Raw genomic sequence first — 83,809 nt, 5'->3', positions numbered from 1 at the left:
TAAAACTCCGTTCTACCATTTTTGTGACACCTAGTTAATATTTCGGACAGGTCTAATATTTACAACCGAGGAGAAATTCAAAAAATTAGTAAGGAACTACTTATATTACTTGTGGTGCAGGAGCAAAACTTCGTCCGGTAGAACATTTTTCTCAAACAGCCTTTTCTGCTTCAAAATTGAGCTTTGTAAGTTTTGAAGTTTATTCAGACAAAATCGAAGGTAGTGATAGAAATGTTTTCGATCGCGTGACAATTTACAATAGCTAATACCAATTTTCAGGTTTTCGCGATCGACATTCTTCACTCCTCTCCTAAATAGGGAGAGGGGTTGGGGGTGAGGGCAATCGACAATTTTATTTTCTGAATCGTATATTTTGGAAGGAAAATTACAGATTATTGAGTGGTTTCTCGAAAAAATTATAAATATAAAACCACAAACTTTAAAGTTTAGTGGAATAGTTACTGGGATTTACTCATGTGCGATCGTCCATCACATACATCACATATGGCTTGGTGACTTTTTGTTGTGATGGTGCTTTCAAGTATGGTAACAAAAAAATCTAAGTAGCTTGTGGACTCAATGCTTTCCAGTTGGAAAAAGTTTTTCTTTCACTGTAATAAGTAATAGATAAGCGATCGCGTTGATTGACTAGAGATTTTTTTCACTCTGGCAATAAATCTTGCAAAGTTCTTGACATTTGGGGCATAGGGTAAAGCAATCGATCGAGCCTCTCAGGAGTTTAACTCATGAACACTTCAACTAAAACTCTAATGTACGGGCGATCGCTCTTTTATCAAACGTAACTGGTAGCCATGCAATATTTTACGGAAAAATACCATGAAGAAGCTATTAAACAGAGTTCCAGAAGTCACGATTTACTTCTGGATGATTAAGATTCTGGCAACTACAGTAGGTGAAACTGCGGCTGATTTTTTGGCGTTTACGATGAACCTGGGTTTAGGCGGAACGTCTTACATCATGGGTAGTTTGCTAGCGATCGTGCTTTTCAATCAGTTTAGACTTAAACGGTATGTCCCAGTGAGTTACTGGCTTGTGGTCGTTTTGGTAAGTATCGTTGGCACGCTAATTACCGATCGCTTGGTAGACGAGTTGGGAGTGACTTTGATGACAACTAACATAGTTTTTAGCGTCGCCTTATTGGTTGTTTTTGCGCTTTGGTATAAGAGCGAAAAAACATTAGCCATGCACTCCATCAATACAACCAAAAGAGAACTGTACTATTGGGCGGCTATTTTATTGACGTTTGCCTTGGGGACTTCAACAGGAGACTACTTAGCGGAGGCTTCGGGGTTGGGTTATGCACAATCGGCATTAATATTTGGTGCTGCAATTGCCGCAATAACGATCGCCTATTATTACTTCCGGATCGATGCAGTGTTGGCATTTTGGCTAGCCTACATATTAACTCGTCCGTTTGGAGCATCCATAGGCGATCTACTTTCACAGCCTGCAAAAGTAGGTGGTCTTGGTTGGGGTACGACTGGAACGAGTATGGTTTTTCTTTCTATCATCGCAAGCCTGGTTATTTATTTAAGCCTTAAGCGCAAGAAACCTGCCTTAACGTCGCTCGATCGACAAGAGTGAAGGCGCGATCGCCACTACAATTTGTATTTTCGTGCTGAGTGTGTTTTCAATTTTCATGTATGCGATCGACGTGACTTTTATCGCCCAGCCAAATCTTTTCAAGTTCTGGATTTTTTCTCTTTACGATAAAGCCGCAAATTCAAATTAAGTAAGATTTTTTGACAATAAATAGGAGTAAAAATGAGCAAATTGCCAGCAATTACTGCTTTTTTCTGGATTATGAAAATATGCGCTACCACTTTGGGAGAAACAGCAGGAGATCTTTTATCGATGACCCTAAATGTGGGCTATGCGATTAGTTCTACGATCTTAATTGGAGTGTTCTTAGCGACGCTTGTGACTCAATTGGTGTCGAAAAGCTATAACCCATTACTTTATTGGACTGTCATCCTTTCAACCAGTACGGCTGGTACAACTATGTCAGATTTCATGGATCGCACTTTAAAGCTGGGCTACGCTACGGGGTCTATGATTTTAGTCACTCTTCTTTTAATTATGTTGGCATTTTGGAAATTTAGTGTAGGGTCTCTATCTGTTACTAACATTAAAACGCCTAAAGTTGAAATCCTCTATTGGACAACAATTCTATTTTCCAATACTTTGGGAACTGCCTTGGGCGATTTCCTCGCCGATACTTCTGGACTTGGATTTGTCGGAGGAGCAATGCTAATTTCTGGTTTGCTTGCCCTAGTATTGGCAGCGCACTATTTTACCCAATTTTCTCCAGTCATTTTGTTTTGGATTGCATTTGTCCTCACCCGACCCTTTGGTGCAACATTCGGAGATGTTCTGACAAAATCACATCAAAAAGGTGGACTCGGTTATGGTACGATCGGCTCATCGCTAGTCCTTGCATCGATACTTGGAGTCTGTATCCTGTTCACAACTTTAAAGCAGAGAAGACTACTCGCGGCTAGGATTTCTAACGACGAACGATATTAGAGCGACTATGATTCGTTTTCTTTTAGCTTTTTGGCTGCGTCAAATACATCCTCGTTTAACATCTTTGATAGCCACAATTGGGATTTTTGGACTAGCTATCTGTTTACTAATTTGATTTAACCAACTGCTCGAAGGCGTACCTCAAAACAGCTACCAATCCCAACTTGGCTAGTGACAACAATTTCTCCTTGATGTTGTAAACAAATTGCTTGCGCGATCGCCAGTCCCAATCCCGATCCTCCATTCGCGTAGGAACGTGCTTTATCTGCCCGCCAAAACCTTTCAAAAATTAGTTGAAGATGCTCTGGTGCGATCCCAATTCCTGTATCTTTTACCTTAATAATTAACTGAGAACCAAACCGATTGGCTATAATTTCAATCGTGCCTTTTTCTGGCGTATAGGAAATAGCATTTTGAATTAAGTTAGTAAATAAGCGCATTAATTGAACTGCATCACCCATTAAGTATAAATCTTTAGTTAGTTGCGTTTTAAATTGAATTGTTTTTGCCTCCGTCTGAGTTCTATAGAGTTGGAATAAATCCTCTAGAATTGATGTTAAATTAACAAGCTGCCAATCTTGACGCTGGATTTTATCAGTACGCGCTAACAAGAGCAAATCTTCGGTCAGGCGAGTCATTTGCTTAGTAGCACTGGCGATCGCTTCAAATTTTTCTTTATCTGTTTCTCTAATTCCTTCTGAATATTTTAGAGCAACTGCTGCATTACTTTTAACTGCCATTAAAGGACTGCGGAGTTCGTGAGAGGCATCGGCAGTAAACTGTTTTAAACGTTGAAAACTTTCCTCAATTGGCTGCATTGCTTGACGAGTTAAAATTACCCCTCCAATACTGCTAAAAATCAAAGCAATAATAACTCCACTACCTAAACCTAAATCTAATTTTCGCAAAGTTTCATCAAATTCTTCTAGAGACTGGCTTACTCTTATATAGCCAACTAATTTACCATTTTCGCTTTCAATAATAGGTAATGTGACTGCTCTGATTCGAACTTTTCCTGACTGAGTTTGTACCGATTGGTTAGCAGAAAAAGGTAAATCTATAAAATATTTTCCTTGTTGTGATATTAACTTACCCTGCGTATCGAACCATTGCAAGGAGCGATCGTTATTTATTAATTCTTTGACAGAAAGTTCACTTTCAATTTTTAGCTGCTCGTCTTCTACCTCGCTACTAGCAGCTACTCCTTGTCCTAAAGCTATCAATTTATCTGTTGTTTGTTGTGCCAAACTGCGACTGAAGACAACGCGCACGCCAATAACAAAAATACTTAGAATTGATGCCAATACCAGCAGATAAGATCTTAGTAATCGATGCTGGATTTTCTTAAACATAATTAAATTAATTATTCACTATTAAACTTAAGATTCTTTTTTCAAGCGATAACCTATTCCATAAACAGTTTCGATAGTATTTTCTGGACTTCCGGCTGCTTTTAATTTATTTCGCAAATTAGTAATGTGTGTTCTTATCGTTCCTTCTCCAGAAGATTTATCGAAATCCCAAAATTTATCTAAAATTGCCGAGCGCGTTAAAACTTGAGTAGGATTTCGCATAAAATATTCTAAAATAATATATTCTTTTGGCGTTAAAGATATAACATTTCCTGCATAAGTAACGCTACAAGAAATTGGGTCGAGTTGTAAATCGCCGTGTTTTAATAATGATGGTTTTGTTTCTGAACTTCGACGCGACAAGGCTCTCATTCTAGCCGCTAATTCATCTAAGTCAAATGGTTTTACTAAGTAATCATCAGCCCCAGCATCGAGTCCGATAACTTTATCTGAGGTAGTATCTTTGGCAGTTAGCATCAAAATAAGAGCATGAAATTTAGCAGAACGTAAACGCTTACATAAAGTAATTCCATCTAATTTAGGTAGCATTAAATCCAATAAAATTAGATCGTAATCTGCCGATTGAGCGTATTCCCATCCTTCGATTCCATCCCTAGCAATATCAACAACATGATTTTGATGTCTTAAATCTTCTGCTAAAGGTTTGGCAATGCGATCGTCGTCTTCAACTATTAAAATTCTCATCTTAGCGGTTTAGAGATAATCGTGATAACTCTTTAATTTATTCTAGCGATGGTGTGGAGTTAGGCGTTGATGACGATGGCTGTGAGATTCGCTAACAGCTACTCCGTCCCCGCGTTCATGCTGATGGTATTTATCATTACTAAAACTGGATTGGGGAAAATTGACTGAATTTACCAATGAAATTTTGAAAAATACCCAGTTTAGCTATTGCGAAGGCGATCGCACTCTAGTAGAAACAAAAAGAAATAGATAGGAAGTATCGAAAGGCATTCAGGAATTCACGCTTGGGGAGGTGCGGATGCGGCGATGCTCCGCGCGACGCAGATCCGCGTCGAACCTATGTTCGCACATTGAGCGCCGTGACAGAACAACCTCTGCCTAGTAAGGATAAGTTAGCTGGTTGAGCCAAGAATGCCACGGCTAGAACCCGTGAGGATTGACAAAATAGCCAACTTCGCGGCATCGTTGCGGCATCGTTAGAGTATATTCAGCAAAAAGGACTCTCACGAAGTTTGAAACCTGAGAATCTTTTTGTACGTCCTTCTGACTTAATGTATTTGAGATTGGGAACTAATCTTTTAATCTAGAGTTGCAGCCGTTTCAACAGGAACAACAACCGTGAAAGTTTACTGGCTACTACTGAGTTTTTTAAGCCTCTTTCTCTTTGCTTCTCCCGCTGAGGCGGGAAGGCTTTTATTCTGGCGCTTCGAGTCCAAGCAAAGCCGACTGATTTTTAGCACGGACGAAAGAGTCCAACCGAGGGCGCAACTTGTTGCCAATCCGACTCGCGTGGTAATCGACTTGCCGGGGATTACGCTAGGTCGTCCCAGCATCAAGCAGGCATTCGGCGGGTACGTCAGCAGCGTGCGAGTCGGTCAGTTTGACGCTCAGACAACTCGCTTGGTCATTGAATTAGCCGCAGGGTACACTGTCGATCCCCAACAAGTCAGAATTCGAGGCTTATCGCCAACTCAGTGGACGGTAGACTTACCGACTCCTCAACGAGTGAGCTATAATACTGCGCCGAACCCGCCAGCTTCCCAAGTTCCTAGCACTTCATCTCAGCCTGCGGCGAGATATGTCTCCCTCCCCGTAGCTGCTCCGAAACAGGTCGATTCTACGGATTTTCAGGTTACGCGCAACGGCTTATTCGTTCGTCTCGATAGCGACGGCGACAACAGCAAGATTAAAATTAAACGCAGCCGCGATCGCTCCTCGATCGAAGTTGTCCTTGCCGATGCAACGCTTCCGCCCAGCTTGGCTTCGCAAACCTTACCCGTCAACAGTTATGGAGTCAGGGACATTCAATTTGCCCAGGCATCTACCTCCCCTCCCTCCGCCCGCATCACGCTCAATGTAGACAAAGAGAGCCAGGATTGGCAAGCCATCTACAGTCGGTTTGGAGGCTTGGTACTGATGCCGAGAGGTGGAGCGAGCTCGTTCTCTAACAGCAGAGTCTCGCCAATTTCGAGCAAAGAGAAAAACGACGATTCTAACTCCGACTCCGAAGTCGCGATCGTTGAGTCGTTGGAAGTGGAAGACGACGATGAGTTAAGGATTCGAGCCGATCGCGAAGTCAACGGCACTGGAAGCTGGAATCGTCAAGAGCTGGCTTACGAAATTAGGATTCCCAATGCCAAACTCCCCGAACAATTTCCAGAGCCTCGGTTGGATAGAAATGGTCCGATTTACGAGATTAAGCTTCGCGAGGAAAGCACTGGCGAAGTCGTCATCCTTGTTAAGCCAGCTCTCGGCGTTCGATTCGAGCAACTCGATCGCGCCGACAATCGTACCCTGACGCTACAAATGACTCAGCGGCAGAGCGCCTATAGCCCTCGGACATCTAACTCTAGAGCGCCTAATGATTCTAACTATAACGACTCTGCGCCCATCAATATTCCCGTTCCCCCACCCCAAAACTCGCTGCCATCTACCGACAATTCCCGCTCCGCAGCCATACCCGTCGCTCCGCGAACGGGAACGCTAGTCGTCATCGATCCAGGACACGGCGGCAAAGATCCGGGCGCGATCGGCATCGGCGGTTTGCGCGAGAAAGATGTCGTTCTCTCTATTTCTAAGGATGTCGCTCAATTTCTAGAGCAACAGGGGGTGCGAGTCTTAATGACCCGCAATAGCGATTATTTCGTCAGCCTTCAAGGACGTGCCGAGATGGCGAATCGAGCGCGAGGGACGATTTTTGTCAGCATTCATGCCAATGCCGTCGGCGGGAATCGCTCCGATGTCAACGGACTGGAAGTTTACTACTTCGGCGATCGCACTCTAGCACAAGCGATTCACAGCAGCATCCTGCGAACGGTTAACGTCGGCGATCGCGGGGTTAGACGGGCAAGATTTTACGTCCTCAGAAAAACGAGCATGCCGGCTGCTTTGGTAGAAACCGGTTACGTTACTGGGGTTCAAGATGCAGCTAATCTGAGAAATTCAGCTTACCAGCGTCAAATGGCAGAAGCGATCGCGCGAGGAATTATCAACTATCTTCAAAATAAATACTAATGCCATTTAACTGAATTTTTGCTAAAAATGAAGAAGTTACAAACAATTAACCAGAGTTTGTTGAAAAGTTTGTTGCTTTTTTACAATTAAATGAGATAACTGTATTTAATTGACCAATTGTTCGCTATTGAACGGTAACAATTATCCTTTACTCGATTTACAAATATCTTCTCAATCCATGAGAGAATCTCAATATAGCCAAATTGGCATTTTTGATAGTGGTGTGGGTGGGTTAACGGTTTTAAAGGAGCTTTACCAGCAGCTTCCCAATGAGTCGATTCTCTATTTTGCAGATACCGCTCGACTGCCTTACGGCAATCGTTCCCCAGAAGAAATAACACAGTTTGTCCGAGAAATTCTAACCTGGATGGCCGACAGAGGGGTCAAAATGGTCATCATGGCATGTAACACTAGCTCGGCTTTGGCATTAGAAACAGTTCAATCGGAGTTTCACTTGCCAATTTTGGGTTTGATTTTGCCCGGTGCTCGCGCTGCTGTTCAAAAAGGTCGGCGCATTGGCGTCATTTCTACTCCAGCAACAGCAGCGAGCAATGCTTATCTCAATGCCGTTAAGGAAATCGATCCGACCGCAGAAGTCTGGCAAGTCGGCTGTCCGGAATTTGTTCCCCTGATCGAGCAAAACCGCATTCGCGATCCTCATACCAAAAAAGTCGCCACGAAGTATTTAGAACCTTTACTGGCACGACAAATCGATACGCTGATTTACGGATGTACTCATTATCCGCACCTAGAACCCCTACTTCAAGAAATCTTACCTAGTAGGGTAAGGCTCATCGATCCGGCTAAATACGTCGTTACAGCCGCCGAGCAAGAATTAGAAATTTTGGGTCTCAAAAGCTCTCGTCTGCCGCTACCAACTCGTTTCTGCGTCAGCGGCTCCCCAGAAAAGTTCGCGCAAGCTTCGCGGCCCTGGCTTGGTTACGTGCCTGTAGTCGAGCAAGTTAGCCTGCCAGCGATCGCAGCGCCAACCATTTCTCTAGAAACTCTCGAATAAAAATAGTCGGTAGTTAGTGGAGACAGCAGCACTTTGGCTTGCACTTCCCACTAACTCTAACTAATCACTGGTCACGACTATCCGATAATGCTAAATTGAGTAGAACTGGCAATTAGAAAGTTTACGAGGAAAAAATATTCATGGTTGCAACTCCAGTCGAGAAAAAGTACGAAATTAAAGATATTTCCCTTGCCCCAAAAGGCAAACAACGGATCGAATGGGCTGGGCGCGAAATGCCCGTCCTAAAGCAAATTCGGGAGCGTTTTGCTAAAGAGAAGCCTTTTGCTGGTATTCGCCTGGTTGCCTGCTGTCACGTTACCACGGAAACTGCTCATTTGGCGATCGCGCTCAAAGCTGGAGGCGCAGATGCTCTGCTGATTGCCAGTAATCCTCTTTCCACTCAAGACGACGTAGCCGCCTGTTTGGTAGCCGATTACGACATTCCTGTCTTTGCCATCAAAGGCGAGGACAACGAAACCTATCACCGCCACGTACAAATCGCCCTCGACCACAAACCCAACATTATCATCGACGACGGTAGCGATGTGGTTGCGACCTTAGTTAAGGAACGCAAGCAGCAAATTGCCGATATCATCGGTACTACCGAAGAAACCACCACCGGAATCGTTCGCTTGCAGGCGATGTTCAAAGATGGCGTTCTCAGCTTCCCCGCCATGAACGTCAACGATGCAGAAACCAAGCATTTCTTTGACAACCGCTACGGTACGGGTCAATCTACCCTCGATGGGATCATCCGGGCAACCAACGTCTTGCTGGCTGGGAAAACGATTGTCGTTGCCGGTTACGGCTGGTGCGGTAAAGGCGTGGCAATGCGAGCAAAAGGACTCGGCGCTGATGTGATCGTCACTGAAATTAACCCAGTCCGAGCGATTGAAGCGGCAATGGATGGCTTCCGCGTTATGCCGATGGCAGAAGCTGCTCCCCAAGGCGATCTATTCGTCACGGTTACGGGCAACAAACACGTCATTCGCGCCGAACATTTCGAGGCGATGAAGGATGGAGCAATGGTTTGCAACTCCGGTCACTTCGATATCGAAATCGACCTCAAATCCTTGGGCGCTAAAGCAACAGAAGTCAAAGAGGTTCGCAACTTTACCCAAGAATATAAACTCGCTAATGGAAAATCCATCGTCGTCATCGGTGAAGGACGCTTAGTCAACCTCGCTGCCGCAGAAGGACATCCCAGCGCGGTAATGGATATGAGTTTTGCTAACCAAGCTATGGCTTGCGAATATTTAGTGAAGAATAAAGGCAAGTTAGAGCCTCGGATCTACAACATTCCAGAAGAAATCGATCGCGAAATTGCACGACTCAAGTTGCAAGCAATGGGGATTGAAATTGATGCCCTTACGCCAGAGCAAATCGAATATATTAACTCCTGGACTGCTGGTACTTAATTATTCGAGTCAAGTCCGATAAAAATAATCTAATCTCCAACTAAGCTTAGTTGGAGATTTTTTTAACTTTTATACGAACGTCGTCAAGCTAGGCGGCTGGTTGAGTGACATAACTCAAATCGCCCTCACCCCCAACCCCTCTCCCAGAGCGGGAGAGGAGAGAAGAATATCGATCGCGAAAACCTGAAAATTGGTATAATACTTTGGACTGAAGTCCCTTCGCCTCTTGTGGGAGAAAGGATTTAGGGATGAGGAGACAAAAATTTGTCACTCAACCAGGCTAGGCGGGGTCGGTAATTTTCAACCCACGATCGCTAGTTGTTGCTAGTTGAGATAGTAATACGCACCGCGCATAGCCATTAATTCATTAATTCATTGTGGGTGCCGCTTTCGACGAGTACGCCGCGATCGAGTACGAGAATGAGGTCGGCATTGCGGACTGTCGGGAGGCGATGGGCAATTACCAAAGTTGTCTGGTTTCTGAGAATGGTATTCAGATTGGTTTGAATGATTCGCTCCGATTCGGCATCGAGATTGCTAGTTGCTTCGTCTAAAATCAGCAGGCGAGGATTGCCTAAAAGAGCGCGAGCGATCGCGAGTCGCTGTCTCTGTCCGCCGGAGAGATTTCCGCCTCCCTCGCCGATATGAGTTTCGTATTTGAGCGGGAGATCGTCAATAAAGCGATCGGCTCCTGCTAGTTTAGCAGCCTGTTGAATCTCTGCCATCGTTGCGCCCCGATGAGCGACGCTGATATTTTCTCGAAAGCATCGCAATGAAATATTGGTGACATCGTAACCATCGATTAAATTCTATTAGATGACATCCCCATTTTTAAATGGTATCAGTTTTGAAGGGAGAGCTAAATTTCCCAGGTTTAAGTCACGCTCCCACAAACAAACTATCGCTTATCCTCAGCGAGTTTTTGTAACTAAGAACGGTGATGTTAAGAGCCAAAATACATTTTTTGTTTTTTGGGCAAAAATGAGAATTAATCAGATTTTTGTTTTTTTCTCCTTCAATTGCTGCTGATATCAAACCTGTTTAATCAGTCATAATATGTAGTACGACATATGTAGTACGAACATCTCGATGGCGACCAAGATGGTCGCACTACTGGTTATTTTTCGCCCTTACAAATCAATTTCGGCTTTAACCCAATCGAGAGTGCGGTGAAGGCGAAAACCGACCTTTTCACAGACTCGCTGCATGCCACGATTCTCAGGCAGAATCTCCGCCTTAATTTTCTCGAGTTTCTCATCCCGACCGACTTGCACCAAGCGCCGCAGCAACTCGGTTCCCAACCCATGCCGCTGGAAAGGATCGCTGACCAACATGGCAAATTCCCCTTCATTGACTCCGTGCTGTTTGCTCAAGCGAGCTACGGCTAGCATTTCCTGGGTTTCTTTATGGATCGCGATCAGGGCCATCTCGCGATCGTAGTCGATAAAACACAGGCGCGTTAGCCGCTCGTGGGCAGTCAACCGACTCAAACTCATCAAATGAAAATAACGCAAATAGATGCTGTGTTCGGAGAGAGTTTTATAAAACCGCACCATAAGGGGTTCATCTTCGGGACGAATCGGACGGATGATGACGGGGGTACCGTCCGTCATTGTCCAAGATCCAACGTATTGTAGGGGATAGGGACGAATGGCTGGCTTGGGAAGTTCGTTGGCCGGCGTATCTTTGGGATGGAGAATAATGCGAGCATCCAGCGCTGTTAGGCGTTCGGCAGAGACAAGCAGGGGATTGATGTCAATTTCCTTAATCCAAGGCTGCTCGACCACAAGCTGGCCGAACTTCACCATCAGTTGCTCTAGGGCTGCCAGATCGACAGGTCTGCGCCCGCGAACGCCTTTGAGGGCGCGATAAATTTTCGTCTGCTCCATCATTCGACGGGCAAGGGTCGTGTTGAGAGGAGGAAGAGCGATCGCGCGATCTTTAAACACTTCTACCAGTCGCCCGCCCGTGCCAAATAGCAGCACGGGTCCAAATTGAGGGTCGATACTGCTGCCGATAATTAATTCGTAACTCCCATCGGGGCTAAGCATCGGTTGAACGGTTACGCCCAAGAAATGTTCTGCCCCGACTTTCTCGGTTACTGAAGTTTGAATGGCTCGATAGGCATCCCGTACCTCTTCCGCATTGGCGAGATTTAACTGCACTCCCCCTACATCCGTCTTGTGGGTCACAGTTTCCGATAACAGTTTGACGACGACGGGATAGCCAATCGATTCTGCCAGTTCCAAAGCTTCGGCTTCTGTTTTCGCAATCCCGGTTCTTACGACCGGAATGCCATAGGCAGCCAAAATTTCCTTCGATTCCAATTCGGTAAGAATTACGCGTTCGCTCTCTCGGACTGCTCCTATAATCTGCGCCACTTGGGAACGATTTGGACCTCCATCCTCATCGGGCGGCATGACGGGAGTTTCGTAGATGCCTTGCAGGTTGTAACTGTAGCGCCATATTAAATTAAACAGGCGAGCTGCCGAATCCGGATAGCGATAAGTAGGGATTTGGTGTTTGTTGAGAATGGTTTCTCCTACAGAAATTTCTGCGCCTCCCATCCAACTTGCCAAGATGGGTTTGCCCGCCATCTGAGCGCAGCTTATCAATTGTTCTGCCGTCTTATTCGGATCGGTCATGGCTTGCGGTGTCAAAATGACCAGCAGCCCGTCACTACCAGAATCTTCAACTGCAATTTCTAAAGCTTTTGTGTAACGATCTGGGTCTGCATCTCCGAGAATATCGATGGGATTGGCATGACTCCACTGAGGCGGCAGAACTTCGTTGAGCTTGGCAATCGTATCGTCCGAAAGTTCTGCCAGTTCTCCTCCAGTAGCAACTAGCGCATCAGTCGCTAGCACTCCCGGTCCTCCTGCATTGGTGATAATCGCCAGTCGGGGACCTTCGGGAAGGCGAGGCTGTTTGGCGAGGATTTCTGCCATATCGAACAGCTCGGACATCCGCGTCACCTTCAGCACCCCACAACGGCGAAAGGCGGCATCAAACACGTCCTTGCTCCCCGTCATCGCACCCGTATGGGAAGTAACTGCTTTGGCGGCAGCTTCTGTCTCGCCCGCTTTGATGACGATGATGGGTTTAGTAAAGGCAACTTCCCGCGCGGCGGAGAGAAACGATCGCGCATCGCCAACAGATTCCATATAGATGACAATGCTTTTGGTGTAGGGATCGTCGCCGAGATAGTAAATCAAATCGCCCCAATCCACGTCCAGCATGGAGCCGATGGAAATAAACGCACTAAAGCCTACATTTTCAGGAACGCTCCAGTCTAAGACAGCCGTGCAGATAGCGCCGCTCTGACTGATAAAGCCCACATTTCCCGGACGCGCGATCGCTCCGGCAAAGGTAGCATTGAGTCCGGAGCGCGGATTCATCACCCCCAGGCAATTGGGTCCGATAATCCGCATTTTTCCTAGCGCTTTTTCTCGGATTTGCTGCTCTAATTCCCGTCCGGCTTTGCCAATTTCCCGGAACCCCGCCGAGATGATAATGGCACCCTTTACGCCTGCTTCAAGGCATTCGTCGATAATTCCAGGTACGGTTGCGGCTGGGGTCGCGATAACGGCTAGATCGACGGGTTGGGGAATCGATTTAACGTTGGGATATGCCTGAATGCCTAAAACGCTATTTCGCTTGGGATTGACTGGAAAAACTGTCCCCCCAAAAGGGTTGCTGATGAGATTCCAAAGGAGGGTTCGCCCCACGCTACCCGGTCTGTCAGTAGCACCGATTACGGCAACTGTCTGTGGTGCAAAGATCGGGCTGAGCGGCTGACGCTCGGAGCGTAGAATGTCGTAAGCTCGATCGGTAGTGGGTTTGAGTGGTTGAAGCACGATCTAATCCTCGCGAGCATAGCAGATACGCATGGGAGACAAAGTTTATATCTCCCTATCCAGCAGCCTAAATGCTTCTTCAACTTGCGCGCCCCATTTTTAAGTTTTCCTTAAGCGATCGCGTTGGCGTTTTTGTCCTCTTAAAAAATGACTTACATTGACTTACTCTGAAAGGCTATAAGAGAGATAAGGCGATCGCATCATCGGTTAACTTGTCGGCTCGAATGACTATCTCTCGTTTGTTTCTTTTTTTCATCGTTTAATACTGCAACGTTTTTATAAATACTTAGACTTAATATCCATAATTTTTGTAGATAACCATTGGAGTCTTTCCACACCCTCGTCCAAAAAGTCGTCTCCTTTGCTTTGATTATTTTTGATTGGCATCGGTTTCCAATTGGTGCAATCAAATGTTAAACGGGGAAACCAATATCTAGGTAAGCTATGATCTATGCTTAAGCCATGCTTGTTTTTCCAGTCTTGATAGGTAGGATACTCAAGATCGACTACGGTAAGGTAATGGCAAGCATATAAGGAGTAAAGTACAGAGGCTCTAGCATATTCTGACGCACCTACAGTACTATTTTTTATATAGTCGTCTAGATCGGCTTTGCGAACATAAGACATATTGGAGATGGTATAGCTATTTTGAAGCTTGCCTTGGTTATTTAAAGTTGTATCGACTTTGACCCATTGAAAGCCCAACAAATCGGCTAGATTCGCTAAAATTTCCTCCCAACTAGGATATAAATTGACTAGCATCTGTCTTACCTTCCTGTACTACTGATATTTCAGTTGTAGAGATTTAATAACAGACTTGCCAGCTTTAAGCACTTCTAGCAAGTTCCCTTCTTGTTTCGCTTGCTCGTATCGATCTTCTGCTTTTTGAATAACAAACCCAACAAAATCTACTGGCGAGGAAGGAATAAGCTTTTGCAAAATAGTCCAAGACTTACGAACATTGTCCCAGCCTAAGTTTTTGTAGCCTTGTTGGCGAACTTGCTTCTGTTCGGTTTTACTGAGCAAGTTAAACTTCTCCGAGTTACGTTTTTGAGCTTGCTTATAGTTCAGTCCGTCTAGTTGTTTTTGAGTAACCATTTGTATTAATTGTTGTTTGTCTTTTTGTTGTGCAGTTATGTATTGCAAATAGAATTAGGAGACATTTTTATAAAAATTCGCTAGGGTTGACCATATTTTTGCTTGTATTTCTCGGCTATCTCTATAGCTTGTTCAACTATTTGTTCGGATTTCTTTAAATCTTCTAGAGCAGTTTCTTTTGAGACTGCACCAATCTCGCTAAGAAGCGCATCATCAGCTTTGGTGACTTTATCTTTGCCAAACAATTTTTTCAAGCTTTGGACAATTTCGCTTTTGGAAGGGTTAACAAAGTCTTGACCGACTCGGACTAGCTGGCGTTTGAGTCTTTCTACTTGATTTTCAGCCGCAAGACGACGACCGTTGGCATTTTTAATGGTATCGTTTTGGTCGATAATAACTCGGATAGCTGAGTCTAGCTCTGGATTGTCTGCAAAGATAGCGATCGCATTTTCGGAGAGAGCCTTAAATTTGCTAGGTAGATTGTGAACTTGAAGTCTAGTTTTGATTATCTCTAAGTTTTGTTTTTTAGTACGCTGGGCAGGCATTTTTTTGTCTATATTTTGGTGACTTTTACCATTATGGTTGGCGCTATTGCAGGCAGACATCAGTATTAGCACCGAACTTTTACAGCACAACCCTGACAGATACTCTGGTTATGCATTCAACTGCATGGGTTGCGTTCCTCACACTCTTGGCAAATTTGGAAGTATTGACTCAAACAGTCGATACCTGATGTTCCTCAACCGTCCGTCGTCTGGGAACTTCATAGGTCAAGAAATCGTAGGCGAGCATCGTATTGGGAAAAATCGCTTTAGCTTCTGCGAGTAAGTCTTTTACATCCATTGCATTGGTAGAAGTATAACGAGGACTGAAGTGGGTCATGATTAACTGCTTGACTTTAGCTGCCAGTGCCACTTGTGCTGCCATCGTCGAGGTAGAATGGAGGCTCTCAAACGCCATCTGAGCGTCTTCATGAGCAAAGGTGGCTTCGTGAATGAGAACGTCTGCATCTTCAGCCAGTTCGACTGCCGAGTCGCAATAAATCGTATCGGTGCAATAGGCAATTTTGCGACCGGGTTCGGTTTCGCCACACAAGTCAGAGCCTCGAATGCGCCGACCGTCGGGCAGGGTAACAGTCTCGCCGCGTTTGAGCTGACCGTAAATTGGACCGGCAGGAATGCCGAGAGCAGTAGCTTTTTCGACGTTGAAGCGTCCGGGACGGTCTTTTTCGCAAATGCGGTAGCCATAGGCAGGAACCCGATGCTTCAAAAGGCGGCAACTGATGATAAATTCTTCATCTTCATAAACACGTCCGGGACTAATGGGATGAACTTTAACTCGGTTAGAAAAATAAGTGTAGGAATACTTGGAGCAAGCACGTATATAATCGTCTAGACCTGTTGGTCCGTAGATATCGATCGCCTGGGCGCTGCCTGCCAATCCGCAGCTAGCTAGCAATCCCATCAAACCAAAGATGTGATCGCCGTGCATGTGGGTAATAAAAATCCGCCGGATTTGAGAACTTCTAATGTCGCTGCGCAGTAGTTGGTGCTGAGTTCCTTCGCCGCAGTCGAATAGCCATACTTCCGCCCGTTGGGGCAGGCGCAGGGCAACGCTAGAAACATTGCGCGATCGCGTCGGGACTCCAGAACTCGTGCCTAAAAACGTAATCTCCACGGTGCTATCTCTTCTTGTCTTTGAATGCCTTCTTTACCTATCGTGACTAAAATAGCTCAAAATTTAAAGTTCAAAATTCAAAATGAGCAAGCCAAATGTTTTGAACTTTGAACCGCCGACCCTGCCTGAAGAAGTTCAGATCCGAAAGCAGCGGTGCTTTGCGCACTCTCAACTTTGAACTATCATGACACAGCCACATACATATCTAAAGAGATCTAAGTGAGGGCGCGATAAATCCGATAGTTAGCCCCCGTCTCAAAAATTTCTCTGGCACGTTCGGTTAATTTTACCTTCGCTGCGTGGGCAAATGCCCGCGTCGCAACCGATAAGCCAGCCAAAATAGCAGCGGAAGTTGGTCGTCAGCAGCATTGTAGTTCCACTTGCTGAAATTGTAAGGACTGTTGGAATTGTTGTAGTAATCACTCATACTGTCAGGAGGTAAAAGTTCAACAGTCCAACCTGACGGACTGGCGATGCTTGCTAGATCTAAATCACCAATATCGAAGAGTGGTAGTTCCCAGTTGACAATCTCATCGCATTCTCTGCCGTAACCACCGCCTGTCAGAACAGGTGAAGTGTTGAATACTTCAAACTCATACAAATACTTGTCCCCAACAGGTATTACCGTTGCATCTACTCTAGAGGATGGACAAACTGGCTCTCTTTGTCGCCTGCGACGCTCTACTCGATTCTGCCAACCCCAGCGAACTCCACCAAAGATTAAAATTTTGCGCGGATTTTCTTCTTTTTGATATGCCAGGTAGAGATTGGCAATCCAGTTGTGATCCTCCCAAAAGTCTGTTCTCCCAGAAGTGTCAAAGAAAAAATAGGGACTTCTTTATTTCTTAAAAAGTAATTAGGGTCGTTCATATTTTTTAGTAAACGTTCACCATAGTAGAAAGGGGTATTTGATTTGGTATCGAGAACCCTTTCTTCTACACCATGTCCGCCTTGCAAACTATGGTTATTTTCCACCCACTGAATCCATTGCACTCTACCAGTAGTGGGATCGGGAAAGTCATTATATTCTTTGCCAAGTTCTGGATCGAAAAACTTTCTTGGTAAATAATCGAGGTCAAGAAGCCCTCCAACTAATAGACCTATTCCACAAGCACCAGGAGGACAAGCCCTATAATCATTTACTACAAAATCACCGTATACTGGTCTAAAGAATGCTTCAAATTCCCAGTCAGAAAATTGTTGTCTAAAAAGCTCCAATAATTCTCCACTCGGCGGACGTAATTTTTCAAGAGGGGAATCTACCCAAACTTTTCCTTTATCTCCGCTTGGAGTTGCGTATTCTAAAGGCTCTAAATTCCTGAGAGAAATTAGTGGATCTTTATAAACTATATTAAAACCTTGGGCTGGAACTGTTCCTAGAATGACAGTAGATATTCCTACTAAAACAGTTGTTATAGATAAATTGGCTTTACGCATATTTTTTCCTTTAAGAAAATAAAAGTAATAAAGATCGGACAAAACTGTTCTTGAGTTTTAGAGATATCTTGAACTCACAATTAGCGGAGATTTTATCAATTTATTGAAAATTTAACTGTACAAAAGGGGTCTTAACTCTTCCAATCCAAAACTGATTAACTTGTGTTCTTCCTGTAGAAAGCAAAAACATTTTTTTATTCAATAATTGATTTTCATAGTTAAATCTGATTTGATATTTACCTGGATGTAAATTGTATAAATTGCCACGTTCATAAATCTCATAGAAATCTAAAATTCCTCCGTACATTTCCCCTCGAAGTCTGAGAAATTTTTGATGCAACCAAATTAATTTAACGGCTATCAAAAACTTCACACTTTTCCTGGGTATAATTAGTGGAATATCGGAGTCTTGAATTAAAGTACTTGTATTTCTATTTATTCCGCTTAAAATTAGTCTTTGATGTGAATTTAGTAATTCAGGAAAAAATAGTTGTAAATCAAAACGATAGGGAGTGTTGGTTAAATTAGTTATCCTTACTCCAAATTGCACTGAAGTTTCTTCTCCGTATGGAGGAATAGTTACTATTGGCTGTGGGACAAGCGTTTCAAATAAAACTCCATTCACTTCAATGCTATTTTGGTTACTTGATTCAGAAGAGGTCATTGGTTTTACCTATTTAGGATACTTAATTATTGAATTTCAAAATCCATAAAAGGAGTCTCGATTATTCCCGTCCAAAACTGCGTTACTCTTGTTGTTCTCAACGTTGAATTGAACTTCCAACTCTCTAAAAGGAGTCTCGATTATTCGCATTGCTATTATTAGATTCAGAAGATGTCATTTGAGATACCTTTTTAATCAATATATTTTTGCATCCTGTCAATTTTCTGTAAAAATAAGCAAGATATATTGTGCCGTCAAAAACAAGATTAAATCTTTACGGCTAATAGTTATTAAAAAATTTTAAAAAGCTTTGTTTGCTTGGTTAGCTATGTTTATATCTTCAAATTTAAGATTTTTTAACCCGACTACTACTTTGATAACATTGCACTGTAGAGCTGTCTACATCTTTCTACTTAATTTCTACTTGGTTTATTAAAATTTTAAAATTCATCGGTCAATTTTAAAGAGAATATGAAGACATGGCTAAATTACCTGGCTCCAGTAGAGCAAAATATTTAAAGTTATGCTAAATAAGAATGCAGATAAACTGCAAAGAAGAAGTAGCCCAAAACAATTACTTTTTTCCCGAAGCCAATTTATCAGCCAATCGCGTTGTTTCTGGCAAACGATATTTGGTCGTACAGCGCAAAACATAATCGATCGCCGTAATCAGACTGATACGATGTCCAACAGAAACATAGACCGGGTTGACATTGGTACGGGTACGCAAGACTGCCCCGACGACTTCGCCGCGATCGCGCAACGGTTGCCAACTGCCTTTTTCTGGAGACAATTCTTCATGTTTGCCCACCAATAAAGATTTTGCCACGCCAATCGTCGGAACATCTATTAAAACTCCCAGATGGCATGCAATCCCAAAGCGGCGAGGATGGGCGATGCCCTGACCGTCGCAGAGAATTAAATCGGGAGCGAGATTGAGTTTTTCGAGGGCTTTTAGAATCGCGGGAATTTCCCGGAAAGAGAGGAATCCGGGAATATAAGGAAAAGTCGTGGGAATCTGAGCGATCGCGCTTTCGAGTAACTGCAATTGGGGAAAACTCAACACGGCTACGGCAGCTTGCGTCATCGTGTAATTGTCCTCAAATCCCACGTCTACTCCAGCGACATAACGAACCTCTCCCAAGTCATTTTCTACAATAACTAAATGTCGGAGTTGCTTTTGGATCTCGATCGCTTCCTCAACGGTTTGCGCCCAAGCAGAATTGCAGTTAATTTTCATTGCGCCATTGCGTAGTGAACCAACTGACCCAATTTCTCTGTGAGGGTTTCTAATCCGAAACGCTCAGTTGCAGAAATAAAGACAGCCAGTGGAAATTCTTCCTTGGCTCGTTCTAGCGTCTCGCTATCGACGCGATCGATTTTGTTAAAAGCAATCAGCATCGGTCCCGGTGTCAGGGGCATCTCCGCAAGAATCGCCATGACCGATCGCAACTGGGCGTGCCAAGCCCGATGGGACAAATCGACGACGTGAAGCAAGGCATCGGCTTCGGTCACTTCTTCGAGGGTGGCACGGAAAGCATCCACCAGAGAAGGAGGAAGTTCGTGAATAAATCCTACCGTGTCGGTTAGCAGGATCGTTCGAGATTCCCCCGTTTCGGGATCGGGCACTGGCAGCCGCCGAGTCGTCGGATCGAGGGTCGCAAACAGTCGATCGGCTACATAGACCTCAGCATTGGTCAGGGCGTTAATTAGGGTAGACTTACCCGCATTGGTATAGCCGACAATAGCCACGCTGGGCACTTCTTTCTTTTGGCGTTGTTTGCGCAAGCGGGAACGGTGCGCCTGGAGTTCGTTGACTTCTTGTTGCAGGCGGGCAATGCGACGCTGAATGGTACGGCGTTCGGTTTCTAATTTGGTTTCTCCAGGACCTCTAGTGCCGATTCCGCCGCCTAGACGAGACATTGCCCGTCCTCGACCTGTCAGGCGAGGCAGCATGTATTCTAACTGTGCCAGTTCGACCTGTAATTTTCCCGCGCGGGATTGGGCGCGTTGAGCAAAGATATCTAAAATTACTTCGGTGCGATCGACTACGCGAATCCCGAATTGAGTTTCTAGGTTGCGAACTTGGGCGGGAGACAAATCGCGATCGAAAACGACTAAATTTGCGCCCAGAGTCTGAACTTTGAGAGCAATTTCTTCTACCTTGCCCGCGCCGACGACCGTTTGCGAATCGGGACGAGGGCGCTTTTGTCGAATGATATCCAAAACTTCTCCGCCAGCCGTATCTACCAGCCGTTCTAGTTCTGCCAAACCCGTTTCAAATTCGTTGTTACTCATGTCCTCTGTCTTTAAGCCAACAACGATCGCGCGATCGCGATCGGCATCGACTTGTTGCGCGACGTATTCCCGTTGAAATTCTGCTTCTAAGCTTTCGACTAAATCCAGAAAATCCTGTCTGGCAAGAACGTCTAGACTCATAGGCGGCGAAACCGTCCAATAGTAGCGGTTATCTGGATTGAGTTCTGACGGAGGCAGAAGATGAGCTATATAGGCTTCCTTGACATAGCCCGTCGCGCCGCCACCGCGTCGTTCAAACCCCGTTCCTGTCAGGGTTAACACGACCAACGCATCCAATCGCTGCAACACCATCGCCGTGAGACTAGCTTCTTTGGGCGGTTCGGTTTTGAGTTTGGTGGCGATACAACGAATGCCGCAAAGTCGTTCTGCACCGTAACGAGGTAGTTCGAGAGCGGGGATTTGGGTTTGGCGAGGGGTTCCTATGCCTACGCGAACGATCTGTCCCCGACGATTGACATAGGCACAGACGGGGCGATCGATTTCCGTGCTAATCGCTGCCAGTCGTTGGGCAAATTCTGGCGTAGTAAAGCGATCGCCAGGTAAGCGCTGATGGTACAGTCGTTGTAGTTGTTTGATTTGGCTGGGCTTCAGACCCTGTAGGTTTCCGTAGATGGTATCGATAGGCATTCTCCTTTGCTGGGCTTGTAATTCTTATTCTAGATCTTGTAATACGTATAGTACAGATTCCTTTACTTGACTTAAACAACTCTAGGTTTAGAGAATTTTCTATATTTTGCGATCGCCGCTCGAAAAATAGTTAGTCGTTAGTAATTATTAATTAGTGGAAATAAACTAATAACGACTAACAACTAACTACCGATTACTAATTACTGAATTTAGCCCGCTTTGGGAATGAGATCCAAAAAGGCATCGAAGTCTCTCAATGCCTCGCGATATTGAGTCTCGGCAATTTCAGAATTGCGAGCTTTAGCAGCTGCATCAATGCGTTCAAAGTGAACGAATAACTCCTTAGCCAGCTTAGTCGCTTGTTCTCGATCTTTGGGTAACAGGCTGCGGGATAAATTTAGCATGTCTTGACGCAGGTGTCCGAAAGGACCGTGGATGAGACTACCTGCATCAACCCACTTTCTATTAGCAATGAGATCTCGGAGTTCCGACATCCGTTCTCGTACTTCTTCTACAGGTTCTACCAACACTTGAAGTTGGGCGATTTTCTCTGGCGTGTAGGTAGTTGGGATAGTTGCTTGGGGACTAGAACAACTGACCAACAAGGTTGCGACCAGTATCAAAATCAAAGACAGAATAGACCGAAGACGTGGCATTTCTCTATTATTACTATTCAACGATTTACTAATTTACTACTGATTGTCTCAGGAATCCGTCTCTTTAGAACGCCTGGTAAGATACAAAAATTAACAATCGCCGTTTTTTGAAATGGGAGTGTGAGGAGTATGGGAGGTGTGGAGAGTGTGGGAGACAAGACAGACAAGGGAGCAAGGGGAGATGGAGAGACAATTAACTACTAACCCCTATACAGCGGGTTTATCTAAAAACACGAGAGATTTACCTACACTTAATACAAAAAACGCTCCTACGACTACTCCCCAATGACAAATGATAAAAGACGTATGACGAATTAAAAAGTTTTATTTTTAGAGCTTTAATATTTGCGATCGCGCTCGAATTACCTGATAAAAAACAAGGGAAATAACAAAGTCATTTTCCTGGCTCTTGTTGACTTATTTATCTCATTAGATTCTGACTGTTGCAAGAAGTCTAATTTGAAAAGATTATTTTATAGATAAAAACTCATATTATTTCTTTATTTTATTTGGATGAATCCTAGCTAACATGTTTGACTATTTCATCACTATTTAGAGAAATGCAATACTAATTTGCACAAAGAACGGATTTTTTTGCGATCGAAAATAAAGAGACGCAACCCATTATACTTGGCAGAGGAAGAAATCGTTCGAGATAACCAAATAGCTTTGACGATAATTATGAGTGAAACGCAACCCCAATCCCTGCTTGACATCAATGGACTAGATTTAGGAATTCAGAGTAACTGGGAACTAGAGAGTGGTGACAAAACAATTACCACTGATGGGCTACCAGTAATCAGTGAAAAACAACGATCGAGCGCAGATAACTGGTCGCTAGTCGCCGAAAAAGGGATTTCTTCGCCACAACCCGATAGAAAATCCGATCCCTCATCAGTTACCCGGAACAAACCGAATCTAGAGCCAAAGAATCTAGTAGAAGAAGATTTTTTTGCCGATTCAGTTAAACCAATTTACGCACAGGGGAAAAACGTCTCTAGCTCGGAGATTGTACCCCCAAGCAACGGTGCCAGTCCGCTAATGAACCTCAGCGAGTTCCGCGCCGATAGTCGCTTTGCCGGAATTAACGGACAGGGATTCACAGTAGTAGTTCTCGATACCGGAATCGACCGAGATCATCCTTTTTTCGGACCAGACAGCGACAAAAATGGCGTTGCCGATCGCATTGTGGCTCAATACGATTTTGCTTCTAAAGATGCAGACGCGAGCGATCGCAGCGGACACGGGAGCCACATGTCGAGTATTATTGCCTCCTCGGATAGCCAATATCCCGGCGTGGCGCCAGGTGCAAACATCATTCACCTCAAGGTCTTTGAAGATGATGGGGGTGGCAGCTTCCAGTATGTCGAAGAAGCCTTGCAATGGGTAGTCGCCAATCTCGATAATTACAATATTGCCAGCGTCAATCTCTCTTTTGGAGATAACGGCAATTATAACGAGCCAATTCGCAGTTATGGGATTGACGATGAAATAGAAACATTGGCAGGTAACGATGTTGCCGTCGTAACGGCGGCGGGGAATAATTTTTACGCTTCCCAAAGCGATCGCGGCGTGATGTATCCTGCTGCCGATCCTAACGTCATCTCGGTTGGTGCGGTCTATAGCTCAGATGTCGGCAGCGTATCCTACAGCAACGGTGCCAATGCGAATTCTACCGGAGCGGATCGCATTATGCCCATTTCCCAGCGCCATGAAACCCTTACTTCCATCTTTGCCCCAGGCGGGCCGATTGCAGCGGCTAACGCCGATGGCGGTACGATGACGCTACAAGGCACCAGTCAAGCGGCTGCTCACGTAACAGGCGCGATCGCGCTCGCCCAACAGCTAGCCGTGCGGGAACTGGGACGGCGATTGAGCGTCGGCGAACTAGAGAATCTCTTAGCTTCTACAGGTAAAAGCATTATCGACGGCGACGACGAGCAAGATAACGTCGAAAATACGGGTCTCGTCTTCAAGCGCATCGATATGAATGCCCTTGGCAAGGCAATTGCGAGCATGGACAATAATAACAGTCCAGCCTCAGCTAAGAGACAATTTGGCAGAGCTACCAGTTACGATCCCCTTACAGGTACTAACACGGCTGGAGCAAGGCTCTCAGAAGAGGATTCCTTTCTTCTGGGAACGGATACCGAGTCGTTTGAGGAGGTTTTAATTGATGGCTATAGCAGCTATGGCGGGATTGTTCGACCTAACAGTTTGCCTGTAACTACAATAGATGGATTGAACGAATCATTGAAGATAGTTGTTGGAAGTCTCGATAGTTCTGCTGTTCTGTAGTAGCGATCGCTTATTTATGCAGTTTCTTTTTGCGTTCCCAGTTAGTGGATTTTCGTCCCACTTCCGACCAACGGACAGACATAGGTAAAGCTGACTTGAGCGGTGCAGACTTAAACTATGCCAACCTCAGTGCGGCACTTTTATATCGAGTTAATAAAGAAACAGCACTCTAGAAAGAGTGCTGATAAGATATGGATAGCAAGACAAAAATTAACCCTTAACCCTTAACAACGGGAGCAACTAAAGCTACTGGTTGCGCTGGAGCCGAAGCTAAATCGAGGGGGAAGTTGTGAGCATTGCGTTCGTGCATCACCTCGATGCCCAGATTGGCTCGGTTAAGGATATCTGCCCAAGTGGGAATCGGTCGTCCTTGACTGTCAAGAATAGAATCGTTGAAATTAAACCCATTGAGGTTAAATGCCATCGTACTAATTCCCATCGCGGCAAACCAAATTCCCACCACGGGCCAAGCGGCTAGGAAAAAGTGCAGCGATCGCGAGTTATTAAAGCTAGCATACTGAAAGATCAGCCGTCCAAAATAACCGTGCGCTGCGACAATGTTATAGGTTTCTGCTTCCTGACCGAACTTGTAGCCAGCATTAGCCGATTCGGTTTCCGTCGTCTCTCGGATCAAGCTAGAAGTCACCAAAGAGCCATGCATGGCTGCAAATAATGCTCCTCCAAATACTCCAGCCACGCCGAGCATGTGAAAGGGGTGCATGAGAACATTATGTTCTGCCGTGAAGACAATCATAAAGTTGAAAGTCCCGGAGACACCGAGCATCAGTCCATCAGAAAAGCTTCCTTGTCCGATGGGATAGATCAACAGCACGGAAGTGGCAGCCGCAACCGGAGCCGAAAAGGCAACCGAAATCCAAGGACGCATACCCAGACGATAGCTCAGTTCCCACTGACGACCCATATAAGCATAGATGGCAATCAGAAAATGGAGCACGATTAGCTCATAGGGACCACCATTGTAGAGCCATTCGTCGAGAGTGGAAGCATCCCAAATCGGGTAAAAATGCAAGCCAATCGCAGCCGAAGTGGGAACGACAGTTGCCGTCATCAGATTATTGCCGCCAAGCAGCGAACCCGTTACAGGCTCGCGGATTCCATCAATATCCACTGGAGGTGCGGCAATAATGGCAAGGATAAAAACAATCGCAGAAACTAAGGCGGTGGGGATTAAGAGAACCCCAAACCAGCCAACATACAGTCGATTTTCTGTGCTGGTTATCCAGTCACACAACCGAGTCCATAAATTGGCACTACTTTGCCGGTGCAAGAGAGTGTTCATAAGTCTGAATTAGTGCTTGCGTACTAGGTAAAAAGAGAAGAACTAAATGTTCTTTCTTTATATAACTAAAAAGTTATTTAGTTGTCAAGTTAAATAATACCTTCTTCAAAAATGCCTGCTACAAATCCCTTAGAGCGGGAGAAATGGGAGTGTGGGGAATTAGTTCTCCCATACTCACTCCCCCTCTTCCCATACTCTCCACGCTTCCCTCTTTCTTTATCTGTAGTCAAAAAAGAGGAAGGAAATTGATATTAGGAGTTTTCGAGTTAGGGAAGCACAAGAGAAGGAGATTGTCTCCCTGGTTCGCGGACAAAGATTAAGGGCAAGAGCGCTACTAGGCGCAGTACGGCAGAAAGAATAAATAGTCCGCCAATGCCGCCGAAAGAAGCGTACTGACTCAAGAAGCCTCCAGTAGTCGTTCCCAATGCACCTCCCAAGCCGCTGATAGCAGCCGCAGTTGCAAAATAACTCGACGATGACTTCCCGATAGGCGCGATCGCCATTTGTAAATTATTAGAGCAAAGATCGATTGCCGACCAAGCGCTGCCCCAAAGCACGTATAATAGGGGCAACCATAGCCAAACAGAAAGCCTATCAGTATTAACCCCCAGCCACAGTAAAGGGATTGCGGCAACTAAAATTCCTACCGACAGCAACACCCGACGATTGCCGACGTGGTCTGCCAATTTTCCCCATATCAGCAGCATCAAGACATTAGCCCCTGCGTTGAGACTACTATAGATGGTCACGCAACTGATATCCAGTCCCAAGTCTTTGAGTAGATAAACATTGAAAAAAGGGAGGCTGAGGTTAACGGCAAACATCCACACGCCGTAATAGAATAGATATTTAAGGAAGTTAGTATCTCTCAGGAAATTGACAAATGTAGGCGGTTGGGGAACTGAACCTGACTCAGGCGCGATCGCTTCGCTTGCTGCCTGTGGATTGACATCTGCCATCAACAACTGAAAGCTCAAACTAACAATCCCTGCCAAGACTGCCAGAGTTAAGACCAGACTGTAGGCTTGAATTGTTCCGCCTCCCCAATAAGACACGAACGTTCCCAGTAAAGGCACGCAAAACAAGTTAGTTAGATTTGCCATACTATTGCGCAGTCCAAAATATCGCCCCCGCAAGCGCCGGGGAACTAAGACTGCCATCCAGCTAACCCAGGAAGCGCTGCCCATAGCGCCGCAGGTATGGGTAAATAGGGAAATTAATAGCGTCCATTGAATCAGTTGGTGCGCTTCAAATAGATGTGCCCCAAAACCAATAATTCCTAAGACTAAAATCATCCATAACATTCGCGCTGGACTGAAAACTCGAAAGTTATACCAACGACGGCTAATCGTTCGATCTGCCAAGTATGCGCCTACGGGTTGGAGAAAGTTGGCTAGCATGGGGATCGCTGCTAGATAACCAATTTCTACGCTCGTAGCTCCCAACTTTAGCAAGAAATTGCTCAGTAAAACATCGCCTGTCGCGCAGGAGAAAATTGTCGAGAAAATGCTATCGTAGGTTGAAGCTTTGAGGCTGCTGCGGATCTGTTGTTTGGCAGGTTTGGCGGATGGAGCGATAAAAGCGCTCTCTGCAATAGCGATCGCATCGCCTAACCTATCGGTACTGTTTGGTGGGGTTAGCGTCTCTGAAACCGATAGCTTTCGGGTTTTTACGAAGGCAATATCTCCGGGTAATTTGAGCATAAAGACGAACGGATTTCAAATTGGCTTAGGAAGTCAAAAGACAGACTAATCATAAAGAAATCTTTAATATTTTGCGATCGATCTGCAAAAATTGAAAACCAAATAAACTGGGATTTATAAAAAATCGAAAATCTAGAGAGGTCTTGTCGAAAGAGTCAGACTTTAGCGACAATAGAAATTAGCGATCCCTGTTGGGTTTCCCTCAAAAAGCTCCAGTGTAGCGATCGAGCTGCAAAAATTAATCTTTGCCGCTACATTTTATTAAGAATTATGTAGTCGATGACCACTCCTGCTATTGACAATAAAATTCCCTACTTATCTTCATTTTTTTTTAAAATTAAGCAATTTTTTCTAAAATGGGGAAGTTTATTGTTAATTGTTTTTTCTCTGACAGCCTGTAGCCAAAATACGAATGGAATAACCACCGTAACGCTAAGTGGCTGGCAAAGCAATCCTACTGAAAGACATTTGATAGAACAAGTTTTAAAAGATTTTGAAGCGAAACATCCCCATATAAAGATCGACTTTGAAATCATAACCGACCAGTATATGGATGTTATCAAAACGCGATTAATTGGCGATGCTGCGCCGGATGTTTTTTATTTAGAGGCTTTTGAAGCCCCTTTACTGATGAGTTATGGGGTTTTAGAACCTTTAGATAGCTACATTACTGCTGAGTTCGATCTAGCTGATTTTGAACCTTCTTTGCTCGAAGCATTCAGATACAAAGGTCAACTCTACGGCTTGCCAAAAGATTTTTCTACACTAGCTTTATTTTATAACAAACAATTCTTCAGTCAAGCTAACTTAAAGACTCCTCCAAAAACTTGGCAACAGTTGCGGAAATATTCTAAAAAACTTACTGTCGATCTTAATGGCGATCGCAGAAAAGATCGCTATGGTTTGGGAATTACGCCAGAACTCGCGCGTCAATACTTTTTAATGAAAGCGTTTGGAGGAGAATTAATCAACCGAAAAGATTACGCTAGTTTTGCGACAAAAAAGAGTGTAAAAGGGTTAAAGAAAATTGTCGAACAATATCAAAAAGATCGAACGGCTGCTCAACCTTCAGATGTGGGCGCAAGTTCTGATAGTGAAATGTTTGGTCAGGGAAAAGCCGCAATGGTAGTTGACGGAAATTGGGCAATTCCTTATTTAAAAGAAACCTTTCCCAATCTTGAATTTGCTACAGCTGAGGTGCCATCAATAAACGGAAAAAAAAGCACGATGGCTTATACAGTTGCTTATGTAATGAACAAAAAAGCCAAACATAAAGATGCAGCCTGGAAACTCATCTCTTATCTGACTGGAAAAGAGGGCATGCAAGCTTGGGCAAAAGGTGGAGTTGTCTTGCCAAGCCGAAGATCGATCCTATCAGAACTAGGATATATAGAAAATCCTCTTTACGCTCCTTTTATCAGAGGAATAAATTATGCAACGATATGGCAAGCTGGAATAAATTTACCGACTATTAGAACTCATTTTAATAATCAATTTTTAAGTGCTTTATTGGGTCAGCAATCTTTAATAAAAGCCTTGCAAAAAGCTCAAAAAGATGCCAATAAAGAAATTCAAGCAGCTGATTACTAAATCCAATAAGTCCCGAATAATTTCATGAAAAAAAAGAGTCAAAAAAAGGTTTTGCAACAGGAAGCATCTTCTGGATATTTATTTATGGCTCCTAGTCTAATTATTTTAGGTGTATTTTTATTTTTACCAATTCTCTATGCCATATTTTTATCTTTTCATAAGGTTCAAGTTTTAGGAGAGCTAAGTTATCGATTGGTTGGCAGTCGAAACTTCAGCAGAATCTTAGATGATGAAAGAGTTTTGATGGCTTTTAAAAATACTTTTGATTATGTGATCGTCGTTGTTCCTAGCCAAACTATTTTGGCACTGATTCTAGCTACGATCTTGAATGCTAGTATCAAAGGCAGACAGTTATTTCGAGTTATCTTTTTTCTGCCAACTGTAACTTCTTCTGCTGTTTTAACTTTAATTTTTATTTGGATTTATAACTCTAATGGTTTGTTGAATAATTTGCTTTCTCATGTTGGGTTGCCAACCTATAACTGGTTGGGCGATCCCCAGGTAGCTCTTAAAGCTATCATGATTATGAATGTTTGGTCTACTGTTCCGTTTTTTATGGTCATCTATTTAGCCGCACTCCAAGACATTCCTTCCGAATTATATGAGGCAGCAAAAATTGATGGAGCCAATGAGTGCGATCGCTTTTTTAATATTACATTACCCTTGCTTAAACCCGTTACTTTTTTTGTCATCGTGATGGGAATTATTGGTACGTTTCAGTTATTCGATCAATCTTATATCTTTTCAAATGGTTCCGGTGGTCCTAATAATTCAACACTGACAGTTGTCCTTTTAATTTATCAATACGCTTTCAAAAGTTTAGATATGGGCTACGCTGCCGCACTTGCCTTGATGCTAGCAGGTGTAATTTTGATAGTAACACTAATTCAGCGTCGTTTCTTTCAAAATGAAAAAATATCCTAAATAAGGAAAGAAGAGTGAAAGTTTTTCTCGGACTAAAACCTATTCTTTATATCTTCTTAATTCTATATTCAATTATTACTTGTGTCCCCTTTGCTTGGGCACTTTCAGCCTCTTTTAAACCTCTTAATGAAATTGTAGCTGGTGGCTTAAATTTTATTCCTCAAAATTTTACTCTCGATAACTACCGACAAATTTTTTTTGAATCGCCTTTATTCGGACGCTGGTTTTTAAATAGCGTATTTGTAGCTGTCTGCGTTACTGGATTAAACCTTTTATTCAATTCTATGGCTGGCTATGCTTTAGCAAGAATTTCCTTTCCAGGACAGCCATTATTATTTGGATTAATCGTGGCAGTTTTACTAATTCCTATCCAAGTTACATTAATTCCTACTTACTTGATTTTAAAGTATTTGGGATGGCTGAATAGTTATCAAGGACTGATCGTACCGAATGCGGCCAATGCTACATTTATTTTTATGATGCGACAATTTTTTGTCAATTTTCCCAAGGAACTAGAAGAAGCTGCGGCATTAGATGGATTAAATCGCTGGGAAACTTTTTTCTATATTGTTTTGCCTCTAGCTAAACCAGCTTTAGCAGCACAAACTATTTTTATTTTTATGAGTTCTTGGAACAACTTTTTAATGCCATTAATGATTTTATCCTCTCCAGAAATGTTTACGCTTCCGTTAGGATTAAATACCTTTAAAGGACTTTATATCAGTTATTGGAACTATATTATGGCAGCATCGATTGTTTTTACACTGCCAGCGATCGCAATTTATTTATTCTTCAATCGTTATTTCGTTGCTGGAATGCTTTTTACAGGCACTAAGGGATGATCGATCGCATTAATATTGATAGTGAAATCGTTACTAACTTTTTTCCAACTACTTCCATTGTCTTTTGATTGAAATATTCCTTCATCCCAGTCAAAATTACCCCCCACCTAGCAATACCCAGATCCAGGCAGGGGCTAACACAATGAACTCAACTTACTTATATGAATTCTCTAAAATCTTGCTACAAATCCTTGGAGAGGGAAAAGGAAAACGGGGAAAGGAAAAAGAAGTATACTCCTTTCCCCTTTGCCCATTCAACTATCTGTAGCAGGTATGAATGGAAATTGGCATTAATCTCTTTTAACCAAGCAACTCAACGGCACGCTTGGCTAAATTTTCAGCCGTCAAGCCATTATATGCCATCACTTGACCCGCACTGGCAGCCGTTTCGCCGCGCTTCCAAGAGAAGACATCGCGCTTGGCACCACTGCGTAACATAAGCGGTTCTAACATTCCACTCGCGCCGCCAGTAACGCCAATTAACGCATCGCCGCCAAACAATCGTTCAAATCCTTCATCATCCAAAAAATGACTGTCGGGTTGCGCGCTACCTTGCCATGCAACATCGTCGGGACGATACAAGCGACGAGGACTGATGACAGAAACAATCCGTACTCCTATGCCTTCGTTTTCTAGATGCAAGGCGGCATCAAAAACCGGAATTAACGTCATATCGCCAACAACGGCAAAGACGACTTTCTTTTTCCCTTCGGTTTCGTGCAATACCACGCCACCATCTCGTAAAGCTTGACGGGTTTGTTCGAGGGTTGTGAGGACGGGTAAGGCTGACTTACTCGCCGTGATGACGATTCCCTTATTCTTGGTTCCCAGCGCCCATTCATAACATGCCTGGATGCTGTTGGCATCGCAGGGGAATAAGGGAAAGACATTGCCATTGCGCATCATGGCGGCAAAGTAATTTTCCACCTCTGGACGTTGGTGCGTCCAACCGTTGCGACCTTGCTCTAAGGCTCCCGCAGTGAATAGAGTAATGGTAGAAGGGGTGGGACGGCGCAATTCTGCCATTGCCTGAGTCACGGTTTGCCAAACTGGTAAACCATTGATGACAAAAGATTCGTAGGAACACCACAACGTCCGCGCGCCAAATAAGGCTAAACTAGCAGCCAACCCCGCGCAAGCATCTTCGCTTAAGGGTTCATAGACTTGTCCCTTGGGCGCTTGGAAATAAGTATCGTCGAGGGTGGGATGAATGATTTTAAGTCCCACGTTGACGTTGTTAATTCCAGAAGCAGCATTTCCATCTGCATTGGTAATCACAAAGTTGGGGTCTTTTTTCCCGACGTAAACGATTAATTCTCCCATTGCAGTCGTCGCGACTTTTTTCTCGCTTCTAAGGGGGAATTCTTGGAGAGGTAATTCGCCTAGGTCGGGTAAGGGAAATTCTTTTTCCGTGACGACATGATGGGAGGCCGGACCACCAGCCGAACGTTCAAAGTTGGTGCGGACTAATTCCCAAGCTTCGGGGGGTAAGGCACGTTCTTTGAGGGCGCTGACAATGTAACCGTTTTCTAGAGAATCTCCAGGATAGAGGTTGTGAGATTGTGCGCCCCGTTTGTGAACGCCTGCGCCTTTGAGTTGTTTGACGATGAGGACGGTTAGCTTGCCACTCATTGCCGATTTAGCGGCTTTATCGGTGGCTTCTAGAACGGATTGAACGAATTCTAAACGTTTTTGAAAGGAAAATCTAGTGCTATCGACGTAATCCCCAGGTTGGTTGGCATCGTCGAAGTCTTTGGCGTTGACGAGAATGACTTCTTGGAAACCATTGCCTTTCCAGTATTCGATCATTTCTGCGTTGGGTTTGGTGGAAACCATGCTGTGGTGTTCTTGGGAATAGCCGTTCCACACGAGAATGGGTAGGAAGTTGGTGACGTCGGGATAGGCAGTATGGAAGTGAGCAAAGCTACTCATGACATAGGGTTCGCCCAAACCGCCATCGCCGATGGTGACGGGGAAGAGTACGTCGGGATGCAATTTTGCACCAGCCATAGCAAAATGTTGTCCTTGTCCGAGGGGGCCGGCAGGATTGAGGAGTCCGGGAATTTGCCCCGATAAATGTCCCAAGAGTCCGTGCATTTCTCGGAATCGCTCCCCCAGTTGCTGTACGGTTTTGATGCCCATGTCTTCTAGGGAGCGATCGAGAAACATGGTGCTGTAAAATCCTGGAGCGTGGTGTCCGACTTCAGTGATAATGTTTTTGTAACCTAACATGACAAGGGCGGCAATTCCCTCAGCAATGCTGGCAAATCCGCCGGGGTGTCCTGATTCTTTGGTGGCAGTGGTTTGTAGGGTCAGGTATCGCAATGCATCGGCGGCGAGGAGGGTTTGATAGACGGCAATCGGATCGCTGGGCGAACTAATAGCAGTCTGTCCGGGCGCGATCGCCGCTTCTTTTCCATACTTTTCAAGGTCAGGCAAACTATCGGCAAAATGCTGAATGCCTTGACAAAAAGTAGGGATTCTGCTAGCAACTGTCATTTTATTAAATACCCCTTCTCATTACTCCAATTATTAAATAAATCTTACAGTTTAGTTAGGGCAGATAGCAGTGTATCGCCACAATCGTCGCTCGAAAGAGTGCAGGATATGATACTTGCAGACAGGGACTTTTGCCACTAAAAAATCTTTCTATCAGAAAAAATTATGACAGTTACAAGAAATTTCAAGGAGTCAATCGGTCTTAGATTAAAGGTTCGAGCGCATAATTAGAGATGCAGAATTTTAAAACCACTGCAATCGAAACTCAAGAGGAAAGCAGTATGGAAATAAGTTGGGTTGATTTCGCGCTCATAACTCTGTTTAATGCTACTTTATGTATTCTTCTGCCGAGACTGGTAACGCTAAACTGGTCGTTTGGTCAGCAAGAAAATAAGCAATTAAATATAAAGCGATCGCAGATCGTTCATTAGGCAGATTTGACATCTGCGATCGCAACCGAGTATATAAACCCAGAGTTAAGTAATAATTAGCGATAACGGAAACGCCGCTTGCGCTGTTTATGTTTAGCAAGGGCTTTTCGCTTTTCCTTTTCTATTGGCGTTTCAAAATGCCGTTTCTTCCTCATGTCCTGGAAGATCCCCGCTTTAGAAACCTGACGTTTAAATCGTCGTAGGGCAGATTCAATTCCTTCATTTTCACCCAAAACTACTTGAGTCATGCCTGTTACTCCTCCTATGAATGGTGAAACGCTGAAAAATAAAAAAAGCCTCTAGCAGAGTAGCGCAGTTACCTTGATCTGCTAGAGACCCTGAAATTTAAGCTTTAAGTAAAAACTTAATAACGACGATTGCTGCGGCGATTGTTACCCCAGCTACCAGAAGAACCCCTTTCTTCGCGGGGTTTTGCCTTGTTAACTTTCAAGTCGCGCCCCATCCATTGGGCCCCATCAAGTGCTTCAATGGCAGTCTTTTCTTCTGCCTCTGTTCCCATTTCTACAAAAGCAAATCCTCGCGGGCGACCTGTTTCTCGGTCGGTAGGCATCTGAACGCGATTGACAGTTCCATATTCTTTAAAAACTCCTTCGAGGTCTTCTTGGGTAACCTCGTAGGATAAATTTCCAACGTAGATCGACATAAGCTGTCTCCAAAATCAAGAGGTGTAGAGAGGTTAGATCCGGAGAAACACTTGTCGCTAGAGCAAATCGGGGTTTCAAAACCGAAAATAATCCTTACTCTATGACTATAACACAGCAACCTAGCGGGGGTTATTATAAATCTGTTGTTGAATATATTAGGCAGGCTTGGTAATAAAGTCTAGAATTTGATATGCCGTCCAAAAGCTAGGAAATTACCGTACCATTCCTAAGAGTCTTGGCGCTTTTACACCAATTGGTAGGCGGGTAATAAATTATCTAAATTTAAAACTAACAGTTTTGGTGGGCAATGCTCGAAACCTAGTGTCTCTTATAATTCATTGCCCACCTTCAAACCGTGCTTTAGTTTGCCTCAAGAAGGGAAAGTGCTATGATTCTTCTACATCAATCCAAATACTTCCCTCTTCCACGCGAACGGGAAAAACTGGCAGTGCGCTTTGGCGCGAAATCATCCCCAGTGCTTTCCCAACGCCGGGGGGCCAAGGACTCCACTCTTTAACATCGCCAGTACTTAAGTCAAAAGCGCTGCGATGCCAAGGGCAAACGATCGCTCCATCTTCAGTTATTTTGCCATTCTTCAAAGGCAGTTTCAGGTGAGGGCAGGTATTATCTACCGCGTAAAGCTGTCCTTCAAGGTTGAGCAGCAGAACGTTACGCTTGCCAACTTTCACAACTTGCCGTTCGCCTGTAGGGAGGGATTCAACGGAAAGAACTTTAGTCCAACTCATAAGACCTCCTTTCCTAGTCTTCTGCTTTAAGTTTAGTCGCGATCGCTTCCTTTATCCCGCACCGCTGCCTAAAACGAACAGACTTAACAAGGTTCCGCCATTCCAAAGACTGTGGAGTAAGATGGATGAAAGGAGATTGCGCGATCGCGTATAAACTACCCCTAAGACAATACCTAGAGTTGCCAGGGGTAAGACCTCCGATAGATTCAAATGAGCAATTGCAAATACTATACTGCTAGTCGCGATCGCGCCCCAAACTGGCAGATAGCGAGTCAGAGAAGGCAGTAAAAAACCTCGAAAGATAATTTCTTCAAAGACTGGTGCTGCCACTGAAGCAGTGAAGAAAAATATCGCTAAAACCCATTTATCTTGTGCCTGTAGGGCAAGGGAAAGGAGTGGATTGCTTCCACCTTTTCCTTGCCAAAAAAGTTGATTGGCGAGGGAAACGACAAACACTAACGGTAAAGCAACTAAATAGCCGCCTATGCCCCACAAAATCCAATTGCTCAGCCATTGAAATCGAAACCAATCTTTTGCTAGCGGGAAAAAAGATTTGACTGAAAAATATAACACTAATAACTCGCTAGCTGCTATTAAAATATAGTCAACTAGAACATAAATTGCCTTTTTGAGCAAGCTCATATTGCTCATTGCGATCGGAGATAATCCTATCCCTAAAAATATTAAAGGAAAAGCAATTTGACTGATAAAGAAAAACCCAACTAGAACTTGCCAAATAGTTTCTCCATCCCACGGTGTTGGCCAAGGATTATTATTTACAGAACCCAAAAGAGAGTCCTTTTTTTTAGTCAACCATTGAACGAAAAGAAATATTAGAATTCCAAGACCAATAATTCCTCCTAATAGTGGGAGAACATTAATCAGTGCTAATCTTAGCAAAACTTGTCGGGCAATTTCTTGTTCGTTTTGCCGAAGATTAGAGAGAGCGTCTTGGCGATTTTGGACTTGATAAAGCTTTTCTAAAGCTTGATAGCGGAACCAGCCTTTGAGTTGACTTTTAATGATAAGTTCCGAACTTGGCAAGACTTGTGGTGGTTCGCCCCACAAACTTTGTAGAACTTTTGCTGTTTGTATAATATCTTCTGGAGCATCTTTAGTTTGCGACTTTTCAATTACGTCATTCCAGATTTTTAAGGCACTCTTAATTTCTCCCAGTTGAGTTTCTATAATTCCTAAATTAATATCAATTTGGTTAATTGACTGTTTTTCTCGCTCTACCGCTCGCTTCAATAGTTCTAACTCTCCTGCGGTTTCCGATCCTGGAGGGAGAACTTGAACTTGATAACTAGCCAGTTGGTTTTTGAGTTTTTCGAGATTTTTTTTAGCTATTTTTTTAGCTTCTTGATACTGTTTTTTAGCATTTATATAAGGCTCATCTCCAAGAATATATTTAAGAGAATCATCTTTTTTTTGAACGATCGTATCTAGCTTGGCTTCTGAGGCATGAAGCGTTAAATTTGCCAAATAAAGCTCTAAATTTGCTTGTACTTGAGGTTCAGTAATACTTGTCACTAATGACAAGAAAACAGGCAAGAGTGATACAACAGTTAGTATGGATAAAATAATTCGTTTGATATTCATCTATTTCCCTTAGAATTTAATTTTAGAATTGAATTGAAATTATAGTCCAGAAATAATCAAAGTAAATCCTTCCACAGTCCCAAAAGAGTGGCTATTATTAGGTAATTGTAATATTTCTAGAGTTGTTCGATCTAAAAGCATATAAGCTGTTCTCGATTTTAACTGCTGTAATGTAGCTACATCTTTAGCAATAACTTGGCGATCGCTATAAAAATCTAAACTTGGGCGATCGTAGGCAAAAGAAGTATAAACTTCTGTATTAGGAGGAGTATGCATTTGAATCAAAGCAGCGACAGGTTTTACCGGGAAAGCTTCATTTAACTCCCAAACCCAAGATTTAGAAGTTACAAACAATAACAAAGTTGTATAAATTCCGACGAACAAAATTGGGATAAAAATACGATTATTCTGTTGAATTCTCAAAGCAGTATAAACCATCGTTAGCATTAAAAATACAGCCATTACGATTAAAATCGGTTGCGGATCGGTTAGGAGTAAGTAAATGCCACCTCCTAAAGCAGCAAAGGCTAAAAAGATAAAAATACCGACAAAAAATTTTGAGTACTTTTTGTTATTTTGCCAAAGTTTTTCTAAGTAAGCACCAACCGCAAGCGCTACAAAAGGATAAACGGGCATGATATACCAAGGAAGTTTAGTGCCCATCAAAGAAATCGTTCCCATGTATATAATTGAACCAATAAGAACTAAACTTCCCCAACTCTGGTTGCGTTGTTGCCAAGCAAGTAGAAATCCTCCCGGCAAAAATAATAACCAGGGAACCGTATATTTGATTAATTCAATAAAGTAATACCAAAATTCTCCCTGATGCCCATCTAGTGAAGTCGATAAGCGCTCGAAACTTTGCGAATGAAAATGAACTTGAATAAATAAATCTCCATAATGCTGTATTTGTAGCAAGTACCAAACAATAACGGGAAGAAAACCGAGAAAAATTCCCAACCACAAATAAGGACTTATTAATAACCTTATTTGCTTATTAACCAAGAGAAAAATCCCTGCGATCGCGCCCAATGCAAGTACTAAAATCCCCTTAGTCAAAGCAATTGCTCCCAATCCAATTCCAACGCCAATGCAAGCGCGATCGTTGTGACGTGCTTTTAATAAAAACCAGAGAGAGAAGATAAAAAAAGTATTGATTACCCCATCCAACATTGCCAGTCGTCCGTGACGCACGACGGGTAAAAGCGTCAAATAAACCAAAGCACTAAAAACGGCTGGAAGGCGATAAGAAAAAACTTCTTTACCTAATAAATAAAGCAAAGGAACGCCGCAAGCAGTTAACAAAGCACCAGGCAGGCGTGTAGTAAACTCATTAATTCCTCCCCAATGATAGCTAATAGTAATTAACCACATCATTAAAGGAGGTTTGAGTAGAAAAGGCTCTCCTAAATACGTCGGATAAAGCCAATTTCCAGACCGCAACATATCCCTAGCAACGATACCATAATATCCCTCATCCCAATCTCGCAGAGGCAAATTTCCCAAAGCAACTAACCAGAGAAAGATAGCAGCAATAGATAATCCCAAAAGCAATTTGAATTCTGATTTTAGTGGTTGGTCATTGGTCATTCGATGCAAGGATTTTAGATTTTAGATTTTGGATTGAGGATTGTTAGTAGTTAATTCTTTCCCAGTCCCCCAACTCCCCCCACACTCCCCTCTCCCTCTGCGCCCGAAGCGCCTCTGCGTGAAATAAAAAAATCAGGACTGTTTTAAAATCGGTTCTACTTCCTGACGAAAACCTTCCCAAGCAAGCAAAGCAGACGTATCGGAAGCAACTCCCCGTTGCATGAAAATAACCCCATCTTGACAGCCTACCATTCCATAACTACCCTGCTCTAATAACCGTGCGATCGCGCCAACCAGATCTCGCAGTCGATCTCGATCATCTTCAAAAGCAACTTGGTACTGCTGAAGTTGTCGTAAATCGGCAATAACATAATCGATACTAACCTTCTCTCCCGCATCATTAATCAACTCTAACGACGGAAATCCTAATATTTCCCGACGACCAGAAATATGGGGAACGATATGACGAGTTGCCGATACGCTAGCATTGGAGGGAATTTTTGCCAAAAATGAGTTAATAATGCTTGCACGTTGCCACTGTTGCCATGGCGAGGCATAAACCCAGGGATCGAATGAATCGGGAATGAGAAAAGACAGCGCGCGATGGGGATTAGAGGTTAATGCAAAAAAGATCGATACACCGATGCAAAACGCCCAAAAACGTCGCAATTTAGGTTTAAAAGCACCAGGATGGTGCGACCACCAAATAATTGCGCCATAAAATAGCCCCGGTACAACAGTTAAGGCAAAGCGCATATTCATCGACAATGCCCAATAGTCGTCTCGCAGCAACAATACCAGTAGCGGCGCAGCAATTAGCATCCATGTCGATGGCGAAATAACAGGGACAAGCGCAAGGGGAAGAGAATGATTGAAAATGTATTGAATCGTCCTGCCCAAGGGAGTAACGATTTCCAGCAAAAGTTGCCAGGGCTTGCTTATAATTGCCCAGAGTACCTCTAGACTGGAAGTTTTGTCGCCCTCGACGAAGTTACCGAACTGTTTGACTAGAAATCTTCCAGAGACATCATGGGAAAACAGAGGCATCACCTTGCTAGTAATGACGATGGCATAGCTAAAACTGAGGATGCAGACAGCTAGACCAATCCAAGGATAGCGCTTGCTGGCGATGAGATAAAATCCGATGCCGAACAGAAGAATGCCCGCATCCTCTCGCACTGCCAAAATTAATGCAGCTAGTCCCCAAAACCACCCCCAGGAACGCTTTTCTAAAGCTAGCAGCAACCCAAATGTAAACAAAGGTAACTGACAGAGGTCTTGAAAATTTCCCAATGTCGGACCGATGACTGCCTTGGTGCCATAAAAACCTGCCATAATCATGACTGACAGTTTGGGGTCGAGGCGCTGACGAGCTAATATATACAAAACGACTCCCGCAACCGTTATCAGGGTCACATTCAAAGCTAGCAAAGTGCCTGCTGACGGGAGAATCGCATAGATAGGTAACCACAGCAATAGGGCAGGCGTAAAATGTTGCCCCAAGCGATGGTAGGAAACCTCTGGGATGGGAACAGAAATAGACTCGCTAGATGAAAGAGAACTTTGAAAGAATCTACCGTGAATTCCGTTCCAAAAAACTTGATTGAAAATACCTTGGTCGAAAGAACTATAGGAAGGGTAGTAACTGTAGTGACGATGGAGTACGAGGATTAACTCGACAGTAAAGAATATAATAGCAGCCGCGATCGCGCTGCGATCGCGATCGATGCTTAGTTTCTTAAGCTTTGCAATCATTTAGGTTTTTTAGAGTTAGCTTTTACGTTATATAAATAATACTTTTCACCAGAAACTAGACTCTCAGTAAAAGAGGCAATTGGAGACACGATAATATCATCTCTCGATTGCTCCAGATTGTAGTTTAGGATTAAAAGAATCTCCGGATTATTTTCTCTCACAAGTTGGCTAACTTGCTCTAATACTATACTCGGTTCTACATCTTTTCTTTGACTATTAAAAAGAGTGAAGCTACCTAACCTCTGTCTTTCGGGATAATAAATCTTGCGATTGAGATAACCGCTAATTGGTGCCATATTAACATCTCGACTCCCTACTATAAACATTCGATCTAGGTTATGGCTTTTAATATAATTTGCCGTTTCGCGACCAGCAGAATAGGGGACTTGTAAATCTCGACTAAAAGCTACCAATCCTCCAGCTAACTGAGCATACAATACGATCGCGATAAAAATCTTTTTTCGTTTGCGAACAAACTGCATCCAATTAATTATTTTTTTCTGGAGCGCAAGCGAGAATTTTTTGATATTTTTAGTCAATAAATTTGACGGAGGATAATAACTGGCTAGCCAAAGCGATGCAAGCAAGATAATATAATGATGCCCATAATGTCTAGGAACGCCTAAGAATTTTATGTAGTTGAAAAATAAAATTATCAAGGTACTGGTAATATAAAAGAATAAAATTAAAGGTTTTCTAATCAGGAGCGTAGACACAAACACTACTATAAATAAAGTAACGAGAGAAAAACAAAATAATGATAAATGCTGAGAATCTCCAGGAATTAAAACAACGATATAACCATTCCAAATACGCGCGATCGCTTGGGTTAATCGATGCAAATCAAATTGGAACATCCAGCGATTTAATCCCCCCTGCAAATTACTATCTGACGGAGGAATAATGGTTAAAACTGAAACAATTATTCCCCAAAAAAATATTAAAATGCTGGCAATGATATTCGATGCTTGAATAGTAAAATTGCGATCGCTTTTTCTAATTGTAATACGATCGAATATCAAAGTTAATCCTAAAGCAACTGAAATCAATAAACAGTAAGCATTAGTATTTGCCATTAAAGCTAAAATAGCAGAAAGAAAGATGTAACCTCTGTCTCTAGAAGGAAATAAAGCACAAAATAAAAATATATACAATACTCCAATTGCATAATTTCTACTAATTAATAAGTATTCATAAAAAGGAAAATATCCAAAAGAAAATAAAATTTTTTGAAATTGTGTAAAAGGTGAGTACTTGGCAAAAATATAGATAGTTGTCGTAGCTATAAGCAAATGGAAAATCTGCATTGCTACAGGATTATCGGTAAACTGATTAATAATATATAGACATATATACCAAAGACTGGGATGACCTTCATATTTTATATTCTGGAAAAGTTCGATAAGAGAAATACTATCTCTAGTAATCAACCAGACATTTAACTCATCTCGCCACATGGCATGATTGAGAATGCCAACTAAACCAAAGCAAAAGAATAATGAAGTTAACCATAAAACAAAAAGACAATCGTCTTTCTTTCCAGCTATATCCTGGGAGATCTTATCGATTAATTGCATCTTAAAAAAATCCTTCAATCAGTTTTATTTTAAATGTGCTTTTTTGCTAGATTCTGTTGCCAGCAATATATATATAATATTTTTCGTTATGAATAAAAGCATTAGTAAATTTCTTTAAAAAAGATAACTTTAAATCGTCTCTTGAAGTCTTGAGTTCATAATTTAAAATCAATAAAATATTTTGATTTTTTTCATGAGAAATTGTACTTACCTGTTCTAAAATTTCATCGACATTTGTTAGTTGGCGTTGACTATTAAACAAAACAAAGCTACCAAATTTTTGACTCTCTGGATAGTAAATTTTTCGATTGAGATAAGCACAAATAGGCGAAATGGCAAAATCTTCGCTTCCTACAATAAACATTTTCTCTAAATGATGACTTTGAATATAGTTTGCTGTTTCTCGACTGGCAGAATAGGGGATGAATAAATCTCGACTAAAAGCAATTATTCCTGCTGTAAGCTGGGCATATAAAATTATCATTATAAAAGTCGTTTTATATCGACTGACAAAATTGCTCCAGTTAGCTATTGCGCTATTAATTTGACTAGGTAATTTGGTTAATGTATGAATTAATAGCTTCGATGGAGAATAATAACTAGCTAACCATAACGAGACAATCAAAATAATGTACAAATGTCCATAGTGTCTTGCAGATCCTAGAAATTTAACATAGGTAAAAGTTAGAATTTCTAGATTAGCAATAAGATAGAAAAGTAGCGCAATAGGTTTTCTAATAAAAATAGTTACTGCAAAAGCCAATATACTTAAAGAAAAGAGGGTAAATATAAAAAGATCTAAAGGCTTGGAATCAGTTGGAACTAAAATTAAAATATAACTATTCCAAATCCTTGTTATTGTCCTAGCCAATTGAACGAGATCGAATTGCAGCATCCATTCAGTTGCGCCTCCTTGTAAATTACTATCTATCGGAGGGATAAGAGTGGCTACTGAGGTACTTACACCAATAAAAAATATGACTAAACTAATAATAATATTTAACTGGCTCGCTGTCGATTTATAGTTCAGCTTCTCCTTCCAGAAATACTCTAAGAGCAAGATAATTGTAAACGCGATCGCAATTAACAAGCAATAAGCATTTGTATTTGCCATTAAAGCTAGAATGAATGATAATTTTAGATAACTTTTTTGTCTAGATTCAAAGCAAAAACAAAAAAGAAAAATAGTCAATAAACCTATCGCATAATTTCGACTAATTAATAAATATTCATAAAATGGTAAATATCCAAACAGAAATAGTATTTTTTGCAGTTTAGTAAACGGAGAAAATTTAAGAAAAAAGTAAGCCGATCCAGTAGCGATAAACAAATGCAAAACTTGCATTGCTATGGGATTATGAGTCAATTGATTGAGTAAATCCAAACAGAGATACCAAAGCAGGGGATGACCTTCATATTTAACATTAGAAAATAGCTCATAAATCGTATGACTATCTCTAGCAATCAGCCAGCCATTTAATTCATCTCGCCACATAGCATGATTGAGAATACCAATCAAGCCAAACACGAAAAATATAGAGAGTGAAGAAAGCTCTAAACCCCGATCTTTCTTTTGAAATAAATTAAACAATTCTCGCGTTTTCTGTTGGATTAATATCATTACTAATTTTTGCGATCGCTTTTGCTAGTATTTCGAGCGCTGGCAGGTATTAACTCATTGTAGACTGCCTGAATGCTCATGGTTGTTCCTTAATGACAAGTGCGTTCGATTAACAGACTGTTGCCTCCTGCGACTAGAAAAAGATTTTCGAGAATGTCAAATAACCATTAACAAATGACATAATTGATAACGAAAGTTTACAGGGAGGACAAGACGATTGACTACTCGCGTTATTATCGTGCGTCACGGACAAAGTAGCTACAACGCCCAGAAAAAAATTCAAGGTCGCTGCGACGAGTCAGTCTTGACGGAAAAAGGGCGCGTCGATGCCGAGACAGTTGGTACTGCCCTTAGTAAACTAAACATTGATGCCTTTTACTCTAGTCCTTTGCAACGGGCAAAATCAACAGCCCAAATCATTCAAAGCTGTATAGAGAATCCTCCCACCCTACAAGCGACGGATAAGTTAATGGAAATCGATTTGCCGCTTTGGGAAAACTTGCCCAAATCCGAAGTAGAAAAAAGATTTCCAGAAGACTATCGTTGCTGGAAAGAACGCCCTCACGAATTCAAAATGCTGTTGTCTAGTCCCGAAGGACAGCGGGAACACTTTCCCGTTCTCTCTCTCTACGAACAGGCGCAGCAATTTTGGCAAGAAATCCTTCCCCAACATCAAGGAAAAACGATTGTAATCGTGGCGCACAATGGCATCAATCGCTGCTTAATTATGAGTGCCCTTGGCATTCCCCCCTCTCGCTACCATTCCATTCAGCAGTCCAACTGCTGTATCAACGTATTGAACTTTAGCGGGAATTGGGGCGAACCCGTCCAGTTAGAATCGTTGAATCAAATTTCTCACTTAGGCAACCCCCTTCCTTCACCCCGCAATCCCCATAAAGGACCTCGTTTCTTATTGATTCGTCACGGGGAAACTCAGTGGAATCGCGAGTCGCGCTTTCAGGGAATTCGCGATATTCCCCTCAACGACAGAGGAAGGGAACAAGCCCAGAGGACGGCAGAGTTTCTTAAGGATGTGGCAATTGACTTCGCACTCAGCAGTCCGATGTTGCGTCCCAAAGAAACCGCAGAAATCATACTTCAGAATCATCCCAACGTCAGTTTAGACCTTCAGGAACAATTGACGGAAATTTGTCACGGACTTTGGGAAGGGAAACTAGAAACAGAGATCGAAAGCGAATTTCCTGGGTTGCTGCGCCAGTGGAAAGAAGCCCCAGAAACCGTACAAATGCCAGAAGGAGAAAATTTGCAACAGGTTTGGGATCGCGCGATCGCCAACTGGAACGATCTGGTAAAATACTATGCCAATTCGCCAGAACCAAGAACGGGTATTGTAGTCGCCCACGATGCCATTAACAAAGTCATCCTCTGCTATCTCCTCGGGTTGCAACCTGCTAATTTCTGGAACATCAAACAGGGCAATGGTGGCGTTAGCGTCATTGACTATCCCGACGGGGCAGAGGGAATGCCAGTCTTACAGGCGATTAATATTACCACTCATTTAGGTTCTGGAATTTTAGATAAGACGGCAGCAGGGGCATTGTAATCAGTTGTCAGCAATCGGTCATTTTCGGTAAACTTCAGGATTGACGCAATGGGGTAAACGCTCCCCCATTAATCCAGCCACTAAATTTTGCGCTGCCATCAATGCCATTTGCGATCGCGTCTTGTAGGAAGCACTGCCGATGTGAGGTACGATGATGAGATTGGGCAAAGTCAATAAAGGACTGTCAAGGGGGATGGGTTCGGGTTCGGTAACATCTAAAGCAGCCCCAGCGATTTGACCCGTCTTAAGAGCATCATACAGCGCTTCTGGATTGACGATCGCGCCCCGCGCCGTATTGATGAGAATGGCTGACGGTTTCATCTGCTCGAACTGCGGGCGATCGAACAAGTGAAAGGTATCATCAGATAAAATCGTATGAATAGTCACAAAATCCGACTCTTGTAGCAATTGCTCAAAAGAAGCATATTCAACGCCTAGCGATCGCTCTAATTCTGCCTCACGCCGATGCCGACTGTAGTAGAGAATCCGCATCTCAAATCCCTTGGCACGGCGGGCAACCGCTTGTCCGATGCGTCCAAAACCGACAATCCCTAAAGTCGATCCCGTTACATCCGCTCCCAACAATACCATTGGTTCCCAAGTCTGCCAATGTCCCTCGCGCAGAAATTTTTCGGCTTCAACAATTCTTCGCGCTGCTGCCATGAGTAATGCCCAAGTTAAGTCAGCCGTTGCATCCGTCAGAACTCCGGGCGTATTGCCGACAGGAATACCTCTCGCTGTCGCCGCAGCTACATCGATATTGTCGTAACCGACTGCCATCTGGCTAATGACTTTTAGGGATCTGCCTGCTTCTATTAAATCTTTATCAATGCGATCGCTCAGCAGACAGAGTAACCCATCGATATCCCGAATTTTTTCCCGGATTATCTCATAAGGAGGCGGTTGGCATTCCGTCCAGATCTCCATTGAGGCGCGATCGCGCAAATATTCTAATCCAGCATCGGGAATACGGCGCGTGACGAAGATTTTGGGCAAAGACATCGATCAAATCAGAAGTTGTAGATATTTTGATGGAGTAACTCTTTAAAATAGATTCGGTCGATCGCGTATTTAATGGCCTGAAACATTTGTCAAGTCGTCTTTAGATGACTTGAAATATGAGGCAGCGATTTCAATCGCTGGCGTATTATTGACCTTAGCATCTTATACCAATTTNCAGGTTTTCGCGATCGACATTCTTCTCCCCTCTCCCAAATAGGGAGAGGGGTTAGGGGTGAGGGCAATCGACTATCTGTGTCATTAATGAATGAAAAATGGTATTAGACAAAAAAATATTGAGAGCGATCGCTCCCATCCCAACCTTGCTTGAAGTTTACCCTACTATTAACACTAATCCCTTGAGATACAATCCTTCTGGATGATAAATACTGACTGGATGGTCGGGGGGTTGGGTGAGGTGGTGCAGAACGCGAATTGGCTTGCCAGACTCGATCGCGGCAGCAGTGACGGCACCTTGAAAATGGTCTAGTCCGACGACTTGCGAACAAGAAAATGTCAATAAAATTCCGGGCGATCGCAATTTGTCTAAAGCTAATTTGTTCAACCGTTTATATGCCATAACCGCTTGATGGCGTGCCGAGAGATTTTTGGCAAAAGCCGGCGGATCGAGTACGATAACATCATATTCCCCGTCGTACTTTTTGAGAAAATCAAAGACATCTACAGCCGAGGTTTCGTGAGGAATTTGACCTGGATTGTTTAACGATACGTTACGATCTGCCCATTCGATCGCTTTTGCCGAACTATCGACTGAATGAACGAAACTCGCGCCTGCTTTCACTGCATAGGCAGAAAATCCGCCAGAATAGCAAAATGTATTCAAAACTCGCTTGCCTGCGACGTATTTAGCTAGCAGCAATCGATTTTCTCGCTGATCGATGAAAAAGCCCGTTTTTTGTCCTTCCTCCCAATCTACATAGAAGCGATGGCCGTACTCTAGCACTTCGCCATCTTCTCTCGATCCCAGTAAATATTGGTTTTCTACCTGTATTTGGGTTTTGGAGAGAACGGAAGCACTTTTATCGTAGACTGCTCTTAAGTCTTGACCGTAAACTTTCTGCAAGCATTCGACAATGAGCGATCGCTGCTCGTACATGCCAATAGAATAAGCTTGTAGCACAGCAGTTCCATTATACCAGTCAACAATTAATCCCGGCAATCCATCTCCTTCTGCGTTAATTAACCGATAGCAAGTTGTTTGTTTGCTAGCAGCTAAGCCGATTTCTTTTCTCATCCAATAAGCATTCTGAAATTTTTCGAGAAACAATCGATCGATGTCCGATACTTTCTCGAAAGAGAAAATTTTTACGGCAATATTTCCGGGACTGTAGTGTCCGGTTGCTAGATACTCGCCACTGTTGCTGTATACGTCTACAATTTCACCCTCTCTCAACCCAGTATCTTTCTTTTTAATGGCACCGGAAAAAATCCAAGGATGGAACCGTTTAACGGCATCTGCTTTGCTATCGTGCAGAAAGATTCGTGAAAAGTTTGGCATCGGTCAGTAAAATTTTCAGCCATTTCTCAATATAGTCTTTTAATCGCTCAAAGCTCAGCACCTGCGCTTCAAGCGATAAGAGAATGAATTCCCCCTCGCCTATAGGAATCAATGATTACTAGATAAGGCTTTCAGTCTATTTTAATGGACTGATGCTTTTAGCCAAGAAATTGATTTCTTGGCTTTGCGTACAATAAACTGATTTAGACAAAACTAAGCGGAAAACAATGGCAATAAATTTCGTCCTTCTTCTAGCAATGCCTAATTCAAAATTATTATGCAACGTCGCACTTTTCTTAAATACTCTAGTCTAGGAGTCGCTAGTGCAATCGTTACTGCTTGTAGCGATCGCGGTTCTAATAATGAACCAATCCAGATCGAACAACCGCGCCCCAGCAACTTTGACAAACTAGAGAAAACCTCTCTCACCCTTGGCTACGTTCCAATGACTGATGCTGCCCCTCTCATTGTTGCCCAGGAGAAGGGCTTTTTTTCGCGCTATGGGCTGACAGTTACCTTAAGCAAGCAAGCGAGTTGGGAAGAGATCGAAAAGGGATTGCTCGAATGGCGCTTTGATGCGGCACAAGCGTTATACGGGATGCCGATGCTGGCTCAACTGGGGGCAAAAGCCGCCTCAATGGTAGCTCTAATGACGCTCAACCTCAATGGAAGCGCGATCGCTCTTTCGCAGAAAGCTTGGAAAGCTGACATTCGTCCTTCGATCGATTACGTCAACTTTCAGGAATTTTCCGACAGCTTTATCAAATATATTCGAGGCTTTCAGAAATCTCCTAACTTCGCCATAGAATCGGCTGCTTCGATCGAAAACTATCTCTACCGCTACTGGCTAGCTGCAATGGGGATCGCTCCCGAAAAAGAAGTAAAATTTACTGAAATTTCTCCCTCGCAAGCGATCTTTAAGCTACAGGCAGGCAGTATTGATGGTTCTTGCATTGGCGAACCTTGGAATCAGGATGCAGTTTTGAAAAAGGCGGCATTCGTGACTTATGCGAGTCGAGATATCTGGAAGGGACATCCAAACAAAGTTTTAGCTGCTATGCAAGGCTGGGTAGATAAGAATCCGACCACGGCAAAAGCTTTAGTTGCCGCACTTATAGAGGCTTGTCAGTTTTGCGATCGCCCGGAAAATCATGCAGATGTCGCCCTACTCCTAGCACAGAGTCAATATCTCAACGCCGAAATCAAAGCGATCGAGCCATCTTTAGGAGGCAAATATAACTACTCTCAATTAGCAGACCAAGAAGGCGTTGCCTCGATTCCCGATTTTAATATCTTTCACTACCGGCCAACGGATTATCTCAAACAATCCGATTGTGCTAACTATCCCTGGCGTTCTCATGCAGTTTGGTTGCTCACTCAAATGATTCGCTGGAATCAGATCGATCGCCGAGAATATCCTCAAAATGCCGATGAAATCCTCAACAAAATCTACCCCACAGAAATTTATGAAGAGGTTGCCAAGGCACTCAACATCCTACTTCCGACTGACAAAATGAAAAAAGAACCCGCTACAGCATTTATCGACGGACGAGAGTTCGATCCGAGTCAACCCGTAGCTTATCTCAATCAATTCGTGCTGCGGGCAGGGCGATCTAAAATCTTTGCACTCAGAACCGAAAGGGATTAAAATCGCTGCCTCAGATGTAAAGTCTCTTTAGACGACTGGATAAGTGTCCGAGTCCATTTGATGTGATACAGACGCTAATTATTTAATTTTTTTGGTTGTGCTTGGGCATACCCTTCGCGGGGCATTGATAAATCAGGGTATGATTGTCCGATTGTTTATAGTTTTTGCAACGAAACCCAAAAAGGTGCCGTTTGAAACTAAAATAGTAAATAGTTATAAAGTTTTTAATTGCTGTCAATCTCCACTATGCTCAAGACTTTTTCCTCAAAGACTTCTCCCATCGTCCTGGCTTCGGTAGCTGACTATTTCAAAGTCCTTTCCGAAGTCAGTCGGCTTCAGATTTTAAGTTGTTTGAGGTCGGGGGCGATGAATGGAAAGGAAATTACGGAAGCGACCGGTTTAGGGCAGGCTAATCTGTCAAAACATTTGAAGGCGCTGACTCAAGCTGGGATCATATCTCGCCAACCACAAGGCGTTAGCGTCTACTATGAGATTGCTGACCCAATGATTTTTGACTTGTGCGAATTGGTGTGCGATCGCATTAGTAACCAAATGCAACAACGGGCTAAAGAATTTGAACAGCTTACAGCATTTACTACCCCCTCAACAGAACTATTCAATATTTCCCTAAAAAAATCCTAAACCGAGACTTTGAGATTTTCTTCCCACCGACGTGGTCCTTTCTCGCGGCGAATGTCTCGCCAAATCTGAGTGGCGGCTAAAGCGCCGTCGCCAGCCGCTACCACCACCTGATTCAGCCCCACCTTTAAATCGCCAATCGCAAAAATCCGAGGGTGGGAAGTTCGACCCATCTTATCGGTGACGAGATTGCCACCCTTTAACTCCAAATCTATTCTTTGGAGATAAGTATTGTGATAGCGAGAACCCATCGAAATCAAACCCGTTTCCAACTCGACGACCGACCCATCCGTCAACTCTACGCCCGTCATTTGATGTTTTTGACCCAAAAATTTCTTGATGGGTGTCTCTATCAGGCGATAGCCATGTTCCTGTAGCTGGGAGCGAAGTCCGGCACTAACCTCAAACAGTCCGTGAGTAAAGACAGTAATATAGGGCGTAAACCAACTCAAGTTGAAAACCATCTCTTCAATACTGGCTTCGCTACCAGCAAAGAAACCACATTGCTTGTCAGTCATTTCATAGCCATCGCAGACCATGCAGACGTGTAAGTTATAACCCGCATACTGGTAGACATTCTGCATATCTTCTAAAGGCGGTAGATAGTCGATGATGCCGCTGGCAGCAATCAGGTACTTAGAACGAAAAACTGGATAAATACTATTATTGCGACCGACTTTAACTCGCACGGCAAAAGTGTCTCCTTCATCGACAACTTCTTCTACGTAAGCGTTGAGAAAATCTCCATTGAGAGAGAGATAATGTTCTTTACCCCGCTTAAGTAGCACGCGACCGGGGGTATCTGGCGGCAACCCTAGATAATTGTGTAATTCTTGCATCCAAAAGGAACGAGCTTTGCCTTTATCGAGAATGAGACTGGAGAGGCGGAATCGCTGTAGATAAATGCCAGCAGAAAGTCCGCCCGCACCGCCACCGACAATAATGACATCGTAAACGCGATCGAGGTTTCGAGCGAGATTTTTCTTCGAGAGTTCCATCGTTTTTTTGTCTATTTTGAGCGAGAACAACCAGGCAATTGAATTCAATAATCCAAAGACAAAATGCGTCCCTGAGTGAAATTAAAAAAAGCTTCTTTCTGAGCTAGTTGTACGCCCTCCATTAAATCCGAGGGTTGGCGATCGGCAGCTTAATTAGCTTGGGTAAGAGGGTTTGTGCTGATTCAAACTCTCTAAATTCAATCGTTTTCCCATTCTTGAGAGGAACTTCTACGCCTTTGATGTCAAAGAACACTAACGGGGATAGATGAGTAGTGCGCGATCGCGCAGAAGTTGAAGTAGATATCATAGTACTACTCTCCCTTCAGAGTTATATTAATTTTATAACTAAATAGTAATTTGTTCAACCTATAATAGGAGGCTCAAAACTCCTTTGAGGTTTGGCTTCGGGTTTCCGATCGGTGTATCCTGGAGTTTGCTGTTAATATCGGTTATCTATCAGCACAAAAACTGTTGTGAGCAGAATCGGCAAGTTTGTGCTATTCATAGGAGAAGTGGGAATTTAAAAGCCAGTAACTTTTATCTTTTTACTTCTCCTGCCTTTTTTCTAATTTACATTAGACGTATTAAAACTTTTCTAATAACAATGGCTAAACTTTCTGTAGAACTACAGCGCTATTTTTTTGAAGAAGAAAGACAAGGTGAAATTAAACTGGTAGAAGTCCTTACCTTGGCAGGAGAACGCATATTTGGCTTTTTATTTGTTATTCTTTCTCTTCCTTCTGCCTTGCCGATTCCCGCACCTGGTTACTCAATTCCTTTTGGGATTCTGATGTTTCTTTTAGCCATTCAATTAATCGCAGGTGCTAAAGTGCCTTGGCTGCCTGAAAAGATGATGCACGGCTCGATGAAGTTGGAAAGCGCTCAGAAAATTGTCAAAGCAGGGATTCCTTGGCTCAAAAGAATTGAAGCCATTACTCGTCCTCGCATGACTTATGTTTGTACTACATTAACTGGTAGAGTCCTAATAGGAATCGCGATCGCGCTGATGTCCATTTCTATGATGATTCCCATTCCTGGAACCAATACCTTACCGGCAATGGGAATTTTTGTCACAGCCTTTGGTTTACAGGAAGATGATGGCTTTATCAGTCTCGGCGGTTTAGCGATCTGCTTAATGGCAGGCGTTCTTTCCACGTCAATTATCATTGCCGTCATTTGGGGGGGGAGCAGTTTATTAGACGTAATCAAAACTTGGCTGAAATCAGTCATGAGTTATTGACACTCTCTCAATTATCAAGTTGTCTTGAATCGAAATAGTAAAGCAGTCAGCAGATCCCCTTGAAAGATTGAGTGATTTATTTTACTATTATTTTATAACTAATTAGTTATTTAAGATTAAAAGAAAATAATTTCCCTAACAGCGTGGGAATAGACGGCGATCGCATGGCAGAACCTCGCTCCTTATCCTGCGCTAGATTTAACAAATCGGAGAAAGACCAATGGCTCACATTATCGTAATCGGTGCGGGACTAGGAGGATTGCCAACAGCTTACGAACTGCGACATCTCTTACCGAAGCAGCATCGCATCACCCTGATTTCCGACAAGCCAGAATTTACCTTTATTCCCTCGCTGCCTCACGTCGCTTTTGGCTTAACATCCCTCGAAAAAATCCAACTCAATGTCGAAAAGCTGGTTAAAAATCGGTCGATCGATTGGGTATTGGGACAGGTAGCAGCCCTCAACCCTCACGCCAAACAGATAACCGTAGGAGATAAAACAATTGATTACGATTATGCCGTTATTGCTACGGGAGCCTCCCTCAAACTCGATGCCATACCTGGTTTAGGATCCGAAGGCGGTTATACCCACTCAGTCTGCAATCCTCATCATGCCCTATTAGCGCGAGAAGCCTGGAAAAAATTCGAGCAAAATCCAGGGGCTTTAGTCGTGGGAGCCGTGCCTGGGGCTAGCTGTATGGGACCCGCCTACGAGTTTGCTCTCCTAGCAGATTACGTACTGCGTCAAAAAAGATTGCGCGATCGCGTTTCCATTACCTTTGTTACCCCAGAACCCTATGCGGGTCACTTAGGCATTGGAGGGATGGCAAACTCAGGGAAACTGGTGACAGAATTAATGCAAGAACGGAACGTAGAATTGATTGAAAATGCTGCCATTACTCAGATTGATGCGGAAAGAATCTGCCTAGCAGACGGTCGCCAGTTACCGTTCAAATACGCCATGCTACTGCCACCTTTCTGCGGAGCCAAGTTCTTGCGGGACGTACCGGGATTGACTGATGCTAAAGGCTTTTTACCAGTCCTACCGACCTATCAACATCCCGCTTTCCCTTCTATTTATAGTTTGGGGGTGACTGTGCAACTTGCCCCTCCCGAATCGACTCCAATTCCGATTGGCGTTCCGAAAACGGGTCAGATGACCGAATCGATGGGCATGGCAGTTGCCTACAATCTTGCCAGAGAGTTAGGGGAAATTGAAGCAGCGCCGGTAACTCCTACCCTAGAAGCCATTTGCATGGCGGACTTTGGCGATACTGGGATTCTCTTTGTTGCCAATCCCGTTTTGCCCGATCCGGTGACGGGAAAGCGGCGCAGAGCTTTTGCGGCGCGGGGCTGGTGGGTGAGTTGGATTAAGACGGCTTTTGAGAAATTTTTCTTAGCCAAGATGCGTTTAGGAATGTCTATCCCCTGGTTCGAGCGCTTGGGATTGTGGCTTTTAGGATTATCTCTCACCAAGCCGATGTCAGCCTCAAGGGAACAAAACTTAGAAATGAAAAAGACGGGCGGGCGGGTGTAAGGGACTTTGCCGTGAGATGGCAAAGCCAGAAAAGCACTTTGTCAGAGATACCAATATTGTCTAATAGCGATCGACACAAAAACGAGATGGAAATGACGCTTAATCCCCAAGAATTTGAAAGTCTAGCAGAGCGATTTAAAATTCTCAGCGAACCGACAAGATTGCAAATCCTATCGGCAATTTGCCAGGGAGAATATAACGTTAATGATATTTGCCGACGGACTGGTCTGCGCCAAGCTAATGTTTCCAAGCACTTACACCTACTCAAAAGAGCGGGGGTCGTGGCTTGTCGTCGAGTAGGCGTATGCCGCTATTATCGCGTCATCGATCGAGACTTGATGAACTTGTGTGCTAAAGCTCGTAGAGAAAAATTTTAAGATGAATTCCCTAAAATCTGGCTACAAATTGTCATGGTTCTCCTCCCACACTTCTCACTTTCCTCTCTCTGACTATCTGTAGCAAGGATTTAGGAAATTGGTATAAGCTTCTGAATTCCCAACTAGGAGGAAAATAATGGAAAGTTCTACAATCGAGAAACCTCAGTTACCTGAGAGCTGGCTTAATATAAAAGTTATCGGTTTATTGACATCTCTCATTGTCTTATCGGGAGGGGTAGGATGGTGGTTATTCTCAAACTCCACCAGTCGTCAGCCAATCCCGAAAGCGAGCGCAACTTCTCCGACAATCAAGGTGCAAACAGTCGTTATTAAGCCAATGCCCGTTCGGGGCGATCGTACTCTGACGGGAACTGTCGAGGCAATAGAATCGGTCACTTTGACTAGCCGCGTCATGGGACAGATCGAGCGACTTCCGGTACAGGAAGGAGATTTAGTCAAAGCCGGTCAACCGATTGCTCGCATAGATGTACGAGATATCCAAGCCCAGCGCAATCAAGGCAATGCTGCTATTTCTCAAGCGCGATCGGCTGTCAGCGCGGCGCAGTCGGCTTACCTAACTGCCCAAGCGCAAAAAAATCAAGCAGAAGCTCGCGTTCGAGAAGCTCAAGCTACCCTGACAGAAGCTCAAGCAGAATTAGCCGATGCCAAACTGCACCAAAAGCGGATGGCGATGCTGCGAACTGAAGGAGTAGTCAGTCAATCCCAGCTAGATGAAGCTAATACCCGCGTAGCGACGATTGAAGCCAGAATTGGTCAAATTCAAGCGGCAATCAAGCAAGCGATCGCAAGCGTTGACCAAGCCCAGTCCCAAGTCCGACAGGCACAAGCACAGATCGAACAATCCCAAGCAGGAGTCGCACAAGCCCAGGCGACTGTAGAACAAACCTTAGCAAACCTCGATTATGGGACTGTGACAGCTCCTTTTACTGGGGTAGTGACGCGCAAACATGCCGAAGTTGGCGCAATGGCGGGTACGGGACAAGCTTTAGTCACCTTAGAGAATATCGATCGACTCCGCTTTAGCGTTGCCGTCCCCGAATCTCTCATCGGTCGGCTCGAACGCGGTCAACAAGTGCAGATCGAGTTAGATGCCCTCAATCGTTCGGTGAACGGTCGCGTCAGTCAAATTATCCCAGCAGCCGATCCTGCTTCGCGCAACTTTACCGTTAAGATTGCTTTAGCATCGGATGCCGATATCATTCCGGGGATGTTTGGTCGCTTGCAATTGACGACCAGCGCTCGCCAAGCCTTGATGATTCCCAATAATGCGATCGTCAAGCGCATGGGAATTACTGGCGCATACAAAGTGGTAGACGGCAAAGCTCAGTTTCAAACCCTAACCGCAGGGACAACTTATGGAGAACAGGTGGAAGTCTATTGGGGATTAGAAGCAGGCGATCGCGTCATTCTCAATCCTAGCCCCGCTCTCACAGATGGAACATTGGTTAGTCTTCAGTAACCTTCACTTCTATTCACTGTATTTAGGATAGATTATGTGGAAATCTTTGTATCGACTCCTAACAGCAATTACCATAACTTTGCTGCTATTTAGCTGGCATCCTACCATTGCCAATGCCCAAACCGATCCGACAGAACTAGCTAAAGCAGTTCGGGAAATTGAAGCCCTCGATGCGATGCGTTCTGGTTTAGCTTCAACCTTGGAAGGAAAACCGGAAGCACCAACCTTGCAGACATTTAAAGAAGTTTGTCAACCCGTCGGCATGAGAGCAAAACAGCTAAGTCAAGAAAATGGCTGGCAAGTCAAGCAAATTGCTAAAAAGTATCGCAATAGCGCCCATGCCCCCGATAACTTACATTCGGTAATGGCACTAGCTAAGTTTGAACAAAACCCAGAATTAATGGGCTTTTGGGAGCGAGAAACTATTAACGGACAACAAGGAACTCGCTACTATCGTCGTATTAATGTCGAAGCTAGTTGCCTTGCCTGTCACGGTGCAAAAAATTCTCGACCCCAGTTTATTCAAAAAAAATACCCTCAAGATTTAGCTTTTGATTTTCAAGTGGGCGACTTGCGGGGGATGTATGCAGTATTTATCCCCGACGTTCGAGAGGGATTGCAAAAAGCTCTCAGTAGCGAGTAGCTGCCCAAACTAAGGAGGAAAACCAAATGAAACGGATTATTGTCTTAATCGCGATCGCACCGAAATTCAAGGCTCTAGCATTACCGATGCTAAAATGGCAACCCCGATTGCCTCTTAAGTGACCAAAGACGATAATGTTCTGACTCTACGAGATGAAAATAGTTTGCCAATGTGGTGTCGCAGGCAAAGATAGGAGATATTTATGGGGTGTCGCATTCGACAGATTTTCTCGTGGTTGGTATTGCTAGGCGCTTTAGTTCTACTGCTGTTATTGGGGCTAGGAACCTTCTCAGTTTCACCTGCTGCGGCTGCTATTCGTCAGATGGAAGAAGCCCCCGGACAAATATTACAGCAATCTCGACATACATTGCGAGATGAAAAGGGAAATGCTTGGCAGGTGGTGCTATTTAAACGGGTTAAAGCCGATGGTTCGACGACCGTCAATTTGCGATTGGTTGGGTTTCCCGGTAAGGCAGCATTTGCCCATCCTCAACCGTTGAAAATTACAACCAACCAGGGAGAAATATTGGCAGCTGAAGATCTGTTTGCCCAAAAAGCACCCGCCCCTAATGTCGGTCAATACGACTTTAAAAATATATTGCCTCGATTACCAACAGCAGGAGCGGTTCATTTATCTCTCGTCATGAATGACGATCGCGCGATCGATCTTTCAATTCCTGCCGAAGTGACGCTCGAATGGCAAACTCTTGCAGCCCAGTCACGAAATGAAAACATTAACCAAGGATAGAAACGATGGCAGAATTATTTTCCCCCGAATGGATGCAGGCATACAAAGACCAATGGAATGCCGAACCGGAATTAGCGGATGCGCTAGCTAAAATTAATTTTAATTCCGCGATCGCCTATGGCTTCAAAAGAGAGGATAAACCCAAAGGAATTCTCATCGTCAAGGAAGGTCGAGCAGTAGAAGCCGGTATCTATGAAGGACAAGAACTGAACTGGGATTTGAGGGCCGATCTCAAAGATTGGGAAAAGTGGCTCAAGAATGGTTTGAATATGATGAGTTTAAGCGCGGCTTATATGCAGGGCAAACTCAAGTTTGCCGTAGGCGATTATGGTGCGATGATTAAGGATCCCCGCATGGTTGGACCATTTCTCAAATCCTTCGCCGTTATGGGACGAGTTTAACGAATTTTTCTAAATACCTCAACAAATTATCAGCTCTAATGAACTCCCCAGATTGGCAAACTCGCGATCGCTTTCTCGAACTTCGCTCTCCTTGGCTCACTCTGATTGGCGAACATCTTCAAGAGCCGCAACAGGGACAAATTCTAGAATACTGGCGAGTGGAAAAGGCTGATTCAGTTATTATTTTACCCATTCAAAGCCACCAGCTAATTTTGCCCCCTCCAACTTACCGCCCCGGATTGGGCAAAGCAACCTTGGACTTTCCTGGCGGAAGACTTCCCGAAGGAGAACAGCCGATCGCGGTAGTGCCAACTATTCTCCAACGCGAACTAGGGGTTATAGCAGAAGAGATCGCTCAGATAACCCCTTTAAATGGTCAGGGATGGGCAGTCAATAGTTCCTTTTCCAATCAGAAGCTTTATGGATTCATCGCTGACTTGCATTCTACAGCTAAAATTCCTGCAAACTTTATTGGAGGCACTTATCCTATTACCAACTTAGGTGTTGAGTCCTTGCTCAAATCTCTAACTTGTCTGCAATGTCGAGCCTTGTTGTTGGAATGGTGGCTGACTAGATCGCGATCGCTGAGTTAAAGAAACTCATACCATTTTGGATCGCGGAAGCTTAAGCTTAATAGAGCAGTGGTTTCAATTCTTTTTTAAGTGGTTCGCAATAACGCTTTTGCTTTATTCAAAAGTAATTTAGTCCTCAACCCTAGAAAACTATTTCAGGTTTTCGCGATATACATTCTTCTCCCCTCTCCCAAATTAGGAGAGGGGTAGGGGGTGGGGGCGATCGACCATTTGTGTCATTAATGAATGAAAAATGGTATGAGCCTCTATTTTGCTAAATAACTAAATAGTTGTATAATAAATAATTGCCAATTAGTTTAACCGACGAAATCAATCTGGATAACTGCCATGTCTGACGATTCCTACGGAACGCCGAGCGATCGCGCCGAAATCCAAAAACCGAACCTGGTAGGACAAATTACTGCCTATTTTATTAATTCCCAGGTGACAATCCTTCTCATTGCTGCTCTTATCGTGTTTGGCATAGCAGCAGTCATCTTTACCCCTAAAGAAGAAAATCCGCAAATTGTCGTTCCGGCGGCTGACGTTTACTTGCAGTATCCAGGCGCACCCGCAGAGGTCGTCGAGAAAACGGTTACGACTCCAGTAGAAGCCAAAATTCGGGAAATAACGGGAGTCGAGCATATTTATTCGGTTTCCCAGAATTCCGGGGCAAAGATTACGGTGCAGTTTTTTGTCGGAGAAAACTGGGAAGATTCCCTATTCAAGCTACAAAACCAGTTATATAATTGGCAAGATATTTTTCCGCCTGGGGTAAATTACCTCGTCAAACCGACAATTACTGACGACGTGCCGATCGTTACCCTGACGATCGCGGGAGAGGGATATTCAGATAACCAACTGCGCCGCATCGGAGAGAGGTTATTAGAAGACTTACGCAGCATTCCCAATACGGGGAACTTGACGATTACAGGGGGACAACCCCGCGTCATGCGAGTGGATTTAGATCCGGATAAATTAGCCGGCTACAAACTATCTCCTACCGCGATCGCCCAACGCCTGCAAGGAGAAAATATCCAACTCCCCGCGGGGGATGTTTCGGCGGGAGAAAACCGACTCTTTATTGAAGGGGGCAGTTTATTCTCCTCAGCCGCCGATCTAGGGGATGTTATTGTCGGCTTTAGCGGCGCAGCCAACAAATCTCCCATTTATCTGCGGGATGTAGCAACCATCAAAGATGATTTCGGAGATCGCGTTACCTATTCGCGCATTCACTACCGCAAAGATTGGAACATCGCCAATCCCTATCCCAACCCCAAAGAACATCCCCAGGAAGAATTCGTCAGCCAAAACGCAGTGACCATCGGCATCGCCAAGAAAAAAGGCACTAACGCCGTCACCGTTGCCAAGCAGATCTTTAAGCGCCTCGACGAACTAAAATCTCAACTACCGCCAGGGGTAGAAATTGGGGTCAGTCGCAACGATGGACTGACGGCATCTAGGGCAGTCGGGGATCTTTACACCAGTTTATTGCAAGCGATCGCGATCGTGGTAGCTCTACTGGTAATTTTCTTGGGTTGGCGCGAAGCTTCCATTGTTGCCTTTGTCATTCCCCTAACCCTGGCAGGAACGCTGTTAGTGGGTTGGATTGCCGGTCAAACCATTAACCGAATTACCCTTTTTGCGCTGATTTTGGCATTGGGTACGTTAGTAGATGACGCGATCGCGGCGACAGAAAATATTCACCGTCGCTTTGCACTCAAAGCCAACATGAGTTTTTCCGAAAAAACCTCAGAAGCGATCGCCGCCGTAGCCGAACTAGGCGTTCCCATCGTTCTCTCCACCGTCACCGTCATCCTCGCCTTCCTGCCCATGCGCTTCGTCACTGGCATGATGGGACCTTACATGGCGCCAATTCCTTTTAACGTGCCCGTCGCCATGCTGATTAGTACCACCTTGGCATTGACGGTGACTCCCTTTCTGGCATTGCGGTTAATTAAAATTAAACCGAAACGGGAAACGGGAAATGGGGCAGAATCTGCCGCTAACGAGTCTGAGAAAGTACGGCAAACCCGCATCTACAAGCTATATCGCCGCATCTTAGAACCCTTACTCGACTCTGCCCAACGTCGCCGCTTCGTGCTGTTTTTCATTACGGGTTTGTTACTGGCAAGTTTTATCCTGCCCTTGACTGAGGCGGTCAAATTCCGAATGTTGCCCAAAGCAAATAAAGATACGTTCTTAATCCAACTCGATGCGCCGCTGGGAAAAGAGTTAGTAGAGACCGATCGCATCGTTCGAGAAATGGAAGCCGTTTTAACCCAAGATCCCCAAGTGGTGCAATTCGAAAGCTATGTAGGCACGGGCGCGCCAATAGACTTTAATGGCTTGCTGCGAGGCAGTAGCGATCGCACGGGCGAACATTTTGCCGATATTCGGGTTCATTTAACCAATAAAGAGGCTCGCAAAGAAGATTCTGAAACAATCGTTTTCCGCTTGCGTTCCCAGTTAAGCGCAATTGCAACAGCTAATAATGCCATTGTCAAGTTAGTCGAAGATCCGCCCGGTCCTCCAGTGCGATCGACCATGCTAGCAGAAATTTACGGTGCCGATTACGATCGCCTGCGTCAGTTAGCAAAAACAGTCCGCCAAGTCTTCAGTGACACTAAGGAGGTAGTCGATATTGACGATTCGGTCAAAAATCGGATCCCCCAAATGAAGTTGGTAGTAGATCGCAACAAAATCAACCAAGCCGGTTTAACCGCGCAAGAGATTGCCCAAACGCTAAATATGGCACTCGCTGGGGCAAATGTTTCTACCCTGCAAGTACCTGGAGAACTCTCCCCCGTAGCTATTCAAGTACGCTTTGCCGAAACGAACAGACAGAATCTTGACGACCTTACTCGCATTCAAATTCCCACCCCAACTGGAAATCTCGTTCCCCTGACGGAACTGATCGAGTTTCAACCTACTATCGTAGACGAACCGATTTTCCACAAAGATCAACGACCCGTTACCTATGTGATGGGCGAAATGGGCAATCGTTCCTCCGTCTACGCCGTTATCGACCAAATGATTTATTTCTTGCGCCATCCCTTGCCTCAAGGCTACAACATCAAATGGGACGGGGAATGGAAGCTAACCCTCGATGTTTTCCGGGATTTGGGATTGGCAATGTTGGTAGCGGTAATGTCGATCTATTTTATTCTAGTAGGTCAATTCCGCAGTTTTAAAGTGCCTCTGATTATCATGGGCGCGATTCCCCTGGCCTTAATCGGCATTTTGATCGGGTTCTCTCTTAATGGGGTTTACTTTAGCGCTACTGCCATGATTGGCGTAATTGCCCTCGCGGGAATTGTCGTCCGCAACGCGATCGTGCTGTTGGAGTTTATTGGCGATCGCCTGCGCGAAGGAGTCGATTTAAAAACTGCTATCCTCGAAGCGGGAGCAGTACGATTTCGTCCGATTTTGCTGACTAGCGTAACGACCATGTTAGGGACTTTAAGCATTCTCAACGATCCCGTTTGGTCGGGACTAGCTTGGACGTTATTATGCGGAATGCTGACCTCTTCTGCTCTGACCTTAATCGTCATTCCCTTAATGTATTATGGCGAAAAGCGATCGCGTACTGGATCGGACAATATCTCTCTTTCTCTAAGCGAGCAACAGATACAGTCGGTTAACTCAAGTCATCCAGTTTAAGAGAATGGCAAAGAAATAAACATAAATTTATCTGTCTACCTAACTATATGTAAAAATAACTAACCAATAATCAGGCTTTTCAGGGAATGTCAGATGACATGGAAGTTAACCAACTGTTGAGACAATATGCAGCCGGAGAAAGAAATTTTCAAAAGCTTGATTTTCGGGAGGGAGAACTGATTAAAGCAAACCTCAAAGGAGCAGATTTCTCTAGGAGCGATCTACGCCAAGCGAGACTGGGTAGAACTAATTTCATGCAAGCTATCTTTAGAGAAGCCGATCTCAGCGAGGCAATTCTTTGGGGAAGCGACTTGAGCCAAGCTGATTTATCCCGCGCCGTGTTGCGGGATGCAGATTTGAGCGGTGCCAAGCTGATGCAAACAAATCTGACTGAAGCTTATTTGAGTAAAGCTTGTTTATGCGGTGCCAATCTTCATGGCGCTAAACTACAGGGTGCCATTCTGTTTGAAGTAGATTTTCGTCCCACTTCCGACCAACGGACAGACTTAGGCAAAGCTGATTTGAGCGGTGCAGACTTAAACTATGCCAACCTCAGTGCGGCACTTTTATATCGAGTTAATCTCGATCGAGCTAAACTCTGTCGCGCGAATCTGAGTGTCATCCTCGATCGCGATCCGTTTGTTACCGATCTGACCGAAGCTAGTTTGCGAGGAGCCGATCTCAGTTATGCTAACCTGAGTGGAGCCGTTTTGCTGAAAGCCGATCTCCAAGAGGCCGATCTAACAGGAACAATCTTAACCGATGCTGACTTGCGAGGTGCAATCATGCCTGATGGAACTGTCCATGATTAAAAAAAGAAACAGCACTCTTTCTAGAGTACTGATAAGATATGGAGAGCAAGAAAAAAATTAACCCTTAACCCTCAACAACGGGAGCAACTAAAGCTACTGGTTGCGCTAGAGCCGAAGCTAAATCAAGGGGAAAATTGCGATCGTTGCGTTCGTGCATCACCTCGATGCCCAGATTGGCCCAGTTGAAAATATTATATAACTGTCAAGCTATATAATTGTCAAGTCAAATAAGAGCCTATCTTATGTTTTCAACGCACCGTTCCCCGCAAAGCTTCAGCATCAATGGGTTTAATCAGGTAAAGGCGAAACAGATCCCAGAAAATTCCTCCTAATAAAGGAAGTTTTTGCAAAAACTTAACTACCTTAGGGAAGTTATTCTCGCTAATCGCTTTTAGTTTAAGATTTCGCTTTGCACACCGTTGCATACGCGGGAAAAATTCAGGATGGTCAACATTTAAGACGGCGGGGAATGCCCGTGCCGCAGTTTCATTGGTTTGGCGAATCACTTGCTCGTCAAACTCGGTCGCGTCGAGTCCTAGTGAATGATAGAAGCCTGCCCGTTCTTGGACGGTTAGACTGTGGGTGGCAAAGACGGATAAAAGGAAAAATCGACTCCAGAGTCTAGCTTTCCAATTGTTCCAGAGTTTGGGTTGCGATCGCAGCAGTGCCTTGAAAATATCTCCGTGACGATTTTCATCCTGACACCAACTCTCAAAATAACGAAATAATGGATAAAACTGATGCTCTGGATGTTTTTCTAAGTGACGGTAAATAATAATGTAGCGCCAGTAGCCAATTTTTTCGGACAGGTAAACCGTATAAATCACCCACTCCAGCGGAAAGAACGTATAGGTACGAGTTTTGGTCAGTCGTGCTAAGTCTAAAGAGCGGTTAAAGTCACCCATTGCCTTATTGAGAAATCCCGCATGACGAGCCTCATCCCGCGCCATCAGGTGAAAAATTTCTGCCAGCAGGGGATTGCGCTGTTTGAGAGAGCGAGATAACTCTTTGAACAGCAGAAAACCAGAAAATTCTGAGACACAGGAGCGTTCCAGGTAATCGATAAAACAGTTGCGCGTTTGTTCATCGAGATGCTCCCAAGTCTGCTCGAATGCTTCATCGCGCACGAAATGATGGCGGTTGTAATCAGTTCGCATCTCTTCCAACATCGCCTTGAGCGCGGTTTCCTGAAGGGAAAGATCTAGATTAGCTGCGACTTCAAAGTCTGTCGTATAAAACCGAGGCGTGAGAATTGTTTCCTGAATAAGGGCTTGAGGATTGGACTTGAGTTCTTCTTTGGCGGGCTTTGATAAGGTATTGACCATAAGTGCAATTGCTTAACTAAATAGCTATATGAAATTATAAATATAAAACTGTAATCGACTCAAATTATTAAGTTTTGAAAAATCTCAGTCAGAATTTACGCTGTATATCTATATAGTTATTAATCGTAAAAACGAAACAAGGATTAAAAATGAACGCTCATTTAGTCAATCGACTCCAGGAGCCAACCCCACCAGCATATCCTCATGCCTATTCTCGCCAGAGAGCCAAGCAGTTCGTACAGGACTTACAAGACGAAATCTGCCAAGCGCTACAGCAACTCGACGGTAAAGCACGCTTTCAAGAAGATAAGTGGGAGAGAGCAGAAGGCGGAGGCGGACGGACTCGCGTTATTCGAGACGGTCGAGTGTTTGAACAAGGCGGGGTCAATTTTTCTGAGGTTTGGGGAGATAGTCTTCCCGCCTCTATTCTGACTCAGCGTCCAGAGGCGGCAGGACATGACTTCTATGCCACCGGAACGTCGATGGTACTCCACCCCCGCAATCCCTACGTTCCCACCGTACATCTCAACTACCGCTATTTTGAAGCAGGACCGATTTGGTGGTTTGGCGGCGGCGTAGATTTAACGCCTTACTATCCCTTTGTCGAGGATGTCATTCACTTCCACGCTACGATTAAGAAGGCTTGTGACGCTCACCACCCCGAATACTATCCCGCTTTTAAACGCTGGTGCGATGAATATTTTTACTTAAAACACCGCCAGGAAGCGCGAGGAGTTGGAGGTATCTTTTTTGATTATCAGGATGCTAGCGGTAAGCTCTATTGCGGACCCGACCCAGAGGGTGAGGCAGCTATTTATAGCCATCAAGTTGGGACGATTTCTCGCAGTTGGGAGGAGCTATTTGCTTTCGTTCAAAGTTGCGGTCGCGCTTTTCTGCCAGCCTATCTGCCGATTGTAGAGCAGCGGCAAGACACCCAGTATGGCGATCGCGAGCGTCAGTTCCAGCTTTACCGTCGGGGACGCTATGTAGAGTTTAATCTCGTTTACGATCGCGGCACGGTTTTTGGCTTGCAAACCAACGGACGAACGGAATCGATTTTGATGTCCCTGCCGCCGCTAGCGCGATGGGAATATAATTACCAACCCCAACCCGGAACGCCAGAAGCCCAACTGTACGAATTCTTTCTTAAACCTCAAGATTGGGTCAATTGGTCTATTGAAGACTGGTCGATTTAGCTTGAGTTAAAGTCTACGTATTTCTTTAGCCATGAGGAATTTACTATGAGTAGTCATTTAGCCAACAAGTTACGGGAAGGAACGAAACAGTCTCATACAATGGCAGAAAATACAGCCTTTATGAAATGTTTTCTCAAAGGCATTGTCGAAAAAGAACCCTTCCGCAAGCTCATCGCCAATTTGTATTTCGTCTACAGCGCCATAGAAGAGGAGTTCCATCGCCATCGCCATCATCCTGTCGTCGGTTTGCTTTATTTCCCCGAACTGAATCGCAAAGAAAATCTGGAGAAAGACTTGGCTTTTTACTACGGCGAAAACTGGCCAGAGCAAATTGCTCCCTCTCAAGTTGGTCAAGATTATGTTGCTCGCATTCGTCAGGTTGCTAAAACGGAACCGGTACTTCTCATCGCCCATGCCTATGTTAGGTATATGGGCGATCTTTCTGGCGGTCAGGCATTAAAAAACATTGTTCGTTCGGCGATGAATTTGCCAGCAGGGGAAGGAACGGCATTTTATGAATTCGATCGCCTGGCAACCGTCGCAGCAAAACGCGCTTTTAAGGAGAAATACCGCGATACTTTAGATTCCTTACCCATTGATGATGCTTTAGCTCAAAAGATTGTGGACGAGGCAAACTATGCCTTTGCACTGAATCGGGACCTGGTTCACGAACTAGAACCGGAGGTGAAAGCTGCTATTGGCGATCGCGTTTTCGAGCTACTCACCCGTCAAGACAAGCCAGGGAGTACGGAGCGTTCGCCGGGTAATACATCCGTTGAACTTGTTAAAGCTGAATAGGAGAACATGAAACTGCTATCCCAAGCCGTCGAATTCGAGCCAAATTTACTGAGAAAATACGATCGCCCTTTGCCGCGATATACTAGCTACCCACCCGCAACGGAACTCAAAGAAGCCTTTGAAGAAATTGATTTTAGAGCGGCGATCGCTGTGGGGAATCGCAAAAAGACACCTCTATCGCTTTACTGTCATATTCCCTTTTGCGAGACCGCCTGCTATTTCTGTGGTTGCAATACGGTTATTACCCAACGCAAGCAGATAGCGGAGCCTTATCTCAATTACATCAGTCGCCATATTCAACAAATTGCCACTCTCGTGGATCGCGATCGCCAAGTATGCCAACTTCATTGGGGTGGCGGTACGCCCAATTATCTTTCCTTGAAACAGATTGAAGCCCTTTGGACGACATTGAATCAATATTTTCAATTCGCTCCCAACGCCGAAGTTTCCATCGAGGTCAATCCTCGTTTTTTAGACAAAGACTATGTCCTCTTTTTAAGAGACTTAGGATTTAACCGTATTAGTTTCGGGATTCAAGACTTTAATCCCAAAGTGCAACAAGCCGTCAATCGCATTCAACCAGAAGCGATGTTGTTCGGGGCAATGGATTGGATTCGCTCAGCAGGATTTGAGAGTGTCAACGTCGATTTAATCTATGGGTTGCCCTATCAAACCCTAGAGACATTTAGGGACACGGTTCGTAAAACGATTGACCTCGATCCCGATCGTATTGCCGTCTTTAATTTTGCCTACGTGCCTTGGATAAAACCCATTCAACGGCGCATTCCTCAACAAGCTTTGCCGCAGTCTGCCGAAAAGCTGAACATTCTCAAAATGACCATTGAGGAATTGACTGGGAATGGTTACGTATTCATTGGCATGGATCATTTTGCCAAACCCAATGACGAACTGGCGATCGCTCAGCGAAACGGGCAATTGCATCGCAACTTCCAAGGATACACCACTCAGCCAGAATCCGATTTACTTGGTTTTGGCATGACTTCCATTAGTATGTTGCAAGATGTTTACGTGCAAAACCATAAACGGTTAAAGCGATACTATCAAGCGATCGATACACAAGAATTACCAATCGAAAGGGGAGTCACTCTCAGTCGAGACGACATCATTCGTCGAACCGCGATTATGGAGTTAATGTGTCAATTTCAGCTTTCACCAGATGATATTGAAGACAAATATCATCTCGGCTTCGATCTCGACTGGAAAGAGTATTTCTTGAAAGAACGGTATGATTTACGCTTGCTAGAGGCAGACGGGTTGCTCGAACTCAGGGGCGATCTCATTCGAGTGACTCCGGCGGGACGGTTGCTGATTAGAAACATTGCATCCGTGTTTGATATCTATCTTAGGACTCAGCAAAGCGATCGGTTTTCTCAAGCCGTGTAATATCAAAACGATATAAAATCTTGCCTCGAAGTTTTTGGGTGCTTCGATCGCTTAACTTTTGTTTGCATGTTGACATCTTTTTGGGTCAACCGAGCAAGAGTTTTTACCTCGATAGATTGTCCCGTTCTGCCTAAATTACGTGCCAGTACGATTGGAGTTTGAAGCGATCGCCGGCCAAGTAAAATTTCTTTTGCTTTTTCTAGTTGCCAAGTACGTTGTTTAGAGGTTGTCCCAGAAGTATAGAAGATGCAAGGTACTCCGCCGCGAGACGGCGGAGTCTGAAAAGCACTCCGTCATGTTGAGCGTAGCGACAGCGAAGCGAAACATCTTATCCCAATTCACAATTCGCAATTATCAGTTCGCAATTATTCAATCGCTCTGGGTGTAAATCGTTACGTTTTACTGCGCTGGGAATGACAAAATGGACTTTTGGGATGTCCTCTTAGAGCCTGGATTGTAATTCGATTGATTTATGCCAGAAAATTCTTGATGTTGACGCTCACGAGCAAAACAAAAATTTAGTGCTATGATAATAATATCAATTGAGAAAAATATCGGTAGCAGAGTTTGTTATTAGTATTGACAGGTTTTTCTGATTTAGTCTTGGCAGGATTCTCTCCGAAATCTCAATCTCTACACACCTTCCGATCTAGGAGACAATCTATGTCTATTTTTGTAGGCAACTTATCTTACGAAGTTACACAAGCAGATCTTAATTCCGTATTTGCGGAATATGGTTCTGTCAAACGAGTTCACATTCCCACCGACCGCGAAACGGGTCGCATGCGCGGCTTTGCTTTTGTAGAAATGGAAACGGCAGCTGAAGAAACATCTGCCATTGAAGCCCTCGATGGGGCTGAGTGGTACGGTCGCGAGATGAAAGTCAATCAAGCCAAACCCCGGGAAAACAATCGCGACAACGGTCCCAGCAATAACAACTACTCGAAGCGATACTAAGCTGAAAGGTTAAATCCTTTTTAGACGTTGCTGACTGATTGATAGTCGTTGGGGGTGGAGGTGTTTATCATCTTCGCCCCTTAATGCTGACAACTGAGTTCTTGCACTATTGGTCAATGACCGTCCCTCGATTAAAAAGCTGGTTCATATATAAAATCGTCTCAAGACGACTAAAGAAGTGTTTCAGTCCATTTTAATGGACTTGATATATGAGACGGGAAATTAATTCCCCGGCGGATGATGCAACTACTACAAGATCTCAGGTTTTCAGGCTGAATGGGCTAATGACGTATTCGCATCGAACTTCATCCAATCTAGTTTTCCTCGTAATTCCCCAGTTTTCAATATACGCTCCGGTAAGATGAGCATTACTTGAGTTAGCTTGGTCTAGATTTGTTCGTACTAGCTTTGCTTCAAATAATTTGGTTTCTTGCAAGTTAACTTGGCTAAGATCTGCATCTACAAAACTAGCGCCTATTAGCTCAAATTCCTGTAGATTAACACCTTACAAACCTTGGCGATTGAAGTTTTTATTCTGTCTTTTACCAGTAATTAACAAGTGCCTTAATTTTGCGTTTTGAAGATCGGTTGTTCTAAGGCAAGCAAGATCGAGTAGCGCACCCGTTCCAATAACTCCTACTACTAATGCCCCGGACTTCGCTCCCCAATACCACTAGCACTGCTATCAGTATAGTTATTGCTAATGCCACTATCCCTACCCATATCCCTGTTCCTAGACCTTGGCAAATAGAGCGGTAATTAAAAATACTACAAGTACTATTAACACCAATACAATCGGAAATATGCCAAATTCTTGAAGGTTTAAAGGAAGAAAAAGATGTATTATAAAGTAACTAGCGATCGCCGAACGGATTAATTCCCTCTAATGCAAGTAAATTTTTGTATCATTTAAACTGATATCTGTAAGTGCTTCTTTGTGTAGAATAATACAAATTATTGCTACCTAAAATTAATTTGGCAAAATTTTGCCTAACCCAATCAAACCAGGTATATTAAAGCCAAAATTAAACTTAGGGAGAAATGACTTACCTAACAGGCTTCATAGCACCCAAACTAATGCTAATGCCGATTATCCTGGCACAGATCTCCGGACAGAATCAGCAATCATTACCATTGAACGCACAAATTTCTCAAATATTAGGGCAAGACGTTTTCACCCTCATTAAAGCGATTCTAATCTTAATCGTTGGTTGGGTGGTAGCTCTAATTGCTAGAGGAATTACTCGCAAACTTCTCAATCGAACCCAGATTGATAACCAAATTGCCAATTGGATAGGTGGAAGGCAGCAAGGAGAATCCCTGCCTGTAGAAAAATGGGTAAGCGATCTAGTGTTTTGGCTGATCCTTCTCTTTGCCATCGTTGCTTTTTTAAACGCCCTTCAGCTTGAGGCAGTTTCCCAACCTCTTAATTCTCTGCTAGCAAGGATTACTAGCTTTTTGCCGCAACTTTTAGGGGCAGCAATTTTGTTAGGCATTGCCTGGATACTGGCGACGATAACTAAATTCGTAGTCGTAAGAATCCTTACGGGATTGCGAATCGACGAGCGATTAAACCAGCAAATCGGCGATGAGACTCAACAAAACCAGATTGCCTTGAGCGAAACCATCGCTAATGCGCTTTATTGGTTTATCTTTTTGCTCTTTTTACCATCCATTCTTAGCGCTCTCAACCTAGAAGGCACGCTAGTTCCGATACAGACGTTGCTCAATGAAATTTTGGCGATTCTGCCCAATGTTTTAGCGGCTATCCTCATTGGTGCGGTAGGCTGGCTGATCGCTCAGATAGTGCGCCGAGTGGTGACGAATCTTTTAGCTGCTGTAGGTACAGATCGAGTTGGGGAGAGATTTGGACTATCGGCAACGGCTGGTCGCCAGCCTTTGTCTCAGATTCTAGGCACGATCGTCTATGTTTTGATTTTGATTCCCGTTGCTATTACTGCCCTAGATGCACTTCAGATTCAAGCAATTTCCGCGCCAGCCACGCAAATGCTCAACCAGGTCCTGAACCTCTTGCCCAGGCTTTTTGCAGCCGCAGTGGTTTTAGCACTTGCTTATGTTGGCGGACGGTATATCGCTGAGATAATTACTAACATTCTCACTAGCATCGGCTTCAATAACGTTTTTCAATGGTTGGGTCTTGCCGCGCTTTCACCCCCTCCACCCGAACCTGGCGTAGAAGGTGTCCCTTCCCAAAGGCGAACGCCATCAGAATTGGTAGGAATTATTGTCTTGGTGGCAATTATGGCGATCGCTACCTTGACGGCGGTAGATATCCTACAAATTCAAGTGCTACAAGCATTAGTCGGCGGTTTGCTGGTGATTGCGGGTCAAGTTCTCGTTGCCGTGGTGGTATTTGCGATCGGCTTATATCTGGCCAATCTCGCTTTTAATTTGATTGCGAGCGGCGGAACTCGTCAAGCGAGGTTTGTCGCACAGACAGCTCGAATTAGCATTGTCGTGTTAGTTTCGGCAATGGCATTGCAACAAATGGGAATTGCTCCCAATATTGTCAATTTAGCCTTTGGCATACTGGTTGGCGGTATTGCTGCTGCGATCGCGCTCGCCTTCGGTTTGGGAGGAAGAGAGTTAGCAAGCGAACAATTGCGAGAATGGTTGAATAATTTTAAGCAATAGCCACCTAATGAACAAAAATTTCTCAAACAATCGCCCCAGGCTATAGCTTGCGGGCATTTTTAATTAGAAACCCTTTTGGATGACAGGGTTGGAGATTAGTCAATTGTCCTTTGTCATTGGTCATTCGCTTAAAGGATGAAAGGATTGGGGAGTAGTTAGTAGTAGGGGCGGGTTTTGTACAGTAAGTTTCGGTAAATCTCTAGCGCTTTTAGATAAACCCGCCCGTACAGTGGTTAGTCGTTAATTGTCTCCCCGTTTTCCAGTCTTCTCCTCAATCTGTTGTAAAGCTAACTGCACGCGGACGCAGACGACCAATTCTGGTTCTATTTCCAGCATTTGTTTAAATCGAGCTAAAATCCGTTTCTCAAAGTCGGGCAGAGTTTTAACCGTAGCATTAAAAAGCGATTGCAATCCCACAACCGCTCCGTAACGCACTACCCATTCCACATCCTGAGAAACGAGCAAGAGAGTATCGAGAACCTTATTTTGGGCGGGTAAAACTTCCTCAGCTGGTAAATTTGACCAACGAATACTGCCGAGTCCCTTTGCTGCTGCCCGACGCACGCTTAAGGAAAAATCATTACTGGCTGCATCTAATAGGAGATCGAGAGCGCGTGGGTCGCCAATCCCAGCTAAAGCACGAGTCGCCCAAGCTCTGGCTCCATAATTATAGCCATCTATTTTTTCTAACAGATAGGAGACAGCAGCTTCTCCTATATCGATCAATCCGTCTACTGCGGCAACGGCTGCGCCCGGATTATTATAACCGAGAACTTCAATCAGCGTAGGAATGGCGGCTTCGTGACGAACTGCCACCAATGCTTTTACAGCTTCTAATAATCCCTCAGCAGAATCGGCTCGATCGACCGCTTTAATTAGGGGTTTTACTTGTTCGTCAATTACCATGACTATTGAGCATCGATCGCTATTGCACTAATTTAGCATTCCGTCAGCTTCTCTTTAACGCAAAGCGCACTCACAAAGATTGAAGACAGGAGCCTACCAGTTATAGGGAGAAAACAGAAAACGAAGAGGTTTTCTCTGTTTTAGAAAATTGAAGAAGAATAGAAGGGCACCCTCAACGGATGCCCAATCTTTTCATCGAATGCAACAGCTTATCTGAATCCAACAGCAGCTTGCCATACAAAAGCAAGCAACAGAAAGAACAGAGGAATGAGTGGCAGAACATCTACCAGGGGATCGAAAATTTGGTAAGCTTCGGGTAGTTTTGCTAACAGCAGTGCAGCTTCCATCTATCTATTTACCTTTCCAACAATTTTTTCTTAAACGGTAAGAAAAATTTTATCACGATTTGGTTTGCAGATATTAGTTACATCAATTTTAAAGGTAAGATTTTCAAAAAGTGCGTCGCAAACCTTTAACGGTCTTGTGTTCTGCTGCGTAAGCTGATATATCTTTGAGAAGAAGTTAGAAGATTGTGAAGTAATAGAAAATTAATACCGCCGTAATTGCTGAATTTTGAGGAAAAATCATGAGTAATAAACTTCGTAACATACTCATCGGCGCAGGTATAGCAGCCGTCGGTGCCATCGGAACAAAAGCCGCTGTTGACTATCTACGCAATCGGGGTCAAGAAGAAAAAGTCGATGAAAGTCAAGGAGACCAACAAGCAACCTCTAACCAAGAGGTTGCCTATGCTGTGGTAGAACCTAGTTCCGTACAGGACTTTCTCGACAAAAGCTTTGGTAAACCCGGTCGTTACGTTGCCAATCGTCCGCCCAAAGTCTTTGAATATCAGGGAGAAGATTACATGGTTATCTGGGCACGCGACAACGAACAAAACAAAAACCAGATGTTAGCGTTCATCTACAATGAATCGGGACGCGATATGATCGCTAGCGTTGGCTACACCGATCAAAAGACGGATTATAATATCAACCTGGCTAACACGCCGTTTGCCGTCGAAGTCAATGGTAAACAGATTAAATCGGGTCAGGGAGAAACCGAAGGAACGAATGATGTTGACTTGGTTTTAGCTAGTTAATCAATTGGTCATTTGTCCTTTGTCATTGGTTATTCGTTATTGGCAAAAATGCAAAGGATAAATGACTATTGACTATTGATTAATGTAGATGCGATTCTATTGAATTCTGAGAATCAATAGCTTCCGGTCAAAGAATTGAGAAGGATGGGGCGCATTCGCGACTGGAGTATTAGCCGAAAAAATCGCGATCGCGTTAACGTGCCGATTTATTTAGCAGGGAGTCTAAATAAAAATGAAACTATTTTAGTTGGCTTACTAAAATCTTTTACCCGCCAAGAAATTAATTTCTTGGAACCAATAGTTTAAATCCTCTTAAGAGGACTTTTGCTATAAGCTAGGAATTTAAATCCCTAGCAGCAGGTTTATTTTTCTTTCTTCGAGAATTTAATATTTGCCCAGGTAAGTTGCTTTACTTTATTAATATCTCCCTCACCCGCAGCAGATTTCAAATTCCGTTTTAAATGTGCATTTTCTATCGCTTCTTCTTTTGAACGAGAACTGCTTTCAAAACATTTTTCTAGAGTTTCATAAATTCCGACCCGGCGAGATTTAGTGTAATATTGACGTTCGGTATCGAGAAGTCTTGCCATTAATTCTAAATGCATGGCATCGTCGCTACAAATTTCTTCTAATACATCCCATTCATCGCTACCTAATAAGCTAGTACTTGCCCCAGGTCTTTCATCATGAAAAGGTTCGCCCGTCACTTCTTCATAAATGCGGGGCAAGCTGTCATCAAATTCATGTTTTTCTTCTAACCAGATACGTCTAATTTCGCTCAATTCTTCTGGGGTAATTAAGGTAATATCTTGAAATTCTTCTGGTGCATTTTTGCGGACTTGAACTTGTGCTTCGAGGACTCGTCTTAACCAATGTTCTCTCCAGTATTTTGTATAAGGACCGGGAATTGGTTCGATAGATATTTCACCTTCTACATTCCGTTCAAAAAGTTCTACTTTACCATAAATGCGGCGGAAGTCTCGTTTATTTCTGTCATTTTCTACATCTAATTCATTGCGAATATCTAATAGCGGCTGCAACCATTCTTTCTCTTCATCATTCTGAATCATTGCCTCCATCGATTTATCTTTATTCACCATCGTGCAAACCCAACAACCAAATCGCGAATCTCCACAACTAGGCGTAGATGTATCGACAACTAACGGACATTCATTATCGGCTGTTGCACCTCGATACATGGTAAATAAATCTTTATTGTTATTTCCCCAAGGGTTTTCCCATTGCATTAAATACAGCCATACTTCGTCAGTACGCCAATCTTCTATAGGTAGGTAAATATAAGAGTTGGGTCGGCTAGGATTTGTATTAAGGCGATCGCGTACTCGCCATTCTCTATGTTTAGCCATATTTGCCGACCTTTTAACACTTTCAGTCTTGCGAGTACCTAAAACTAAAATTACTTCACCACTGTCTCTAATGACTTCTCGAATGAACGAGTCAGTGGGTTTAATTTTCATGCGTTCGGTACACCATCTAAATCTATTTCTAGGGGCTGGATATCCTTTACCTATTAAACAAACCCAAAATGTATCTTGAACGACAGGATGAGTTAGATGAGTTTCTACAGGCATTCCTTGCTGTTGGGCTGTATCTTGTATCCTTTCTAAGGATTTGCGTACCCAAGCAGAAACTACCGGATTTTCTACTAATGTGTCATTACAAATAACATGAATTGTTTTAGTTCGTTTTTCTAACGGAAGTACCGCGATCGCATTCCAAACTAATTGTAGTACACATGTACTATCTTTTCCACCACTCCAACCAACAACAATTGGTATCTCGTCTTGACAATACAATTCTTGGATTTCTTCAGTTAGCTTTTTAATATCTTCTACTAACTCAGGAACGGTACGAGAAGAAAATAAGGATGGCTGAACTTCTGTCATAATCAAATCTTGTCCTTTGTGGTTCATCAAGCCCTAAAGACATTTTGACGATGCCACTGACTTTCTTAAATGAAATCTTTTTTCTTTATCCAGAGTTTCTATTTCTTCTAAAGACTCTATATTGGTGCTATCTTGCAAGGTTTGATTGATTTTTAAAATTTCCTCGATTTCTTTTTGGCTTGACGAAAACCATGTTTCTATTAAAGCGTAAATTAATTCTTCTCTTGAATTCGGATCTTGCAAAAACTCAAATAATTCGTAATCTATCTTTGCATAGTCAACGTCTTCTTTTAGCTTAGGAATAGTTTGAGGACGACCCCCATCATATTCTTCACTAAACTTGAGAGTCCAAAAGCCATCATTTTTCAAATGAAAGAAGGGAAGGGCTAAACCTCCATTAAAAGAATCTGGGCTTAGAATATTCCAATAATTATTAAATGTATTAATTAATTTATCTGAGATATAGATATAATTATCTTCGATCGAACCTTGTGCAATTAAATCAATTACTGATAGGAGTAAGATTGGTTTATAAGGAGCATCTCCGCGTTGTTTTGATTTATTAACTTTTATTTTAGAAAAAAGATCGCAATAATCGACTAAAGTTCTTGGATTGGTCTGTCGTTTTTTCCTATTCATATTTATCTCTCCCTCAACTCCACACCCCTTGCAAATCCAAACTGAAACCAGGAAGCACATCCTCTCCCGATAAAGTTGTCGGATTCTCCAACACTTCTACAGGTCGATCTTGACGATAAATTTCCACCTTTCTATTCTTCGTATCGATTAACCATCCCAAACGCAATCCGTTATCTAGATACTCCTGCATTTTTTGACGCAAAGGTTCCATATTATCTGTTTTAGACCGCAACTCTATAACAAAGTCGGGACACAGAGGAGGAAAAGTATCTTGTTGTTCGGGAGTCAGTGTATCCCATCTGTGTTGACTAATCCAAGCAGCATCAGGAGAAAGGTCGGCACCATTTGGCAGATGAAAAGCTGTCGAAGAATTAAAAGCAACGCCTAATTTTGTTTGTCGATTCCAAAACCAAAGTTGTCCTTCAATTTCTATATTCCGTCTGCCTGTATTCCCTCCCGTCGGTGGCATAATAATAAGTTCTCCAGTCGCCGATTTTTCGAGATGTCTGTCTCGATTTTCTCTGGCGAGTTGTTCAAATTGTTCTTGAGTAATTTTTAGAGTTTTTGGTATGTAGAGAGTACGTATATTCATGACTGATTAATAATCCTCCGAACGTCATCCTGTATTTGAATCCCTACCTTTCCTTCCCACCGCTGCTTTAATAACTTTAGTCCCGCTTCTGCATACTGGGTCAAAATTTCCATCACCTCTCGACTATCTGTAGGTTCAGATCGACCGTTGCGCTTGCAAATCGCATGAATTCCCGCCTCTAAAGAAAGACGAACGTCATCATCTACAATGTCTATATTACTTAGATCTTGGCGACCTTGAGACGGTATTGAAGCAACATCGACATTATTTTTAATCGCGTAAGCAGCAGCAAACAAATACGCATCCACCATGCGACTAAACGCACCATTATTTTTGAGTACCTTGAGATAGCCATTCGCTTCAGGAGTCGGACGAATCGTTGCTGTGGGGTCTATCCGCTTCATTCTCGTACCTCTACAATTGACATATCCTCCGTCGCATCGCGGGAAATATTGAGAATTTCTGCTACGTGAGGACGCAACTCATGTAGCAGATAGTCGGGTAAATCTCTGTTCGTAGCCAACACTATCACCTGGGAGGGAATATTGGGAAGCGCGTTAATAATGTTTTTCTGATGCTGCATATCGAGATGACCAAAAGGCGTATCCATAATCAATGGTGCAGCCGTTTCTGAGGCTAAATTTAACCCAGTAATAAAAGCAAAAGCTAAGGCTTCTTTTTCGCCCGCACTTAAGATTTCTGGGTTGAGGGCTTCCCCTGTGACTGTTTTTACTCTTAAAGTATAATTAGGCGCGATCGCGACTCCTCGATATTCATCTGGTTTATTGGTTACTTGACGGTGAAGATCAAAGGTATGATTTTCAATCGTCTGTTTGCGATCGTCGATATACCATTCAATCAGTTCGTTCGCTGCATCGCGCAGTCCTTCGGCTAATCTAACCTGTTTGACTAAGGTAGCAGTTTCTCGATCGCGACCTGCTAGCGTTTCTATTTCTCGACGCAGGCGATCCGCTTCTTGTTTTTTCTGTTCGATTTCTCTGCTGAGGCGATTAATTCTCTCCCCAATCGCTTCGACATTTTTTTCTTCTGCGCCAACCCTGCGCCAAGTTTCCTCAACTTCGGATCGTTTTAAGCCATTGGTATCTTGTTTGAGATTAGCAATGCTTTGTTTGAGTTCGTCTAGATCGTCTCGAATGCGATCGCGTTTTAATAATATCCCATCGAGATCGAGGGGTCGATCTTGTAACAATCCTGATAATTGATTCCGTAACTCATCGTGTTCGATAATTTCTTGTGTCAAATTTCCTACGTTTTTTAACTCTTCCAACTGCTGGCGAATGTAATCGCGAGACTGGTCGTCCATACACCGACCGCATAAACAGCGATCGCTATTGAGAAGGTCGCGTAGTTGCTTGAGTGAAACCGATAATCCTGTCTTTTTAATATTTTTTCGTTGCAGGTCATCATAAACTTCCTGGATGAATTCTCGCATTAGCGGAATGGAAACTTTTCTGAGGGCGCTTTCAACTTCTTTTTCAGCATTTTCAAGATTTCTTTCTATATAACGTTTTTCTTGTTCTTTTTTATCGATCGCTTGTAATTTGTCATGTAAATCTTCTATCTGCCGTGCCCTTTCTTGACAATCTTCATAAATTTTAATAGCTTCTGTAAGGCTTTTTTTGGCAATTTGAAGTTGACCTGTCGTTAGTTCGATCTCTTCTTGAAGCTTCTCCAGTCGATCGGTCTTCTGCTTCAAATCTTGATTTGCTACTGACGCTTTATTTAAGTCTTTTTCTATCTGGTGTAAAGCTTTGTCGGCATCGTCCCGCAGGTTTTTCAGTTCGGGAATGCCTAATATCTGTTCGATCGCATTGCGAGTTTCATCTGTTTGCGTTAGTTGTGCGTAGCGTTGAATTTCTACCCCATCGAAGAAGAAAAATTCTTTACACGACTTGGGTAATAAACTATCTATATATTCCCGTGGATTTTTTCTCTGCGTTCCATCTTCATAAAAGGTCGGTTCGCCTATCACAACATTAGGAGTAGTTCCTCGCAAACTCCAGGTTGCCTCTCGACTGATAAAATAATTTTTCCCGTTTTCTTCAAAGTTTAGTTGGACTGATAATTCTAATTGCTTTCGTTTTTTGAGAGCAATTCGATTGAAATAATCGAGTAATTTTTTAGTCAAAACACCTTCATTTCCGTACAAACACCAGATAATTGCTTCCAGAAGTGAGGTTTTTCCATAGCCATTTTGACCAAATACAATCCAAATATTTTTATCTGTATTTAGATTAAATCGAACAATTTGTTCGCGGTAGCATTTCCAGTTTTTGAGGCGAATTTGTTTGAGGCGCAATCCCATATCGCTTCTCTTCCTTTATAAGTTTGTTTTTATCTCACGCAAAGGCATCAAGAAGAACGCTAAGGTGAGAGCTATAATAAAAAGACTATTCTGCATGCTGCGCGATCGCTTTGATTAATTTGGGGACGCACTGACGATTAGCGTACATAACTCTATCTTTTTCTAGGGCGATCGCTTCTTTCAATAATTCTTCTGGAATTTTATGTTTCTTTGCCAGTTGTTTTAGTTTTTGCTCAATTTCCATCGTATTTACAATAGTATTCTCAAAAAATAGGCGATCGCGCTTCACTTAACTCAATCATTTATGACTTGATTCTTCCTTTCACAGCAGTTCCTCGCTTCTCTCGGCTAAATTTGACAAAAATAATTTGCAATTCATAATTGCGAATTGTGAATTGGGTTAGCTTCTGTTTCTTCTGGTAAATAAATGGTAGTTGGTTTCATATTAAATCTGAATAAGTAATTCCGTAGTATTTCAGTTCTTCGATTAAATTAATAATGACTGAAGTGCGGTTGTGGGCAGAACGGGCAAATAGCTTAATTCGTTGAATCTCCGATTCTATCAATTTTACCGATTCGTCTTGTAAAGGAGGAACGACGAGAACGTCAATTAAGGTGGCTACTGATTTTTTAGGTGCAACCCTGAGAATTCTTCCCCGACGCTGGATAAATTGGCGTTCTGTGGCATCGCTGGCTAGAATTATCGCCTGATGGACTGATGGAATATCTACCCCTTCATCCAAACATTTCACCGCTACTAAAGCATCCAAATAGCCACTGGCAAAATTTGCTAAAATTTTCTTGCGATCGCTGTCTTGAGAAGAATAACGCGCAACGTTAAACCCGCGTTGGGCTAATCTGTAGCTAATCTGAGTTGCCCCCTCGATGTCCGCACAATAAATCATCGCTTGTTGCGGCGGATAGTCGTTCAGGATGCGATCTAAAATATTTATTTTGGCAGTCGCAGACTTGATAATTTTCGCTCGTTGTATCGTTAAATGATGGGTGCGATCGCGATCGTCTTTATTGAGTGAAGCAGCAATTTTTGCAGTTAACTGCTGGAACTTTTCGTGTTCCTCTTCACTCAAAGCCGTGACATAGACATAGTAATCGTATTCGCAGAGAATCCCTGCTGCGATCGCGTCTTCTAAAGTAAACTCATAAACAATCCCGCCAAAATAGTCCAAGACAACTCCCGTTCCCTCCTCGTCGTAGGGACGAATGGGAGTTGCCGACAGTCCCAAACGATAGCAAAAGTCTTCTCGTAAAATTCGTCGGTAAACTTCCGCCCCCGTTGCGTGAACTTCATCCGCTATCAGTAAAGATCGTTCCGGCAATCCTCCTGCATCGTTAATTAAATCCGCAACTATCGATTTAGACAGTTCGCTATAAGTACCGACAACAATAACGGGAAGCCGTTCGCGAGGTAATTCTTGATGGTAAATCAAACGCAGTTTCCGAAACAGGATTTCTCGCCAATGTTCCGCCCTGCCCGTTGCAATAATAGGCGATCGAAAGCTAGTTTTTGTCTTAATCTCTTCATCCCATTGGTTCGCTAATTCCTTCGTCGGTACGCCAATTATAATCAGGTCTAGGCAATCCAGGCGAGTCGCACAAGCCAACGCCGTCAAGGTTTTCCCCGTCCCCGTCGCCATCGCCAAAATGCCGCGATAATTCGCCCTTTTAAATGCTTCTCCTGCATCAACCTGAAGGGGACGCAACTCAACTTTAAGCGTATTTCTCTGTATCCTATAACTCTTACCAGTCTCTTTTAACCGCCAACCTCTTCCAATCCCCGCGTCTATCTCCTCATACTCCGGCGGACTACTAGGACGATATCTCAAAAGCGATCGCGTTGCGGCTTCGGGAAAGTCTACTACCTCTACTTTCGAGGTTTTATTTGACCACAACCTCTGAAAATCTTCGACTTTACGTTGAACTCGCGTCTGTTCGCCCTCTTTCCAAGAACGAATTGAAATAGCGATGAGAGAAAAACTGGAAAAAAAGCCAACCGCCCGACTATAAACAGTTGTGCGTTCTAAACAAGGGATATAAAAATCTTGGATAAGGTTATCGCGATCGCTACGATAATCTTCTTGAATATCTAACTTATCTAGGCTCAATTTATCTTTCAAATATTAAAGACAATTAAAAAGCTAATATTCCACTTCTTTACGAGCAAATGAATGTCCAACAATATTGGGTAGTTGCTGTTAATCGAGATGAAATAACTAATTATATTCATTATCTGGTTAATTTGGAACAATTCAAAACCGATTGATGGAATCGATCGCAATTTATTAGCGGCAGCTAACGGCAACAAAGAACTAGCCAGACGTTTGTTGATTCAAGCAAGGGCTAAATATCCGGGAAAATCGGAGAAATGGTATGTTGAAAAAGCAATCGAAAATTTAAATTGCGATCGCGCAGTCGTTAAAAGCGATCGTTCTAAATTTAGCGTCATATCTTATATTGATAATCTAACTGTAGCGCGGCGGAGCAACCATTTTTCCAACTCCACAGCCCAGAAAACCACGCTACTCAAAACTAAGCTGAGGGCTAAGTCTATTGCGGGCATAGGTACTGTCGCAAAGAGCTTCTCAAAAAAGGGAATGTAGACGACTGCCAGTTGCAGCCCCAGCGTCAGAATAACTGCTCCCAAAAGCGGCTTGTTGGACAGCAATCCAATGCAGAAAAGCGAGTCTCGTTCCGAGCGAACTGCTAAGGCATTGCCCATCTGCGAAAGAGTTAAGACGGTAAACAGCATGGTCTGCCAGTCGGCGCGTTTGGCACGCCAATACCAATAGCCCGTGCCGAGAGATACCAGCCCCATCAACAACCCGATCCAGATAATATCCCTTCCCATGCCTCGACCGAAAATATTTTCTTTGGGAGAGTAAGGCGGACGATTCATGGTCTCTCGCTCTGCCGGTTCCAAGCCCAAAGCCAAGGCTGGTAAACCGTCAGTAGCCAAGTTAATCCAGAGAATCTGGAGGGGCATCAGTGGCAAGGGCATTCCTAAAAAGGGAGCTAGTAGCATTACCCAGAGTTCGCCAACATTGCTACTTAAGAGATACTTGATAAACTTGCGAATGTTATCGTAAATTACTCGTCCCTCTTTCACGGCGGCCACGATGGTAGCAAAATTGTCGTCTAGCAAAACCAGATCCGCTGCTTCCCTGGCAATGTCAGTGCCGCTAATGCCCATCGCTACACCAATATCAGCCGCCTTCAGAGCGGGTGCATCGTTTACGCCATCGCCAGTCATGGCGACGATGTGCCCCTGTTTTTGCATTGCTCGAACGATGCGAAACTTCTGTTGCGGAGAAACCCTTGCATAAATGGAAATCTGTTTTACTAAGTCTTCCAATTCGCGCTCGGACAGGCAGTTAAGCTCTTTATCGGTTAGGAGACGGCGATCGCTCGCTATGTCTAACTCCTGGGCGAGATGCCAAGCATTTCGGGGGCGATCGCCCGTAACCAGCACCGGACGGATGCCAGCCTTTTTGCAGGTTTCGATAGCAACTCTGGCTTCCGGTCGCATCGGGTCATTCATCCCTACCAAGCCAATGAATATCAAGTCTCGCTCCAAGTCCTCCCAGCCATCGACTGGGTAAGACGGTAAAAGTCGAAAGGCAACGCCCAAAACGCGCAATCCCTTGTGGGTGAGTTGATGCTTGGCCGTGTCAATCCGTTCGCGCCAGTTGCCATCGAGTCGCATCGCTCCCCCCTCTACCCAAACCCAATCGCAGACTTCTAATAAGCTGCCGATCTTGCCTTTGGTAAAGGCAACATAGTTCGCTGCTTCGATCGCTCGACTCCAATACCAGACCATCTCCAAAGCGACGGGGACTTGAGAAAGGGCGGCGGGGAATCGGTGAACGGTAGTCATTCGCTGTCGTCTAGAATCGAAAGGCACCATCGTTACGCGCTTAAGGCTCTGTTCCAGTTCGGCTTTCCAAAGTCCCTGACGAGCGGCAGCCATCACCAAAGCTCCCTCGGTCGGATCTCCTACCGCATGAAAGCAGCGTGGCTCTTCCGGGTCGGGTTCTAGCTGGGCATCGCTACACAACGTCCCGCTAGCCAGCAGAAAGGATAGCGCTGGCGGCTGGCTCAGTAGAAAAGGCTGTTCTTCGGCATCCAGCATCGGGGAATAAGAGCGCAGACGGGCAGTTAAGTCTAAGCGATGCCCTGCCACGTCAAGTACGGTCACGGTCATGCGGTTCTGAGTTAGGGTGCCCGTCTTGCCAGAGCAGATGGTCGTGACCGAGCCAAGCGCTTCTACGGCGGGTAGACGGTGGACGAGAGCGTGCCGTTTGAGCATCTTCTGTGCGCCTAGCACCAGCGCAATAGTTACTACGGCTGGCAAACCTTCGGGCAAAGCTGCTACCACTAGGGTTATGGCAGTTAGGAACATTAACTGCACGTTCTCTCCCCGTAGTAGTCCCAGAGAGAGGATCGCTCCTACAAGAACCAGGGATGCGATCGCCAATTCCCGAACCAACTGAGACAGGCGCTTTTGTAGCGGAGTTGGCTCTGGCTCTATGGTCTCGATCGCGCTGGCAATGCGACCTAACTCAGTCGCCATACCAGTTTCAGTGACGACTGCCTCTCCTCGTCCATAGGTGATGGCAGTCCCCATATAGAGCACGTTGCGCCGCTTGCCCAGTGCCAAATCTTTTCCTGGCAAGGCTTCTGGGTCTTTATCTACTGGTTCGGGTATGCCAGTGAGAGCAGATTCAGAGACTCGCAAGCTCAAGCTGTCGATTAAACGACAGTCGGCTGGCACTAGCTCTCCAGCTTCTAGCAGCACGATATCTCCCGGCACCAAATAACGGGCTGAAATCTCCTGCACGCAACCGTTACGGCGAACTTTAACCGCAGGTACTGCTAGCTGTTTGAGGGAAGCGATCGCTTTTTGCGCCTGATATTCCTGGCTAAACCCCAAGAAAGTAATAAGTACGACAATAGCAATAATGCCCAAGCCATCTTTGTAGTCGCCCAAAAAAACCGAAATAACCGCAGCAACGAGTAAGATAATCGTCAGCGCCTCAGTCAATTGTTCCCACAATATTTGCCATGGGTTCTTTAGTCCTTGCTCGATGAGTTCGTTGAAACCGCACTCCTTGAAACGACGATTGGCTTCTGTTGCGCTCAGTCCATAGGATGCATCGCTGTCCAGTTTTTGCAGGACTTCTGAAATCTCTAATTGGTACCAGTTGCTCATGTCATACCTCCTCTACTCGATTGGAGCAGCACTATAGCAACTCTTGTTTGAGTTTTCTGGCGAACTGTCTCAATGAGTTAGTTATACCCATATTTCTTGACAAACCAGGTCTTCATTAACTGCGTCAGCACGCAATAACCCGACAGGATCGACAATAACCAGGGAAAGTAACTGGCTGGCAAAGGAACAAATCCCAAACCTCGTCCAAAAGGAGAAAAGGGAAGATAAATTCCCACCGCCATAATGGTGAGCGTCACCAGCAACATCGGCAAGGCTGGCTGACTCTCAATCAAAGGGATTTTTGCCGTGCGGATGATGTGGACAATCAAGGTTTGCGTTAGCAAACTTTCTACAAACCAACCTGTCTGAAACAATGCCTGCTTTTCCACCGTGTTAGCATCAAACACGAACCACATCAAGGCATAGGTCGCGTAGTCGAAAATGGAACTCATCGGACCGATATAGAGCATAAACCGCTGGATCTCATTAATCTTCCATTTACGTGGCGTTGCCAGATATTCTCGATCTACATGGTCAAAAGGAATGCCCGTTTGGGAAAAATCGTAGAGTAGATTATTGAGCAAGATCTGTACTGGCTTCATCGGCAGAAAGGGCAGGAGGGCACTCGCGCCCAACATACTGAACATATTGCCAAAATTGGAACTGGTGCCCATCTTGATGTATTTGACGATGTTGCCGAATGTCCTGCGTCCTTCAACTACGCCTGCGTCCAGCACTAGCAAGCTTTTTTCCAACAAAATAATATCTGCCGACTCCTTGGCGATGTCTACTGCCGTATCGACGGAAATGCCGACATCAGCCTCTCGCAAAGCGGGAGCGTCATTGATTCCATCCGATATAATTTTGCTAACTAACATTAACAATGCAGTCTTTAAGACTGGGTATATC

The 83,809-nt window shown here is 43.9% G+C and carries 69 protein-coding genes and 5 pseudogenes; 30 read left to right on the top strand and 44 right to left on the bottom strand.

What is annotated here, in order from left to right:
* Nucleotides 1-837 precede the first annotated feature (837 nt).
* Together NIES593_RS16295 and NIES593_RS16290 are read left to right on the top strand one after the other, a co-directional pair.
* Entirely contained in the window at nucleotides 838-1,605 is a 768-nt protein-coding gene (locus NIES593_RS16295; protein WP_073600583.1) for a COG4705 family protein, read from the top strand.
* A gap of 180 nt (nucleotides 1,606-1,785) precedes the next feature.
* Nucleotides 1,786-2,547 carry a COG4705 family protein gene (locus tag NIES593_RS16290; RefSeq protein WP_073600582.1) on the top strand — a complete coding sequence of 254 codons (762 nt, stop codon included), beginning with the start codon at nucleotides 1,786-1,788 and terminating at the stop codon, nucleotides 2,545-2,547.
* 116 nt (nucleotides 2,548-2,663) lie between these two features.
* Here NIES593_RS16290 and NIES593_RS16285 read toward each other — a convergent pair whose 3' ends face one another.
* Entirely contained in the window at nucleotides 2,664-3,899 is a 1,236-nt protein-coding gene (locus tag NIES593_RS16285; RefSeq protein ID WP_073600581.1) for a sensor histidine kinase, read from the bottom strand.
* A 27-nt stretch (nucleotides 3,900-3,926) separates the two neighbouring features.
* Nucleotides 3,927-4,604, bottom strand: coding sequence for a response regulator transcription factor (locus NIES593_RS16280; RefSeq protein WP_073600580.1), 678 nt, complete (start codon nucleotides 4,602-4,604; stop codon nucleotides 3,927-3,929).
* A 618-nt stretch (nucleotides 4,605-5,222) separates the two neighbouring features.
* Here NIES593_RS16280 and NIES593_RS16275 point away from each other — a divergent pair.
* The 3 genes from NIES593_RS16275 (at nucleotide 5,223) to ahcY (ending at nucleotide 9,551) form a co-directional block, all read left to right on the top strand.
* Complete coding sequence (locus NIES593_RS16275) at nucleotides 5,223-7,118, top strand: N-acetylmuramoyl-L-alanine amidase (RefSeq protein WP_073600579.1); 1,896 nt, start codon at nucleotides 5,223-5,225, stop codon at nucleotides 7,116-7,118.
* A gap of 178 nt (nucleotides 7,119-7,296) precedes the next feature.
* Nucleotides 7,297-8,133: a glutamate racemase gene (gene murI / locus NIES593_RS16270; RefSeq protein WP_073600578.1), complete on the top strand. Its 837-nt coding sequence runs from the start codon at nucleotides 7,297-7,299 to the stop codon at nucleotides 8,131-8,133.
* 140 nt (nucleotides 8,134-8,273) lie between these two features.
* Nucleotides 8,274-9,551: an adenosylhomocysteinase gene (gene ahcY / locus NIES593_RS16265; protein WP_073600577.1), complete on the top strand. Its 1,278-nt coding sequence runs from the start codon at nucleotides 8,274-8,276 to the stop codon at nucleotides 9,549-9,551.
* A gap of 324 nt (nucleotides 9,552-9,875) precedes the next feature.
* On the opposite strand, the pseudogene NIES593_RS16260 reads toward ahcY, so the two are convergent.
* The 12 genes and pseudogenes from NIES593_RS16260 to psbQ form a co-directional block, all read right to left on the bottom strand.
* Nucleotides 9,876-10,357: pseudogene (locus NIES593_RS16260) on the bottom strand (ATP-binding cassette domain-containing protein); the annotation flags it as partial.
* A gap of 324 nt (nucleotides 10,358-10,681) precedes the next feature.
* Nucleotides 10,682-13,408, bottom strand: coding sequence for a bifunctional acetate--CoA ligase family protein/GNAT family N-acetyltransferase (locus NIES593_RS16255; RefSeq protein ID WP_073600576.1), 2,727 nt, complete (start codon nucleotides 13,406-13,408; stop codon nucleotides 10,682-10,684).
* A gap of 276 nt (nucleotides 13,409-13,684) precedes the next feature.
* Nucleotides 13,685-14,170: a hypothetical protein gene (locus NIES593_RS16250; RefSeq protein WP_073600575.1), complete on the bottom strand. Its 486-nt coding sequence runs from the start codon at nucleotides 14,168-14,170 to the stop codon at nucleotides 13,685-13,687.
* An 18-nt stretch (nucleotides 14,171-14,188) separates the two neighbouring features.
* Nucleotides 14,189-14,506, bottom strand: a complete 318-nt coding sequence (locus NIES593_RS16245; RefSeq protein ID WP_073600587.1) for a hypothetical protein — start codon at nucleotides 14,504-14,506, stop codon at nucleotides 14,189-14,191.
* A gap of 80 nt (nucleotides 14,507-14,586) precedes the next feature.
* Complete coding sequence (locus tag NIES593_RS16240; protein WP_073600574.1) at nucleotides 14,587-15,051, bottom strand: hypothetical protein; 465 nt, start codon at nucleotides 15,049-15,051, stop codon at nucleotides 14,587-14,589.
* A 169-nt stretch (nucleotides 15,052-15,220) separates the two neighbouring features.
* The gene (locus NIES593_RS16235; protein ID WP_073600573.1) at nucleotides 15,221-16,183 is read right to left on the bottom strand and encodes a ribonuclease Z; all 963 of its coding nucleotides are present in this window, start codon (nucleotides 16,181-16,183) and stop codon (nucleotides 15,221-15,223) included.
* 221 nt (nucleotides 16,184-16,404) lie between these two features.
* Nucleotides 16,405-16,524: pseudogene (locus tag NIES593_RS25270) on the bottom strand (DUF423 domain-containing protein); the annotation flags it as partial.
* 379 nt (nucleotides 16,525-16,903) lie between these two features.
* Nucleotides 16,904-17,620 carry a hypothetical protein gene (locus NIES593_RS16225; protein WP_073600571.1) on the bottom strand — a complete coding sequence of 239 codons (717 nt, stop codon included), beginning with the start codon at nucleotides 17,618-17,620 and terminating at the stop codon, nucleotides 16,904-16,906.
* Between the two features lie 100 nt (nucleotides 17,621-17,720).
* Complete coding sequence (locus NIES593_RS16220; protein ID WP_073600570.1) at nucleotides 17,721-18,284, bottom strand: hypothetical protein; 564 nt, start codon at nucleotides 18,282-18,284, stop codon at nucleotides 17,721-17,723.
* 574 nt (nucleotides 18,285-18,858) lie between these two features.
* Entirely contained in the window at nucleotides 18,859-19,524 is a 666-nt protein-coding gene (gene nfi / locus NIES593_RS16215; protein WP_073600569.1) for a deoxyribonuclease V, read from the bottom strand.
* Nucleotides 19,521-21,230: a GTPase HflX gene (hflX, locus tag NIES593_RS16210; protein WP_175561161.1), complete on the bottom strand. Its 1,710-nt coding sequence runs from the start codon at nucleotides 21,228-21,230 to the stop codon at nucleotides 19,521-19,523. Before hflX ends, nfi begins: the two co-directional genes overlap by 4 nt.
* 209 nt (nucleotides 21,231-21,439) lie before the next feature.
* Nucleotides 21,440-21,886 carry a photosystem II protein PsbQ gene (gene psbQ, locus NIES593_RS16205; RefSeq protein WP_073600568.1) on the bottom strand — a complete coding sequence of 149 codons (447 nt, stop codon included), beginning with the start codon at nucleotides 21,884-21,886 and terminating at the stop codon, nucleotides 21,440-21,442.
* Nucleotides 21,887-22,567: 681 nt separating this feature from the next.
* On the opposite strand from psbQ, the gene NIES593_RS16200 reads away from it, so the two are divergent.
* Nucleotides 22,568-24,184, top strand: a complete 1,617-nt coding sequence (locus tag NIES593_RS16200; protein ID WP_139253721.1) for a S8 family peptidase — start codon at nucleotides 22,568-22,570, stop codon at nucleotides 24,182-24,184.
* A 47-nt stretch (nucleotides 24,185-24,231) separates the two neighbouring features.
* A pseudogene (locus NIES593_RS23655) lies at nucleotides 24,232-24,339 on the top strand (pentapeptide repeat-containing protein); the annotation flags it as partial.
* A gap of 62 nt (nucleotides 24,340-24,401) precedes the next feature.
* Here the strand turns inward: NIES593_RS23655 and psbA are convergent.
* Together psbA and NIES593_RS16190 are read right to left on the bottom strand one after the other, a co-directional pair.
* Complete coding sequence (psbA, locus tag NIES593_RS16195) at nucleotides 24,402-25,484, bottom strand: photosystem II q(b) protein (protein ID WP_073600566.1); 1,083 nt, start codon at nucleotides 25,482-25,484, stop codon at nucleotides 24,402-24,404.
* A 266-nt stretch (nucleotides 25,485-25,750) separates the two neighbouring features.
* On the bottom strand, nucleotides 25,751-27,187 hold the full coding sequence (locus tag NIES593_RS16190; RefSeq protein ID WP_073600565.1) for an MFS transporter: 1,437 nt from the start codon (nucleotides 27,185-27,187) through the stop codon (nucleotides 25,751-25,753).
* 279 nt (nucleotides 27,188-27,466) lie between these two features.
* On the opposite strand from NIES593_RS16190, the gene NIES593_RS16185 reads away from it, so the two are divergent.
* The 3 genes from NIES593_RS16185 to NIES593_RS16175 are packed head-to-tail and all read left to right on the top strand — an operon-like array spanning nucleotide 27,467 to nucleotide 30,543.
* Entirely contained in the window at nucleotides 27,467-28,777 is a 1,311-nt protein-coding gene (locus tag NIES593_RS16185) for an extracellular solute-binding protein (RefSeq protein ID WP_083602470.1), read from the top strand.
* Between the two features lie 24 nt (nucleotides 28,778-28,801).
* Nucleotides 28,802-29,701 (top strand): carbohydrate ABC transporter permease, encoded by a 900-nt coding sequence (locus NIES593_RS16180; RefSeq protein ID WP_073600564.1) that lies wholly within the window; start codon nucleotides 28,802-28,804, stop codon nucleotides 29,699-29,701.
* Nucleotides 29,702-29,715: 14 nt separating this feature from the next.
* Nucleotides 29,716-30,543 carry a carbohydrate ABC transporter permease gene (locus NIES593_RS16175; RefSeq protein ID WP_073600563.1) on the top strand — a complete coding sequence of 276 codons (828 nt, stop codon included), beginning with the start codon at nucleotides 29,716-29,718 and terminating at the stop codon, nucleotides 30,541-30,543.
* A gap of 300 nt (nucleotides 30,544-30,843) precedes the next feature.
* On the opposite strand, the gene NIES593_RS16170 is transcribed toward NIES593_RS16175, so the two are convergent.
* The 9 genes from NIES593_RS16170 to NIES593_RS16125 form a co-directional block, all read right to left on the bottom strand.
* The gene (locus tag NIES593_RS16170; protein WP_073600562.1) at nucleotides 30,844-33,042 is read right to left on the bottom strand and encodes a phosphoketolase family protein; all 2,199 of its coding nucleotides are present in this window, start codon (nucleotides 33,040-33,042) and stop codon (nucleotides 30,844-30,846) included.
* Nucleotides 33,043-33,529: 487 nt separating this feature from the next.
* Nucleotides 33,530-33,721 (bottom strand): 30S ribosomal protein S21, encoded by a 192-nt coding sequence (gene rpsU, locus NIES593_RS16160; RefSeq protein ID WP_015144427.1) that lies wholly within the window; start codon nucleotides 33,719-33,721, stop codon nucleotides 33,530-33,532.
* Between the two features lie 116 nt (nucleotides 33,722-33,837).
* Nucleotides 33,838-34,137, bottom strand: coding sequence for an RNA recognition motif domain-containing protein (locus NIES593_RS16155; RefSeq protein ID WP_073600560.1), 300 nt, complete (start codon nucleotides 34,135-34,137; stop codon nucleotides 33,838-33,840).
* A 387-nt stretch (nucleotides 34,138-34,524) separates the two neighbouring features.
* Complete coding sequence (locus NIES593_RS16150) at nucleotides 34,525-34,884, bottom strand: Rieske (2Fe-2S) protein (protein WP_073600559.1); 360 nt, start codon at nucleotides 34,882-34,884, stop codon at nucleotides 34,525-34,527.
* A 51-nt stretch (nucleotides 34,885-34,935) separates the two neighbouring features.
* The gene (locus tag NIES593_RS16145) at nucleotides 34,936-36,417 is read right to left on the bottom strand and encodes a CPBP family intramembrane glutamic endopeptidase (protein ID WP_245817555.1); all 1,482 of its coding nucleotides are present in this window, start codon (nucleotides 36,415-36,417) and stop codon (nucleotides 34,936-34,938) included.
* Between the two features lie 108 nt (nucleotides 36,418-36,525).
* Nucleotides 36,526-38,076, bottom strand: a complete 1,551-nt coding sequence (locus tag NIES593_RS16140; protein WP_073600557.1) for an ArnT family glycosyltransferase — start codon at nucleotides 38,074-38,076, stop codon at nucleotides 36,526-36,528.
* A gap of 132 nt (nucleotides 38,077-38,208) precedes the next feature.
* Entirely contained in the window at nucleotides 38,209-39,831 is a 1,623-nt protein-coding gene (locus NIES593_RS16135) for a DUF2079 domain-containing protein (RefSeq protein WP_073600556.1), read from the bottom strand.
* Nucleotides 39,828-41,408, bottom strand: coding sequence for a hypothetical protein (locus NIES593_RS16130; RefSeq protein ID WP_073600555.1), 1,581 nt, complete (start codon nucleotides 41,406-41,408; stop codon nucleotides 39,828-39,830). Before NIES593_RS16130 ends, NIES593_RS16135 begins: the two co-directional genes overlap by 4 nt.
* A 46-nt stretch (nucleotides 41,409-41,454) precedes the next feature.
* Nucleotides 41,455-43,029 (bottom strand): hypothetical protein, encoded by a 1,575-nt coding sequence (locus NIES593_RS16125; RefSeq protein WP_073600554.1) that lies wholly within the window; start codon nucleotides 43,027-43,029, stop codon nucleotides 41,455-41,457.
* Nucleotides 43,030-43,246: 217 nt separating this feature from the next.
* On the opposite strand from NIES593_RS16125, the gene NIES593_RS16120 reads away from it, so the two are divergent.
* The gene (locus tag NIES593_RS16120; protein WP_073600553.1) at nucleotides 43,247-44,593 is read left to right on the top strand and encodes a histidine phosphatase family protein; all 1,347 of its coding nucleotides are present in this window, start codon (nucleotides 43,247-43,249) and stop codon (nucleotides 44,591-44,593) included.
* A gap of 18 nt (nucleotides 44,594-44,611) precedes the next feature.
* Here the strand turns inward: NIES593_RS16120 and NIES593_RS16115 are convergent, their stop codons facing one another.
* Both NIES593_RS16115 and NIES593_RS16110 read right to left on the bottom strand, forming a co-directional pair.
* The gene (locus NIES593_RS16115; protein WP_073600552.1) at nucleotides 44,612-45,595 is read right to left on the bottom strand and encodes a 2-hydroxyacid dehydrogenase; all 984 of its coding nucleotides are present in this window, start codon (nucleotides 45,593-45,595) and stop codon (nucleotides 44,612-44,614) included.
* Nucleotides 45,596-45,926: 331 nt separating this feature from the next.
* A complete protein-coding gene (locus NIES593_RS16110; RefSeq protein ID WP_073600551.1) occupies nucleotides 45,927-47,111 on the bottom strand; it encodes a class I SAM-dependent rRNA methyltransferase in 1,185 nt (394 codons plus the stop codon).
* A 277-nt stretch (nucleotides 47,112-47,388) separates the two neighbouring features.
* Here NIES593_RS16110 and NIES593_RS16105 point away from each other — a divergent pair, with 277 nt between their 5' ends.
* Nucleotides 47,389-48,759: a CmpA/NrtA family ABC transporter substrate-binding protein gene (locus tag NIES593_RS16105; RefSeq protein WP_073600550.1), complete on the top strand. Its 1,371-nt coding sequence runs from the start codon at nucleotides 47,389-47,391 to the stop codon at nucleotides 48,757-48,759.
* 246 nt (nucleotides 48,760-49,005) lie between these two features.
* Nucleotides 49,006-49,401 carry an ArsR/SmtB family transcription factor gene (locus NIES593_RS16100; protein WP_073600549.1) on the top strand — a complete coding sequence of 132 codons (396 nt, stop codon included), beginning with the start codon at nucleotides 49,006-49,008 and terminating at the stop codon, nucleotides 49,399-49,401.
* Here NIES593_RS16100 and NIES593_RS16095 read toward each other — a convergent pair.
* Together NIES593_RS16095 and NIES593_RS24645 are read right to left on the bottom strand one after the other, a co-directional pair.
* Entirely contained in the window at nucleotides 49,398-50,396 is a 999-nt protein-coding gene (locus NIES593_RS16095; RefSeq protein ID WP_073600548.1) for an NAD(P)/FAD-dependent oxidoreductase, read from the bottom strand. The two genes, NIES593_RS16100 and NIES593_RS16095, sit on opposite strands and share 4 nt — an antisense overlap.
* Before the next feature lie 121 nt (nucleotides 50,397-50,517).
* Nucleotides 50,518-50,703: a hypothetical protein gene (locus tag NIES593_RS24645; RefSeq protein WP_217651936.1), complete on the bottom strand. Its 186-nt coding sequence runs from the start codon at nucleotides 50,701-50,703 to the stop codon at nucleotides 50,518-50,520.
* A gap of 297 nt (nucleotides 50,704-51,000) precedes the next feature.
* Between NIES593_RS24645 and NIES593_RS16090 the strand changes: the two genes are divergently transcribed.
* The 10 genes from NIES593_RS16090 (at nucleotide 51,001) to hetL (ending at nucleotide 61,869) form a co-directional block, all read left to right on the top strand.
* Nucleotides 51,001-51,636 (top strand): exopolysaccharide biosynthesis protein, encoded by a 636-nt coding sequence (locus NIES593_RS16090; protein ID WP_073600547.1) that lies wholly within the window; start codon nucleotides 51,001-51,003, stop codon nucleotides 51,634-51,636.
* Nucleotides 51,637-51,856: 220 nt separating this feature from the next.
* Nucleotides 51,857-53,173: an NAD(P)/FAD-dependent oxidoreductase gene (locus NIES593_RS16085; protein WP_073600546.1), complete on the top strand. Its 1,317-nt coding sequence runs from the start codon at nucleotides 51,857-51,859 to the stop codon at nucleotides 53,171-53,173.
* 38 nt (nucleotides 53,174-53,211) lie between these two features.
* A complete protein-coding gene (locus NIES593_RS16080; RefSeq protein WP_245817553.1) occupies nucleotides 53,212-53,550 on the top strand; it encodes an ArsR/SmtB family transcription factor in 339 nt (112 codons plus the stop codon).
* 136 nt (nucleotides 53,551-53,686) lie between these two features.
* Nucleotides 53,687-55,030, top strand: coding sequence for an efflux RND transporter periplasmic adaptor subunit (locus NIES593_RS16075; RefSeq protein WP_073600544.1), 1,344 nt, complete (start codon nucleotides 53,687-53,689; stop codon nucleotides 55,028-55,030).
* A 34-nt stretch (nucleotides 55,031-55,064) separates the two neighbouring features.
* A complete protein-coding gene (locus tag NIES593_RS16070; RefSeq protein WP_073600543.1) occupies nucleotides 55,065-55,673 on the top strand; it encodes a Tll0287-like domain-containing protein in 609 nt (202 codons plus the stop codon).
* Nucleotides 55,674-55,875: 202 nt separating this feature from the next.
* The gene (locus NIES593_RS16065; protein ID WP_073600542.1) at nucleotides 55,876-56,421 is read left to right on the top strand and encodes a DUF3122 domain-containing protein; all 546 of its coding nucleotides are present in this window, start codon (nucleotides 55,876-55,878) and stop codon (nucleotides 56,419-56,421) included.
* Nucleotides 56,422-56,426: 5 nt separating this feature from the next.
* Nucleotides 56,427-56,822, top strand: coding sequence for an SCP-2 sterol transfer family protein (locus NIES593_RS16060; protein WP_073600541.1), 396 nt, complete (start codon nucleotides 56,427-56,429; stop codon nucleotides 56,820-56,822).
* Nucleotides 56,823-56,860: 38 nt separating this feature from the next.
* Nucleotides 56,861-57,415, top strand: coding sequence for an NUDIX hydrolase (locus tag NIES593_RS16055; RefSeq protein WP_073600540.1), 555 nt, complete (start codon nucleotides 56,861-56,863; stop codon nucleotides 57,413-57,415).
* 327 nt (nucleotides 57,416-57,742) lie between these two features.
* Complete coding sequence (locus NIES593_RS16050; RefSeq protein WP_073600539.1) at nucleotides 57,743-61,057, top strand: efflux RND transporter permease subunit; 3,315 nt, start codon at nucleotides 57,743-57,745, stop codon at nucleotides 61,055-61,057.
* A 98-nt stretch (nucleotides 61,058-61,155) separates the two neighbouring features.
* Nucleotides 61,156-61,869: a heterocyst differentiation pentapeptide repeat protein HetL gene (hetL, locus tag NIES593_RS16045; RefSeq protein WP_073600538.1), complete on the top strand. Its 714-nt coding sequence runs from the start codon at nucleotides 61,156-61,158 to the stop codon at nucleotides 61,867-61,869.
* Between the two features lie 64 nt (nucleotides 61,870-61,933).
* Here hetL and NIES593_RS24925 read toward each other — a convergent pair.
* Together NIES593_RS24925 and acsF are read right to left on the bottom strand one after the other, a co-directional pair.
* Nucleotides 61,934-62,062 (bottom strand): annotated as a pseudogene (locus NIES593_RS24925) (Photosystem Q(B) protein 1); the annotation flags it as partial.
* Nucleotides 62,063-62,117: 55 nt separating this feature from the next.
* Nucleotides 62,118-63,194, bottom strand: a complete 1,077-nt coding sequence (acsF, locus tag NIES593_RS16035; protein WP_073600537.1) for a magnesium-protoporphyrin IX monomethyl ester (oxidative) cyclase — start codon at nucleotides 63,192-63,194, stop codon at nucleotides 62,118-62,120.
* Nucleotides 63,195-63,343: 149 nt separating this feature from the next.
* Here acsF and hemF point away from each other — a divergent pair, with 149 nt between their 5' ends.
* The 4 genes from hemF (at nucleotide 63,344) to NIES593_RS16015 (ending at nucleotide 67,549) form a co-directional block, all read left to right on the top strand.
* Nucleotides 63,344-64,390, top strand: coding sequence for an oxygen-dependent coproporphyrinogen oxidase (hemF, locus tag NIES593_RS16030; RefSeq protein ID WP_073600536.1), 1,047 nt, complete (start codon nucleotides 63,344-63,346; stop codon nucleotides 64,388-64,390).
* 45 nt (nucleotides 64,391-64,435) lie between these two features.
* Nucleotides 64,436-65,188, top strand: a complete 753-nt coding sequence (locus tag NIES593_RS16025; protein WP_073600535.1) for a biliverdin-producing heme oxygenase — start codon at nucleotides 64,436-64,438, stop codon at nucleotides 65,186-65,188.
* A gap of 6 nt (nucleotides 65,189-65,194) precedes the next feature.
* A complete protein-coding gene (gene hemN / locus NIES593_RS16020; RefSeq protein ID WP_073600534.1) occupies nucleotides 65,195-66,592 on the top strand; it encodes an oxygen-independent coproporphyrinogen III oxidase in 1,398 nt (465 codons plus the stop codon).
* Between the two features lie 663 nt (nucleotides 66,593-67,255).
* On the top strand, nucleotides 67,256-67,549 hold the full coding sequence (locus NIES593_RS16015) for an RNA recognition motif domain-containing protein (RefSeq protein WP_073600533.1): 294 nt from the start codon (nucleotides 67,256-67,258) through the stop codon (nucleotides 67,547-67,549).
* 259 nt (nucleotides 67,550-67,808) lie between these two features.
* Here NIES593_RS16015 and NIES593_RS25810 read toward each other — a convergent pair whose 3' ends face one another.
* Entirely contained in the window at nucleotides 67,809-67,985 is a 177-nt protein-coding gene (locus NIES593_RS25810; protein ID WP_175561160.1) for a pentapeptide repeat-containing protein, read from the bottom strand.
* Nucleotides 67,965-68,042, bottom strand: a pseudogene (locus NIES593_RS25805) (pentapeptide repeat-containing protein); the annotation flags it as partial. The gene NIES593_RS25810 and the pseudogene NIES593_RS25805, both read right to left, overlap by 21 nt.
* Before the next feature lie 548 nt (nucleotides 68,043-68,590).
* Here NIES593_RS25805 and NIES593_RS16005 point away from each other — a divergent pair.
* Complete coding sequence (locus NIES593_RS16005; protein WP_073600532.1) at nucleotides 68,591-70,204, top strand: mechanosensitive ion channel; 1,614 nt, start codon at nucleotides 68,591-68,593, stop codon at nucleotides 70,202-70,204.
* Between the two features lie 240 nt (nucleotides 70,205-70,444).
* On the opposite strand, the gene NIES593_RS16000 is transcribed toward NIES593_RS16005, so the two are convergent.
* Together NIES593_RS16000 and NIES593_RS15995 are read right to left on the bottom strand one after the other, a co-directional pair.
* Nucleotides 70,445-71,110, bottom strand: coding sequence for a C-phycocyanin alpha-cysteine-84 phycocyanobilin lyase subunit CpcF (locus tag NIES593_RS16000; protein ID WP_073600531.1), 666 nt, complete (start codon nucleotides 71,108-71,110; stop codon nucleotides 70,445-70,447).
* A 209-nt stretch (nucleotides 71,111-71,319) separates the two neighbouring features.
* Nucleotides 71,320-71,457 (bottom strand): photosystem II reaction center protein K, encoded by a 138-nt coding sequence (locus NIES593_RS15995; protein ID WP_048868254.1) that lies wholly within the window; start codon nucleotides 71,455-71,457, stop codon nucleotides 71,320-71,322.
* Nucleotides 71,458-71,696: 239 nt separating this feature from the next.
* Here NIES593_RS15995 and NIES593_RS15990 point away from each other — a divergent pair, with 239 nt between their 5' ends.
* Both NIES593_RS15990 and NIES593_RS24280 read left to right on the top strand, forming a co-directional pair.
* Entirely contained in the window at nucleotides 71,697-72,209 is a 513-nt protein-coding gene (locus tag NIES593_RS15990; RefSeq protein ID WP_175561159.1) for a hypothetical protein, read from the top strand.
* 144 nt (nucleotides 72,210-72,353) lie between these two features.
* Nucleotides 72,354-72,515, top strand: coding sequence for a hypothetical protein (locus NIES593_RS24280; RefSeq protein ID WP_175561158.1), 162 nt, complete (start codon nucleotides 72,354-72,356; stop codon nucleotides 72,513-72,515).
* A gap of 56 nt (nucleotides 72,516-72,571) precedes the next feature.
* On the opposite strand, the gene dndC is transcribed toward NIES593_RS24280, so the two are convergent.
* The 9 genes from dndC to NIES593_RS15945 all read right to left on the bottom strand — a co-directional run.
* Nucleotides 72,572-74,116: a DNA phosphorothioation system sulfurtransferase DndC gene (gene dndC / locus NIES593_RS15985; protein WP_073600584.1), complete on the bottom strand. Its 1,545-nt coding sequence runs from the start codon at nucleotides 74,114-74,116 to the stop codon at nucleotides 72,572-72,574.
* Nucleotides 74,117-74,149: 33 nt separating this feature from the next.
* The gene (locus NIES593_RS15980) at nucleotides 74,150-74,755 is read right to left on the bottom strand and encodes a phosphorothioated DNA-binding restriction endonuclease family protein (RefSeq protein ID WP_073600529.1); all 606 of its coding nucleotides are present in this window, start codon (nucleotides 74,753-74,755) and stop codon (nucleotides 74,150-74,152) included.
* Nucleotides 74,756-74,768: 13 nt separating this feature from the next.
* Nucleotides 74,769-75,347 carry a Uma2 family endonuclease gene (locus tag NIES593_RS15975; RefSeq protein ID WP_073600528.1) on the bottom strand — a complete coding sequence of 193 codons (579 nt, stop codon included), beginning with the start codon at nucleotides 75,345-75,347 and terminating at the stop codon, nucleotides 74,769-74,771.
* On the bottom strand, nucleotides 75,344-75,751 hold the full coding sequence (locus NIES593_RS15970) for a hypothetical protein (protein ID WP_073600527.1): 408 nt from the start codon (nucleotides 75,749-75,751) through the stop codon (nucleotides 75,344-75,346). The genes NIES593_RS15975 and NIES593_RS15970 overlap by 4 nt, the downstream gene beginning before the upstream one ends.
* A complete protein-coding gene (locus tag NIES593_RS15965) occupies nucleotides 75,748-77,673 on the bottom strand; it encodes an AAA family ATPase (protein ID WP_073600526.1) in 1,926 nt (641 codons plus the stop codon). Before NIES593_RS15965 ends, NIES593_RS15970 begins: the two co-directional genes overlap by 4 nt.
* Before the next feature lie 85 nt (nucleotides 77,674-77,758).
* Nucleotides 77,759-77,917, bottom strand: coding sequence for a hypothetical protein (locus tag NIES593_RS15960; RefSeq protein ID WP_245817551.1), 159 nt, complete (start codon nucleotides 77,915-77,917; stop codon nucleotides 77,759-77,761).
* A gap of 196 nt (nucleotides 77,918-78,113) precedes the next feature.
* A complete protein-coding gene (locus NIES593_RS15955) occupies nucleotides 78,114-79,796 on the bottom strand; it encodes a DEAD/DEAH box helicase family protein (protein WP_175561157.1) in 1,683 nt (560 codons plus the stop codon).
* 344 nt (nucleotides 79,797-80,140) lie between these two features.
* Nucleotides 80,141-82,900, bottom strand: a complete 2,760-nt coding sequence (locus tag NIES593_RS15950) for a cation-translocating P-type ATPase (RefSeq protein ID WP_073600523.1) — start codon at nucleotides 82,898-82,900, stop codon at nucleotides 80,141-80,143.
* A gap of 77 nt (nucleotides 82,901-82,977) precedes the next feature.
* Nucleotides 82,978-83,809 (bottom strand): cation transporting ATPase C-terminal domain-containing protein (locus NIES593_RS15945; protein ID WP_175561156.1); only part of this gene is annotated, 832 nt, incomplete at its 5' end.

Source organism: Hydrococcus rivularis NIES-593 (genome assembly GCF_001904635.1).
Classification (GTDB): Bacteria; Cyanobacteriota; Cyanobacteriia; order Cyanobacteriales; family Microcystaceae; genus Hydrococcus; species Hydrococcus rivularis.
The sequence above is the reverse complement of the archived record's forward strand: the minus strand, read 5'-3'. Positions and strand labels throughout refer to the sequence as shown.

Excerpts from the sequence above, each read along its gene's own strand:
- NIES593_RS16295 (WP_073600583.1), top strand. The coding sequence starts at position 838 with ATGAAGAAGCTATTAAACAGAGTTCCAGAAGTCACGATTTACTTCTGG.
- NIES593_RS16290 (WP_073600582.1), top strand. The coding sequence starts at position 1,786 with ATGAGCAAATTGCCAGCAATTACTGCTTTTTTCTGGATTATGAAAATA.
- NIES593_RS16285 (WP_073600581.1), bottom strand. The coding sequence starts at position 3,899 with ATGTTTAAGAAAATCCAGCATCGATTACTAAGATCTTATCTGCTGGTA.
- NIES593_RS16280 (WP_073600580.1), bottom strand. The coding sequence starts at position 4,604 with ATGAGAATTTTAATAGTTGAAGACGACGATCGCATTGCCAAACCTTTA.
- murI (WP_073600578.1), top strand. The coding sequence starts at position 7,297 with ATGAGAGAATCTCAATATAGCCAAATTGGCATTTTTGATAGTGGTGTG.
- ahcY (WP_073600577.1), top strand. The coding sequence starts at position 8,274 with ATGGTTGCAACTCCAGTCGAGAAAAAGTACGAAATTAAAGATATTTCC.
- NIES593_RS16250 (WP_073600575.1), bottom strand. The coding sequence starts at position 14,170 with ATGCTAGTCAATTTATATCCTAGTTGGGAGGAAATTTTAGCGAATCTA.
- NIES593_RS16245 (WP_073600587.1), bottom strand. The coding sequence starts at position 14,506 with ATGGTTACTCAAAAACAACTAGACGGACTGAACTATAAGCAAGCTCAA.
- NIES593_RS16240 (WP_073600574.1), bottom strand. The coding sequence starts at position 15,051 with ATGCCTGCCCAGCGTACTAAAAAACAAAACTTAGAGATAATCAAAACT.
- NIES593_RS16225 (WP_073600571.1), bottom strand. The coding sequence starts at position 17,620 with ATGCGTAAAGCCAATTTATCTATAACAACTGTTTTAGTAGGAATATCT.
- NIES593_RS16220 (WP_073600570.1), bottom strand. The coding sequence starts at position 18,284 with ATGACCTCTTCTGAATCAAGTAACCAAAATAGCATTGAAGTGAATGGA.
- nfi (WP_073600569.1), bottom strand. The coding sequence starts at position 19,524 with ATGAAAATTAACTGCAATTCTGCTTGGGCGCAAACCGTTGAGGAAGCG.
- hflX (WP_175561161.1), bottom strand. The coding sequence starts at position 21,230 with ATGCCTATCGATACCATCTACGGAAACCTACAGGGTCTGAAGCCCAGC.
- psbQ (WP_073600568.1), bottom strand. The coding sequence starts at position 21,886 with ATGCCACGTCTTCGGTCTATTCTGTCTTTGATTTTGATACTGGTCGCA.
- NIES593_RS16200 (WP_139253721.1), top strand. The coding sequence starts at position 22,568 with ATGAGTGAAACGCAACCCCAATCCCTGCTTGACATCAATGGACTAGAT.
- psbA (WP_073600566.1), bottom strand. The coding sequence starts at position 25,484 with ATGAACACTCTCTTGCACCGGCAAAGTAGTGCCAATTTATGGACTCGG.
- NIES593_RS16190 (WP_073600565.1), bottom strand. The coding sequence starts at position 27,187 with ATGCTCAAATTACCCGGAGATATTGCCTTCGTAAAAACCCGAAAGCTA.
- NIES593_RS16185 (WP_083602470.1), top strand. The coding sequence starts at position 27,467 with ATGACCACTCCTGCTATTGACAATAAAATTCCCTACTTATCTTCATTT.
- NIES593_RS16180 (WP_073600564.1), top strand. The coding sequence starts at position 28,802 with ATGAAAAAAAAGAGTCAAAAAAAGGTTTTGCAACAGGAAGCATCTTCT.
- NIES593_RS16170 (WP_073600562.1), bottom strand. The coding sequence starts at position 33,042 with ATGACAGTTGCTAGCAGAATCCCTACTTTTTGTCAAGGCATTCAGCAT.
- rpsU (WP_015144427.1), bottom strand. The coding sequence starts at position 33,721 with ATGACTCAAGTAGTTTTGGGTGAAAATGAAGGAATTGAATCTGCCCTA.
- NIES593_RS16155 (WP_073600560.1), bottom strand. The coding sequence starts at position 34,137 with ATGTCGATCTACGTTGGAAATTTATCCTACGAGGTTACCCAAGAAGAC.
- NIES593_RS16150 (WP_073600559.1), bottom strand. The coding sequence starts at position 34,884 with ATGAGTTGGACTAAAGTTCTTTCCGTTGAATCCCTCCCTACAGGCGAA.
- NIES593_RS16140 (WP_073600557.1), bottom strand. The coding sequence starts at position 38,076 with ATGACCAATGACCAACCACTAAAATCAGAATTCAAATTGCTTTTGGGA.
- NIES593_RS16135 (WP_073600556.1), bottom strand. The coding sequence starts at position 39,831 with ATGATTGCAAAGCTTAAGAAACTAAGCATCGATCGCGATCGCAGCGCG.
- NIES593_RS16130 (WP_073600555.1), bottom strand. The coding sequence starts at position 41,408 with ATGCAATTAATCGATAAGATCTCCCAGGATATAGCTGGAAAGAAAGAC.
- NIES593_RS16125 (WP_073600554.1), bottom strand. The coding sequence starts at position 43,029 with ATGATATTAATCCAACAGAAAACGCGAGAATTGTTTAATTTATTTCAA.
- NIES593_RS16115 (WP_073600552.1), bottom strand. The coding sequence starts at position 45,595 with ATGTCTTTGCCCAAAATCTTCGTCACGCGCCGTATTCCCGATGCTGGA.
- NIES593_RS16110 (WP_073600551.1), bottom strand. The coding sequence starts at position 47,111 with ATGCCAAACTTTTCACGAATCTTTCTGCACGATAGCAAAGCAGATGCC.
- NIES593_RS16105 (WP_073600550.1), top strand. The coding sequence starts at position 47,389 with ATGCAACGTCGCACTTTTCTTAAATACTCTAGTCTAGGAGTCGCTAGT.
- NIES593_RS16100 (WP_073600549.1), top strand. The coding sequence starts at position 49,006 with ATGCTCAAGACTTTTTCCTCAAAGACTTCTCCCATCGTCCTGGCTTCG.
- NIES593_RS16095 (WP_073600548.1), bottom strand. The coding sequence starts at position 50,396 with ATGGAACTCTCGAAGAAAAATCTCGCTCGAAACCTCGATCGCGTTTAC.
- NIES593_RS24645 (WP_217651936.1), bottom strand. The coding sequence starts at position 50,703 with ATGATATCTACTTCAACTTCTGCGCGATCGCGCACTACTCATCTATCC.
- NIES593_RS16090 (WP_073600547.1), top strand. The coding sequence starts at position 51,001 with ATGGCTAAACTTTCTGTAGAACTACAGCGCTATTTTTTTGAAGAAGAA.
- NIES593_RS16085 (WP_073600546.1), top strand. The coding sequence starts at position 51,857 with ATGGCTCACATTATCGTAATCGGTGCGGGACTAGGAGGATTGCCAACA.
- NIES593_RS16075 (WP_073600544.1), top strand. The coding sequence starts at position 53,687 with ATGGAAAGTTCTACAATCGAGAAACCTCAGTTACCTGAGAGCTGGCTT.
- NIES593_RS16070 (WP_073600543.1), top strand. The coding sequence starts at position 55,065 with ATGTGGAAATCTTTGTATCGACTCCTAACAGCAATTACCATAACTTTG.
- NIES593_RS16065 (WP_073600542.1), top strand. The coding sequence starts at position 55,876 with ATGGGGTGTCGCATTCGACAGATTTTCTCGTGGTTGGTATTGCTAGGC.
- NIES593_RS16060 (WP_073600541.1), top strand. The coding sequence starts at position 56,427 with ATGGCAGAATTATTTTCCCCCGAATGGATGCAGGCATACAAAGACCAA.
- NIES593_RS16055 (WP_073600540.1), top strand. The coding sequence starts at position 56,861 with ATGAACTCCCCAGATTGGCAAACTCGCGATCGCTTTCTCGAACTTCGC.
- NIES593_RS16050 (WP_073600539.1), top strand. The coding sequence starts at position 57,743 with ATGTCTGACGATTCCTACGGAACGCCGAGCGATCGCGCCGAAATCCAA.
- hetL (WP_073600538.1), top strand. The coding sequence starts at position 61,156 with ATGGAAGTTAACCAACTGTTGAGACAATATGCAGCCGGAGAAAGAAAT.
- acsF (WP_073600537.1), bottom strand. The coding sequence starts at position 63,194 with ATGGTCAATACCTTATCAAAGCCCGCCAAAGAAGAACTCAAGTCCAAT.
- hemF (WP_073600536.1), top strand. The coding sequence starts at position 63,344 with ATGAACGCTCATTTAGTCAATCGACTCCAGGAGCCAACCCCACCAGCA.
- NIES593_RS16025 (WP_073600535.1), top strand. The coding sequence starts at position 64,436 with ATGAGTAGTCATTTAGCCAACAAGTTACGGGAAGGAACGAAACAGTCT.
- hemN (WP_073600534.1), top strand. The coding sequence starts at position 65,195 with ATGAAACTGCTATCCCAAGCCGTCGAATTCGAGCCAAATTTACTGAGA.
- NIES593_RS16015 (WP_073600533.1), top strand. The coding sequence starts at position 67,256 with ATGTCTATTTTTGTAGGCAACTTATCTTACGAAGTTACACAAGCAGAT.
- NIES593_RS16005 (WP_073600532.1), top strand. The coding sequence starts at position 68,591 with ATGACTTACCTAACAGGCTTCATAGCACCCAAACTAATGCTAATGCCG.
- NIES593_RS16000 (WP_073600531.1), bottom strand. The coding sequence starts at position 71,110 with ATGGTAATTGACGAACAAGTAAAACCCCTAATTAAAGCGGTCGATCGA.
- NIES593_RS15995 (WP_048868254.1), bottom strand. The coding sequence starts at position 71,457 with ATGGAAGCTGCACTGCTGTTAGCAAAACTACCCGAAGCTTACCAAATT.
- NIES593_RS15990 (WP_175561159.1), top strand. The coding sequence starts at position 71,697 with ATGAGTAATAAACTTCGTAACATACTCATCGGCGCAGGTATAGCAGCC.
- NIES593_RS24280 (WP_175561158.1), top strand. The coding sequence starts at position 72,354 with ATGGGGCGCATTCGCGACTGGAGTATTAGCCGAAAAAATCGCGATCGC.
- dndC (WP_073600584.1), bottom strand. The coding sequence starts at position 74,116 with ATGACAGAAGTTCAGCCATCCTTATTTTCTTCTCGTACCGTTCCTGAG.
- NIES593_RS15980 (WP_073600529.1), bottom strand. The coding sequence starts at position 74,755 with ATGAATAGGAAAAAACGACAGACCAATCCAAGAACTTTAGTCGATTAT.
- NIES593_RS15975 (WP_073600528.1), bottom strand. The coding sequence starts at position 75,347 with ATGAATATACGTACTCTCTACATACCAAAAACTCTAAAAATTACTCAA.
- NIES593_RS15970 (WP_073600527.1), bottom strand. The coding sequence starts at position 75,751 with ATGAAGCGGATAGACCCCACAGCAACGATTCGTCCGACTCCTGAAGCG.
- NIES593_RS15965 (WP_073600526.1), bottom strand. The coding sequence starts at position 77,673 with ATGGGATTGCGCCTCAAACAAATTCGCCTCAAAAACTGGAAATGCTAC.
- NIES593_RS15960 (WP_245817551.1), bottom strand. The coding sequence starts at position 77,917 with ATGGAAATTGAGCAAAAACTAAAACAACTGGCAAAGAAACATAAAATT.
- NIES593_RS15950 (WP_073600523.1), bottom strand. The coding sequence starts at position 82,900 with ATGAGCAACTGGTACCAATTAGAGATTTCAGAAGTCCTGCAAAAACTG.